Source organism: Archangium gephyra (assembly GCF_049060025.1).
Classification (GTDB): Bacteria; Myxococcota; Myxococcia; order Myxococcales; family Myxococcaceae; genus Archangium; species Archangium gephyra_A.
This window is the reverse complement of the sequence record NZ_JBMEQQ010000002.1, coordinates 1,435,117-1,550,459: the sequence shown is the minus strand read 5'-3', so window position 1 is coordinate 1,550,459 and position 115,343 is coordinate 1,435,117. Positions and strand designations below refer to the sequence as shown.

At 69.7% G+C, this 115,343-nt stretch carries 88 protein-coding genes and 7 pseudogenes (1 of these 95 running past the window's edge); 49 read left to right on the top strand and 46 right to left on the bottom strand.

All coding sequences use genetic code 11. The features are described 5' to 3' along the window. Positions 1-167 precede the first annotated feature (167 nt). Together ACN28I_RS06910 and ACN28I_RS06905 are read right to left on the bottom strand one after the other, a co-directional pair. The gene (locus ACN28I_RS06910; protein ID WP_420941312.1) at positions 168-2,165 is read right to left on the bottom strand and encodes a PAS domain S-box protein; all 1,998 of its coding nucleotides are present in this window, start codon (positions 2,163-2,165) and stop codon (positions 168-170) included. Between the two features lie 239 nt (positions 2,166-2,404). Next, entirely contained in the window at positions 2,405-2,746 is a 342-nt protein-coding gene (locus ACN28I_RS06905; protein WP_420941311.1) for a zinc ribbon domain-containing protein YjdM, read from the bottom strand. A 389-nt stretch (positions 2,747-3,135) separates the two neighbouring features. Here ACN28I_RS06905 and ACN28I_RS06900 point away from each other — a divergent pair, with 389 nt between their 5' ends. Both ACN28I_RS06900 and ACN28I_RS06895 read left to right on the top strand, forming a co-directional pair. Next, complete coding sequence (locus ACN28I_RS06900; RefSeq protein WP_420941310.1) at positions 3,136-4,881, top strand: hypothetical protein; 1,746 nt, start codon at positions 3,136-3,138, stop codon at positions 4,879-4,881. A 208-nt stretch (positions 4,882-5,089) separates the two neighbouring features. Continuing rightward, positions 5,090-6,100 carry a fascin domain-containing protein gene (locus ACN28I_RS06895; RefSeq protein WP_420941309.1) on the top strand — a complete coding sequence of 337 codons (1,011 nt, stop codon included), beginning with the start codon at positions 5,090-5,092 and terminating at the stop codon, positions 6,098-6,100. A 148-nt stretch (positions 6,101-6,248) separates the two neighbouring features. Here the strand turns inward: ACN28I_RS06895 and ACN28I_RS06890 are convergent, their stop codons facing one another. Then, positions 6,249-9,875, bottom strand: a complete 3,627-nt coding sequence (locus ACN28I_RS06890) for a DUF4132 domain-containing protein (protein ID WP_420941308.1) — start codon at positions 9,873-9,875, stop codon at positions 6,249-6,251. Positions 9,876-10,024: 149 nt separating this feature from the next. Further along, on the bottom strand, positions 10,025-11,341 hold the full coding sequence (locus ACN28I_RS06885; protein WP_420941307.1) for an Ig-like domain-containing protein: 1,317 nt from the start codon (positions 11,339-11,341) through the stop codon (positions 10,025-10,027). A gap of 260 nt (positions 11,342-11,601) precedes the next feature. Between ACN28I_RS06885 and ACN28I_RS06880 the strand changes: the two genes are divergently transcribed. Next, the gene (locus tag ACN28I_RS06880; RefSeq protein WP_420941306.1) at positions 11,602-12,756 is read left to right on the top strand and encodes a class I SAM-dependent methyltransferase; all 1,155 of its coding nucleotides are present in this window, start codon (positions 11,602-11,604) and stop codon (positions 12,754-12,756) included. 25 nt (positions 12,757-12,781) lie between these two features. Here the strand turns inward: ACN28I_RS06880 and ACN28I_RS06875 are convergent, their stop codons facing one another. Next, complete coding sequence (locus tag ACN28I_RS06875; RefSeq protein WP_420941305.1) at positions 12,782-14,707, bottom strand: two-component system sensor histidine kinase NtrB; 1,926 nt, start codon at positions 14,705-14,707, stop codon at positions 12,782-12,784. Between the two features lie 324 nt (positions 14,708-15,031). Between ACN28I_RS06875 and ACN28I_RS06870 the strand changes: the two genes are divergently transcribed. The 3 genes from ACN28I_RS06870 (at position 15,032) to ACN28I_RS06860 (ending at position 18,148) form a co-directional block, all read left to right on the top strand. After that, positions 15,032-15,586, top strand: a complete 555-nt coding sequence (locus ACN28I_RS06870; protein ID WP_420948585.1) for a TIGR02265 family protein — start codon at positions 15,032-15,034, stop codon at positions 15,584-15,586. Positions 15,587-15,616: 30 nt separating this feature from the next. Continuing rightward, on the top strand, positions 15,617-16,381 hold the full coding sequence (locus ACN28I_RS06865) for a DUF3592 domain-containing protein (protein ID WP_420941304.1): 765 nt from the start codon (positions 15,617-15,619) through the stop codon (positions 16,379-16,381). Positions 16,382-16,456: 75 nt separating this feature from the next. After that, positions 16,457-18,148, top strand: coding sequence for an N-acetylmuramoyl-L-alanine amidase (locus ACN28I_RS06860; protein ID WP_420941303.1), 1,692 nt, complete (start codon positions 16,457-16,459; stop codon positions 18,146-18,148). A 107-nt stretch (positions 18,149-18,255) separates the two neighbouring features. Here the strand turns inward: ACN28I_RS06860 and ACN28I_RS06855 are convergent. From ACN28I_RS06855 to ACN28I_RS06840, 4 genes and pseudogenes are all read right to left on the bottom strand, one after another. Beyond that, positions 18,256-20,703: pseudogene (locus tag ACN28I_RS06855) on the bottom strand (PQQ-dependent sugar dehydrogenase); the annotation flags it as partial. Positions 20,704-20,806: 103 nt separating this feature from the next. Further along, positions 20,807-22,237: an AAA domain-containing protein gene (locus ACN28I_RS06850; RefSeq protein WP_420948584.1), complete on the bottom strand. Its 1,431-nt coding sequence runs from the start codon at positions 22,235-22,237 to the stop codon at positions 20,807-20,809. Positions 22,238-23,601: 1,364 nt separating this feature from the next. Further along, positions 23,602-24,651: an AAA domain-containing protein gene (locus ACN28I_RS06845; RefSeq protein WP_420941302.1), complete on the bottom strand. Its 1,050-nt coding sequence runs from the start codon at positions 24,649-24,651 to the stop codon at positions 23,602-23,604. A gap of 110 nt (positions 24,652-24,761) precedes the next feature. Beyond that, positions 24,762-25,130, bottom strand: a pseudogene (locus ACN28I_RS06840) (DUF4011 domain-containing protein); the annotation flags it as partial. 623 nt (positions 25,131-25,753) lie between these two features. Between ACN28I_RS06840 and ACN28I_RS06835 the strand changes: the two are divergent. Together ACN28I_RS06835 and ACN28I_RS06830 are read left to right on the top strand one after the other, a co-directional pair. Then, positions 25,754-26,524, top strand: a complete 771-nt coding sequence (locus tag ACN28I_RS06835) for an efflux RND transporter periplasmic adaptor subunit (protein WP_420941301.1) — start codon at positions 25,754-25,756, stop codon at positions 26,522-26,524. 12 nt (positions 26,525-26,536) lie between these two features. Beyond that, on the top strand, positions 26,537-29,698 hold the full coding sequence (locus ACN28I_RS06830; RefSeq protein WP_420941300.1) for an efflux RND transporter permease subunit: 3,162 nt from the start codon (positions 26,537-26,539) through the stop codon (positions 29,696-29,698). A gap of 43 nt (positions 29,699-29,741) precedes the next feature. Here the strand turns inward: ACN28I_RS06830 and ACN28I_RS06825 are convergent, their stop codons facing one another. From ACN28I_RS06825 to ACN28I_RS06815, 3 genes are all read right to left on the bottom strand, one after another. Then, entirely contained in the window at positions 29,742-30,518 is a 777-nt protein-coding gene (locus ACN28I_RS06825) for an N-acyl homoserine lactonase family protein (protein ID WP_420941299.1), read from the bottom strand. Between the two features lie 39 nt (positions 30,519-30,557). Next, the gene (locus ACN28I_RS06820; protein WP_420941298.1) at positions 30,558-31,538 is read right to left on the bottom strand and encodes a mannan-binding lectin; all 981 of its coding nucleotides are present in this window, start codon (positions 31,536-31,538) and stop codon (positions 30,558-30,560) included. Between the two features lie 114 nt (positions 31,539-31,652). Beyond that, on the bottom strand, positions 31,653-32,480 hold the full coding sequence (locus tag ACN28I_RS06815) for a DMT family transporter (RefSeq protein WP_420941297.1): 828 nt from the start codon (positions 32,478-32,480) through the stop codon (positions 31,653-31,655). Positions 32,481-32,591: 111 nt separating this feature from the next. Between ACN28I_RS06815 and ACN28I_RS06810 the strand changes: the two genes are divergently transcribed. Then, complete coding sequence (locus ACN28I_RS06810; RefSeq protein ID WP_420941296.1) at positions 32,592-32,969, top strand: GFA family protein; 378 nt, start codon at positions 32,592-32,594, stop codon at positions 32,967-32,969. Positions 32,970-32,987: 18 nt separating this feature from the next. On the opposite strand, the gene rph is transcribed toward ACN28I_RS06810, so the two are convergent. Both rph and ACN28I_RS06800 read right to left on the bottom strand, forming a co-directional pair. After that, entirely contained in the window at positions 32,988-35,606 is a 2,619-nt protein-coding gene (gene rph / locus ACN28I_RS06805) for a rifamycin-inactivating phosphotransferase (protein ID WP_420941295.1), read from the bottom strand. A gap of 124 nt (positions 35,607-35,730) precedes the next feature. After that, positions 35,731-36,186, bottom strand: coding sequence for a hypothetical protein (locus tag ACN28I_RS06800; protein WP_420941294.1), 456 nt, complete (start codon positions 36,184-36,186; stop codon positions 35,731-35,733). A gap of 155 nt (positions 36,187-36,341) precedes the next feature. On the opposite strand from ACN28I_RS06800, the gene glnD reads away from it, so the two are divergent. Then, a complete protein-coding gene (gene glnD / locus ACN28I_RS06795) occupies positions 36,342-39,038 on the top strand; it encodes a [protein-PII] uridylyltransferase (RefSeq protein WP_420941293.1) in 2,697 nt (898 codons plus the stop codon). A 6-nt stretch (positions 39,039-39,044) separates the two neighbouring features. On the opposite strand, the gene ACN28I_RS06790 is transcribed toward glnD, so the two are convergent. After that, positions 39,045-39,824: a TVP38/TMEM64 family protein gene (locus ACN28I_RS06790; RefSeq protein ID WP_420948583.1), complete on the bottom strand. Its 780-nt coding sequence runs from the start codon at positions 39,822-39,824 to the stop codon at positions 39,045-39,047. A 312-nt stretch (positions 39,825-40,136) separates the two neighbouring features. On the opposite strand from ACN28I_RS06790, the gene ACN28I_RS06785 reads away from it, so the two are divergent. From ACN28I_RS06785 to ACN28I_RS06765, 5 genes are read left to right on the top strand one after another with little or no spacing between them, the layout of a single operon-like run. Beyond that, positions 40,137-40,598: a general stress protein gene (locus ACN28I_RS06785; protein WP_375764994.1), complete on the top strand. Its 462-nt coding sequence runs from the start codon at positions 40,137-40,139 to the stop codon at positions 40,596-40,598. A 39-nt stretch (positions 40,599-40,637) separates the two neighbouring features. Further along, positions 40,638-40,976 carry a hypothetical protein gene (locus tag ACN28I_RS06780; protein WP_420941292.1) on the top strand — a complete coding sequence of 113 codons (339 nt, stop codon included), beginning with the start codon at positions 40,638-40,640 and terminating at the stop codon, positions 40,974-40,976. Between the two features lie 33 nt (positions 40,977-41,009). Further along, positions 41,010-42,215, top strand: a complete 1,206-nt coding sequence (locus tag ACN28I_RS06775; protein WP_420941291.1) for a sodium:proton exchanger — start codon at positions 41,010-41,012, stop codon at positions 42,213-42,215. Next, entirely contained in the window at positions 42,212-43,489 is a 1,278-nt protein-coding gene (locus tag ACN28I_RS06770; RefSeq protein ID WP_420941290.1) for a cation:proton antiporter, read from the top strand. Before ACN28I_RS06775 ends, ACN28I_RS06770 begins: the two co-directional genes overlap by 4 nt. A 33-nt stretch (positions 43,490-43,522) precedes the next feature. Continuing rightward, complete coding sequence (locus ACN28I_RS06765) at positions 43,523-44,134, top strand: L-threonylcarbamoyladenylate synthase (RefSeq protein WP_420941289.1); 612 nt, start codon at positions 43,523-43,525, stop codon at positions 44,132-44,134. On the opposite strand, the gene ACN28I_RS06760 is transcribed toward ACN28I_RS06765, so the two are convergent. Next, the gene (locus ACN28I_RS06760) at positions 44,131-44,370 is read right to left on the bottom strand and encodes a hypothetical protein (RefSeq protein ID WP_420941288.1); all 240 of its coding nucleotides are present in this window, start codon (positions 44,368-44,370) and stop codon (positions 44,131-44,133) included. The genes ACN28I_RS06765 and ACN28I_RS06760 overlap by 4 nt on opposite strands. A gap of 245 nt (positions 44,371-44,615) precedes the next feature. On the opposite strand from ACN28I_RS06760, the gene xerD reads away from it, so the two are divergent. Beyond that, positions 44,616-45,569, top strand: coding sequence for a site-specific tyrosine recombinase XerD (gene xerD / locus ACN28I_RS06755; RefSeq protein ID WP_420941287.1), 954 nt, complete (start codon positions 44,616-44,618; stop codon positions 45,567-45,569). A 33-nt stretch (positions 45,570-45,602) separates the two neighbouring features. On the opposite strand, the gene ACN28I_RS06750 is transcribed toward xerD, so the two are convergent. The 3 genes and pseudogenes from ACN28I_RS06750 to ACN28I_RS06740 all read right to left on the bottom strand — a co-directional run. Further along, a complete protein-coding gene (locus ACN28I_RS06750; RefSeq protein ID WP_420941286.1) occupies positions 45,603-46,250 on the bottom strand; it encodes an SRPBCC family protein in 648 nt (215 codons plus the stop codon). 200 nt (positions 46,251-46,450) lie between these two features. After that, positions 46,451-47,092, bottom strand: a complete 642-nt coding sequence (locus ACN28I_RS06745; protein ID WP_420948876.1) for a hypothetical protein — start codon at positions 47,090-47,092, stop codon at positions 46,451-46,453. A gap of 103 nt (positions 47,093-47,195) precedes the next feature. Beyond that, a pseudogene (locus ACN28I_RS06740) lies at positions 47,196-47,534 on the bottom strand (DUF4388 domain-containing protein); the annotation flags it as partial. Between the two features lie 319 nt (positions 47,535-47,853). Between ACN28I_RS06740 and trpS the strand changes: the two are divergent. From trpS to ACN28I_RS06695, 9 genes and pseudogenes are all read left to right on the top strand, one after another. Next, a pseudogene (gene trpS, locus ACN28I_RS06735) lies at positions 47,854-48,868 on the top strand (tryptophan--tRNA ligase). 18 nt (positions 48,869-48,886) lie between these two features. Continuing rightward, the gene (locus ACN28I_RS06730) at positions 48,887-49,753 is read left to right on the top strand and encodes a segregation and condensation protein A (RefSeq protein ID WP_420941285.1); all 867 of its coding nucleotides are present in this window, start codon (positions 48,887-48,889) and stop codon (positions 49,751-49,753) included. Next, positions 49,740-50,720, top strand: a complete 981-nt coding sequence (gene scpB / locus ACN28I_RS06725) for an SMC-Scp complex subunit ScpB (protein WP_420941284.1) — start codon at positions 49,740-49,742, stop codon at positions 50,718-50,720. Before ACN28I_RS06730 ends, scpB begins: the two co-directional genes overlap by 14 nt. A gap of 31 nt (positions 50,721-50,751) precedes the next feature. Further along, positions 50,752-51,561, top strand: a complete 810-nt coding sequence (locus ACN28I_RS06720; protein ID WP_420941283.1) for a pseudouridine synthase — start codon at positions 50,752-50,754, stop codon at positions 51,559-51,561. Then, positions 51,554-53,002: a hypothetical protein gene (locus ACN28I_RS06715; RefSeq protein WP_420941282.1), complete on the top strand. Its 1,449-nt coding sequence runs from the start codon at positions 51,554-51,556 to the stop codon at positions 53,000-53,002. Before ACN28I_RS06720 ends, ACN28I_RS06715 begins: the two co-directional genes overlap by 8 nt. 68 nt (positions 53,003-53,070) lie before the next feature. Next, positions 53,071-53,868, top strand: a complete 798-nt coding sequence (locus tag ACN28I_RS06710; protein WP_420941281.1) for a HEAT repeat domain-containing protein — start codon at positions 53,071-53,073, stop codon at positions 53,866-53,868. Beyond that, positions 53,865-55,172, top strand: a complete 1,308-nt coding sequence (locus ACN28I_RS06705; RefSeq protein ID WP_420941280.1) for a HEAT repeat domain-containing protein — start codon at positions 53,865-53,867, stop codon at positions 55,170-55,172. Before ACN28I_RS06710 ends, ACN28I_RS06705 begins: the two co-directional genes overlap by 4 nt. A 1-nt stretch (position 55,173) precedes the next feature. Beyond that, on the top strand, positions 55,174-57,024 hold the full coding sequence (locus tag ACN28I_RS06700) for a cyclic nucleotide-binding domain-containing protein (protein WP_420941279.1): 1,851 nt from the start codon (positions 55,174-55,176) through the stop codon (positions 57,022-57,024). Between the two features lie 82 nt (positions 57,025-57,106). Further along, complete coding sequence (locus tag ACN28I_RS06695) at positions 57,107-57,919, top strand: hypothetical protein (RefSeq protein ID WP_420941278.1); 813 nt, start codon at positions 57,107-57,109, stop codon at positions 57,917-57,919. Positions 57,920-57,922: 3 nt separating this feature from the next. Here ACN28I_RS06695 and ACN28I_RS06690 read toward each other — a convergent pair whose 3' ends face one another. Then, complete coding sequence (locus tag ACN28I_RS06690; RefSeq protein ID WP_420941277.1) at positions 57,923-59,170, bottom strand: SLC13 family permease; 1,248 nt, start codon at positions 59,168-59,170, stop codon at positions 57,923-57,925. 67 nt (positions 59,171-59,237) lie between these two features. Between ACN28I_RS06690 and rtcA the strand changes: the two genes are divergently transcribed. The 3 genes from rtcA (at position 59,238) to ACN28I_RS06675 (ending at position 62,608) form a co-directional block, all read left to right on the top strand. After that, positions 59,238-60,311 carry an RNA 3'-terminal phosphate cyclase gene (gene rtcA / locus ACN28I_RS06685; RefSeq protein ID WP_420941276.1) on the top strand — a complete coding sequence of 358 codons (1,074 nt, stop codon included), beginning with the start codon at positions 59,238-59,240 and terminating at the stop codon, positions 60,309-60,311. A 106-nt stretch (positions 60,312-60,417) separates the two neighbouring features. Continuing rightward, positions 60,418-61,599: a hypothetical protein gene (locus tag ACN28I_RS06680; protein WP_420941275.1), complete on the top strand. Its 1,182-nt coding sequence runs from the start codon at positions 60,418-60,420 to the stop codon at positions 61,597-61,599. A gap of 13 nt (positions 61,600-61,612) precedes the next feature. Next, positions 61,613-62,608 carry a hypothetical protein gene (locus ACN28I_RS06675; protein ID WP_420941274.1) on the top strand — a complete coding sequence of 332 codons (996 nt, stop codon included), beginning with the start codon at positions 61,613-61,615 and terminating at the stop codon, positions 62,606-62,608. A gap of 15 nt (positions 62,609-62,623) precedes the next feature. Here ACN28I_RS06675 and ACN28I_RS06670 read toward each other — a convergent pair whose 3' ends face one another. Together ACN28I_RS06670 and ACN28I_RS06665 are read right to left on the bottom strand one after the other, a co-directional pair. Beyond that, positions 62,624-62,818, bottom strand: coding sequence for a hypothetical protein (locus ACN28I_RS06670; protein ID WP_420941273.1), 195 nt, complete (start codon positions 62,816-62,818; stop codon positions 62,624-62,626). Positions 62,819-62,886: 68 nt separating this feature from the next. After that, entirely contained in the window at positions 62,887-63,573 is a 687-nt protein-coding gene (locus ACN28I_RS06665) for a ceramidase domain-containing protein (protein WP_420941272.1), read from the bottom strand. Positions 63,574-63,989: 416 nt separating this feature from the next. Here ACN28I_RS06665 and ACN28I_RS06660 point away from each other — a divergent pair, with 416 nt between their 5' ends. Next, positions 63,990-64,694: a Nif3-like dinuclear metal center hexameric protein gene (locus ACN28I_RS06660; RefSeq protein WP_420941271.1), complete on the top strand. Its 705-nt coding sequence runs from the start codon at positions 63,990-63,992 to the stop codon at positions 64,692-64,694. A 6-nt stretch (positions 64,695-64,700) separates the two neighbouring features. On the opposite strand, the gene ACN28I_RS06655 is transcribed toward ACN28I_RS06660, so the two are convergent. The 3 genes from ACN28I_RS06655 to ACN28I_RS06645 form a co-directional block, all read right to left on the bottom strand. Continuing rightward, complete coding sequence (locus ACN28I_RS06655) at positions 64,701-65,843, bottom strand: M48 family metallopeptidase (protein WP_420941270.1); 1,143 nt, start codon at positions 65,841-65,843, stop codon at positions 64,701-64,703. Continuing rightward, entirely contained in the window at positions 65,831-66,529 is a 699-nt protein-coding gene (locus ACN28I_RS06650; RefSeq protein ID WP_420941269.1) for a hypothetical protein, read from the bottom strand. Before ACN28I_RS06650 ends, ACN28I_RS06655 begins: the two co-directional genes overlap by 13 nt. A 237-nt stretch (positions 66,530-66,766) precedes the next feature. After that, positions 66,767-66,895 carry a hypothetical protein gene (locus ACN28I_RS06645; RefSeq protein ID WP_420941268.1) on the bottom strand — a complete coding sequence of 43 codons (129 nt, stop codon included), beginning with the start codon at positions 66,893-66,895 and terminating at the stop codon, positions 66,767-66,769. A gap of 91 nt (positions 66,896-66,986) precedes the next feature. On the opposite strand from ACN28I_RS06645, the gene ACN28I_RS06640 reads away from it, so the two are divergent. The 7 genes from ACN28I_RS06640 (at position 66,987) to ACN28I_RS06610 (ending at position 78,966) form a co-directional block, all read left to right on the top strand. Further along, positions 66,987-69,110 carry an AAA family ATPase gene (locus ACN28I_RS06640; protein WP_420941267.1) on the top strand — a complete coding sequence of 708 codons (2,124 nt, stop codon included), beginning with the start codon at positions 66,987-66,989 and terminating at the stop codon, positions 69,108-69,110. Next, positions 69,094-69,300, top strand: coding sequence for a hypothetical protein (locus ACN28I_RS06635; RefSeq protein WP_420941266.1), 207 nt, complete (start codon positions 69,094-69,096; stop codon positions 69,298-69,300). Before ACN28I_RS06640 ends, ACN28I_RS06635 begins: the two co-directional genes overlap by 17 nt. Next, a complete protein-coding gene (locus ACN28I_RS06630; RefSeq protein ID WP_420941265.1) occupies positions 69,297-72,689 on the top strand; it encodes an AAA family ATPase in 3,393 nt (1,130 codons plus the stop codon). The genes ACN28I_RS06635 and ACN28I_RS06630 overlap by 4 nt, the downstream gene beginning before the upstream one ends. A 78-nt stretch (positions 72,690-72,767) precedes the next feature. Then, a complete protein-coding gene (locus tag ACN28I_RS06625; RefSeq protein WP_420941264.1) occupies positions 72,768-75,068 on the top strand; it encodes an AAA family ATPase in 2,301 nt (766 codons plus the stop codon). Between the two features lie 87 nt (positions 75,069-75,155). Beyond that, a complete protein-coding gene (locus ACN28I_RS06620) occupies positions 75,156-76,961 on the top strand; it encodes a hypothetical protein (protein WP_420941263.1) in 1,806 nt (601 codons plus the stop codon). A 97-nt stretch (positions 76,962-77,058) separates the two neighbouring features. Further along, the gene (locus tag ACN28I_RS06615; protein WP_420941262.1) at positions 77,059-78,003 is read left to right on the top strand and encodes a serine hydrolase; all 945 of its coding nucleotides are present in this window, start codon (positions 77,059-77,061) and stop codon (positions 78,001-78,003) included. Positions 78,004-78,099: 96 nt separating this feature from the next. Next, on the top strand, positions 78,100-78,966 hold the full coding sequence (locus ACN28I_RS06610) for an outer membrane beta-barrel protein (protein ID WP_420941261.1): 867 nt from the start codon (positions 78,100-78,102) through the stop codon (positions 78,964-78,966). A 58-nt stretch (positions 78,967-79,024) separates the two neighbouring features. Here the strand turns inward: ACN28I_RS06610 and ACN28I_RS06605 are convergent, their stop codons facing one another. Then, positions 79,025-79,405, bottom strand: coding sequence for a VOC family protein (locus tag ACN28I_RS06605; protein WP_420941260.1), 381 nt, complete (start codon positions 79,403-79,405; stop codon positions 79,025-79,027). Positions 79,406-79,487: 82 nt separating this feature from the next. On the opposite strand from ACN28I_RS06605, the gene ACN28I_RS06600 reads away from it, so the two are divergent. Further along, positions 79,488-80,189 (top strand): response regulator transcription factor, encoded by a 702-nt coding sequence (locus ACN28I_RS06600; RefSeq protein WP_420941259.1) that lies wholly within the window; start codon positions 79,488-79,490, stop codon positions 80,187-80,189. 204 nt (positions 80,190-80,393) lie between these two features. Here ACN28I_RS06600 and ACN28I_RS06595 read toward each other — a convergent pair whose 3' ends face one another. Next, complete coding sequence (locus ACN28I_RS06595; RefSeq protein ID WP_420941258.1) at positions 80,394-80,876, bottom strand: hypothetical protein; 483 nt, start codon at positions 80,874-80,876, stop codon at positions 80,394-80,396. Between the two features lie 6 nt (positions 80,877-80,882). After that, complete coding sequence (locus ACN28I_RS06590; RefSeq protein ID WP_420941257.1) at positions 80,883-81,011, bottom strand: hypothetical protein; 129 nt, start codon at positions 81,009-81,011, stop codon at positions 80,883-80,885. Between the two features lie 86 nt (positions 81,012-81,097). Between ACN28I_RS06590 and ACN28I_RS06585 the strand changes: the two genes are divergently transcribed. The 4 genes from ACN28I_RS06585 (at position 81,098) to ACN28I_RS06570 (ending at position 84,549) form a co-directional block, all read left to right on the top strand. After that, complete coding sequence (locus tag ACN28I_RS06585; RefSeq protein ID WP_420941256.1) at positions 81,098-81,811, top strand: sensor histidine kinase; 714 nt, start codon at positions 81,098-81,100, stop codon at positions 81,809-81,811. Between the two features lie 117 nt (positions 81,812-81,928). Then, the gene (locus ACN28I_RS06580; protein WP_420941255.1) at positions 81,929-82,486 is read left to right on the top strand and encodes a DUF2378 family protein; all 558 of its coding nucleotides are present in this window, start codon (positions 81,929-81,931) and stop codon (positions 82,484-82,486) included. 78 nt (positions 82,487-82,564) lie between these two features. Further along, positions 82,565-83,638 carry a hypothetical protein gene (locus ACN28I_RS06575; RefSeq protein ID WP_420941254.1) on the top strand — a complete coding sequence of 358 codons (1,074 nt, stop codon included), beginning with the start codon at positions 82,565-82,567 and terminating at the stop codon, positions 83,636-83,638. Beyond that, positions 83,638-84,549 (top strand): fumarylacetoacetate hydrolase family protein, encoded by a 912-nt coding sequence (locus ACN28I_RS06570; protein ID WP_420941253.1) that lies wholly within the window; start codon positions 83,638-83,640, stop codon positions 84,547-84,549. The genes ACN28I_RS06575 and ACN28I_RS06570 overlap by 1 nt, the downstream gene beginning before the upstream one ends. On the opposite strand, the gene ACN28I_RS06565 is transcribed toward ACN28I_RS06570, so the two are convergent. The 3 genes from ACN28I_RS06565 to ACN28I_RS06555 are packed head-to-tail and all read right to left on the bottom strand — an operon-like array spanning position 84,550 to position 89,510. Further along, on the bottom strand, positions 84,550-85,602 hold the full coding sequence (locus ACN28I_RS06565) for an alpha/beta fold hydrolase (RefSeq protein ID WP_420941252.1): 1,053 nt from the start codon (positions 85,600-85,602) through the stop codon (positions 84,550-84,552). A gap of 50 nt (positions 85,603-85,652) precedes the next feature. Continuing rightward, on the bottom strand, positions 85,653-87,209 hold the full coding sequence (locus ACN28I_RS06560; RefSeq protein ID WP_420941251.1) for a GMC family oxidoreductase N-terminal domain-containing protein: 1,557 nt from the start codon (positions 87,207-87,209) through the stop codon (positions 85,653-85,655). 9 nt (positions 87,210-87,218) lie between these two features. After that, positions 87,219-89,510, bottom strand: coding sequence for a GMC oxidoreductase (locus ACN28I_RS06555; RefSeq protein ID WP_420941250.1), 2,292 nt, complete (start codon positions 89,508-89,510; stop codon positions 87,219-87,221). Between the two features lie 250 nt (positions 89,511-89,760). Here ACN28I_RS06555 and ACN28I_RS06550 point away from each other — a divergent pair, with 250 nt between their 5' ends. Next, positions 89,761-91,092, top strand: a complete 1,332-nt coding sequence (locus ACN28I_RS06550) for a cytochrome P450 (protein WP_420941249.1) — start codon at positions 89,761-89,763, stop codon at positions 91,090-91,092. 94 nt (positions 91,093-91,186) lie between these two features. On the opposite strand, the gene ACN28I_RS06545 is transcribed toward ACN28I_RS06550, so the two are convergent. The 4 genes from ACN28I_RS06545 to ACN28I_RS06530 form a co-directional block, all read right to left on the bottom strand. After that, the gene (locus ACN28I_RS06545; RefSeq protein WP_420941248.1) at positions 91,187-92,368 is read right to left on the bottom strand and encodes a hypothetical protein; all 1,182 of its coding nucleotides are present in this window, start codon (positions 92,366-92,368) and stop codon (positions 91,187-91,189) included. A 3-nt stretch (positions 92,369-92,371) separates the two neighbouring features. Then, positions 92,372-93,685, bottom strand: a complete 1,314-nt coding sequence (locus ACN28I_RS06540) for a hypothetical protein (RefSeq protein ID WP_420941247.1) — start codon at positions 93,683-93,685, stop codon at positions 92,372-92,374. A 124-nt stretch (positions 93,686-93,809) separates the two neighbouring features. Continuing rightward, the gene (locus ACN28I_RS06535; protein WP_420941246.1) at positions 93,810-95,201 is read right to left on the bottom strand and encodes a hypothetical protein; all 1,392 of its coding nucleotides are present in this window, start codon (positions 95,199-95,201) and stop codon (positions 93,810-93,812) included. A 31-nt stretch (positions 95,202-95,232) separates the two neighbouring features. After that, positions 95,233-95,856: a TetR/AcrR family transcriptional regulator gene (locus tag ACN28I_RS06530; protein ID WP_420941245.1), complete on the bottom strand. Its 624-nt coding sequence runs from the start codon at positions 95,854-95,856 to the stop codon at positions 95,233-95,235. 191 nt (positions 95,857-96,047) lie between these two features. On the opposite strand from ACN28I_RS06530, the gene ACN28I_RS06525 reads away from it, so the two are divergent. Together ACN28I_RS06525 and ACN28I_RS06520 are read left to right on the top strand one after the other, a co-directional pair. After that, entirely contained in the window at positions 96,048-96,194 is a 147-nt protein-coding gene (locus ACN28I_RS06525) for a hypothetical protein (protein ID WP_420941244.1), read from the top strand. Between the two features lie 112 nt (positions 96,195-96,306). Beyond that, positions 96,307-97,014, top strand: coding sequence for a glutamine amidotransferase-related protein (locus tag ACN28I_RS06520; protein ID WP_420941243.1), 708 nt, complete (start codon positions 96,307-96,309; stop codon positions 97,012-97,014). A gap of 6 nt (positions 97,015-97,020) precedes the next feature. Here ACN28I_RS06520 and nth read toward each other — a convergent pair. Further along, positions 97,021-97,663: pseudogene (gene nth, locus ACN28I_RS06515) on the bottom strand (endonuclease III). Positions 97,664-98,191: 528 nt separating this feature from the next. Between nth and ACN28I_RS06510 the strand changes: the two are divergent. Further along, positions 98,192-100,351 carry a DUF7151 family protein gene (locus ACN28I_RS06510; RefSeq protein WP_420941242.1) on the top strand — a complete coding sequence of 720 codons (2,160 nt, stop codon included), beginning with the start codon at positions 98,192-98,194 and terminating at the stop codon, positions 100,349-100,351. Positions 100,352-100,569: 218 nt separating this feature from the next. Then, the gene (locus ACN28I_RS06505; protein ID WP_420941241.1) at positions 100,570-101,169 is read left to right on the top strand and encodes a DUF2378 family protein; all 600 of its coding nucleotides are present in this window, start codon (positions 100,570-100,572) and stop codon (positions 101,167-101,169) included. On the opposite strand, the gene ACN28I_RS06500 is transcribed toward ACN28I_RS06505, so the two are convergent. Next, positions 101,148-102,290, bottom strand: coding sequence for a GAF domain-containing sensor histidine kinase (locus ACN28I_RS06500; protein WP_420948582.1), 1,143 nt, complete (start codon positions 102,288-102,290; stop codon positions 101,148-101,150). The genes ACN28I_RS06505 and ACN28I_RS06500 overlap by 22 nt on opposite strands. Positions 102,291-102,310: 20 nt before the next feature. Next, positions 102,311-104,335 carry a PAS domain-containing protein gene (locus ACN28I_RS06495; protein ID WP_420941240.1) on the bottom strand — a complete coding sequence of 675 codons (2,025 nt, stop codon included), beginning with the start codon at positions 104,333-104,335 and terminating at the stop codon, positions 102,311-102,313. A gap of 373 nt (positions 104,336-104,708) precedes the next feature. Between ACN28I_RS06495 and ACN28I_RS06490 the strand changes: the two genes are divergently transcribed. Beyond that, the gene (locus ACN28I_RS06490) at positions 104,709-104,882 is read left to right on the top strand and encodes a hypothetical protein (RefSeq protein WP_420941239.1); all 174 of its coding nucleotides are present in this window, start codon (positions 104,709-104,711) and stop codon (positions 104,880-104,882) included. A 12-nt stretch (positions 104,883-104,894) separates the two neighbouring features. On the opposite strand, the gene ACN28I_RS06485 is transcribed toward ACN28I_RS06490, so the two are convergent. Together ACN28I_RS06485 and ACN28I_RS06480 are read right to left on the bottom strand one after the other, a co-directional pair. Then, entirely contained in the window at positions 104,895-105,488 is a 594-nt protein-coding gene (locus ACN28I_RS06485) for a hypothetical protein (protein WP_420941238.1), read from the bottom strand. Positions 105,489-105,547: 59 nt separating this feature from the next. Next, positions 105,548-106,484 (bottom strand): annotated as a pseudogene (locus tag ACN28I_RS06480) (helix-turn-helix transcriptional regulator). A 136-nt stretch (positions 106,485-106,620) separates the two neighbouring features. Between ACN28I_RS06480 and ACN28I_RS06475 the strand changes: the two are divergent. Beyond that, positions 106,621-107,610: an SDR family oxidoreductase gene (locus ACN28I_RS06475; protein ID WP_420941237.1), complete on the top strand. Its 990-nt coding sequence runs from the start codon at positions 106,621-106,623 to the stop codon at positions 107,608-107,610. A gap of 15 nt (positions 107,611-107,625) precedes the next feature. Here ACN28I_RS06475 and ACN28I_RS06470 read toward each other — a convergent pair whose 3' ends face one another. From ACN28I_RS06470 to ACN28I_RS06460, 3 genes and pseudogenes are all read right to left on the bottom strand, one after another. Then, on the bottom strand, positions 107,626-109,050 hold the full coding sequence (locus ACN28I_RS06470) for a M23 family metallopeptidase (RefSeq protein WP_420941236.1): 1,425 nt from the start codon (positions 109,048-109,050) through the stop codon (positions 107,626-107,628). A 150-nt stretch (positions 109,051-109,200) separates the two neighbouring features. After that, entirely contained in the window at positions 109,201-109,812 is a 612-nt protein-coding gene (locus ACN28I_RS06465; protein ID WP_420941235.1) for an SDR family NAD(P)-dependent oxidoreductase, read from the bottom strand. A 58-nt stretch (positions 109,813-109,870) separates the two neighbouring features. Then, positions 109,871-110,047 (bottom strand): annotated as a pseudogene (locus ACN28I_RS06460) (SDR family NAD(P)-dependent oxidoreductase); the annotation flags it as partial. Between the two features lie 55 nt (positions 110,048-110,102). On the opposite strand from ACN28I_RS06460, the gene ACN28I_RS06455 reads away from it, so the two are divergent. Continuing rightward, on the top strand, positions 110,103-110,729 hold the full coding sequence (locus tag ACN28I_RS06455) for a TetR/AcrR family transcriptional regulator (RefSeq protein ID WP_420941234.1): 627 nt from the start codon (positions 110,103-110,105) through the stop codon (positions 110,727-110,729). Between the two features lie 21 nt (positions 110,730-110,750). Here ACN28I_RS06455 and ACN28I_RS06450 read toward each other — a convergent pair whose 3' ends face one another. The 3 genes from ACN28I_RS06450 to ACN28I_RS06440 form a co-directional block, all read right to left on the bottom strand. Next, the gene (locus ACN28I_RS06450; protein ID WP_420941233.1) at positions 110,751-111,002 is read right to left on the bottom strand and encodes a hypothetical protein; all 252 of its coding nucleotides are present in this window, start codon (positions 111,000-111,002) and stop codon (positions 110,751-110,753) included. Positions 111,003-111,162: 160 nt separating this feature from the next. Next, a complete protein-coding gene (locus ACN28I_RS06445) occupies positions 111,163-111,564 on the bottom strand; it encodes a hypothetical protein (protein WP_420941232.1) in 402 nt (133 codons plus the stop codon). Positions 111,565-111,676: 112 nt separating this feature from the next. Then, positions 111,677-115,343 carry the 3' portion of an FG-GAP-like repeat-containing protein gene (locus tag ACN28I_RS06440; RefSeq protein ID WP_420941231.1) on the bottom strand. The gene runs 2,534 nt beyond the window's last position, so only the last 3,667 of its 6,201 coding nucleotides appear in the window; its start codon lies off the right edge, out of view — the gene reads right to left on this strand; the stop codon is at positions 111,677-111,679.

Sequence of the window (115,343 nt, the reverse complement as noted above, 5' to 3'; positions counted from 1 at the left end):
AGAACTGTACCGGGGGTCGATGCCTCCATTCCGGGCAGGCACCAGGGCCTGCCGTCATGCCTGCCCTCCCGCCCCTCTGCCGTTGACCCTTCGACAGCACAAGAGGGCTTCCGGTGCTTGCCCGATCGCCGGGCGGGCGGCCGGAGTGTCCGGCACTGTCTCCGCGGTTACCGTCCCTGGGGGCGCTCGGCGGCGGCGGTGAGGACGGCGAGCAGCTCCGCCTCCTCGATGGGCTTGGGCACGTGCATGTCGAAGCCCGCGAGCAGGGCCCGCTCCCGGTCCTCGGCCCGAGCGTAGGCGGTGAGCGCGATGGCCGGGGTGCGCCCCCCCTCCTCGGTGGGCAGGGCGCGGATGCGCTGGAGGAGCTCGTAGCCGTTCTCCCCGGGCAGCCCGATGTCCGAGACGAGCAGGTCCGGCCGCCACTCCCGAAGGCAGTGGAAGGCCTCGGCCGCGGAGGCCACCGCCCGGAGCTGGGCCCCGTGGCTCTCCAGCAGGAGGCGGATCATCTCCCGCGTGTCCTCCTGATCCTCCACGAGCAGCAGGCGCAGGCCGGCGAGCTGGGAGCTGGCCGGAGGCACCGCGGCCACCGCGTCCACGGGGGCAGGGAGTGGAGCCTGCGGGGCGGGGCGGGGCCTGCGGGGCAGGTGCAGGACGAAGCTCGCGCCGAGGCCCTCTCCCGGACTGTGCGCCGAGACGTGGCCCCCGTGCAGCTCGACGAGGTGGTGCACGATGGCCAACCCCAGTCCGAGCCCGCCATGTGCCCGGCGGCTGCTGCTGTCCTGCTGGCGGAAGCGCTCGAAGATGTGGGGCAGGAAGGCGGGGGCGATGCCCATGCCGGTGTCCGTCACCCGCAGCTCCGCCGAGCCCTCCAGCGGGCGCAACTGGACGGTGACGCGGCCTCCCCGGGGCGTGAACTTGATGGCGTTGCTCAGCAGGTTCCACACCACCTGTTGGAGCCGCCCGGCGTCGCCCCACATGGGCAGGGACTCCGCGCCCGTCTCCAGCTCCAGCACCACGCCCTTGGTGTCGGCGAGGGGCCGCGTGGACTCGAGCGCGGCCTCCACGATGTCCTTCAGGTCCAGGGGCCCGGGCTCCAGGCGGAGCTTGCCGGTGATGATGCGCGAGATGTCCAGCAGGTCCTCGATGACCTGGGCTTGTGAGCGGGCGTTGCGCTCCACCGTCTCCAGGGCCCGGGCGCGCTTCTCCTCGGACAGCCGCCCGGTGCGCAGGAGCTGGAGCCAGCCGAGCATCGCCGTCAGCGGCGTGCGCAGCTCATGGGACACGGTGGCGAGGAAGTCATCCTTGAGCCGGTTGGCCTCCTCGGCCGCCGCGTGGGCCGCCTGCACGCGCCGCAGCAACTCCAGGCGCTCCTGGCCGGCGCGCCGTTGATCATCGATGTCGGTACAGGAGCCGATCCACTGCAGGACGCTCCCATCCGCGGCTCGTGCGGCCTGGGCCCGGGCGATGAACCACCGCCAGGCTCCATCACGGGCCCGGCGCAGCCGCAGCTCGACCTCGTGGCCCACCCCGGTCTCCCGCGTCCGCTGCCACTGCTCCAGGATGCGCGGCAGGTCCTCCGGGTGCATCGCGCGCGTCCAGCCGTACCCGAGCGACTCCTCCCTCGAGAGGCCGGTGTACTCGTACCAGGGCCGGTTGGTGTATTCGCAGGTGCCGTCGGGCCGGGAGATCCAGGCGAGGTGGGGAAGGGTGTCGGTCAACAATTGGAACTGCCGCACCTGCTCCGACCGGGCCTCCTCGGTGCGCTTGCGCGCGGAGATGTCTCGCACCACCAGCGCCGCGCCCACGATGCGCCCCTCGGCGAGGATGGGCGCGTTGGAGCAGTAGACGGGGATGAACGAGCCCTCCCGGTGGATGAAGACGTCCTCGTGGTCCCGTACGGGCCGCCCCTCGCTCATCACCTGTCCGAGTGGGCAGGTGTCCATGGGGAACGGTGTTCCATCGGGGTGGTGGTGATGGATGAGCTCGTGCAGGACCCGCCCGAGCATCTCCTGCCGGCTCCAGCCGAACATCTGCTCGGCAGCGGGGTTGGCGTACGTGACGCGGCCCTCGGCGTCCATCATGTAGAACGCATCGACGGCATGGTTGGCGAGTAGCTGGACGAGCTGAGTCTCGTCCACCGAGGGGGCCCTGAAGGAGTGGCTCATCGTGCCCTCCGAGGAGGCGATGGACGGGCCGGGCAACCGGGACGTGCCCATGGGGATGCGGGAAGGTGGGCCATCTGCACCACTTAACAGCGCCCGCCCTCGGGGAGTCCCGGTGGCGTTGGGAGAATGGAGGCGCTGGGGGCGATGGCCGTATAGCAGGGAGGCGGAGGGAGCGTCGCGAGATGTGGACCCCCCTTGTTGGCGGCAAGACGCTGGGGGCTCCCAGCGGGAAGGGCGATTCAGGCCTTCTTCACGAACTCCGACTTCAGTTGCATCGCGCCGAAGCCGTCGATCCTGCAGTCGATATTGTGATCGCCGTCGACGAGGCGGATGTTCTTGACCTTGGTGCCCACCTTCAACGCCGAGGAGGCGCCCTTGACCTTCAGGTCCTTGATGATGGTGACGCTGTCGCCGTCCTTGAGCTCATTGCCGTAGGCGTCGCGCACGACGGGCTTGTCCTCGGCCGCGTTCGCCCCCGCATCCCGTGACCATTCATGGGCGCACTCCGGGCAGACATACATGGCGCCGTCCTCGTAGGTGTACTCGGAGGTGCATTTCGGGCATTTCGGCGGAGTGCTCATGGGGTACCTGTACGGGATGGATGACGGCGGGGCCAGTTTCTCATTGCCCCTTCACCGCGGTTCGCGTCCGCTCCAGCCCAAACCCGTGTCGACGTGAATCGTTGCCCCCTCGGAGATCACCTGGGACGGTCTTCCCGGGGCCGTCACGGGATTTTTATAGTGTTCGCGCCTTCCAGGAATCCGCCGGAGCGCCCTTCCCCCCCCGAGAGCGACCATGAGCTGGCACAAGCTGAAGTGCATCAAGAAGGGCTGTGAGCGCTTCTCCTGGCAGGTGCTGGCCATCTGGAGCCAGGGCTGCTCCAAGTCCGGGTGCGCGGGCGAGCTTCGCCCCGGTCCAGCAGATCATCTGCCAGAACTCCCACCAGTCGGGCGACACCTATGGGGTGGGCATGGCCCTGCTGCTCGAGCCCAGCGCGCGGCTGGTGTTCGTGACGGACCCCGAGGACACGGGCTGCCAGGAGAAGCTCGCGCTCTACCGGGGGCTGGGCGTGGCCAGGGATCAGCTGACGGCGCTGGTGGTGTGCAAGGCCGACGAGTCGGAGATGCCGGCCCCCACGCTCGCGGAGCTCAAGAAGCTGGCGCGCGTCCGGGTGATCGCGGTCGGCACCGGACGCGATCCCCAGAAGCCCAACAAGCGCTCCTACGATGCGAATCAGGTCTGCAAGTGGCTCGTCAACGCGGACATCTTCGAGCGCGAGGGAGAGAAGGCGCCCGAGGGGCGCGAGGGCCGGATCGCGCAGCTGCGCACGTGGTACCGGGCGGTGGACCTGCCCTACCTCAACCACAAGGAGCGCGCGAACATCACCGAGGTCGGCGCGAGCACGCGCATCGTGGCCGAGAAGATCCAGCAGGACCGGCTGCCCGCGGTGTTGAAGAAGACCTGGGCCTCCGTGTCCTCCTCGTCCTGGAACGCCGACGCGAGCCAGCACGCCGCCGCCGCCGCCGAGCGGCTGTTCAGGTCCCTGCAGAAGCAGTCTCCCCAGGGCGTCCTGCTCGTCTGGGTGCGGGGCCTGAGCGGGGATGAGCGCGACAAGCTCAAGACGCTCCAGGGAACCACGGGAAAGACCCTGCTCCAGCGGCGCGATCAGGGCGAGGACGTCGAGGATCTCTTCTCCCCCCTGGACAAGAAGAAGCGCAACCCCCACCACCTGATGACCCCCCAGCTCTTCGAGACCGTGCGCTACGTCGGCCAGCGCATGAAGTTCGCGGTGCTGCCCATTGGCGACGAGCTGCTCTTCGACGAGTACCAGGCCGTGAGCAGAGGCAAAGCGGCCCAGGCCTATCAGGGCGGCAGCGCGGACAACCTCATTGGTTTCTGGTCCCGGGATAAGTGGTTCGGGGGTCCGGAGCGCCGCTTCCGCCAGCTGCTGCTGCTCTGGCACCTGTTCCGCCGCCTGTCGACCTGGAACATCCCCCTCGTGCAGGTGGGCCTGCGCTCGGGCGAGATGGAGAAGGCGGCCTACCTCGGCGTGCCCACCATCTACATCGAGGAGAAGGCGTCGGAGACCGGCGCCCGCATGTTGCCGGTGACCGTGGGAGGCTCCTTTCCCAAGAGCAAGGAGCCCGCCACGGATGCCAAGGCCTGGTGGGGCGATCGGAACACGGTCGTGCGCGGCGGCACCTCCGACCCGAACCTGCTGCAGAAGAAGGTCGAAGAAGCGAAGCGGATCCTCGGCTACAAGGACAAGAAAAAGAAAGAGGAGTGGGACAAGTACTCGAAGAACGTCGAGACGGCCCAGAGCAACCTCAAGGACGCCCAGGACAAGGTCCGCTCGCTCGATGAGCGCCACGAGGCGATGTCCTCGCAACAGCTCGACGCCTTCCTGTTCGCCACCACCGACCATTCCGCCCTCCAGGGCGCGCTGGACGGCGGCTATCCCTTCTTCTTCCGGCTGCTCACGCAGAACCTGGTGGGCCTGTACGGCGCCGGCACCCAGGGTCAGGTGGATCAGGTGACCCGGTGGCTCGAGACCACCTTCAGTCGCACGTCGGACCCGGCCCCGTGTGATGCGCAGCTACTGCGCGGCACCCTGGCCGAGTTCGAGATCGATCTGCTCTACAACATGCTGTGCGGCATCCAGGCCCAGTTCAGGGCGTACAAGCGCAAGTTCCTGCCCGCCGAGTACCTGCGCTGAGCTGGACTTCTGACGTGTCAATGCGGGCGGCTGACACGTCAAAGCCGCTCCGACATACCGCCTTCTCCCGGCGGCCTTGCTCCGGCCACTCCGAGAAGCCCATTCCTCACATCCTTGGCATCTGCCTTGCTCAGAACGAGGAGCGCCCACTCAAAGGGCGCTCTCTCACTACGGCATTCGCCGCATCTCGAAACAAGGAGACTTCATCTTGGTCAATCATTTACGCGCCGTCCTCTGTCTGATGGGCCTGCTGGGGCTGCTGCCTGGGATCGCCCAGGCCCAGGGACTGAAGGTCGCGCTGCAGGCGGACGACGGGACCTACTTCGCCCGGTGCAACGGCTGCCAGACGACGGTGACCAACAAGTTCCCCGACACCATCACCACCCACGTCACGAGCCCCACCCAGGGCGCCTACGCCCAGTTCGAGCTGATCAACGTGGGCAACGGCAAGATCGCGCTCAAGGCGGACACGGGGAAGTTCGTGGGTCGGTGCAACGGTTGCATCGTCAACGGGGCGAAGCCGGACTTCGCCACGGTGCACGTGACGGACTCGACGCAGCCGTATGCCCAGTTCACCCCGGTGCTGCTGGCCAACGGCAAGTACGGGCTCAAGGCGGACACGGGCAAGTTCCTGGCGCGCTGCAACGGCTGCTCGCCCGGCGCCAAGGTTCCCAACCAGGTCGCCGTCCACGCCACCGATCCCAACACCGAGGCCTACGCCCAGTGGAACATCCTCCCGATCAACTTCCCCACGGGCAGCAAGATCGCCCTGCAGGCGGATGACGGGAAGTACTTCGCCCGGTGCAACGGCTGCCAGACCACGGTGGACAACAGGTTCCCCGACACCATCACCGACCACGTCACGAGCCCGGCCCAGGGTGCCTATGCCCAGTTCTCGGTGGTGAACGTGGGCAACGGCAAGATCGCGCTCAAGGCGGACACGGGGAAGTTCGTGGGCCGGTGCAACGGCTGCATCGTCAACGGGGCGAAGCCGGACTTCGCCACGGTGCACGTGACGGACTCGACGCAGCCGTATGCCCAGTTCACCCCGGTGCTGCTGGCCAACGGCAAGTACGGGCTCAAGGCGGACACGGGCAAGTTCCTGGCGCGTTGCAACGGCTGCTCGCCCGGCGCCAAGGTTCCCAACCAGGTCGCCGTCCACGCCACTGATCCCAACACCGAGGCCTACGCCCAGTGGCGCATCATCTACCTGCCGTGATGTACAGGCAGGCGTAGGGTTGAGCAAGGCCCCGGCCGCCATCAGGCGGGCCGGGGTTCACGTTCTTCGCCACGCTGTCGTCGAGCTTCGAAGCGATGGCCTTCTGCTCGCGCACCTGGGGAGACTTCTGACGGACGACCGCCTCTCCTCAGGCGGGGCGTAGTCCTTCGAGATCCCTCACCAGCTCGGAGAAGAGGATGGGGTCGAGCGTCCCGAGCGGGTACGTGCCTTCCTTTCCCCAGGTGTTGGGCTCGCGCACCGTGACGGTGTCCAGGGTCTGCTCGGGGGACTCGGAGAGCATGCCCGTGTAGAGGCCGGGATCCAGGTCCAGTTGGATCATGTGATCGGGGCCGAGGTGCTTCTCCATCCACCCCACGACTCCCGCGTCCTGGGGCGGACCCCGGCGCCAGCCGCGCGTCTCGAGCCCCAGCACCTTGCCGGTGGGTACCTTCAGCCCCTTCACGCGCACCAGCTCCGTGCCCGCGCGCTCCTCCGCCGTCGGTGCGTAGGTGGGGCGGCCCAGTTGGGCGAAGGGCTGCAGCAACTGGTAGTCCGCGAAGATCTGCCCCCAGGCCCCCGCCGTCTGCCCATCCAGCTCCAGCGCATGGGGAATCCCCACGCTCGCGTCATCGGGCAGCGTCCACGTGTCCTCGTTCAGGTCCGCGTAGGTCCGGTCCTCGGCCACGCGGAACGTGGCGGCCAGTTTCCCGTCCGCCGTGTAGCTGCCCCACACCAGGCGGCGCACCACGTGGATGAGCAGCGGGTGCTCGACGAAGAATTGGCGGAACGTCTCCGCGCTCCAGCGGCGCCGGGCGCACATGGCCAGCTCCATGCGCAGCACCTGGAGACCGGCCGCCGCCTTCGCGTCCTTCTTGAGCGCCTTCCACCGCTCCTCGGCGGCCTGGGACTTCTCGGGATCGTCCTTCTTCGTGGGCTTGGGCAGATCCTTCAGCCGCGCGCCCGTGGCGTCCTTCACGAAGGGCTTGAGCTGCTCGTCGAAGCCGACGGTGAAGGTGCGCTCACCGAAGTCCAGCGGGAGCGAGCCGTTCTCGTCCAGCCCCAGGTCCGGCACGAGCCTGTCGGCGAGCTCGTCCCGGGTGAGTCCCCGGGCCTCGGCGATCTGCGCGATCTTCTCCTGGGCGTTCTGCTGCAGGCCCTTGAACTTCACCTTCTCGGCGATGCCGTTGAGGTAGATGAGCGTGACGTCGGTGCCGATGGCCGCGAGCACGCTCAGCCCAGTGACCGCGCGCGCGTGGGCGGCCTCGCCGGGCCACTGGCGGATGAGCGGCGCGAGCTTCCGTGCGCAATCGTCGTCACCGAGGTGGCCGAGCGCCTGGAAGGCCCAGGCCTCCTTGCTCGGCGCCCCCGCCACCATCCACGCCTCGAAGAGGCCCCAGGCGAAGCGGGCGAGGCTCGCGGGCTCGCACGCGGCCTTCACCTGCGCGAGGCCGGCATAGGGCTCCTCGAGGGGGGAGATGGCCAGGCACATCCCGAGCGTCTCGATGGCCGCGATGGGCAGCTTCGCCGAGCGATCGGCGAGCAGCGGCCGGGGCAGGCCCCCTGGAGCGAAGAAGCCGGGCAGCTTCGGCAGCTTCTGGGGGAAGAGCTGCAGCGGATCGAACGCGAGCACCTGCGCGGCCGCCTCGCGCACCTGGGGCGAGACACGCCCGGCCACGCCGAGCACGGTGGCCTCGTGCCCGTTGGCGGCGAGCAGGCGCAGCGCGGCGCACGCGGCCTCCTTGAGCTTGCCCTGTTTGCCGAGCGCTGCGGGGAGGAGCCCGGCGGCGGCGTGCTCGGGGTGGCGGAGCAGCCAGGCGCGGGCATGGGGCCGGGCCTTCTTCGAGCCCGCGAAGGCCTCGGCCACCTGCGGAGCCAGCCGCGAGGCGCCGAAGGGCAGCAGCAGGCGGTACGACTCGCCTCCCTTCTCGGTGACGAACTGGAGGAGGGGAGGGATCGCCGCGAGCCCGAGGTTCGCGGCGACGGCGGGCAGCCATGCCTCATCTCCCCAATGCTCGGGCTCGAAGTGCGCGAGGTGCTGCAGGGCGAGATCCACGGGGGCGAACACGAAGAAGCTCGCCCGGGGGCGCGCGGTCAGCGGGGGCAGGGTCTTGCGTGCCGCGTCCCACTGCGCCGGGGTGTACTCCGCGTACCGCTCGCCGTATTCCCAGCTCTTCTCCCGGGACCAGGCCTCGCGCTCGCCTTCGCGCCACACCAGGGCGTCGGCAACCGCGGGTGGCGTCACGTCCGCGAGCACGGGGAGGGCGGCGGGCTTCCCCGCCTTCCAGGGCGGATGGGCGAGCACGGGCGGAAGCTCGCTGGGACGGGCCTCGGGGACGTCGGGGCCGGTGGACACCAGTTGGAGGCTGGTGACGAGCTTGCGCGCCTCCTCGGACAGCCCGGGCAGCTCGGCCTTCACGGTGTCGGAGGCGCGGCGCACCAGGGTGGTGAGCACCGCTCGCGGGGCCTCCGCCTCCTTGCCTCGCTGCGAGGCCCGGGGCACCAGCAGGCGCAGCGCACGGCCGGGCCATCGCAGGCCCGCCTCGAGCGCGAAGGGCATCACCTCCTTGTCGAGGTGATCGAGCAGGAGCGTCATCGCCTCGTCGGAGTTGATGACGGAGACGAGCTCGGCCCAGCCCCGCCGGCTCTCGGCGTTGGAGTACGGCTGGGTGGCCATGGCCCGCAGGAGCTCGAGCGCATCCACGCCCAGGCCCTCGAGCGCCGAGGGCAGGTAGTCCCGGGGGTAGTAGCCGCCGAGCAGGTACATGCCCTGGAGGTGGGGCGCCACGAGCCCGAGGGTGGCGCGGTCCGAGAGCGAGCAGAGGAAGAGATCCGGCTGCTGTTCCGGCTGTTTGTCGTAGGCCTCGGCCTCGGCGCGGACCCAGGCCTTCTCCGTGGGGAAGAGGAAGGCCGCGCCGGCACGTTGCTCGGCGGTGGCCTGCTCCTGGAGGGCCGCGGCGGCATCGCGGGCGGCCGCGTACCCCGCGTCATCGGTCTGGGTGGCGAGCAGGGCCCGCAGTCGGGGCAGGCCGAACAGCTCCCCCCTGGCCAGGGTGTCGTACCACTCCGTGTTCGGGCCACGGCGCGCCGCGAATGCCGGGGCCGCTCCTTCGAGGTGGATCGCCAGCGACAGGAGCACGGCCCGCGTCGCGTGGACGGGCCCTCCCTGGGAGAACAGCAGGTCGACGGCGGGATCGACGTTGGGCGACTTGTCGTTGTAGCTCGTCTTGTGCTGCACGAAGGCCAGGAGGACCGCGTCCTCCTCGGGCGTCCCGATGGACGGCTCGGTGCCGCGCAGCCGTGCCGCGACGGCCGCCGTCTGCGCGGCGAAATCGCCCGCCTTGGGCTTGAACTGACCGGTGTACTTCGCGAACGCCTCGACGGTCGCGGTCCAGGCCTTCTTCGCGGAGGTGAGGGGACGGACCGGAACCTGGAGTCCCCCCCGCCGCGGGTGCACACGCCGCACGAGGGCTTCGCTCCAGACGATGGGCTGCTGGGTGTCGGCGGGCGCCGGTGCCGCCGGAGCGGGAGCGGGGGCCTCCTCGGGGACGGAGGCGGGCTCCGGAGCGGCGGCCGTCTTGGCGGCGGCCTTCTTCCGGGCGGGAGTGGGTGCGGGAGCGGGAGCGGCTGGCTGCACCTCGTCCCCACCCCCCACCTCCGAATAGCCCTTCTTCTGCTTCTCGGCGACGAGCTTGTCGTGCTCGGCCTGGGCCTTCACGGTGTTGGCGAAGGACTTCTGCTGGGTCTGCCCGCTGGTGCCGATGCGTCCCCAGCGCACGGTGAACTCCGTGCCCTGGAAGCTCGATCTCCCAGAACTTCTTCGACGAGCCGTCGACGAACTCGAAACGACGCATGCCTCTCTGCCCTCCGGAGGGGAACGAGCGTAGCGCGCTCCCACTCCGGAAGTGGAGACCGTTATGGCCGCCGTCAGTTGTTGGGGGCGCCCGCGAGGATCCAGGAGCGGATGCGGGTCAGCTCCCCGGGGTTGTTGTCGAAGTGGAACTCATTGCCCTGCGGCATCCGGGTGCCGCAGGCGGGGGTGGGGCCGAGCTTGTTCACCAGCAGGGAGGCCTCCGGGTTGCCCGGCACCACGCGCGTGCGTCCCGCGCCGCCGCAGGGAGCGCCAGCCGCGGGGGTATTGACGAGGGAGGCGTGGGAGCTGCCCGGCGCCAGGTTCAATCCTCCACGGCCGAGGCTGATGTGGCAGGCCGTGCACTGCGCGTTCCAGATGGGTTGGAGGTCCCGGGCGTACTGGGGGACGTTGACCTGCACCTCCACCGAGCGCGTCACGGAGTCGGTCCCATCGGACACGGTGAGCTCGAAGGTGTAGGACGTGGCCGCGCTGATGTCGGGCGAGCGCCACTGGGCCGCGGAGGCCGCCGCGTTCGTGAAGGTGCCCTGGCCCGCCACGCTCGTGGTCCAGGTGTAGGTGAGCGGATCTCCATCCGCATCCGTCGCGCCGATGGAGAGGTTGACGGTCTCACCGGCGATCACCGAGGTGGAGGAGATGGTGATGGCCGGGTCCACGGTGGGCGCGTTGTTGAGGGCGGGGACGTTGGCCACCGCCACGTCCACCGTGGCCTGGGCCGAGCCTCCCTTCGCATCCGAGACCGTCACCTGCAGGGCGAAGGTCGTGTTGCTCGAGAGGAAGGGCGCCTTCCACGTGGGGGCCGTCCCGGCCGCGTCGCTGAAGGTGCCCGCCGGAGAGGCGGGGATCTGCGCCCACGAGTAGGTGAGCGCATCCCCCTCCACGTCGCTCGCGGTCACCGAGAGGGTGGTGCTCGCGCCCTCGTCGAGGGTGGTGGGCGTGGCCGTCACCCGGGTGATGGTGGGGACGTTGTTGGGGACGGGGATGGTGAAGGAGATGGGCTCGGACGTGGTGGCATTGCCCGCAGCATCGAAGGCCCTGGCCGTGAGCTCGTAGCTCCCCTGGGCTTTCGTGGACGAGTCCCAGGTGCACGAGAAGGTCTGGCCGGAATTCTTGGCCGCCGCATCCATGCAGACGGATTCGCCGGAGACGGAGAACTCGATCCGGGCCACCTTGCCGGAATCGTCGTCGGCGGTGGCCTGCAACGTCCGCTGGCCCGTGACGCTCTCTCCCGCCGTCACGCCGCCCGTCACCCGGACATTCGTCGGGGCCCGGGTGTCCTTCTCGTCATCGCCCCCTGGGAGCAGCTCACAGCCGATGCTGCCCAGGCTCAGCAGCAGGACCGCTTGCAACGACTTCTTCTGAAACGCGTGCATGACTCTTCCCCGTTCTCGAGCACCGCTCGGGGCGCCCGGAGCGTCGACTATCGCACGATGGCCCCACGCCTCCGAGGGCGCGGCTCGTGGCTTCGTGGCTCCGGAGACGTCCGGGCGGCGGCAAGCGTGAAGGAATTCACACGGGCCCGCGTGTACTCACGTACAGTGGCCGGACACCAAGCGCCAGGCCAGGGGGAGACAGGGCCGACGTGAGGACCCCTCTCCCTCCACCCGGCACCCATCTTTTCCGGAGAAACAGCATGGATGCACCTGTGTCGTTCCGTCTCAATCCGAAGGGCCCGGCCGCCGCACGCTATGCCGCCGGCAAGGTTCCGATGACCACGCTCATCGAGGACTACATCCACGAGCGCCTCGACATCGAGGGCGACTTCCGCGCCTTCATCCGTGGCCGCCACTCGGTGGCCGACTACAAGTTCGTCGCGGATCACTTCAAGTTCCTGCTCACCAACTTCCTGCCCGAGGTGCTCATCCACTCGCAGGAGCAGGATCTCCGCATCGGCCGCGAGCACTACGACCGCGGCAACGACTTCTTCGGCTGGTTCCTCGGGCCGCGGATGATCTACACGTCCGGCTTCTTCACCTCGCCCAACCAGACGCTGGAGGATGCGCAGGACCAGAAGATGAAGCTGGTCTGCGACAAGCTGCAGCTCAAGAAGGGCGAGCGCTACCTCGACATCGGCTGTGGCTGGGGCACGCTGGTGGCGACGGCGGCCAAGGACTGCGGCGTGGACGCGACGGGCATCACCATCGCGGAGAAGGGCGCCGCGTACGGCACGGAGCAGATCCAGCGCATGGGCGTGAGCGATCGCGCCCGCATCCTCACGCTGGACTACCGCGACATCCCGGCCGGCCCGTACGACAAGATCTCCTGCCTGGAGATGGCCGAGCACGTGGGCGTGCGCAAGTTCCAGGACTTCATGAAGCAGGTGTACGGGATGCTCGCCGATGACGGGCTCTTCTACCTGCAGATCGCCGGCCTGCGCGCCAAGAAGGGCACCCTCGGCTTCCACTTCGAGGACCTGGTGTGGGGCCTCTTCATGAACAAGTACATCTTCCCGGGCGCCGACGCCTCCATGCCGCTCTCCTTCGTGGTGAGCAACCTGGAGACCGCGGGCTTCGAGATCCACAGCGTGGAGAACGTGGGCATCCACTACTCGCTGACGATCTCGCGCTGGTACGACAACTGGATGGCCAACCGCGCCGACATCGTGAAGACCTACGGCGAGTGGTGGTTCCGCCTCTGGCAGATGTTCCTCGGCTGGTCCGTGGAGATCGCCGCGCAGGGCGCGTCCACCTGCTTCCAGATCGTCGCCAACAAGAACCTCGATGGCTTCAACCGCATGCGCTGGGTGGGTGCCACGAACCTGGGTGAGCGCGACCTGAAGTCGAAGTAGGCCGCGGGACCGGGGATCCCCGCCGTCAGATGCGGGGATCCTCGCACTGCATGGGCAGCTCGATGGTGAAGGTGGCGCCCTTGCCGGAGCCCTCGCTTTCACACATGAGGCTGCCGGCCATCTCGATGGCGGACAGGGCGCTGATGTGCAGCCCGAAGCCGTGGCCGTCCTTCTTGGTGGTGAAGCCCTGCGAGAAGAGGCGCGCCTGGTTCTCCGCGGGGATGCCCATGCCGTTGTCGGACACCTGGATGCGCAGCCGGTCCTCGGCGGCGGGCTCGACGCGGATGGTGATGCACTTGTCCGGCAGGCCGCCGTCGATCAACGCGTGCCGCGCGTTGCTCAGCAGGTTGAGGATGATCTGCAGCAGCTTGTGCCGGTCCAGCAGGATGGGCGGCACGTTGGCGTACTCGCGGCGGACTTGAATGCCATGGCGGGTGAAGGAGACGGACTGCAGGCGCAGGGCGTCGTCGATGAGCCGCGTCACCGACATCAGCTCCACCATGCCGGCGAAGCGCGCGTGCTCCTGCTGCATGCTGACGATGGATTTGACGTGCTCGAGCCCCTCGGTGAGCGTGCGCTGCTCGTCCAGCAGCGCCTGCTGCTCCTCGGTGAGCTGATCCGCCAGGGCCCCGAGGTAGGCCGGGAGCTGCAGGCCGCGGGGATCCGTGGAGAAGAAGGTGCCCAGGTCGCCGGAGTGCTCGCGCAGCAGCTCCACGGAGCGGACGAGCCCGCCCACCCGGAGGCCGCGGATGCGATCGGTGACGAGGTTGGCCGAGACGTTGACGCTGTTGAGGGTGTTGCCCACGTTGTGCAGCAGGCCGGTGGCCACCTCCGCCATGCCCGCGTGGCGCGAGACGTCCAGCAGGCTGCGGTGCATCTCGCTCAGCTTGGTCTCGGACTCCTTGCGCTCGGTGATGTCCCGCCCGAAGAGCGTCAACCCCAGCGGCTGGCCGTCCTCGCCGAAGACGGGGTTGAAGGACAGGTCGGTGACCAGCGTCCGGCCTCCCCGGACATGGGTGTCCTCGTACTTCACGCGCTGCCCGCTGAACGCCTTCTCGAGGTTCCGCTTCCAGCCCTCCTGGTGTTCGGCGGGGGCGGCGGCGAAGAGGGACTCGCCGGGCACGGGCTCCCTGCCATACCGCTCGCGGAAGGCCCGCCGCATCGCCGAGTTGGCGACGAGGAGCCGTCCCTCCGTGTCCACGGAGCACACCAGATCCTCGGTGTTCTCGATGAGGCTGTGCAGCTTGCGCTCGCTCTCGCGCAGGGTGCGCAGCGCCTGCTCGCGCGCCGCGTGGGCCTGGTTGCGTGCGGCCGTGTGCAGCCAGCTCACCGCCCAGATGCCCATCATGCAGAGGGCGGCGAGGATATCCACGAGCCACAGGTTGGCCGCGTTGATGGGCTCGGGCAGGCGGGTGAGGAAGTAGAAGGGGTGGACGAGGCCCACGCACAGGGCCACGGGCACGGTGAGGAGGAACCCCAGGCGCGCCCCCATCAGGTACACCGACATCGCGGGCAGGAGCATGCTCCCCGCGTGCGAGGCCGAGAAGGCCCGGGTGCTGGTGACGCAGGCGAACACGAACGTGGCGGCGATGGTCGAGCAGACCAGCAGCGCGGACAGCTCGTGGGAGGAGCGCCGCCGCAGCATCACCAGCGCGGCCGTGTTCATGGAGAAGGAGAAGAGCGCGACCGGGCCGTGCACCCAGGGCTGGGGGCTGACGGGCAGGAAGGCCAGCAGCACCGTGTCGATCAGCAACAGCCCCAGGGAGATGCAGACCAGCAGGCGGCAGCGGACCACGTCCTCCGGCGGGGCCTGGCGCAGCGGCTCCGACAGGAAGACGTCCAGCCGGGTGAGGATCCATCCCCCCAGCCGTTGACTCCAACGCCCCTGCCCGTGGGGGCGCACAGCCTCCGGGATGGCCTGTCCCGCCTGGATGGTGGAAGTGCTCGACATGACGAAGGTGGATCCCCCACATCCGCGTTCGCAGATGGTCTGTGCACAATCATACACCGCCAGCGTGAAGCACTCAGCCCCCAGTTGGCGGGTCTCCGAGGGGAAATGCCTGCCTGGGGCGCATCCGGGGGAACGGCCCCGGATGGATCTGTTCCAGATCCAAACTTCCGGGGCGGCTCTTTCGTGCCAGAGGCGCCGGCCCCCCCAATATTGAAGAAGATGGCCGTAGGGGGGAGGGTTGCCCGGGAGGGGCGTTGCGCATGAGGCGTGTGACCGGAGCGGACCCGGAGGAAATCGGGGCCGAACTGGAGGCTCGAGCGGAGACTGGGACTGGCGACGCCAGCCGACAGCGTGCGCGGGATGTTCTTCCGCAGCGTGCTGGAGGTGATGTGGGCGTTGGCGGACGAGGCCTCCGTGGAGCACTGCGTCGAGGTGTGCGGAAGACGCAAGTTCACGGACTTCACCTGCTACCCGACGAGCGACTTCCTGCGGCTGCTGTGGACGGCGGCGCGATTGCTGGGCAGCGGATACGGGGACTTCCAGGGGGCGATGCGGGCGTTGGGCCGGCGGGGCGCCACGGACTTCTTCGCCTCCTCGACGGGCAGGCCGTTGCAGACCCTGCTGACGGGCGAGCCGAAGCGGCTGCTGGACAGCCTTCCCATGGCGTACGCGGCGGCCGCGGCCAATGGCGGCCAGTGCGTGGTGGCGTGGGCGAATGCGGGCAGTGCCCTCGTGCGGCTGGATCGGGACTTCCTCCCCCTGGCGTACGTGGAGGGCGCGCTGGTGGCGGCGCTCGAGGTGGTGGGCACGCGCGAGCCCCGGGTGTGGAGCCGGGTGATGGGGCCCCTCACCAGCGAGTACGTGCTGTCCTGGGGGTGAGCCGGAAGGCGCTGTGTATAGGATGGGGCCATGCAGCTCGCCATCCCGCAGGCTCCCCGACGCGTTCCCCTCTCGAAGGTCCCCGGTGCCATTCCCCGGCTCGTGCGCGTGGCGGCCGTGGGGTTGGGGGTGATGGCGATGCTCGGCGCGGGCGCGGGAGCCCTGGGCCGCTTCGTGGTGGAGGAGCAGGACTTCCTGTCGCGGGCCCAGGAGCTGGAGGGCCAGTTGGCGGCGCTGACGTTGCCGCCCCGGGGTGAGCGCGAGGGCGCCGAGGCCACGCTGGAGGTGCTCTACGCGGTGGACGAGGTGAGGTACTCGGCCAGCGGGGTGCGCACCCACGCGGAGTACGCCGAGGGCCTGGGACCGGGGGCGCGCGTGCTGTTGCTGGTGGATCCGCGCGTGCCGGACAAGCCCCGCGAGGCGGGGTACGTGCGGGCGCGCGCGAGGACGCTGGGGCTGGTGCCCTGGGGCCTGGGGCTCGGGGCGCTCGTGGGGGTGGGCCTCTTCGTCCGGGAGCTGCGGCGGACGCTGCGCGCGGAGCTGGAGCCGCTGCGCAAGGGCATGCTGGTGTGGCTGACACCGGACGGCCCGCTGCCGGAGTCGCGCCGCGAGGTGCTCTTCCCGGCCAGCTATTGGAAGCAGGATCAGAAGCACCCGGTGCGCGCGCGGCTGCGCCCTGGCCGGGCGCCGGTGCGCAACGGGGACAAGGTGCTGGCCGCGGTGCTGTCCTCGTTGCCGGGCGAGGCCCGCGTCATCGACGAGGGGCTGGCACGGACCTTGGGGTGGGTGCGCTGAGGGGGGCGAAAATTTGCGGGGGCAGGGGGGCCGTGACACACACCTGTAGCCCTCTCCGTCCTTGGAGGACCGACCATGCTCCCGCGCCTCGTCCTGCTCCTGGCCCTGCTGTTGCCGATCGCCACCCAGGCGAAACGGGATCCGGCCGAGACCGCCTACCAGGAGGCGCGCCGGTCCTACTACGCCCTCAAGGATGACGCCGCGCGGCGCAAGCTGCGCCACAACTGGCTCAACGTGGCGGCCCGCTTCGAGGCCGTGGCCAGCGCCCATCCCAAGAGCCCGCGGGCCCCGGACGCGCTCTTCACGGCCGCGGAGCTGCTCAGCGAGCTGAGCCGCATCTCCTTCGTCCCCGAGGATCAGCAGGCGGCCATCGCCGACTACACCCGCCTGGTGGAGGCCCACCCGCGGCACCGGCTGGCGGACGACGCGGCGTTGACGCTCGCGCGCATGTACTTCGAGCGGTTGGATCAGCCCGAGGCCGCGCGCCGTGTCCTCACCGGCATTCTCAAGGCCAACCCCAAGGGTGATCGCGTCAAGGATCTGAAGGCGCTGCTGGCCTCGCTGCCGCCGCCTCCCGCGTCCAAGACGCCGGCGCCCGTGCGCGAGAAGGCCCCCGCCGTGGCGCAATCCAAGCCGGCCGCCGAGCCGCTCCCGGTGATCCGCGTCGATCTGTCCAAGCCGTCCGAGCCGCAGCCGGCGCCCGCGCAGCACGCCGCGGCGTCCACTGGGGCGGGGGAGCGGCCCGGCACGTCGCCGCTGTTGGAGGCCATCGGCCGGACTTCGCGCGAGCCCGGCGCCACGCAGCCGGAGCCTGCCCCGGAGCCGAAGCCCTCGGCGGAGCCGGTGAAGGTGGCCGAGCCGGTGAAGCCGGCGGCGGAGCCGGCGAAGGTGACGGAGCCGGTGAAGGTGGCCGAGCAGACCGTGAAGCCCGCCGTGGAGCCCACGAAGCCCGAGGTTCTCGCGCCGCACAAGTCCGTCACCGCTCCGGTGGACGAGCATATGGCGCAGGCCCGGCTCAAGGCGGTGGCGAAGGCGTCCAACCACGCGGAGCTGACGCTGGCGGAGCAGCTCGGGCTGAAGGTGCGCCGGGTGGTGATCGACGCGGGGCACGGTGGCCACGACACGGGCGCCATTGGCCGCAAGGGGACGCAGGAGAAGGAAGTGACGCTGGCCATCGCGCAGAAGCTCGCGCGTGAGCTGCGCCACCGGGGGCTGGAGGTGATGCTCACCCGGGATGGCGACCGCTACCTCAAGCTGGAGGAGCGCTCGCGCATGGCCAACGAGATGAAGGGAGATCTCTTCATCTCCATCCACTGCAACTCGGCGCCCACGTCGAAGCTGCGCGGCATCGAGACGTATACGCTCAACACGTCGGCGGACCGCTACTCCATCCGGCTGGCGGCGCGCGAGAACGCGTCCTCGGAGAAGGGGATCAGCGACTTGCAGTTCATTCTCGCGGACCTGGCGACCAAGGCCAACACCGAGGAGTCCACGCGGCTGGCCACGCGGGTGCAGAAGAACCTCGTGAGCCACCTGTCGAGCAGCTACAAGGGCGTGAAGGATCTGGGCACGAAGGAGGCGCTCTTCTACGTGCTGCTGGGCGCGAAGATGCCGGCCATCCTCGTGGAGACGTCCTTCCTATCCCACGCCGAGGAGGAGAGCCGCCTCGCCTCGGAGAAGTACCAGGAGGAGGTGGCCGAGGCCATCGCCCTCGGAGTGGAGGACTTCCTCGGCCGCCGCCAGCTCGCCACGGTGCAGGTGGACTGATTCCATCCGGGATGAGCGCTCACCAGCGGAGCCGGGCCACGGCATTGCCGGTGCAGCTCGTTGTACTCCATGACCACCAGGTGCTCTCCGGCTGTCAGCGTGCGGGTGGCCTGGTAGGTCGTGGTGGGTTGATACACCCAGGCGTCGATGATGCGGGTCCCGTCCACGTACACCCGCACGCCGTCATTGACCTGGGCGATGAAGGTGTACGTGCCCGCGGCGAAGTTGAACCGGCCCGTCCAGCGCACCGAGAAGTAGTTGGACTTGATGTTCGGGGCGGGGCTGCCCGTGCCCCAGTCATGGGAGAGGGGCGCCGTTTCACAGCGCACCATCGCGGCGGGGGCCATCAGGTATTGGTTGTTGAAGTACTCCGCCCGGTACTGTCCCACCGGGCACGAGCCCGTCCCAACAGGCGTGAACGTGGCCGTATACGTCGCATCCGCCGTCCCCGTCCGGATGACATGTTCCCGCGCGCCACCATCCGACCAGGTGCTGAAGGTGTAGTTCCCTTGCGGTGAGGGCGCGATGAGGGTGTGCGAGGAGCCGACGATGGCCGTGCTCGTCAGGGGCGCGGGTCTGCTCGCTCCGTCGAAGACGACCTGCAGCCCGGGTGGAGAGGACTGCAACGTGATCCGCACCGTCTGGGGGCGGATCGTCACGGTCGTCGAGCCCGTCAGGCCCGATGAGTCCGTCGCGGTGAGCGTGATGTCGAAGTAGATCTCATCACCATGGTCCGCCACGGTGAAGGAGCCGCTCGCCCCGGTGCTCGTGATGTACGGATGCGTATGGCAGTTCGTTCCCGAGCAGTGATGCAGCGTGAGCGTCCACGAGAGCTGGCTGGCGGGAATGGCTCCGTCCTCGGGATCGCTCGCCGAGCCCGAATAGCTCACCACATCGCCCACCTTGAACAGGAACGAGCCCGAGGGGGACGCGATGGTGGGCACGGGCGCCCGATTGCCCACGGAGATCGGTACGGTGGCGGAGTTGCTTCCTCCTCGGCCATCGCTCACGGTCAGGCGGGCAGTGAACGAGCCAGGGCGCTGGTACGTATGCTCCGGGTTGGCCAGGTTGGAGATGGGGGAGTTGTCCCCGAAGTCCCAGGTGTACTGGAGCACATCCCCGTTCGCATCCCCTGAGCCGGCACTGGAGAAGCGCACGAGCAGCGGCGGGTATCCCTCGAGCGGAGTCGCGGAGGCCACCGAGGTCGGAGGTGTATTGCCCGCCGTGTAGCGGATGCGGCGGAGCTGCCCCACGTTGATCTCGATGTAATAGAGCAGCTCGTCCGGCCCCATCTCGAGATCCACCGGGGCACCGATACCCGTGGCGAAGCTCGTCACGCTGCCGGGAACGAGGTTGTCGTTCGCATCGACCCGCAGAGCGCCGACCCACGCCCGGCCGTAGTCCCCGAAGAAGTAGGCGCCCTTCCAGGACGAGGGATAGACCGTCCCGGTATAGAAGATGCCGCCCGTCACCGCCGTACCCACGGTGTGATCCCAATGGTGCAGCGGCATCCTCACGGCGGAGGTGCCACGGGCATAGAGCGCCTGACAGAACGCCTTGGACTGGTAACCCGGTTGGACGAAGGGCCCCTCGTAACAGGGCCAGCCGAGGTTGGCTCCCGCGGGCGCGGCGTTGATCTCCTCGTACGTGGTCCAGCCCACGTCCCCCAGGTAGGGAACGCCGTTGTCGGGACGCAGGCTGAAGCGGTAGGGATTGCGCAGACCATAGGCCCAGACCTTCGAGCGGTTGGCCGCCGCATTGCCATTCCAGAAGGGATTGCCAGGCACGCCCTGGCCGGTGCGGGTGATGTGGAGCACCTTGCCCGCCAGCGAGTCGAGGTCCTGCGTCCTCAAGGCATCGTCGTCGACCCTCTCGTAATTGGCGGCGTCTCCCGTCGTCACGAAGAGGGTGCCATCCGGCGCGAACTTCAGGTCCCCCACGCTGTGCGAGGCGCTGTCCGAGGGAATGCAATCCGTGCCGGCGGGAAAGACCTTGCACGTGCTGCCCACCACCGTGCCGAGGAGGACGAATTCGCTCGAGGGCGAGGCCGTATCTCCCACGGCCGTGTAGCGCGCCAGGCGTCCCGTCTTCGGGCCGGTGTCATCCGTGGCATCGTCATCGTAGGTGTAGAGGAGATAGACGAAGCCATTCGCCGCGAAGTCGGGATCGATGGCGATGCTCAGCAACCCGCGATCCTGGTAGGAGTTCACCCGGCTCCTGAGATCGATGAAAGGGGTGCTCAGCAGGACTCCGCTCTTGAACACCCGGACCAGGCCGGACTTCTCGGCGATGAGGAGCCTGCCATCCGGCAGCCGCACGAACGCCGTCGGGTATTGCAGCCCCGAGACCACCACTTCCGTCACGAAGCCACTCGGGAGGGCCGTGGAGACGAGGGGCTCGGCGGCTTCGGTGGGGCGGGGCTCGTCCGCCGGGGAGGGATCGCCTGCCCACTCCGAACACCCGGCCTGAGCGGGAATCAGCAGACCCACGAGCAGGCAGATGAGGAGACGGGCTGTCCTCCAGGACAACCCGCGCCGCGGGCTCGGCAATGACATGTGAGGCTCCTGTTGGGGCGTGGGACAGCAGGGAAGCTGTCCCTGCTCGCGCACCCGACAAGCAACCCCGAGGTCTCACGCCGCTGTTGAGGACCTCCTCCGTTCAGTTGAGGACGCGGTGGGCCTCGCCCTGAAGTTGGGTGTCCGGCACTGGAGGCTGACGGGCGATCTGCTCGCTGGCGGCCTGGAGCACCTTCTCCCGGGCGCTCTCGGGATCCCGGAAGAAGTGGGGCGTCCACAGCCGCACCAGCTTCCAGCCCTGGCCCTCGAGAATGGCCGTGCGGAAGAGATCCCACTCCACCGGGTCCGCCGCCTTCGGGTAGCGCGTGCCATCGCACAGCACGCCCACCGTGACGTCTCCGGCGCGCCGGGGATGGTGCAGGGCCACGTCCACGCAGAAGCCGTCGTTGCCCCAGTGCACGTCCGAGGACACGCCGTGCGTCCGCTTCAGGTCCTCCGCCAGCGCCCGCGCGAAGGCCGAGCCCGCTTCCGTGGGGTGCTCGTGCACCACCGGCTCCAGCCGCTCCCGTGCTTCCTCCGGCTGTCCGGACTCGAGCGCGTACTCCTTCGCGAGCCGCTCGGCGTATTGGAGGTAGGCGAAGAGCAGCCAGCCCCCGTTCGGCTTGCGGCCCTGTTCCACCGGAGGCAGCGCCGAGTACACCTCGCGCGGGATGGACGTCACCAGGTGCACCTGCTGCCGCGCCCGCGTCACCAGCACGTTCAGCCGCCGCCCTCCGCCCGCGCTACCGAGCGGTCCGAAGCGCCGGTAGAAGCGCCCCTTCGCGTCCGGGCCGTACGTGGTGCTGATGATGATGTGATCCCGCTCGTCACCCTGGACATTCTCCAGGTTCTTCACGAAGAGCCCCTCGAACGAGCCCTCGCCACGCCGCACCCGCGCCGCCGCCAGCTTCGCCGCGAAGTCCGCGTCCGCCGCCGCCAGCTCCTCCAGCACCTCGGTGATGGCGTCGCGCTGCGACAGGTTGAAGCACGCCACGCCGATGGACGGCGGCTCCGGTTGCGACAGCAGCTCCTTCACCAGCGCTCCCACCGCCCGCGCCTCCACGACGTTCACCCGCTTCTCGTACTGGCCTCCCGCGTGGAGGAGCCGCAACGGCGCGTGCTCCACCCGGTTGGACGGGTGCCCCGGAATGGCCTGCAGCCGCGAGTCATAGAAGTGCTCGTTGCTGAAGCCGATCAGGTCCGCGTTCTGCGAGCGGTAGTGCACATCCAGGTAGCACTGGTCGATCTCCAGGTTCAGCGCCGCGCCGAGCAGATCCTCCACCTCGGCCTGCTGATCCTCGAAGAGGCCCTGCTCGCTCTCTGCGTCCAGCTCCTCCTGGCTCTGCACCACGGCGCTCTCGAAGAAGCGCGTGGGCGGCAGTTGCTTGGGATCTCCCGCGATGACCACCCGCTTCGCCCGCGTCAGCACCGGCAGCGCCTCCTCCAGCCGGCACTGCGAGGACTCGTCGAAGATGACCACGTCGAACAGCTCCCGGCGCGGGAATATCTGCGCCACCGTCTGGGGGCTCGCCATCCACACCGGCCGCATGTCGAAGAGGGGATCGCCACCCTCGACATTCGCGCCCGCGGCGATGACCTGGCGCACCCGCAGCGCGCGCTCACCCCGCAGCAGCAGGCGGCGGCGCAGCTCCGCGCCCAACCCGTTGAGCCGTCCTCCCGTGGCGGCCAGCAGCCGCTCGCGCTGGCACTCCGTCCAACGGTGGAGGATGACGTCGCGCACCAGCTCGCGCTTGCGCGCCTCCAGGGCCCGGTAGCGCGTCTGGCTCGCGTGCAGCCGGTCCGCGTCGATGTGCTGGAGCACCGGGCTCTCCTTCACCCGCGCGGACACCTCGGCCGCCAGCACCGCCTTGCGCACCGCGCGCCAGCCGTTCTCCGCGTCCGCTCCGGCCAGGGCCAGCTTCTCCGCCGCCATGCCGAGCGCCGGAGGCAGCCCCGCCACCAGGGCTTGAATCCGCAGCAGCCCCTCCACGCTGGACAGCCGCGCCGCGAGCGATGAGACGAGCGGCTGTACCTGCTCGCCCGCGCGCAGCGCCCGGCTCCGGGCCACGCGCCAGCCGGAGTCGAAGAGGCCCACCTCGGCGAGCCGGGACTCCAGCCGGACCACGGCCTCGCTCCGGGCGGCGGACTGGCGCAGGCCCGCGAGCAGGCGCGCCCGTGCTGCCTCGTCGGCCTTCAGCGCGTCCCGGACCACCTGCCGGCAGGAGGCGAACACCGGCCGCTCGAGCTGCAACAGCACGTCGAAGAGCGCGGCATGGGTCCTCAGGCCGCGGGCGAGCGCCTCATCCGTGAGGGGCTCGTTGGGGCCGGGGGCGAGGGCCGAGTGATGGAACTCGGTGAGCAGGAGCCGTGCGCGCACGCCCGTGAGGAAGCGGGAGACGCGCTCGGCGGTTTCGGCCCCCACGGTGAGCCCGAAGCGCCGGAGCACCTCGGCGGCCTTCGCCCGGCGGGTGAAGAAGAAGAGGAAGCGGTACCACTTGCGCGCCACCAGCAGCCAGGACGCGAGGAACGCCAGGGCCTGCCCCAAGGCCCCCAATGCGAGGGGCTCCGAGCGGTGCACCAGGGCCAGCTCCGTATCCAGCGGCCCCTCGTTCAACACCTGCACCTGCGGCGCGAGGCCCTCGAGCTGGGTCTTCGTGGCCTGCACGGCCTCGGACATGGACGAGGCCCAGCGCGCCAGCCACTCGGGACGCGCTTCCTGCAGCACGCGCTCCAGCTTGTCGGCGAGCTCGGCACGCGCCCGGCCCTCGGCGGCCACGTCTCCGGTGGGAGAGAAGGCGGGGACGTCCGGCGAGGTCTGGGCATCCGCCTCGCGCGCGGCCTCCACGGCGGACGCCATGCGCTCGCGGTACGTGGCGAGCGGCGTGGACAGGTAGTCCTTCAGCTCCGCGCCGTGCGCCGTGCGCCAGGGGTTGTCCGGGTAGCCCTCCTTGGTGGCGCGCTCCAGCACCTCGCGCACCTCGCGCTCGTGGGGGCGCGATTCAGCCAGCCGGAAGGCGCCGAGGGACTCCGTCGCGCGGGCCAGCGACTCCGGGGCCTCCTGGCCGAACCACTGGCCCACCAGCTCGTGGAAGGAGGGCTCGGTGCCTCCGGCGGAGCGCTCGGAGAGGGCGCGCTCGGCGGAGGACAGCTCGTCGTGGAGCGCCTGCATCTCGCTGTCCACGCGGGAGAAGCTCGGCCTTGGAGGCGGGGTTGACCTTGGACTCGGTCAGGTTGTCGAGCTGCTCGCGGATGCCGAGGTAGAGCTTCGCGCTGATCCCTCTGCGCGTCGTGCACCACCGCGCAGAGCGAGCCGAGGCCCAGGTGCTCCAAGCGGTGCTTCACCACATCGAGCGCGGTGCGCTTGTCGCAGACGAGGAGGACACGCTCTCCGCGCGCGAGGTGGTCTCCGATGGCGTTGGCGATGGTCTGCGACTTGCCGGTGCCGGGAGGCCCATGGACGACGAGGCCCCGGCTGCTGCGCGCGAGCCGCACCGCGCGTGACTGGCAGGGATCGGCATGGGAGACGAGCCGGTCCTCGCCCGCGCGCCAGAGGCCCTGGGACGCGGCGTCCTTCCTGGGGGCGCCCTGGGCCCCGAGGGAGACGCCCACGCGCAGGAAGCTCTCGATGGGGCCCTGGACGGGCTCGCCATCCACGAGGGCCCGCATGTCATCCACGAGGCTCTGATTGGAGAGGGGATAGAGGCCGAGCACGGCGCACGGGAGGATGGCGGCACCGGCCGTGCTCTCGTCCTCGGAGCGCGGGGTAGGGGAGAGGAGCGTCTCCGGAGTGAAGGGCGCGGGAGCGGGCAGCTCGAGGGCCGTGGCCACGGCGGCGGCCAGCTCGTTGACTTCGCGCCAGGGCTCCTGGCCCTGCTCGTCGGCGAACAGCTCCCCGAAGCGCTTGCCGGTCTGCCGCTCCACCCAGGCGATGAGGGCGGTGTTGGGCATGACCCGATCCGAGCCATCGGCGGCGGACTCGAAGCCTCCAGGCCCGGCGTGCGGCCCTTCTTGAGGGTGAGGCGCACGGGGATGAAGGCGATGGGCGCGAGGACGCGCTTGGTGCTGGTGAAGCCCCGCGTGTCCTTGGCGTTCGGGGGCAGGTGGAGCAGGGGGAAGCCCACATGGAGCACCTGGGCGCCGGTGTCCTGCTCGAAGGTGCGGGCGTCCTCGGCGATGGTGTTCAGCTTGCGCAGCAACGCCTGCCGCTCATCGTCCTCGCGTTTGGACGGGGTGTCCGGGGTGTCCGGGGTGGCGCGCACGGAGAGCTTCACCGTGGCCTTGTCCCCGAGGAGCCCGGCCAGGATGGAGGGGGGCGGAGTGCCATCCAGCCGGCTCAGCAGCGTGAGATCCACGCGCTGGCGGCTGTTGTGGGGACGGCAGTTGATGCTCGGGCCCGACGCGAGCGAGGCGTACAGGCGATCGAGCATCTTCTCGAGGAAGCGGTTGCGGGAGTCCGGCGGCAGGGCACACCTCCTGGGGCGGAGGCACTTCCTATCACAAGCTCCCAGCAGGGCAGCGAAGCGGAGGAGCCCCCGCCTGCCCCGACGTCCGGAAACGCGGACGTCAGAAATTGGACGCGCCCGAGTCATTGGGAAGTTGTATACGCGGCGAGCCCCCCGTCGCCCCTTCCTCGAGGTCTCCATGTCGTCGCCCCCGCGCCCGTCCCATCCGGCGCTCCTTGGCTTCCTCTCCGCCGCCGTGCTCGTGCTGGCGTGCAACCAGGGGGCGGCACCGCCCGAGGCGCCCGGCGCGGTCCCCGTCACGGTGGCCACCCTGAAGCCGGAGTCGGTCCTGCTCACGCGCGAGCTGCCTGGTCGCACCAGCGCGTTCCTGGTGGCGGAGGTGCGCCCCCAGGTCAACGGCATCATCGAGCGCCGGCTCTTCACCGAGGGCGGCCTGGTCAAGGCGGGCCAGCCGCTCTACCAGCTCAGTGACGCGGCCTACCGCGCGGATCACCTCAGCGCGCAGGCCGCGCTCGACCGGGCGAAGGCCACCCTGACCGCGGCGGAGCTGAACGCCAGGCGCTCCACGGAGGCTCGCGGAGCACGCGGTGGTCAGCCCCCAGGACCACGACCGGGCCGTGGTCGCCCTCCGGCAGGCCGAGGCGGAAGTGAAGGCCGCGCAGGCCGCGCTGCAGCGCGCGAGCGTGACGCTCGACTACGCCCGCATCGTGTCGCCCATCGCCGGCCGGATCGGCCGCTCGTCCGTCACCCAGGGGGCGCTGGTGACCGCGAACCAGCCCCAGGCGCTCACCTCGGTGCAGCAGCTCGATCCGGTCTACGTGGACCTCACCCAGTCCAGCGGGGAGCTGCTGCGGCTGCGCAAGGAGGTGGCGGCGGGCAGGCTCGAGACCGCCGACGGCACGCCGGTGACCATCCTGCTCGAGGACGGCAGCCGCTACGCCCACGACGGCAAGCTGACCTTCTCCGACGTCAGCGTGGACCCGAGCACCGGCACCTTCGGGCTGCGCGTGCTCGTGCCCAACCCCGACAACGTCCTGCTCCCGGGCATGTACGTGCGCGCGCGGATCGGCAACGGCGTGCGCGAGCAGGGGCTGCTCGTGCCCCAGCAGGGCGTGGCCCGTGACCCCAAGGGCCACGCCACCGCCCTGGTGGTGGGCAAGGACGGCAAGGTGGAGTCGCGGGTGGTCAAGGTCAGCCAGACGGTGGGGGACCGGTGGCTGGTCGAGGAGGGCCTGGCCGCAGGGGACCGGGTCATCGTCGAGGGCCTGCAGAAGGTCCAGCCCGGCGCCCAGGTGGAGGTGACGGAAGCCGCACCCGAGGCCGGGACCCAGACCGTGCCCGCCTCGTCCCAGCACTGACCGGAGCCACCCATGGCACGCTTCTTCATCGACCGCCCCATCTTCGCCTGGGTCCTGGCGATCATCATCATGCTCGCGGGCGCGCTCTCCATCGCGCGGCTGCCCATCTCCCAGTACCCGGCCATCGCACCGCCCACGGTGAGCATCAGCGCCGTCTACCCCGGGGCCTCCGCGAAGGCCGTGCAGGACTCGGTGACGCAGGTCATCGAGCAGAACATGAAGGGGCTGGACGGGCTCCTCTACATGGCCTCGACGAGCGAGTCGAACGGGATGGCCGCCATCATGCTGACGTTCCAGCACGGCACCGACCCGGACATCGCCCAGGTGCAGGTGCAGAACAAGCTGCAGCTCGCCACGCCCTTGCTGCCGCAGGTGGTGCAGCAGCAGGGCATCAGCGTCACCAAGGCGAGCTCGGGCTTCCTGATGGTGGTGGGCTTCGTGTCCGAGGACGGCAGCATGCAGGGCGACGACCTCCAGGACTTCGTCGCCGCGAACATGGTGGACCCCATCGCGCGTGTCCCCGGCGTCGGCAGCACCCAGGTGTTCGGCGCGAAGTACGCGATGCGCATCTGGCTGGACCCGAACAAGCTCGCCACCTACCGGCTCACACCGGGGGACGTCACCCTCGCCATCCGTGCCCAGAACCAGCAGGTGGTGGTGGGCCAGCTCGGCGGCACGCCCGCCGTCCCGGGCCAGCAGCTCAATGCGGCCATCACCGCCCAGGATCGCCTCCAGACGCCGGAGCAGTTCCGCGACATCGTCCTGCGCAGCAACCCGGACGGCTCGGCGCTGCGGCTCGGTGACGTGGCGCGGGTGGAGCTGGGCTCGGAGGACTACAGCATCATCAGCCGCTACAACGGCAAGCCCGCGACGGGCATCGCGGTGTCGCTCGCCACGGGGGCCAACGCGCTGAGCACCGCACAGGGGGTGGTCGCGGCGCTCGAGGAGCTCGCGCCGTCGTTCCCCAAGGGCCTCAAGGCGGTGACCCCCTTCGACACCACGCCGTTCGTGCGCGTGGCCATCAAGGGCGTGGTCACCACGCTGCTCGAGGCCATCCTCCTCGTGTTCCTGGTGATGTACCTGTTCCTGCAGAACTTCCGCGCCACCCTCATCCCGACCATCGCGGTGCCGGTGGTGCTGCTCGGCACCTTCGGGGTGCTCTCGGCGCTGGGCTACTCGGTCAACATGCTGACCATGTTCGCCATGGTGCTCGCCATCGGCCTGCTCGTGGACGACGCCATCGTGGTGGTGGAGAACGTGGAGCGCCTGATGAGCGAGGAGGGCCTCTCGCCCGTCGAGGCCACGCGCAAGTCCATGGATCAGATCACCGGCGCGCTGGTCGGCATCGGCCTGGTGCTCTCGGCGGTGTTCGTGCCCATGGCGTTCCTCGGGGGTGTGACGGGGGTCATCTACCGGCAGTTCTCGGTGACCATCGTGGCGTCCATGGCGCTCTCGGTGCTGGTCGCGGTGGTGCTGACGCCGGCGCTGTGCGCGACCATGCTCAAGCCCATCGCCAAGGATCACCACGCGTCCAGCACCGGGTTCTTCGGCTGGTTCAACCGCCAGTTCGACCGGGGCAACGCCCGCTACCAGGGGGCGGTGCGGAGCATCCTCTCTCGGAGCCGGCGCTTCATGCTCGCCTTCGCCGCCATGGTGGTGCTGATGGGGGTGATGTTCGCGCGGCTGCCGACCTCCTTCCTGCCCTCGGAGGATCAGGGCTTCCTCTTCTCCATGGTGCAGACGCCGGTGGGCGCGACGCAGGAGCGCACCATGAAGGTCATCGAGCGGGTGGAGCGGCACTTCCTCGAGGAGGAGAAGGCCACCGTGAGCTCGCTGTTCACCGTGCAGGGCTTCAGCTTCGGCGGCAGCGGGCAGAACAGCGGCGTCGCGTTCATCAACCTCAAGGACTGGTCCGAGCGAGAGTCCCCCGAGCTCGGCGTCAACGCGGTGGCCGGGCGGGCCATGGGGGCACTGAGCCAGATCAAGGACGCGCTCGCCTTCGCGTTCCCGCCCCCGGCGATGCCCGAGCTCGGCACCGCGGTGGGCTTCGTCTTCTACCTCAAGGACAACCTCGGCCTGGGTCACGAGGCGCTCACCGCGGCCCGCAACCAGTTCCTCGGCGCCGCGGCGCAAAGCCCGCTGCTCGCCAACGTGCGCCCGAACGGCCAGGACGACACGCCGCAGTTCCGCGTCGACGTGGACGTGGCGAAGGCCGGCGCGCTCGGGCTGTCCATGGCGGACATCAACGCCACCCTCGCCACGGCGTGGGGCGGCCAGTACATCGACGACTTCATCGACCGTGGCCGCGTCAAGCGCGTGTTCCTCCAGGCGGACGCGCCGTTCCGGATGGTGCCCGAGGACTTCCAGCGCTGGTCGGTGCGCAACCAGCAGGGCGAGATGGTGCCGTTCTCGAGCTTCGCGAGTACGCGGTGGGGGTTCGGCTCGCCCCGGCTCGAGCGCTACAACGGCGCGTCGGCGATGGAGATCATGGGCGAGGCGGCCCCGGGCGTGAGCTCCGGTGACGCCATGGCGGAAGTGGAGCGGCTGGTGGCGCAGCTCCCGCGGGGCGTGGGGCTCGAGTGGACGGGGCAGTCGTACCAGGAGCGCGCGGCGGGTGCCCAGACGCCGCTGCTCTATACGCTCTCGCTGCTCATCGTGTTCCTCTGCCTGGCGGCCATGTACGAGAGCTGGACCATCCCGACGGCGGTGCTGATGGTGGCGCCGCTGGGCATCCTCGGCACGGTGCTGGCGAGCGCGCTGCGGGGGATGGAGCGTGACATCTACTTCCAGGTGGCGCTGCTGACCACGGTGGGCCTGTCGAGCAAGAACGCCATCCTCATCGTCGAGTTCGCGAAGGAGAACTTCGAGAAGGGGATGGAGCTGACGGAGGCCACGCTGGCGGCGGTGCGTGCGCGCCTGCGGCCCATCCTGATGACCTCGCTGGCCTTCGGGCTGGGCGTGCTGCCGCTGGCGGTGGCCAGCGGCGCGGGCTCGGGCGCGCAGCGGGCCATCGGCACGGGGGTGCTCGGCGGCATGATGGTGGGCACGCTGCTCGGCATCTTCTTCGTGCCGCTGTTCTTCGTGGTGGTGCAGCGCGTGTTCGGCCGGAGCAGGGTCACCGAGCCGGCGGCCGCGCCCCCGGAGGGCACCCGCGCGCCGGACCTGGCGGGGTGAGCCTGCCAATTGTCTCCCCTGGCGTTTGAAGTGACGCCAGGCGCTAATCGTAGAAGGCTGGCGCCAGGAGCCGTGCGTGCACCTCGTCCGGGTCGTGCAGCAGCACCAGCTCTCCCCCCGTGGCGTCGCGGATCGCCTTGAGCTTGCGGATGGAGGCGATGCCGAGCGCGGGGTCATCGCACTCACCCGGAGGCACCTCCCGCTCGAAGTTCTCGCGCAGGTCCCCCGCGTCGGCCACGAGGATCTTCGTGCCACCGCGGGGCAGCTCGACGACGAGCGACTGGTGGCCCGGCATGTGGCCGAGTGTCAGCACCCCGCGCACGCCCGGCATCAGCTCCCAGTCTCCGTCCACCAGCCGCCAGTCCCGGTCCGGCAGCCGGAAGTCGTCGTCGAACACCGCCGGGTTGCCATATGCCCCCATGGCGAAGTCGTACTCGCGACGCTGGATGTAGATGGACGCCCGGGGGAAGTACTTGAGGTGGCCCGTGTGGTCGTAGTGCACGTGGCTGAGGATGACGGCGCTGATGTCATCCGGGCCCACTCCCAGGCGCTCGAGCTGGGGCAGCAGTTCGTGCTCGGGGAGGATGATCGGCGGTGCCACCCAGCCGGGGCCCTGGAAGCGCTGGCGCCCCACCGGATCCTTCAGCCGCGCCGGATCCGCCCCCGTGTCGAAGAGCACCCAGCCGTGCGCCGTGTCCAGCAGGTACGCGCACACCGGCTCGCACAGGATGACGGTGGGGTCCGCACCCCGCAGGGACACGGACCGGGGGAGGACTTCATAACCACAGCGGAGGATGAACAGCCGGCGCACGTCGCTCATGCGCCCCGAGTCTCACCCGAGCGGCGGCTCGAATGCATCCTACTCGGCGCAGTTCTTCGCTTCCCACTTCGCGAGCAGCTTCTCCTCGGGGATGAAGGCCTTCCCGTTCCAGCGCACGGTGACTCGCCAGCGCTCGCCCGGGTCGGTAGCGCAGGCGCCCGAGGAGCCGTTGCAGGTGCGCTCCAGCACGACCGTGTCCTTGCGCGCCGACTTCACCTCCGTCCTGCACCCCACGGCCCGGGAACCGCCGACGTAGGAGGACTCGTCCTTCTTCGAGTACACGCCGAGCAATGCTCCCGCGCGGTCGCGAGCCACCACGCTCAGCCACCGCACGGGAACGGGCGTGGACGTCAGGTTCGAGGCCTCCGGCTCCTCGGGCATGGCGAGCCCCACCACTGACAGCGTGAGTCCCTCGCCCTTCACCGTCCGCTGCGGATTCACGGCCTTGCTTTTCTGATCGGCCCAGGTAGGGCAGGCGGATTCGGCTCCCTTCACCGGCTTCTCATAGGTGGAGGGGTAGAGGGCCTTGAGATAGGCGCGCTCGTCCTGTCCCTCGTCACGGGGGCAGAAGCCGAGCAGCACGATCTCGAAGCCCGGGTTGAGGCCCGGCACGGTGGCACTGGAGACGATCTTCGGGAAGCCCGGTGCGAAGGTGACGAGCTCTCCGAGCAGCCGCTTCTCCGCGTCCCACTGCGCGAGGGACTCGTGCGCCGCGGTGGTGTCCTTCCCACCGCCCCAGACGATGGCGATGAGTCCGCCCGAGGACGTGGGGACCGGCGGGCTTCCCGCATCGGTGGGGGCCACGGCCTGTTCCTTGCGCTCCTCCCTGGTGGACGCCGCGCCAGCGCACTGGCAGACGGACATCTCGCCGCGAACCGTGGTCCACCATTCACCCGTCCAACCGCCCAGGGACGCGCACACCTGTGGGCAGCGCTCCGCCGCGTGCTGATCGTTCCAGAGGGGACCTGCCTCGACATTCTGGGGGCCCGCGAGCCCCACGGTGGCCCCCAGCCATGCCATGACGCCCAGAAGCCTGCATCCGTCGATTCGCCGCATCTCTCACCCGTTTCGCGCCACTGTGCTCAACGCGGGACGTTCCCGCGCACTCCTTATTCATTCCCCGCTCGCGCCGTTTCAGCGCGCGCGCGTCCCCACCACCGCCGCGCCGATGATCATGACCGCGGCAAGCACGACGCCGCTGCTCAGGCCCTGGCCCGTGACCAGCAGCAGCAGGCTGGTCGAGGCGAGTGGGGTGAGGTAGCTCAGGATGCCGATGTGCCGTGCGTCGCCCAGCTTGAGCGCCTTGTCCCAGAGGAAGAAGGCAGCGCCGAGCGGCCCCAGGCCCATCACCGTCAGCAGCAGCCAGTCGCGCCCGGACAAGTCGATCGAAGGCTCCAGGGCCCAGTGACACAGCAGGGACAGCGCGCCGGAGACCAGTCCGAACAAGCCGATGGCCGCCGTCGGGAAGTGGGGGACCCGCCGGGTCAGCAGCGAGTACGTGGCCCAGAGGAAGGCGGAGCCGAGTGCCGGCAGGTAGCCCCAGTGCCAGGTGGCCTGCGCCGTGCCACGGCCGGCGCTCAGGATGGCCAGTCCGGCGCCTGCGAACCCCATCAGCGCGGCTACGATGTGCACCGGACGCAAGCGCAGTCCCGGGAGCACCACGGGGGCCAGCACCACGATCAGCAGCGGCCACAGGTAGTTGACCAGGTTGGCTTCCACCGGCGGTGCAAGCCGCAAGGCGATGAACAGCAGGAAGTGATAGCCGAACAGGCCGTACACCCCGAGCGCCAGAGTCGAAGCCGGTACCTTCCATTGGCGCACGAGAGGCCAGGCGGGAAGGCTGCCGAGCACCAGTCCGATGCCGGTGAGCAGGAAAGGGGGCACGTGCCGCAAGGCCAGGCCGAGCGAGGCCAGGCTGGCCCACAGGGCAATGGCCCCCAGCGCATGGAGATTCGCGGTCATCCGCGCAAGCTTACGCGAAGGTGCCCCCCTTTCCCCTGGCGATTGCTTCGCTTTGTTTCAGTCACACCCGCGGTGTTGCTATACGGCGACGCATGATGAAGACCGGCGGATGTGCATGTGGCGCAGTGCGGTACGGCATCACCCTCGAGGCTCACGCCGGTGACGTTCTGCCACTGCTCGAAGTGCCGTCGATGGCACGGGCACGTCGGCGCCTACACCGCCGTCGACCGGCCCGGGTTCGAATTGACTGAACAGCGCGGGCTGAGGTGGTACGCGGCGTCCGCAACGGTGCGGAGGGGCTTCTGTGGTGAGTGCGGGTCGAGCTTGTTCTGGGACGAGGAGGGCGCGCCGAAGATGTCGATCTGCGCGGGGACACTCGACGCCCCGACCGGCCTGACGCCCAAGGCGCACATCTACCTGGGCAGTCAGGGTGACTATTACGAAGTGCCCGACGATGGGCTCATTCGGAGAGAAGAATTCACCCGCTGAAGCGACGAGACCCCCCGGCTAGGGCAGGATCTCGACGTACCCTTCCGTTCCATGCACGCGGATGCGTTGCCCATCCTGGATCAGCCGGGTCGCCTGCTCCACGCCGACGACGGCCGGCAAGCCGTATTCCCGGGCGATCACCGCGCCATGGGTCATCAGTCCCCCCACCTCGGTCACCAGGCCCTTGATGGACACGAACAAGGGCGTCCAGCTCGGGTCCGTGAAGGGGGTGACCAGGATATCCCCCTCCGCCAGCTCAGCGCCGGCTATGTCCAGGAGGACGCGGGCTCGTCCCTCCACCACGCCCGAGGAGACCGGTAGACCGACGAGGGCTCCGGCGGGGAGATCGGCTCGTTTGTACGCACCTGCGACGATTTCACCATCGGACGTGATGACCCGCGGTGGCGTCAGCTTCCGGTATCGTTCGTGCTCGTCCTTTCGTTGGCTGACGATCTGGCCATCCAACTGGTTCGTGCGCACGGCTTCGCGAAGCTCCTGGAAGGAGAGGTAGTAGATGTCTTCCTTTTCCTGGAGCACGTGGCCCCGCACGAGCTGCTCGGCTTCCTTCAGCAAGGCCTGCCTGTAGAGGAAGTAGCGATTGACGATGCCGTATTTGGGGTATTCACGGTAGCCGATGAAGTTCCGGAGCCGGCTGATCATCCGCTGCGCTTCTCCGGCTTTTTGTTCCCCCTCCGGCAACTGCTTCAATCGCGCCAGGAGCTCCTGTTCCTTCTTCAAGGCCTCCTGCCGTCCCTGCTCGAACTTCCGGCTGCCGGCCCCGGGCTCGAAGGTCTTGATGTTGCTGAGGATCAAGGGGACGAGGGTCGTGGGGCTTTCGCGCCAACGCGTCCTCGTCACATCGATTTCCCCGACGCAGCGCATGCCGAATTTGTCGAGATAAGCGGAGAGGGCGTCGTGGGCGGCCTGTCCACCCTCCAACCCGGCCAGGCCCTCCAAGAAGCCCTCATCCCTGGCATTTCGCAGGTATTCGACCACCTCCGGATGAGGCCGGATCGCGTCCGCGACGTCCAGGAGCGCCAGCCCCATTTCCGAGGTGATGTTGTTCGGCACGGACTGAGAGAGCGTGTCCGCGGCGTTCTTCTCGCCCAACCACGCCATCATCTTCTCGTTGAGCCAAGACGAGGCGTTCATGCCGGCCATGAGCACGCTGAAGCTCCGCGGCTCGAACAAGCTCTTCTTCAAGTGCTGAATGTCTTCCAGGATGAAATCCAGTAATTCCGTTCCGGATTTCGTTTGGATGTTCCGCTTCAGCGCTTCGATCGACGTCTGGCTGCGCGCGATCAACTCGGAGACGAGCGCCGGATCGTCGTCGATAGGCGGCTGGGCACCCGCGGGCGGCATGGCTGGCTTGCCTTGAGCCGGACCCGGTGCGGGTGGAGCCGCGGGCGACGGTTCGATGAAATCGCCCCGCTCGATGAGGGTCATGAGGGCGTCCTTGATGAGCGGATCGGATCCGCCCAGGCCATTCAACAGGACGCCCCGGCTGGCCGGTGAAGCCAGCTCCTTCGTGAGATCGACGAACAACCTCCCACCCGCCGCATACATGGGGCGAGCGGCGGTCAACTGCCACAAGGACAGCCCCAAGGGCCTCATGGGGTCGGTCATCATTTGTTGATGGCCGACGGAGATGAAGACGTGGTTGCCTCGATCGCCCACCTCCGGGATGGGGTACAGGGTCGTGATGGGCCGGCTCTGGACGATGTAGAACGCGTCGTCGGCCAGGCACCATTCGATGTCCTGGGGATGACCGAAGTGCTCTTCGATCCGCCTGCCCAGGCGCTCGAGCCGCACGATCTGCTCATCCGTCAGCACGGGGCTGTTCTGCCGCTCGGGCTCGAGCGCCCGTTCCCGCGTACCGCCCTCCGCCAAGGCCCAGGTCGCCAGCTTCTTGGTGGCGACCGTCTTCCCGGTGATCTGGCCGTTCCGCACCTTGTAGCCATCGGCGTTCACCAGGCCGGAGACCAAGGCCTCACCGAGGCCGAAGCCCGCCTCGATGGATGACACCTTCCGGTTCGAGGTCACGGGATCGGCCGTGAACAAGATTCCGGCCGCCTGCGGGACCACCATCTTCTGCACCACCACCGCCATGTGGACCTTGCGGTGTTCGAAGCCGTGTCGAAGGCGGTAGGTGACCGCCCGCTCGGTGAAGAGCGACGCCCAGCACCGGCTGACGTGCGCGAGGATCGCCGGCTTTCCGATGACGTTCAGGTACGTGTCCTGCTGGCCCGCGAAGGAAGCCTCCGGCAAATCCTCCGCCGTCGCGCTGGACCGGACGGCATAGGCCGCGTGCTCGCCAAGCCTGGAAAGGACGCGGGTGATCGCTTCCTGAACGTCTTCAGGGATGGCCATCCCTTCGATGAGCGTGCGGATCTCCGCGCTGAGCTCCCGGATTCCATCCCGGTCTTCCGCCTTCAGACGCGACAACCGATCGAGCCATCCGCCCATCGCCGGCGCTTCTCCCAGGAGCCGCTTGAAGGCTTCGGTCGAAACGCAAAAGCCCTCCGGCACGCGGATCCCTTCCAGCCTGGAAAGCTCCCCCAGGCTCGCGCCTTTCCCCCCGACAACCATGATTCGGGTCCGGTCGACCTCCTGGAAGCCATGCACGTAAGCACGCATCTCTGAACCTCCCTCATCGAAGGGCGCCACTATAGGCCTGAGGGGCTCGCGCGCCGAGGCCCGCTGCGCAGGCCGCGCTACTCGGCGCAGTTCTTCGCTTCCCACTTCGCGAGCCCGGGCCTGCCTATTCGGGAGAGGCCACACACCTGCCCTCGGAGCAGGCCGCGCGAAAGCTCATGGGCGCGCAGGAACCACTCTCCCTGCATTGGGCGTCCTCGCAGTAGCGCTGTATCTCCGTGGCCACCCTCGCCGCGTAGTCGGCTTGTTGTACGGCCAGCACCGCGGGCCGTGGCTCGCACACCCCGTAACCCACGCAGTTGTTGGGAGGCGTCACCAGGACACAATCCGTGTCCGTGGTGCACCCCCGCGCGTGCTCCTGCTCGATCGCCTTCATGGCGCAGAGGAAGGTGAAGTCCCGCGGGCAGTAGGTGGTGCGCTCCTCGCAACCCTCGAAGGTGTAGCGCTCCTGTCCCGTGCCCGCATCCGTCGCGTCCTGTCCCGGCGTGTCCCCGGTGTTCTCCCCCGGCATGCATCCCGCCACCATCAGCACGGCCACCAGCAAACCCTTCCAGCGCAGCATCTTCCTGTGTCCTCTCCGCGCTCCTACCGGCCCGGGAGCAACTCCGCCCAGCTTCACACGGGAGCGAGCCGCGGGCCTGTCCACATTTCGTATTCCCATCGGATGGTGGACATCCCACGACGGCAACCCGCCGCCCTTGCGCTAGAACCTTCGCCATGAGCGTTCCGCCCATTCCGCAGCCACCCGCGCCCTCGCATCGCGAGGCCCTCGGCTCGCTCCCGGAGTTCCGTCCCGGTGGTCCCGAGGACCGGCTCGCCCGCGCCCGTGAGTACCTCCGCGAGGCCCACGCCCGCGTCGAGGCCTTCCACCGCGGGGGCGCCGCCGGCCTGTCCACCTGCCGTCTCCTCTCCGCCGCCACGGACCGGCTCGTCCGCGCTCTCTTCTCCGAGCTCTCCGCCGAGCTCCAGGCTCCTCCGGGCCTCGCCCTCGTCGCGCTCGGCTCCTACGGGCGCCGCGAGCTGTCTCCCCACTCGGATCTGGATCTGCTCCTCCTGCGCGGCTCCGGTGTCTCCGAGGAGTCCGTCGCCCCCCTGGCCCGCGTCTTCCCCACGCTCCTGTGGGATCTCAAGCGCGCCGTCGGCTGGAGCGCCCGGGGCCCCGACGAGTGCGCCCGCGCCGCCGACTCCGATCACACCATCCGCACCGCGCTGCTCGACTCGCGCTTCCTCACCGGGGAGGCCTCCGTCTTCCTCGACCTCGAGGAGGACGTCCTCCCCGCGCTCCTCACGCACCGCGCCGACGCCTACGTCCAGGACAAGGTCCAGGAGCTGCGCTCCCGCCGCGAGCGCTTCGGCGACTCCGTCTTCCTCCTCGAGCCCAACCTCAAGCAGGGCGATGGGGGCCTGAGAGATCTGGAGACCGCCCTGTGGATCGCCCGCGTCCGCTTCCGCACGCGCGGCCTCACCGGCCTGCTCCGGCAGTCCATCCTCCCGGGCTCGCAGGTGGCGCGCCTCAAGGCCGCCCGCGACTTCCTCCTGCGCATCCGCCACCAGCTCCACTTCCTGCGTGGGCGCAAGGAGGACCGGCTCACCTTCGATCTCCAGGAGGAGGTGGCGCGCTTCCTCGGTTACCAGCAGGGCCCCGTGCTACCCGTCGAGGCCTTCATGCGCGACTACTACCTGTCCGCCCATGCCCTCCGGCAGGCCGCCGACTCCCTCATCGCCCGCTGCGAGGAGCTCAGCACCGCCCGGAAGATCTCCTTCCTCCCCGAGCGCCGGCTCGGTGCCTTCAAGGTGTTTCGCGGCAAGCTCACCGTGCAGGACCCGGGCCTCTTCACCCGCGAGCCCGCCACCATTCTCGACTTCTTCCGCACCGCCGAGGAGCACGGGCTGCCCCTCTACTCGTGGGCCCGCGAGCAGGCCGTGCAGGCCCTGCCCGCGCTCGAGGCCGCCCGCGCCACCCCCGCCGTCACCTCCGCCTTCAAGGCCCTCTTCGCCCGGCCCGGCACCCGCGGCGAGCTCCTCTTCGCCCTGCATGATGCCGGTGTGCTCGGCGCCGTCGTGCCCGAGTTCGGCCGCGTCACCGCCCACCACCAGCACGACCTGTACCATGTGTACACCGTCGACGTTCACACCCTCTTCGCCGTGCGCCGCCTCCAGTCCCTGCGCGCTGGAGATCTCGTCACGCAGGAGCCCGAACTCTCCCGCGAGATGCGCGATCTGAAGGACCCGCTCCCGCTCTACCTCGGCATGCTCCTGCACGACGCGGGGAAGGGGATGGGGGGCGATCATTCCGAGAAGGGCCGGTTGCTCATGGTGGCCCTCGGCGAGCGGCTGGGTCTGACTCCCCGCCAGCGCGAGGTGGCCGAGTTCCTCGTGAAGGAGCACCTGGCCATGAGCCACACCGCCCAGCGCCGTGACCTGAGCGACCCGGCCCTCATCGCCGACTTCGCTCGCAAGGTGGGCGACGTGGAGAAGCTCACCTGTCTCTACCTCCTCACCTGGGCGGACATCTGCTCGGTGGGGCCGCGCATGTGGACGGGCTGGAAGGCGCAGCTCTTGCGCGAGCTGTACGACAAGGCGCGGGCCCACCTCGTGGGCTCGGTGGCGCCCCAGGGTGAGCGCTCCTCCGAGCACCTGCGTGAGCGCTTCCACGCACGCTGGGCCCGGGTCCTCGGCGAGCCTCGGGCGAGCGAGCTGGGGCAGGTGCTCCCCGAGCGGTATTTCCTCGGGACGGATCCCTCGCGCGCCACGCTCCACGGGCGGCTGCTCGCGTGTGCCCGGAAGCGACACCTCGCCGCCGCCCTGCGCCACCACCCGGATGCCGGTTACAGCGAGCTGTCCCTCGCCGTCCAGGACAGGCCCGGTCTGCTCGCGCTGCTCGCCGGCGTGCTGTCCGCCCACCGCATCGACATCCTCTCGGCCCGCATCGTCTCCACCTCGGACGGGCTCGCGCTGGACGTCTTCGATGTGCGGCCCCCGCATGGGCTGCTGCTCGAGCGCTCCCGCTGGCGCATGGCCCGGACGGATCTGCTGCGTGTCCTCACCGGCGAGGCCCCCATCGAGGACGTGCTGCGCCGGCGCCGCTCCGGCTCCGTCCTGCAGCGGCACCTGCCTCCCGTGCCTCCCAAGGTCACGGTGGACAACCGCGCCTCCCGCGACTTCACCGTGGTGGATGTGGTGGCCCCGGACCGGGTGGGCCTCCTGCACGCCATCTCCTCCGCGCTCACCCGCGCGGGTGCCCGGATCGCCCTCGCCAAGGTGGCCACCGAGGCCCACCGCGCCGTGGACTCGTTCTACATCACCCGCCAGGGTTCCAAGATCGAGGGCCCGGGCGATGAGGCGGCGCTGGTGGGCGCGATGACGGCCGCCCTGGATGCGCTGGAGCGCGAGGGCGCGGAGGTCCGGAGCTGAGGGGGCTCACGGGCCCGCGGGTGGCAGCTCCTGGAAGGTCGACAGCGCGGGCCGGATTCCCACCTTGCCCTTCGTCCGGATCGGCGGGGGGTGGGCCATCTGGGGCTCGATCGTCTGGGGCTCGCCGGCCGGGGCGTCCTCGCTGATCTCCTTGAAGATGCGGCGGCCGAGCACCGCTCCCAGCACCAGCGACACCACCATCCCCACGCCGGACACCACCGTCATCACCGTCTGCCCCTGCGCCAGTCCACTGCCGAACTGCGCCGTCAGGAAGGTGCCCGGAATGGTTCCCACCAGCACGCCCATCGCCAGCGGCAAGAAGCGCGCCTTGGCCGCCGTCGCCGCCGCGATCATCACGTCCGTGGGCAGCAGCGGGTTGATGCACGTGAGCAGCGCGAACTTGAAGCCGTGCCGCTTCGCCGCCCGGGTGATCGCCGGGTAGCGGCTGCCCGCCATGCGCTTCATCAACCGCGTCCCCAGCCAGCGCGACAGTCCGAAGATGAGCAGCGTCGCCAGGAAACTGCCCATCAGCGAATAGATCGTCCCCGCCAGCGTCCCGAAAATCATCCCGCCCACCGCGGTGAACACCTGCCCGGGCAACAGCGTCACCGGCCGCACCGCCAGGAAGAAGACGAAGGCCACCGGCGCCCACTTCCCCATCGGCGCCAGGAACGCGTGCAGATCCTTCTGGTTGATGAAGTCCGGGCCCAGCAGCCGCAGCATCGTGAGCCCCCCGATGGAGGCCAACACCGGCGCCAGGAGCTTCAGCCAGGCCTTGAGACCCATTCCTCCGCCGCCACCATTCACGCCGCCCTCCCACGAAGAATTGGCGGGAAAGGTGAGACAGCGGACGGGAATCGGCAATGTGGACTGGCGTGTTGTTGACACTGAAGCATCCGGGCGGGCAGGCCGTAGTTTCGCCCGCCGGGATAGCGTGTGCCCCTAACCCTGCGTCATTCCTGGGGGTTTGATGTGCTCTGTCCGGTGTGAACGGCTGGCGGTGTACGGAGCTTGCTTGCATCGGGGCGCTTCCATCCCAAGTTTTGGGACAAGGGGCACCCTGGCGGGGAAGGGGAAGAACGTAGGAGGAGAGACGACATGCAGCAGGACAAAGACAACAAGGGCAGCATGACGGTGGCCGAGGCGGGACGGAAAGGCGGAGAGACCGTCCGCAACGAGAGGGGCCGGGAGTTCTACGAGACGATCGGCCGCAAGGGAGGCGCGACGGTGAAAGCCGAGAGAGGCCGCTCCTTCTACGAGGAGATCGGCCGCAAGGGCGGCGAGACCGTGAAGGCCGAGCGCGGGGCGAAGTTCTACGAGGAGATCGGCAAGAAGGGCGGAGACCGCGTGAAGGCCACGCGGGGACCGAACTTCTACGAGGAGATCGGCCGCAAGGGCGGCCAGAAGGTGAAGAAGCTGATCGAGGAGGGCAAGCGGGCGGCCCGGGCGGCGCAGGAGGCGGCGGCCGGTGCAAGCGCAAGCCCAAGCCCGGCGGCAGAGGAGCCAGGGGCATCTGCCTCGCCGCCTTCCGGCGAGCCGGGCCCAGGCCGCACCGAGTAGCGCGTGACGCAAGGGCCGCGGACCAGATAGACACGGGTCGTGTACCTCTTCCTCGCATTCCTCGACCACGCGGACCAACCTGAACGGGCCATCCGACGGCTCCGGGACTTCGGTATCCCGGAGCCGTTGGTCGTGCGGGCCCGAAGCGCCGCGGCCACTTTGTCAGCCGAAGTGCCCATCTTCGCCGGCCTGCGCAGCCTCGCGCTCGGGGCGGACGAGGATCGGCTCGTGCTGGTGAGCCTCCTGCCCTCCCAGTCGGCCGAGGAGGTGGAGCGGCTCGTCCAGCGCGTCCAACTGGAAATGGATGCCGACGATCCCCCGATGGGACGTCTGGTGGCCCTCCCGGTGATCTCAGCTCCCATGCATCGCAGGGAGTGACGGCGCGCCCCGGGCGGTGTAAGCACCTCTTCTGTGCAGGCGCTGCTCGTCTTCCTCGCCATCGCGGCGCTCTCCTTGCTGGCCTCGAGCCGGACGGTGCTGGACCCCGGCCGTTTTCCCGCCGTGGCCCACCTGGCCGCCAGCGGGCTGCTCTTCCTCGCCTGTGGGGCGATCATGGGGCCGGGCACCCTGGGGGTGCTCTCCTGGGGCGATCTGACGGCCCTGCGGCCGATCCTGGCCCTGGGGCTCGGAGTGTCGGGCGTCATCATCGGCCTCAACCTGGAGCCCCGGTTGCTGCGGCTGCTGCCCCGGCAGGTCTACGCGGCGGCGCTCGCTCAAGCCGGGACGGCCTTCCTGTGGGTGGCCCTGCCCCTGGCCGGTCCGCTGCTCTTCACCATGGGCCTGCCGCCCGGGGCGGCCGTGGGCGCGGCGGCGCTGCTGGGCGCGGCGGCGAGCCTGTCCTCCGGCCACTTCGCGGTGCTGGGCTACCGCAACGGGCGCATGGAGCGCCGCAGCGGCCTGTCCGTGGCGCTGCTCACCATGCTGGATGATCTGGTGGGCCTGGGGGTGCTGATGCTGGCGCTGGCCTTCGGCGCCGCGGGCCATCCCCTGGAGGGGCTGGGCCTGGTGGCGCTCGCGCTGTTGCTGGGCATGGCGTGTGGCGGACTGCTCGCCTTCCTCATGCATGGGCTGAAGGATCAGGGCGAGCTGATGGCGGTGCTGCTGGGCGGGGTGGCGCTGGTGTCCGGGGCGGCGGCGTACCTGCGGGTGTCGGCGCTGCTGGCGGGAGTGGCCTGTGGGGCCACCCTGGCGCTGGTGGGGGGCCGGGCCGTGGAGCAGGCGGCACGGGGGCTCGGGCGCTTCGAGCGGCCCGCGTACCTGCTGCTGATCTTCCTGGTGGGCGCCCATGTGCAGGCGAGGGACTTGATGGCGTGGGTGCTGCTGCCGGGGTACCTGGGCCTGCGCTTCCTGGGCAAGGTGCTGGGGGGCGCGTTCGCGCAGCGCATCGCCGGAGGCACGCTGGCGCTGCCGCCGCGGCTCGGCTACGCGCTCATCGCGCAGGGCGGGCTCGCGCTGTGCCTGGTGGTGGAGTACCTGGTGCTGGTGCCGGGGACGCTGTCCCAGCGGGTCTTCGACGTGGTGGTGGTGGGGGCCGTCATCAACGAGCTGCTGGGTAGCCGGGCCTTCCGCTACGTCCTGGCACCGGGCTCGAGCCGGACGCGGGGAGGCCAGCCATGAAGGGGGCGCTGCTGCGGCTGCTGTTGCTGCTGCTGGTGCTGGCGGCCATCGGCCGGGCCCAGATGTGGCGTGTGGACACGGGCACCTCGGTGACGCTCGCCGCCGGAGCGCTGCTGTTGTGCGGGCTGTTCGCCGGCAAGGTGGCCAAGGGGATGGGGCTGCCCCGGCTCACGGGCTACCTGCTGGTGGGCGTGGCGGTGGGGCCCTATGCGCTGGGCTTCATCCCCGGGGCGGGTGTGAAGGGGTTGGAGCTGGTGAAGGGGCTCGCGGTGAGCCTCATCGCGCTGGTGGCGGGCACGGAGCTGCAACTGGGGCTCATCCGCCGGGTGGGAGCCAAGGTGGCGGCCCTGTGCGTCGCCGTGTGCGGGCTGACGTTCCTGGCCGTGTGCGCGGCGCTCTTCGCCCTCAAGCCGGTGTTGCCCTTCCTGGCGCCCATGACGGTGTGGCAGGCGCTGGCCGTCAGCGCGCTGGTGTCCACGGTGGTGGTGTCCTTCTCGCCCACGGTGACGATCGCCATCGTGCAGGAGACGAGCGCCCGCGGCAGCTTCACCGAGTTCCTCATGGCCCTGGTCATCATCGGGGACCTGGTCGTCATGGTGGCCTTCGCCATCGCGGCGGGCCTCACGCGGGCGAGCTTTGGCGGTGGGCTGGACGTGGGAGGGTTGCTGGGCGGGGTGGGGTGGGAGCTGTTCGGCTCGGTGGTGGTGGGCTGCGTGCTGGCCCTGGTGATGTTGCTGTACATGCGGCGGGTGAAGCGCGAGCTGCCGCTCTTCCTGGTGGGGCTGTGCTTCGTCTCGGCCGAGGCCGGTGCGCGGCTGCACCTGTCGCCGCTGTTGATCTCGCTGGCGGCCGGGGCGCTGATCGCCAACCTGGACGAGCGCGAGGGCGAGCGCATCCACCACGCCATCCAACTGGCGGGCCTGCCCATCTTCGCGCTCTTCTTCGCCGCGGCGGGGGCGGGGCTCAAGCTGGACGCGCTCCTGACGGTGGGCCCGGCGGCCCTGCTGCTGGTGGCGCTGCGCGGCGTGGCCATCTACGGCTCGTGCCGGCGCTTCGCCCCGGCGGAGGATCCGCGGCTGGGCCGCTACCTGTGGATGGGGCTCATCTCTCAGGCCGGCGTGACGTTCGGGCTGGCGGCGCTCATCTCTCGAACCTTCCCGGACTTCGGGCCGCAAGTGGAGGTGCTCATCGTCGCGATGATCACCGCGCATGAGCTGATCGGCCCGGTCCTCACCCGGCGGGCCCTGCAGCGCAGTGGCGAGGTACACTCCTAGCCGCTACAAGGGCCGGCCCGAGGAGACACGGTCATGGCGTCAGCGCCGATCATCGAGGTGAACGCGGACTTCCCGCAGCCGAGGCACATCCAGCGCGCGGTGGAGGTGCTCTCCAGCGGGGGGGTGATCGCCTACCCGACGGACACCTACTTCGGCCTGGGGTGTGATCTGGGTTCGAAGAAGGCCATCGAGAAGCTGTACCAGCTCAAGGGCCGCGACAGGAAGAAGCCGCTGTCCTTCCTGTGCCCGGACCTGTCGGACGTGGCGAAGTACGCGCACGTGAGCAACTTCGCGTACCGGACGATGAAGAGCCTGACGCCCGGGGCCTTCACCTTCATCCTCGAGGCCACTCGGATGGTGCCCGAGGCGATGATGTCCAAGCAGAAGCAGGTGGGCATCCGGGTGCCGGACTCGGAGCTGGCGCGGGCGCTGGCCGCGGCGCTGGGGCGGCCCATCGTCACCACCTCGGCCACGGACGCCGAGGGCGAGCCCCTCATCGACGCCAAGGACATCAAGGACGCGCTGGGGCACGGGTTGGATCTCATCCTCGATGGCGGGGTGCGGCTGATGGAGCCCTCGACGGTGGTGTCGTTGATCGACGACCAGCTCGAGGTGCTCCGTCAGGGCAAGGGCCAGCTGGACTAGGAAACCCAATTCATCACGGCTCGCAACCCGGCACGGGCCTTCGCCGAGCCACGGCGCTTCTGCCTCCGAGGTGTGGAGACCCACTTGACGGCGGCGAGCGTGACGGCCACGGCCACGGACGTCGAGACGGCTTTCTTGAGGGTCCCCGTGCCACCGGGCGTGGTGGCCATGCGCTCCACCGGATTGGAGAGCCCGGTCGCCGCGAAGTCGAACACCGATCCGATTCCGAATCCCATTCCCATGGAAGAACCCGCCTCTCAGTGTCTGTGAATGCCCGAGCCAAGGCTCCGGGCCTCTGAAGCTGTGCATCCACCCCCGGCGAGGGATGTCGCGGCGACCTCGAGAGGCGGCGAATCGTTCTAAAACATGGACTCCCTCCATGATGGGAAGTCGGAAACCCCGCTTTCCCAGCGTCTTGTAAACCGGACGTTTCGAGCTGGAAGGTTGCCCGTTGCCTACATTGGGCTACCCTAGGCGCACCATGGAAGGGTACCTCGACGCGTTCATCGCCTTCATCCGCGCCGAGCGCGGCCTGTCCGGCAAGACGGTGGATGCCTACGCCGCGGACCTGACGGTGTACTTCGCGGATTTGAAGCGCCAGGGCGTCACCGACGTGGTGCGCGTGCAACAGGACGACATCACCGGCCACCTGACGACGCTGAACACGCGCAAGCTCTCGCGGCGCAGCCAGGCGCGGCACCTGGCGGCCATCCGCAGCTTCCACCGCTTCCTGGTGGCCGAGAAGTTCGTGGAGAAGGATCCCACCGAGGACATCGATACCCCCCGCTCGGCGCGCAAGCTGCCCATCTTCCTCACGCTGGAGGAGGTGGAGCAACTGCTCTCCGCGCCGGACGAGCGCACGCCGGTGGGCATGCGGGACAAGGCCATGCTCGAGGTGCTCTACGCCACCGGGCTGCGCGTGAGCGAGCTGGTGGGCCTGGGCATCAACGACATCCAGTTGGGCGCCGGCTACCTGGTGGCCAAGGGCAAGGGCGCCAAGGAGCGCATCGTCCCGGTGGGCTCCATCGCGGCGGAGAAGGTGCAGTCGTACCTCGCGGGCCCCCGGCAGCTCCTGCTGGGCGAGCGCGAGTCGAAGGCGCTCTTCGTCACCCCGCGCGGGGACGGCTTCACCCGGCAGGGCTTCTGGAAGCTGCTCAAGCGCTACGCGCTCAAGGCGGGCATCCGCAAGCCGCTGTCGCCGCACAAGCTGCGGCACTCGTTCGCCACGCACCTGGTGGAGCGTGGGGCGGATCTGCGCGCGGTGCAGGCCATGCTGGGCCATGCGGACCTGGCCACCACGCAGATCTACACCCACGTGAACAGCGCCCGGCTGCGGGCCGTCTACGACAACGCCCACCCCCGCGGAGACGACGTGCGGGGGCGGGGAGGCGTCATGGGCGCCCGCGTGGCCAGGAAGAGGGCAGGGGGCACGTAGCGCGGTCCTGCCCGCTCGGGCCCCTCGCGGACCTCACGGCGTGGGGACCGCCACGGGAGCCGGCTGGCCCTCGACCGGAGCGGCGGCGTTGGCCTCGGCTGCCGCCTTCTCGGCCGCCAGCTTCGCGGCCTCCGCCTCGGCGCGCTTCTTCGTCTCGGCCTCGGCGATCTTGCCCATCGCCGCCAGGCCGTTGTCGAAGTCCTTCCCGAGCATCGCGTCCATGTTCACGAACAGCGAGAAGGCCTTGCCCATGAAGGTGTTGGTCCCGTCCATCTTCCACGTCACCGACACGCCCTCGGCCGCCGGGGCGAAGGTGAAGGTGGTCGGGCTGGTGGACTCGAACGGCCGGATGAACTCCAGCTTGATGCGGACGAGCTCGTTGACCTTGCTCTCCTCGATGGTCATCCGGCCCTCGCCGACCTGGTCATTGCCAGACCAGCCGTACTTCGCGCCCACGCCCGTGGCCGCGCCCTCGAAGGTGGTCTTCTGGTTCGGGTCCAGCTTGTCCCAGGGCGACCACCCACCCCAGTTGTGGAAGTCGTTCACCAGCGCGAAGGTGATGTCCGGCGCGGCCTTGAACGTCGCGGTGCGCTGCACGGAATAGGTGGACGGCTGCATGGCGATGACGCCGCACAGCGCCACGAGAACGGCGGCGGCACCGAGGAGGATCTTCTTGAGCATGGGGATGGTTTTCCTGGGACGTGAGAAGGCGGGCAGGTCATAGGGGAAAGCACGGACCGCTCGCAAGAGTCCGCCAGTGTGGACTCGCTGTGGTGGCCACGGGCCGGCACAACACGGGCCCCGATACCCTCACCCTAGCCCTCTCCCGAGGGGAGAGGGGACATCGCACGGCATCGTCTGGTGGACGCTGGGTGCGCCGCTCAGCGTGCCACGATGGGGATTCCGAACGGCTCCGTCTTCGCGCGCCGCCTCGGCGTCCCGGTGTCCGGCATCACCTTCGCGATGCCCGCTTCCATCAGCCGCTTCAACGCCCGGTACGCCGCCAGCTCGCCCATGGCCGTGTTGCGCAGCACCTCGCGCACGCTCCGGCTGCCCCGCAGCTTCGTGTACAGGTACAGGTCGTCCGCCGTCAGCGACGGCGGGGGAGGGCGCGGCAACGGCTCGAAGTACATCCGCCCGTCCACCGCCAGCACCTCGTCCGCCAGCGCCACCGTCAGCCGCACCTCCGCCTCCCGGTACAGCGCGTGCGCCTCCGGCACCGGCGCCCGCTCCAACACCTGCGCCGCCACCGCCACCGCCTCCTCGTACCGGCCCCCGTCCACCAGGCCTCGCGCCAGCTCCAGCAGATCCGCCAGCTCCGTGGCCGCGCCCACCCGCGGGCCCCGCTGCTTGCGCGGCGTCAGCGCCCCGCGCCGGTACAGGCGCAGCACCCAGCGCGCCCCGTGCAGCGGACCCTCCGGCGATGCCGCCAGCAGCTCGCTCAGCGTCGCCCCCTTCTCGGCGAGCTGCAGGAGCTGCTCCTCCGCCGCCGACACCGTCTCCACCGCGAACTCCCGGTACACCCCGAACGGCGTGTCCGGCCCCGGGAAGAGCTTCCCAGAACACCTTCCACTCGAGCAGCCGCGCCAGCGCGTCCCGGTGCAGCTCCTTCAGGCCGAGCTGCAGCTCCACCGCGCGCCCCAGCGGCGGCAGCCCCGGGCGGAACTCCACCTCGCCGGACTCCCACGCGTAGCAGTCGAACAGCGCCTCGCGCGCCTTGTGCGCCATCGCCTCCGCCAGCCGCGCCCTCGCCACCAGGCCCCGCTCCACCACGTAGGTGCCGAAGGGCACGCCCGCCGCTTCCGCCGCCGCGAACGCCTCTGCCGCCTTCGCCGCATCCAGGATCCGCAGCCGCGCCAGCACCTGTCCCAGGTGCTCCGTCGCCTCGCTGGAGCTCTCGCCCACCAGGTATCCGCGCTGGAAGAAGAAGTGCCTGCGCACCGCCCCCCGCTCCACGCGCAGCATCCCGTCCACCGCGGGTGCCTCGAAGAACGCGGGCATCAACAGCTGCAGCCGGTAGCTGGCCAGATTCCCCTTGAATCGCTCCATGTCGACGACTTCCTTCCTGCTGGGGGAAGGCCACCCTAACGAAGGCTTCCACCCTCCGCAACCCTTTGAATTCACAAGCCTTTTTCTCGGCTACCGAGAAGTTCCCAGTAGTCGGTCTGCCCGGGGAGCGGGCGGGCGGGTTCAATCCGTGGAACGGGCTTGCAGGAAAGTTGCAGGGTGGCCCTGGGTGTGCGAACCAGGGCTGTCACCCCTTTCGTATATAGGCGTGGGAGTCATGCGGATCCTCTCGGGAGTCCAGTCCTCGGGCCGGTTGCACATCGGCAACTACTACGGCGCCATCCGGCAGTTCGTGCACCTCCAGGAGGAGGGCGAGGCCTACTACTTCATCGCCAACTACCACTCGCTCACCACCGTGCGCGACGCGAAGCTCGCCGAGGAGCTCACCCGCGAGGCCGCCATGGCCTACCTGTCGCTCGGGTTGGATCCGAAGAAGGCCGTGCTCTTCCGCCAGAGCGACGTGCGCGAGGTGCTGGAGCTCTACTGGATCCTCGGCACCGTGGTGCCCGTGGCCAACCTGGAGCGCGCCACCAGCTACAAGGACAAGCTGGCCAAGGGCATCAGCGCCGACTTCGGCCTCTTCGCCTACCCGGTGCTGATGGCCGCCGACATCCTGCTCTACAGCGCGGACTCCGTGCCGGTGGGCAAGGATCAGATCCAGCACATCGAGTTCGCCCGCGACTGGGCCGTGAAGTTCAACCTCACCTACGTGCCGGGCTACGACCCGCAGGATCCCGACGGCAAGGAGAAGGGGCACGCCCCCGGCATCCTCCGGCTGCCCGCGGCCCGGGTGCAGGAGAGCACCGCCACGGTGCCCGGCGTGGACGGACAGAAGATGTCCAAGTCCTACGGCAACACCATCGAGTTGTTCGGGCCCGAGAAGGAGATCAAGAAGCGCATCATGGGCATCAAGACGGACTCCACGCCCGTCGAGGCGCCCAAGCCCACCGAGAACGCGCCTCTGTACGATCTGCTCAAGCTGATGCTGCCCGAGCAGCGCTTCCAGGAGGTGGATGCGTCCTGGCGCGCGGGTGGCAAGGGCTACGGTGACTACAAGAAGCTGCTCCTCGAGGCCTTCCTCGACACGTTCGGCCCGGCGCGCAAGCGCTACGAGGAGCTCCAGGGCGATCCCGCCGAAGCTCGAGCGCATCCTCCAGGATGGCGCCGAGCGCGCTCGCGCCGAAGCCTCCAAGCTCATGCAGCGGGTCCGCCGCGCCGTGGGCGTCCCCTGAGCGCGTGAAGGACGTCTGGTGAGCGCAGGCCGTCGCAGCGCCCCTCCCACCGAGGAGACCCTCGAGGCAGACGTGCCCCTCAGTCCGGGCGACGCGTTCCGCGTTGCCTTGCCCAATTTCGAGGGACCGCTGGATCTGCTGCTCCACCTCATCAAGGAGCACCGGCTCGACATCTTCGACATCCCCCTGGCGCTCATCACCGAGAAGTACCTCGAGCACCTGGAGCGGATGCGGGAGATCAACCTCGACATCGCCGGTGAGTTCCTGGTGATGGCCGCCACGCTGGCGCACCTCAAGAGCCGCATGCTCCTGCCGCGCCAGGACACCGCCGAGCAGACGGCCGACGCGGTGGCGGAGCTGCAGCAGGAGGACGCGGGCGACCCGCGCGCCGAGCTGGTGCGCCGCCTGCTCGAGTACCAGAAGTACAAGGACGCCGCCGAGCAGTTGGCCATGCAGGACATCCTGGATCGCGACGTCTTCCCGCGCCGCGTGCCCGTGGAGGCCGTGCCCATCCCCGAGGAGGAGGTGGGCCTGCAGGAGTTCTCCGTCCTCAAGCTGATCGAAGCGCTCGACCGGGTGTTGGAGCGCCTGGCTCCCAAGCTGCAGCACGAGGTGGTGCGCGAGAAGGTGAGCATCTCCGAGGCCATCCTGCGCATCGCCGAGCGCCTGAAGGCCCAGGGAGCGTGTACCTTCGAGAGTCTGTTCGATGAGCATCGTACGCGTCAGGAGCTGGTGATCACCTTCCTGGCCATCCTGGAGATGGTGAAGCGGCGGTTGCTCAAGGTGAGCCAGGAAGCCCCCCTGGCGGACATCATGCTCACGCCCAACGGGGATGCCCTGGAGCGGCTGGTCCCCACGGAGGTGGATGAGAGTGAGTACCGGTAACAACGGTCCCGAGGACACCGGAGGAAAGCCCCCGCGCTCCTCCGGCGGCCCCAGCCCCTTCACCGAGGAGGAGATCGCCGCCGTCACCGGCCCCGGTGACGAGGACGAGCTGGAGGACTCCGACGTCGCCACCATCGAGGCCGACGAGGTCCCGGACCTCCAGTCGTCCTTCGAGAAGCTCGTCGTCAAGAGCCGCAACCTCTCCCCGGAGCGCATCCGCACCGTGCTGGAGAGCGTGCTCTTCGTCGCCGAGAAGCCGTTGGATCTCGATCAGCTCTTCGAGGCCACCGGCATCGAGCGCGAGAAGATCCTCGAGGCGCTCAACCAGATCTCCGGCGTCCACCGCGACGGCATCAGCGGCATCGTCCTGTACGAGGTCTCCGGCGGCTGGCAGTTCCGCACGGATCCGCACTCGGGCGAGTACGTGCGGCGCTACCTGCGCGTGAAGCCCCAGCGCCTCACCCGCGCCGCCGTGGAGACGCTGGCCATCATCGCCTACCGCCAGCCCGTCACCCGCCCGGAGATCGAGGACATCCGCGGCGTGGACTGCGGCGCCGTCATCAAGGCGCTGCTGGATAGAAAGCTGATCAAGATCCTCGGCAAGAAGGAGGAGGTGGGCCGGCCCATGCTGTACGGGACGACCCGCGAGTTCCTCGAGTTCTTCGCCCTGAAGGACCTGTCCGCCCTGCCCACGCTGCGTGAGTTCCACGAGCTGACGCAGGAGCACCAGGAGATCGTGGAGAAGGAGCGGCCGGCGGCGCCGGGGGCCAGTGGCACCGTGGAGCTGCTGGCGGATCCCGACTTCCAGAAGCGCATGGACAAGAGCGTGGCGGCGTCGGAAGCCGCGCTCGAGGAGCTGGAGCAGGCCATGGACGCCGCGGAGAAGACCCAGAAGGCCGCGACCAGCATCCTGAACCCCACCCCTCCACCCCCCGAGGGTGATAAGGGGCCAGCAGAGCCCGCTTGACGGGTGGTCGAAGAAGTGGAAGGTGGCGGAAATGGCGTCTGAACGTTTGCAGAAGTACCTGGCCCGCGCGGGCGTGGCCTCTCGTAGACACGCGGAGGACCTCATCACCGAGGGCCGCGTGACGGTGAACAACCAGAAGGTGACCGAGCTGGGCTCCAAGGTGGAGCCGGGAGACCTGGTGACGGTGGACGGCAAGCTCGTCACGCCGCCGGAGGAGTCCACGTATTACCTGCTGTACAAGCCGGTGGGCGTCGTGACGACGCTCTCGGACCCGCAGGGCCGCCCCACCGTGGCCAACTACATCGAGGAGACCGGCAAGCGGCTCTTCCCGGTGGGCCGCCTGGACTACGACGCCGAAGGAGCGCTGCTCGTCACGGACGACGGGGCGCTGGCCCACAAGCTGACGCACCCGAGCTTCCAGGTGCCGCGCACGTACCTGGCGAAGGTGAAGGGCGTGCCGGACGCGGCCACGCTGGACAAGCTGCGCAGCGGCGTGCGGCTGGAGGACGGCATGGCCACGCCGCTGTCCGTGGACGTCTTCGAGCAGGCCGAGCGCAACACCTGGCTGAAGCTGGTGGTGGCCGAGGGCCGCCCGCACCTCATCAAGCGGCTGTGCGCCGCGGTGGGCGCCCCGGTGGTCCGCCTGTACCGGCCCTCCTACGCGGGCATCACCGTCGAGGGCCTGCGCCCCGGCGAGATGAAGCCGCTGTCGGAGAACCAGGTGCGCATGCTGCAGGAAGTGGCCGACGGGAAGGCCACGCCGCCCGAGCGGGAAGCTCCGGTTGCCGCCGCGGCGCCACGGGCGCTCGGCTCCGGGCTTCGAGTCGGCGGACGTGGATGACGATGATTTCGGCGACGAGGCGCCTCCCGCGCCGGCCCGGTCGCGTGCGGCGGCGAAGAAGCCCGCGCCTCGCGGTGCCGCCCGGACGGAGCGTCCCGAGCGCAAGGGCACGAGGACGGAGCGTCCGGCGCGAGCGGCCGCGGGTGCTCCCGAGCGCAAGACGTTCGCCCCGAGGGGCGAGGGTGGTTCCCGGCCGGCGTTCCGTGGTGCGGCGGGTGGCCGTGCCGAGCGCCGCGGGACGTGGACGCCCGGCGAGGATGAGCTGGACGAGACGGGCAGCAGCCCGGCGCGCGATGAGGCGGCGCCGCGGGGCGAGCGGAGTGCTCGTCCTGCTCGCAAGACCTTCGGCGCGGGCGCGGGTGACCGTCCCGCTCGCAAGCCCTTCGGCGCGGGCGCGGGTGACCGTCCCGCTCGCAAGCCCTTCGGTGCGGGCGCGGGTGGCCGTCCGGAGCGCAAGGAGTGGGCGCCGCGTGGCGAGGATCGTGGCGAGCGGAGTGCTCGTCCTGCTCGCAAGACCTTCGGTGCGGGCGCGGGTGACCGTCCCGCTCGCAAGACCTTCGGTGCGGGCGCGGGTGACCGTCCCGCTCGCAAGCCCTTCGGCGCGGGCGCGGGTGACCGTCCCGCTCGCAAGCCCTTCGGCGCGGGCGCGGGTGACCGTCCCGCTCGCAAGCCCTTCGGCGCGGGCGCGGGTGACCGTCCGGAGCGCCGTGAGTGGGCGCCGCGTGGCGAGGATCGTGGCGAGCGCGGTGCTCGTCCCGCTCGCAAGCCCTTCGGCGCGGGGGACCGTCCGGAGCGCAAGCCTTTTGGCGCGGGCGCGGGTGACCGTCCTGCTCGCAAGCCTTTCGGCGCGGGCGCCGGTGACCGTCCCGCTCGCAAGCCTTTTGGCGCGGGCGCGGGTGACCGTCCGGAGCGCCGTGAGTGGGCGCCTCGGGGTGAGGATCGCGGCGAGCGCGGTGCTCGTCCCGCTCGCAAGCCTTTCGGCGCGGGTGACCGTGCGGAGCGCAAGCCCTTCGGCGCGGGTGGCCGTCCCGAGCGCAAGGAGTGGGCGCCTCGGGGTGAGGAGCAGGGGTCCTTCGCGTCGAATCCGAGCGCCGAGCGCCGGGTTCCCTCGCGGGGTGCTCGTCCGGAGCGCCGTGAGTGGGCGCCTCGGGGTGAGGAGCGGGGTGAGCGTCCCGCGCGCAAGTCCTTCGGGACGGGCGCTGGAGGCCCCGCGCGCCGCGGTGCGGCACGCCCGGGAGGCGAGGAGACTGGCGAGGGCTCGAAGCCCTTCGTGAACTGGCGCGAGAAGAAGCAGGGTCCCACGACCGAGTGGGAAGCCCGGCCTCCTCGTGGCGCCGGTGGTCCTCGTGGCGCGGGTGGCCCTCGCGGTGCCGGTGGTCCTCGCGGCGCTGGGGGTGCTGGGGCGCCCAGGGGGCGAGGGGGCCCTCGCAAGGGCCGCTGAGTCGTGGGCGGTCGCGCGCACCGCTGATATAACCGCCGGCGTCTCACGCTTTCCCTCCCCGGAGAACGATGCGAACCGGCGCACGCCCCTTTCTTGTCGTCCTGTCCCTTCTCGTCACCGCCGGGTGCAGTGGTAGCCGGGATCAGCTTCTCGCGGATCTGCAGAGCCCTCGCCCGGAGGTGAGGGCTCTGGCCGTGAAGAAGCTGGCCGAGGACGCCCGTCCCGACGACCTGGCCCTCTTCACCCGCGCCGCCAAGGACATGGCCTCCATCGTCCGCGGCGAGGCCGCCTCCGCGCTCGGCAAGAGCCAGGATCCCCGCGTGGTGGATCTGCTCGGCGAGCTGCTCGAGGACTCCGACGTGGACGTCCAGGGCCAGGCTGCCATGGCGCTGGCGCAGGTGAAGAACGACAAGGCCAAGGCCTACCTCACCCTGCAGTACGGCCGCCGCGGCCGCCAGACGCGCCAGGTGATCGTCCAGGCCCTCAAGCAGGCCAACGTGCCCGGTGCCATGGCCAAGGTCGTCGCCGCCGAGTCCAAGGCCATCTGGGATCGCAACCTGCTGGCGCTCAACGAGGGCTCGCTGCCCGAGCGCGTGGGCGCCGCCGAGGAGCTGGGCAAGAGCGGCCGTCCCGACGCCTTCAACCGGCTGGTGCCCCTGGTGCGTGACAGCCAGGTCATCCTCGCCGCCGCCGCGGTGCGCGGCCTGGGAGACCTGGGCGACAAGCGCGTCGTGCCCGCCATCCTGCCCCTGCTGGACGAGAGCTTCCCCGAGCTGCGCGAGTCCGCCATCACCGCCCTCACGCGGCTGCAGGAGCCCCAGGCCATTCCCCGGCTGCAGGCCGTGGCGGTGGAGAAGAGCCCGTGAGCCCCCTGGCCATCGACGCCCTGCTCGCCATGCCGCGCCAGCCCCAGACGGATGCCGCGCTGTGCGCCATCGCGCTCGATGCCGAGACCAGTGAGGCCGTCCCCGTTGCCCGCGCCATGCGCGAGCGCGGCGGCTGCCCCGTGGACCCCATCATCGAGCGCCTGGCGCGTCCCGCCTCCGCCGCCGGTGGGCTCCAGGTGGTGATCGGCCTCGGCCCCGCGGCCAAGGATCTGCTTCCCAAGGTGTTGCCCTACGTCACCCAGGGCGACGCCACACTGCGCGCGCTCGCCGTGGATGCCGCCGCGGCCATCGGGGAGGCCGCCGCGGCCCCCGTGCTGCAGAAGGCCTTCGAGCAGGAGCTCGCGGCCGCGCAGACGCTCCGCCAGGACTGGGTCACCCAGCCGCTCCCCGAGCGCTACGGCCCGGGGTTCGATCCCTCCCAGCAGGGTGGGGACCGGCAGAAGGGCGAGAAGCACTCCGGCCTCATGGCCCGCGTGAAGGCGCTCAACGCCGCCAAGGCGCGCGATATGGGCCGGCCCGTGGTGCAGCAGCGCGCCCCCTCCGAGCTGTTCGATGACGTGGACTCGTCCAAGCTCGAGCCGCTGGCCGGACTGCTGCGTGCGCTCGGAGCCGTGAAGGCGCCCGGGGCGCTGGAGCTGCTCAAGAGTTTCGCCGGGGACTCCAGCGTGACGCTGCGCACCGCCGCCCTGGTGGGCCTGACGCGGCTGGGGCCCGAGGGCGTGGCGGTCGCCAAGGCGGGCCTGTTCGAGGCGGATCGCTATCTGGTGAAGGCCCTGGCCCAGGCGCTCGCCGAGCAGGGCGAGGCCGGGCGGTCCGCGCTGGTGGAGCTGCTGCCGCAGATCAGCGGCGAGAAGCTGGTGGTGCTCGATGCCCTCGTGAAGACGGGGGCGCCGGCCTCCGCGGCGGGCGAGCTCCAGAAGGTCGTCTCCGAGGGCGGCCCCGAGGTGGTGCTGGCCGCCACGCTGCTGGGCCGGATGAAGGCGAAGGAGGCGGTGCCCACGCTGGTGAAGGCGCTGGAGGAGCCCTCGGGCGTCGGCCGGCGCGAGCTGCTCACCGCCCTGGGAGAGATTGGCGACACCACGGCGGCCGAGGTGGTGGCGCGCGACCTGTACCATGACCTGCCGGAGATCCGGGCCGCGGCGGCGGGTGCTCTCACGAGGATGGGCACGGGCGCCCAGGCCGATGCACTGGACGCGCTCAAGAGTGACTATTACCGTCGGGTCCGAGAGGCAGCGGTGGCGGCGTTGGCCAAGACGACGACCGCGGCCGAGGGGGCACGCTGACATGGAGCCGCGGCAGCTCAGGGACAAAGCCAACGAAGCCCTCACCAAGGGCCGCTTTGCCCGGGCCGCCGAGCTCTTCGAGGAATACTGCAAGCTGGATCCGAAGGACTTCCAGACGCGCGTGCGGCTGGGAGATGCCTGGGTGAAGGTGGGGGACAGCGCCCGCGCCATCTCCGCCTACCAGGCCGCCGCCGAGGGCTTCGCCCGCGAGGGTTTCCTCCCGCGCGCCATCGCCGCCAGCAAGCTCATCCTGGAGTTGGACGCGTCGCACCAGGGCGTGCAGCAGATGCTCGCCAACCTCTATGCCCGCCGTGGTGGGGCGGGAGGCACGGCTCGCGCGGTGACGCCCAGGCCCCTGGCGGCGCCTCCGGTGGCGAAGCCGGCCGCGCTCTTCATCGAGCTGCCGCCGGACATCGACGAGGCGCTGGCCGAGGACGAGGCCCCTGGGGTCGTGCCCGCCGGGGCCTCCCAGCGCGAGGCTCCCTCGTCCTTGTCGGGCATCGAGGTGGATCTGGACTTCGAGGAGGCGAGCGCCGGGCCTCCCGCCGCGCCCGCGCCGGACCTCGAGGCCGAGGTGGCGTTCGGCGACGTGGAGATGGAGAGCGTGGAGGCCACGCCCGCCCAGGCCCCCGTGGCGAAGTCCGCGCCTCCGGGCCTGCGCCGCCGTTCGAGCGACGTCCGGCCCGCCGTGACGGAGCAGCCTCCCGCGCCTGCCACCCCCGAGCCTCCGCCCCAGCCCCTCCGGGTGGCGGCGGTGCGGCCCGCCTCTCCGCGCCTCGAGCGTTTCACCCCCGGCGAGGGCGTGGACTTCCAGCCCCCGGTGCCGGGCAGCACGCCCTTCACGGAGCTCGCCGTCCAGGCGGACTCGCTGCTGCACGCGGTGGAGCTGGCGGCGCTCGCGGGCGCGGAGCAGTCCTCGGAGCCCGCGCTGTCCGCACCCGTGGCTGGCGAGACGGACACGCCGGAGGCCGAGGAGCCCATCGCCGAGGCGGCTCCCCAGGACGAGGCGCTGCCGAAGATTCCGCTCTTCTCGGACCTGCCGCGGGACGCCTTCATCGCGTTGTTCGAGCGCTGCCCGCTGCGCCGCTTCCCCGAGGGCGGGCGCATCATCGAGCAGGGCACCAAGGGCGATGCCTTCTACGTCATCTGCGCGGGCCGCGTGCGCATCGTGCGCCAGGCCGGTGCCGAGCAGCGCGAGCTGGCCCAGTTGGGCGAGGGGGCCTTCTTCGGCGAGATGGCGCTGCTGTCGGGCGCGCCGCGCTCGGCCTCGGTGGTGAGCGCCGCCGAGGACACGCAGGTGCTGGAGATCTCCGCGCCGGTGCTCGCGGGCCTCTCGAGGAGCTACCCCCAGGTGGCCCGGGCGCTGAGGCGCTTCTGCCGGCAGCGGCTGCTGTCGGACGTGGTGAACACCTCGGCGATCTTCCAGCCCTTCGGCCGCAAGGACCGGCGCGAGCTGGTGGAGCGCTTCCGGGCCCGCGAGGTGCGCCGGGGCGACACCATCATCCACGAGGGCCACGCGGTGGACGGCCTCTACGTGGTGCTCTCCGGCGAGGTGGCCGTCTCCAAGGGCGAGCAGTCCCTGGCCCGGCTGCACGAGGGCGAGCTGTTCGGCGAGATGTCCCTGCTGCAGAGGACGCCCGCCACCGCCACCGTGACGGCCGCGCGCAACACCTCGCTGCTGCGGCTGCCCCGCGAGGACTTCGACACCCTCATCCTCACCCATCCGCAGATCCTCGCCCTCGTTTCCGAGCTGACCGAGTCCCGGCAGCGCAGCAACGAGGCCCTCCTTGGAGGGCATACGAACGTCAGGGGTGAGACGCTGGAGCCGCACGAGGAGCTGGTGCTGTTCTGAAGCCTGCTCCCCCTGGGAGTGAGTGTCCTCCGATTGACGCCGTGCGTTGGGTGGAAGCAGAAAAATGCTGTATGTGTGAGGAATGGGGCGGATCTCATTCCTCGCAGTGGTGGCGCTTCTCACTGGGGCTTGTGCTTCGCAGCGTCTCGCGGGTTCGGACCTGGATCGGGTGTCGCGGCCCGCTTTCATCTCCCGGATCGAGCTCGAGGCAGGCCCTCACAGCCTCGTGTTCCGGGAGGACAGCGCCTACAAGGACAAGCTGAAGAAGCTGGAGCCGAAGGAGGCGGATCGCCGGCTGCAGGCGAAGCTGACCGCGGCGGTGACGCGCTTCGAGGTCTCCGAGCGCCTGCGGGTGAATACGTTCCGGCAGCTCCCCGCGGAGCGGCCGTGGGTGGACACGTTGGATCCGGCGCGGGTGGCGACGATCCTGGAGAGCTTCCTGGTGCAGGAGGTGCCGGCGAACGCCCCGGACTATGACTTGCTGACGCGGCTGGGGGCGGACTCGGTGGTGGAGTTCGTCATCCAGGACTACGGCATGCGCAGCGTGAAGGGGCGCGCGGGCGCGTACATGCGGGGCTATGCGCGCATGTTCAAGATCAACGGGCGGGCGGAGATCTGGCGCCGTCCCTTCCAGGTGGACCGGGTGACGGAGGGCGGCGAGCACCTGGATCCCTTCAAGGTGGGGAAGGATCCCTCGCTGTTCCGCCAGGAGCTGACGGCGATGCTGGACGTGGTCGCCGCGCAGTTCGCCGAGGAGCTGCGCCCGCCGGATCGCAGGCCCGGCGCGCCGCCGCCGCCCGAGGGTGACAGCGTCCACACCACGGGCCGCGAGCTGTCGGCGCCGCCGAAGCCCGCCGAGCCCGATCTGGCGCCCGGCGAGCTGCCGGATCCGTAACCGTCAGAAGAGCGCGTGCTCCGCGAGGAGCACCGCGAGCCCCAGCACGAAGCTGATGAGCGTGATGGGCAGGCCCACGCGCAGGTAGCCGAGGAAGCTGATGTCGGCCTTGCCGCGCGCGGCCTCGAAGACGATGAGGTTGGCGACGCTGCCCACCAGCGTGAGGTTGCCGGCCAGGGTGGAGCCGAGCGCCAGCACGTGCCAGCCCAGCACGGGCTCATGCAGCGTGGGCACCCAGGCACGCGCGAGCATGACGAAGGGCACGTTGCTGAAGAGGTTGGAGGCCACGAGCGTGAGCCCGGCGAAGCCGAGTGTCTCGCGCCAGGGCGGCCCGGACATGAGGGGCGCGAAGAGCGCGCGGATGTCCTCGGCCCAGCCCGCCTTGTTCACGCCGTAGACCACCACGAAGAGGCTGGCGAAGAAGAGGAGCAGGACGAAGTCCACGCGCTCGAGGGCCTCGCGCGGTGGGCGGCGGGCGAAGCTCATCACCACCGCGGCGCCAGCCAGGGCGCTCCAGCTCATGGGCAGGCCGATGAAGAACGCGGTGACGACGCCGGCCAGCGTGAGCAGGGTCAGCGCCATCAGCGGCCGGTCCACCGGCGGTGGCGGTGGGTGCGGCTCGAAGCGCTGATGGGACAGGTCATGGCGGAAGAGGAAGAGGAGCCCCGCGATGACCACGGCGGTGGACAGCAGGGCGGGCAGTGCCATGTAGGCGGCGAACTGCGCATAGGGCAGCCCCGAGGCGCCTTGAATGAGCATGTTCTGCGGGTTGCCGGTGAAGGTCGCCACGGAGCCCGCGTTGGAGGCCATGCAGATGGCGAGCAGGTAGGGCAGGGGAGGCAGACGCGCGTCGTCGATCACCACCAGCACGAGCGGGGTGAGCATCAGACAGACGGTGTCGTTGACGAGGAAGGCGGAGAGGACCGCGCTGATGCAGCCCACGGCGATGAGCAGCAACCGGGGGGTGTGGGCCAGGCGCACGGCCCAGGCGCCCGCCGTGCGGAAGAAGGCCGCCTGCGAGAGGTAGGCTGCGAGCAGCATCATCCCCAGCAGCAGCACGAGCGTGTCCAGGTCCACCGCGTGTCGGGACGGGTCGGCGCTGTGGTTGAAGACCTCGGCGGGTGAGACGACCCCGGTCACCACCATGAGAATGGCGCCCAGGAGCGCGCCCCCAGGGCGATCCAACCGGAGGAAGGGCAGACGCGCGCCGGCGATGAAGACGTAGGTGAACAGGAAGATCGCGAGGGCCAAGGCGGGCGGACAGTAACCGAAAGCCTTCTGCTAGGCTGCGCCGGACTTTCTCTGAGGGGGAAGGGGCATGGCAGGCACCGACCGCGACGACGGACCGGTGGAGATCGACGGAAGCGAGGGCGAGGGAGGAGGGCAGATCCTCCGCTCGGCGCTGTCGCTGTCGCTCATCACCGGGAGGCCCTTCCACATGAAGCACGTGAGGGCCAATCGCCAGCCGCCGGGATTGAGGCCGCAGCACCTCGCCTGCGTGCGGGGCGCGGAGGCCATCAGCGGGGGCCGGAGCGAGGGCGCGGAGGTGGGGGCCTCGGAGCTGCACTTCGAGCCAGGGCCGGTGCACCCGGGCAACTACGTGCTGGAGGTGGGGACGGCGGGCAGCACGCCGCTGCTCTTCCAGTGCCTCTTCTACCCGCTGGCGCTGGCGGGGGGCGGCTCGCTCACCCTGCGCGGGGGGACGCACCTGCCGCACAGCCCCAGCTATCACTACGTGGTGGGCGTATGGCTGCCGGTGGCGAAGGCGTACGGGATGGAGGCCTCGCTGCGCCTGGTGCACGCGGGCTTCTACCCGCAGGGGGCGGGAGAGTTCATTGCCGAGGTGGAACCGGTGCGCGATCCGCCGAGCCGGGTGGAGCTGCCGGCGCGCGGGACGCTGCGGGACATCGCGGTGGGCTCGTTCGTGGGCGGGCTGCCCTTCGGCATCGCGGAGCGGCAGTCGAAGGAGGCGGTGGCCGCGCTGCGCGAGCGGGGCATCTACAGCCACGCGGAGAACCGGCCGCTGCCGGTGACGCACTCGGTGGGGACGGTGACGTTCATCCTGGCGCAGTTCGAGCACACGATCGCCGGCTTCACGGCGCTGGGGAAGCGGGGGCGTCCGGCGGAGGACGTGGGACGCGAGGCGGCGGAAGAGGTGGCGCGCTTCATGGAGAGCGGGGGCGCGCTGGACGAGCACCTCGGGGATCAGATCCTCCTGCCCGCGGCGCTGCTGGCGGCGGGGAAGCTGGGCCCCTCGTCCCCGGGGACGACGCGCTACACGACGGCGCGGGTGACGGAGCACCTCACCACGCACGCGTGGCTCATCGAGCACTTCCTGCCGGTGCGGGTGACGGTGGATCCGGGAGGCGCGGTCGAGGTCGCCCCGGCCTGATGACCGCATCCCCTCGCCACCGCTTTTGACTTTCCTCCACTCCCTGGGGAATCGTCCGGGCGTCCCGCTCCTCCTGACGCGGGGCATCGAACGAAGGCACTCCCTCATGCGCATCGCCCACTCCCGTTGGAGCCACGCACTCGTCGCCGGGCTGCTGCTGGCTGGCTGCAAGTCGAGCAAGGACAAGGAGCCCGCGCCGCCGGCCCAGGCCACCGCGACTCCCGCCGCTCCGAAGCCCGCCCCGGCCCCCGTGCCCACTCCGGCGTCCGTCACCGATGCCACGCTCTCGTTCGTGGAAGACTCCCGCGACGGCAAGTGCCGCTGGGAGCAGCAGACACCTCCGGGCGAGCCGAGGACCGTCTTCACTGTCTCCGCCCAGTGCAGTGGCGTGAAGCTCGCCTGGAGCGCGGACGGCAAGGAAGGGCTGATCCACGTCGCGGCGCAGGACGAGGACGGGCAGCCGGGGACCTGGCGGGTGGATCTCGCGACCGGCAAGGGGACGCCGCTGCCGCTCCCCACCCTGGGGACGCTCGGGGCGCTCGGCTTCGATTCGCAGGGGCGCCCCCTGGCGCTCATGGAGGATGTCATTTCATTGGAGGACCTCCTTCCCGCCCACCTGAAGGTGGTCAAGACCGGCGAGGGAGAGAATGAGACGAAGGAGATCCTCTTCGAGGGGAAGCGCTACCCGATGGCCCTGGATGGCCTTCCGGGCCTGGCACACGCCTTCCGCCTGGAGGGCGGTGCGTGGAAGCGCATCGAGACGAAGGACACCTCCTACGGGTGGGACTACGCGGCGGACGTCCGCGCCCTCGACGCGTACGACGCGATGGGGCCCACCCCCGAGAAGCTGGAGGCCGCGGCCCGCGAGGCCCTGAAGCCGGTGGCCGAGGACGCCCCCGAGCTCGCGCAGCTCAATGCGGTGCAGCAGACGTCGGACACCGGAAACTGGAAGCAGCTCGAGACCCTGGGCGGCCCGCTGTACGCCTGGGAGAGCCAGGACGGCGAGTTCCCCGTCCTCTCGATGCCCGTGCGATTGACGGGCGCCAAGGGCCTGCTCGAGCCGGAAGGATTGGATCTGCGCGAGGCCATCTCGGTGTCCACGCGGGGGGAGTGGGTGCTCTTCCGCGGACAAGGCTCCGACGACGAGCACGTGGCGCGGCTGTGGAACGTGAAGACGAACAAGCTCGTCACCTCGCGGATCGCCAACACGTGGGTCACCTTCTGGCCGAAGCCCTCCGGCTCCGCCGCGAGCACCCCGGCTCCGGTGGCCGGCCCGACGCCTCCGTGAGAAAATCCACCCGATGAGCGCTGCCCTCGACGTCGTCCTGGAAGCCGGAAACATCACCGACGCGCGCGCGGACGTGGTGCTGCTCAAGTACGCCCAGAGCCTCTACGGCGCGGATCGGGCCGTGGCCCTGCGGCTCGAGTATGCGGGCATTCCGATGGATCGGTTCTCGGTGCCCATCGGAGATCATGTCTTCATCGAGACACGAGGGGCCATCGGCGCGCCCCTGGCCCTCTTCCTCGGGACCGTGAAGCTGGGGAAGTTCGGCTACCACGAGATCCGCCAGTTCGCGGCCCGGGCGCTCAAGGCGCTCGAGTCGCGCTCGGACATCCGCCACCTCGCCTGCACGGTGCACGGCCCCAACTACGGCCTGGATGAGGACGAGGCGGCGCTCGCGCTCGCCGGTGGCCTCGTCGAGGCCTTCATGCGGGGCGCCGGGCCCCAGGGCCTGGAGCGCATCACCGTGGTGGAGCTGGATCCGCGGCGCGCGGAGCGGCTGCGCAGCGCATTGGAACGGGGACTGGGGAAGAGCCCGGGGGTGGAGCCCCTGCCGGGCGGTTGGGGCTTCCGCGTCAAGCGCATGAGCCAGCACGTCCAGGCGCCGCCCATGGCCACGGCCGGTGCGCAGTCATTGGCCAAGCCCCACGCCTTCGTCGCCATGCCCTTCGCGCCGGAGATGGAGGATGTCTACCACTACGGCATCCTGGGCCCGGTGAAGGGCGCGGGGCTCCTGTGCGAGCGCGTGGATCAGGCCGTGTTCGAGGGCGCCATCATCCAGCGCATCAAGGAGCGCATCGACACGGCGAAGGTCGTCATCGCGGACCTCTCCATGGCCAACCCGAACGTTTACCTGGAGGTCGGCTACGCGTGGGGCAAGGGCCGGCCGACCATCCTGCTCGTCCGCGACCTCAAGGAGCTCAAGTTCGACGTCGCCGCCTACCGCTGCCTCGTGTACCGCAACATCCGCGATCTGGAGACCCAGCTCTCGCGCGAGCTGCAGCACCTGGGCTGAGCACTCCGGGAGTCCCTACTTCGATTCCGGCTCCGAGGACTTCGGCCGGAAGAGGGAGCACCGGGCCACCGGCTGGGGCGCGTACTTCTGCGGCAGCAACGGGCAGAGGATGAAGACGGACGTCTTCGTCCTCACGTACTTCGGCGGTGCCGCGCATCGGTGGCAGAGGCTCGTCGGGAAGGGCAGGGGGGACGGCGGAGTCTCATCCATGTTCCCCCTACCCACGCCCGTCCGGCGAGCGGATGTCAAGCGCGAGCGTCAGGGGCACACGGCATCACCTACGAGGGGGCGAAGGCCTGACCCCCGCTTTCCAGCCCGGCATGGTGGCGCGCGGTGAACAGCAGCGCGAGCGCACTCAGCCCATGCCAGGCCGCATGTCCTTGTAGCCAGTGGTTGCCGGGGTCGCACCACACCCGCGTCACGTCCGCCACCGAGCACGCCGCCGCCGCGGCCATCAGCCCCACCGCCAGCCAGAAGTCCCGGTACGACTCGCGAGGGTCGGCCCTCCGGGAGAGGTGCACCTCGGTCCCGACGATCACCAGCACCGCCCCCAGCACCACGAGCTGGTAGGGAACCCCGGCGAGCCGCATCACCGGCACGAGCAGGGTGCACCCCACCGTCAGCCCGGTGTGTACCGCTCCCACCCGCTCGCGCGGCAACCAGCCCATGCGGTGTAGGTTCAACGCCACCAGCAGGAAGGCGAGCACGTACATGCCCACGAAGTCCAGGAGCTGGGTGGCGAAGTTGTTCGTCGCGTGGAAGGCGAAGGAGAAGGCGCCCACGAGCAGCGTCGTCCACGCGAAGCGCCCCATGGCGCGGCTGCCCGTCGCCAGCCACCGCCACGCACACCACAGCGCCACCGCCAGGTAGGCGAGGTTGGACCAGGCATTGGCGGGCTCGTTCACCCAGGCGCACACCGTGGCCTCGCACCACTTCACGTTCGGCTCGCCCCAGGCCACTCGCATGTCCCACCAGGGGCAACCCGGCTGGAGGAGTTTTTCGGGCGCTGCCATGCCGATCATGGCGCGAGCCTAGTTCCCCATCGATGCGGAAAAGGGACGGATATCGTGCCTACATCTCACGACATTGGCGCACCGGCAGGATCCGGACATGCCATGCCTACATTGGCGGCTTTTGTATGGACACGTCAATGACATACATTTAATTGCCTCGTTTTGCGTCTGTCATTGTCCCTCCTGGCATCCACCTTGCATTTCGTCGTGTCTGATTTGTCTTTTGCGTTTGTGTCCGTCTGTGATTTTAGTTTTGGTTTGTGTTTATTGGTTTAAGCACATACATCAATGTGTTTTGTGTCATTGATTGGGGCGCTGGTTTGAATTAAATGGCATGATAGTGATTGGGCCGGATATCCTTGCATCGCATGGGACTCGACGAGCTCGTAGGGCACATCGACCAGTTGCTGGGCGCTTCCGCCGAGACGGGGGAGGGCACCGTGCTCGTTGCCGCACGCGAGCAGCCCATCAGCCGCCTGGGGCTGGCGCTCGAACCGTGGGAGGGGCTCGCGGAGTGGGCGCGCTCGGAGCGGCTCGATGCGATCTTCCTCCATCGGCACTGGCGGCTCGACACTGCGGCACTGCCTCCGGGACTCGGTGTGGTGGCCAATCACGCGCCTTTCGACGAGCGGCTCGGGCTCGGGTTCAACCTCCACCTGGCGCGGGTGCTGGGGCTCGAGTCCCTGGAGCCACTCGGCGAGCGCGCCGGGCAGCCGCTCGGAATGGTGGGAAGCCTGGCGCCCCTGACTCCCCGTGAGCTCGTGCAACGGCTCGAGCAACACTTTGGCGCGGTGGAGGACGTGGTGCCCGGGAGCCCGGAGCGGGTGGAGCGCATCGCGGTGGTGCGGGCGATGAACGATGCGCTCGTGCGTGAGGCGGCCGGGCTCGGAGCCACCGCCTATGTGACCGGCCAACTGCGCGTTCCTGCCCGGCGGGCTCTCGTGGACACCGGGATGTGCGCCATCGCCATCGGGCACGCACGCTCGGAGCGTTGGGGCCTCGGGCTGCTGGAGCGGCTCCTGCGCGAGCGGTGGCCCGCCCTCCACATCATCGTGGCCTCACCACGGGATTGAGAGGGTTCAATCCAGGGGATTGCTGGCGCCGCGCAGGGCCTCGTCCACGAGCCAGGAGGGCACCGACAGCGCTCCGGCCACCTGCCTCAGCTCCAGGAACCCCAGGTTGTCCACGACTCCGTCCGGGGCCGTCAGCAGGGTGAAGTGCTGCACCAGCCGGGCCCGCTCGGACACGGTCGCCTTCTCCTGGAGCAGCTGCTCCAACACGGGCAGGAGCTTTCTCGTCGACAGGGCCAGTTGCAGCAGCTCGGGATGCTCGGACTTCTCGACGTATGAGGGATCCAGATCCCGGAGCTCCCACGCCAACAGGGTGTCGGCATCCTCGTCCGACAGTCCCTCCTCGCTCGCGTAGTGGCCCGCGCTCCTCAGGAAGGTCCTCGTCTTGGAGAACGCCGCGAGGGCACGCACCCGCCACGGGCTGAAGGCATGGGAGCGGAAACAACCGAGGGCCTCATCGTCCTCGCTGCGCCGCTCGCGGGCCGACGGATCGGACAGGAGCGCGTCCACATGGCGCGTCGCCGCCTGCAGCTCGGCCTTCACCGAGCCGGAGGTCCATCCGCTCACCCAGGCCAGCAGGGTGCTCGCGGAGGCTTCCAGCTCCCGGGCGCACAGCAATCCCGCCCGGTCGGCGCCGGCCTCGGCCGCCCGGTTCCACCGGTACAGCCCAAGGGCCGTGGCGGGGGAGACGAGCCTTCCGGACTCGTCCCAGGCGAGCGCCGTGGCCGGCAGGGGGAGGGTGAAATGCTCGAAGGCGAGGTGCCCGAGCTGGTGCCCGAGGATGAAGCGCAACGGGGCCTCCTGGAACACCTCCAGGAGCCGGGAGGACAGGACGATGGCGGGCGTGTCCGGCGGGGCATACACCGCCGCGGCCCGGATCATGGGATCGGGGTTGATGAACACGTCCACGGGTCCTTCGTGGCCCAGGATCTCCTTGCAGGCGGCCAGTGCATCCAGGATGCGCGGGGCCACCGCGTGCGTCAGCTTGAAGGCGTTCGAGAGGAGCTGCCTCCGCCTCGCGATGGCGCCGAACCCACCCGGCATCCCCTCCACGTGCCGCACCGCCCGCTGGGTGTCTTCGCCGGCGAGGAGCTCGTCGCGCAAGCGGCGCTCGAGCGCGGACTGGAAGATGCTTGGATTCACATGCGCCATCGTGGGGAATGCCTCCTGCCGCCAGCGTACCTCAACAGGATTGGCTTACCCCATCCCCTTGAAAGGGGAGAGCGGCATAGGATGCCGGGCCCATGGCCCCTTCCGATGCGGTACCCGGGACCCTCGCCTTCTCCACGCCGCTCGTCTGCCAGCAGCTCTGGAACGGGGACCACCAGGTGTTCCCCGTGGCCGCGCCGGCCCTGACGAGCCATGCCCCCACGCTCGAGGCCTGTCTGGGCGAGCAGCGCCTGTTCCTCGAGGAGCACCTGTCCAAGGTGGAGCCCGAGGAACTCGCCCGCTTCTCCTTCCCCGAGCAGGTGCGGCTGGAGATGCTGGAGGTCCTCGCGCCCCGCGCCGATCTGCCCAAGCGCCTCGTCAAACCCGTCACCGTCGAGCTGGCCTCCATCGTCGTGCCGCTCCCGGAGGAGACATGGGTCTTCGTCCCGGCGATCGAGCACACCGTCTACGTGGGCAAGAACCAGGACGTCCGGGAGACGGTGCGCGCGGACGTGGAGCGGTTGCTCGCCGCACGGGAGCCGGCCGCCCATGAGTACCTGCGGCTGCTGCCTCCGAAGTCCGTGACGCTCGAGACCGTCCAGCTCGCGCTCCGGCGCCAGGACGCGAGCGACAAGGCCCGGCAGGCGAAGAAGAAGCTGGAGGAGAAGCTCAAGCGCGAGCAGGCGCACCAGGTGCTCCTCTCCGTCTCCACGCCGCTGCATGATCGCGACGAGGCCCGGCACGGACCGCCCCTGATCGCCCGGGACACCGAGCTCGCGCTGCTGTCGGGCCTGCTCGGCGGCGAGAAGCGGCAAGGCGTGCTGCTCGTGGGCTCGGAGCTCGTGGGCAAGACGGAGCTGCTCCACGCCTGGCTCCGCGCCGAGCGGAAGGCCGGACGCGAGCGGCGGGTGTACGCGACGAGCGGCTCACGGTTGATCGCCGGCATGTCCGGCTTCGGCCAGTGGCAGGAGCGCGTGCTGCGGGTGATGCGCGCGGCGCAGGACCTCGACGCCGTCCTGTATTTCGAGAACCTCGGTGAGCTGCTCGCGCAGCACTCCACGGGGCACGTCGACATCCCCGGCGCGATGAAGCCCTTCCTGGAGGAAGGCCGGGTGCGGTTCCTCGGCCAGCTTCTCCCCGGAGTCGTTGGATCTGCTCGAGCACCGGCACCCGGGGCTCTTCGCGGTGCTCGGACGTGTGCGCCTGGAGCCGCTGGGGACGCGGCAGACGCGCGAGGCGCTCCGGACCCGGGCGGCGTGGCAGCGGCAGGCGGAGCCCTCCCGGTCCTCGCTGGCCGAGGACGCGGTGGATCCGCTCGTGGACCTCGCCGAGCGCTACCTGCCGAGCCGCGCGCTGCCCGGCAAGGCGATCCGCCTCTACGAGGAGATGCGCGCGGGCCTGCAACAGGAGCGCACGGACACGGGGCAGGTGCCCATGCTCACCCGCGAGCGCGTGTACTCGCTCTTCAGCCTCAAGACCGGCGTCCCCGAGTTCCTGCTGCGCGAGGACCGCGCGCTGCTCGCCGCGGAGGTCGAGGCGTCCTTCCGCCGCCAGCTCGTCGGCCAGGAGACCGCGGTGCGCCGCGTCGTGGAGACGCTGTGCATGGTGAAGGCGGGGCTCCAGCCCCAGGGCAAGCCGCTGGCCACCTTCCTCTTCGTGGGCCCCACCGGCGTTGGGAAGACCGAGCTCGCGCGGCTGCTCGCCACGTTCCTCTTCGGCTCGCCGGAGCGGATGTTCCGCTTCGACATGAGCGAGTTCATGGACAGTTGGGCCGCCGAGCGGCTCATCCGGGGCAACAGCCAGGGCGAGGGGCTGCTCACGCGCCGTGTCCGCCAGCAACCCTTCTGCGTGCTCCTGCTCGATGAGATCGAAAAGGCCCACCCGGCCGTCTTCGATCTGCTCCTGCAGGTCTGTGGGGAAGGGCGGCTCACCGATGCGCGGGGGCAGACGGCCTGGTTCCACAACGCCATCATCATCATGACGAGCAACCTCGGGGTGGCGCACCGCCGCTCCCCGCTGGGCATCGGCGCCACCTCGGTGGACGACGCCTCGTACTACCTGCGCGAGGTGCACCGGCACTTTCGGCCCGAGTTCGTCAACCGCATCGACCAGCTCATTCCCTTCCACGCGCTCACCTCCGAGCAGGCGGCGGAGGTGGCCCGGCTCGGTGTGGAGCGGCTGCGGCAGCGGCGCGGCCTGTTCCAGCGCGGCGTCTCGCTCTTCGTTCCTCCCGAGATCACCACGGCGCTCGCCACCTCCGGCTACCAGGAGGCCTATGGCGCCCGGGCCATGCGCAGGCACCTGGACCAGCAGCTCGTCGTCCCCATCGCCCGCGCGCTCTCCGCGGCCGGGCCCGACGCGCAGGGTGGCCGTGTGGTGATCGCTTCCCGTCCGGACGGGCTCGCGGTGGAGCTGACCAAGGGCAGCCCGAAGACGGCGCGCAACCAGCTCGATCTCGTGCGCGACCTGCAGGCGCAGCGGCGGGTCATCGACACGCTCTTCCGGATGGATGCCGTGGAGCATGTCGGGGAGCGGATCCACTTCCTGGTGGCCCAGCTCGCCCAGGGCGACCAGAAGAAGCTGCGAGGGCCCGAGGCCGCTTCGCTGGGACAACTCCAGCACGAGCACAGCCGGCTCGATGCGCTCTGGAGCGAGGCCTGGCGGTTGCGCTCGGCGCTCCTGGCCGCCGAGGAGCTGGCGTTGATGGCGCTCTTCGCGCAGCAGGATGCCACCCCCTTCGTGGACGATGCCTTGCAGCAGATGAAGGCCATCCGCCAGTTGATGCCGTCCGTGCTGCTCGCGCTCCAGCCCCGGCGGGATCAGATCACCCTCATCCTCCAGGAGGCCGGGGAGACGCGCGGCCTCGAGCGCTGGCTGCTCTCTCTGCTCGAGGACGCGCCCCGGAGAGGCTGGTCGGTCGAAGGCCGCCTCTCGGTCACGCACAAGACCAGCGAACGCAAGCGCAAATGGGACGACAAGCTCCTCAACGCGGAGCAGCTTCGGAAGGAGCTCACCGCGCCTTCACGTGCCTTCCGGGAGGTGCTGCTGTCGGTCAACGGGACCAACGCGGGGGCCTTCCTGGCGCTCGAGGCCGGGTTTCATCGCTACCCCCCCACGGAGAAGGACGAGCTGGTCCAGATCGAGGTCAAGCCCGTGGCGATGTCCACCCAGTTGTTCCAGAAGGAGCTGGAGCTGCCGGCCATCGCCCCTCCGGCGCAACGGGCGGGCAAGGAGTTCCGGGAAGCTCCGGCTGATGCCCGCCATCCGTGAGTACCTCCCCGGTGGTGAGCTCCTGCTGTGCGATGGCGCACGCAAGCTTCCGCTCGACGCCTGGGAACACTTCCAGGCGCTCGAACGGATCCTGCTCGAACACATCCTCCTACTCGAACAGGCTGGAAATTTCGATCCCGAGAGTGGCCCCACCTTCGTGCTCGACGTGATCCGGGGGCCGGCGCGATGAACCTCACCATTGGCGTCTACCAGAGCCGGGATTCCTCCGGGGACTACCGGTGGACCACGCTCGCGCTCGGCCCACATACCCGCGGCCGCGAGGGCCGGAGCACCGTCAAGCTCCAGCAGAAGCTGGTGGAGGATCTCCGGAGCATCATCGGCGAGCTGCCCGTCCGGGACCTGTCGTACTTCCAGCTCCCCCGGGGCCTCCGCCTGGAGCGGGTGCAACTGGAGCTCGACTTCAAGCGCGTGCGCGCCGGAACCGAGACGCCACGGCTGTCCGGCCTCTTTCCGCTCATTCTCGAACCGCGCTGGCGCACGCGCGATGAGCTCATGACCATCGCCTACCACCCCGCGCGCCAGCACGAGTGGTTCCCGGTCGATACCGGTGCCAGCCTGGAGGATCAGGCGAAGGTTTTCTTCACCCGTGCCTGGGCCGCGTTGGAGCCGCACGAGCACGACGACCTGCGCTCCAACCGCAAGGACACCCTCAAGGCGCTCGCGTTCATGGCCCGGCCGAAGTCGTTGCTCGACGAGCTCGGCAAGAAGAAGGGGCCCTGGGACGATCTGGAAGTCGAGGACCGGCCGGACCGGAACGGCAACAAGAAGAAGCAGAAGAAGGCGGGCGGCGGCACCCAGGTGCTGCACAAGCTGGGGACGAACCTCACCCTCCAGGCCGCCGAGGGCACGCTCGACGCCGGCATGCCGCGCGGTCCCTATCGTGAGCAGCTCCAACTCCTGCTCGGAGGCGAGCGGCGCACGCCGGTGCTGCTCGTCGGTCCTCCCGGCTGCGGCAAGCGGACCCTGCTCAAACGCTTCGTGGCCGAGCAGCTCGAAGCCGAGGGTTTCCAGACGCACCGCAACCTGGACAAGGTGACCGAGGTCTGGTCGATCGCCGGCAAGCGGATCATCGCGGGCATGAGCTACGTCGGCGATTGGGAGCAGCGCTGCCTCAAGGTGCTCGAGGACACGAGGGGAGGGCGGCGCATCCTCTTCGTCGAGGATTTGCATGCCTTCGGCCGCATCGGCCGCTCGCGGGAGAGTGACAGCAACCTCGCGCTCTTCTTCCAGGGGGCGATCTCCCGAGGGGAGCTCACGCTCGCTGGCACGGTGACGCCCGAGCAGCTCCAGCGGCTCGAGACCGACGCCCCGTCCTTCGCCGCGCTCTTCACCCAGGTGCACGTACGCTCCACCAGCACCGACGAGACGCTCCGCATGCTGCTGCACGAGGCGCGCGAGCTGGAGTCCAAGCACCGCATCGCGTGGTCTCCTCCGCTCTTCCCGGTCCTGCTGGAACAGGCCGGTTCACTCTTCGCCGGAGCCTCGCTGCCGGGCAAGGCGCTCGATCTGCTGCGCGAGCTGGCCACGGACCAGGGGAGCCCGGGCAAGGAGATCGACATCGGCGGCCTCTTCGCGCACCTGTCGCGCAGGACGGGCCTGCCGGACTTCCTCCTGCGCCCCCAGGAGCGGCTGGTCCCGGAGGAGGTCCACGAGGCCCTGTCTCGCAAGGTGATGGGACAGCCGGAGGCCGTCCAGGCCGCGTGCGATCTCGTCACGCGCATCCACGCCGGGCTCACCGATCCCCGGCGCCCCTATGGCGTCTATCTGTTCACCGGCCCCACGGGCACCGGAAAGACGGAGCTCGCCCGCGCGCTGGCCAGCTACCTGTATGGCGATGCGTCGCGCCTGATACGGCTCGACATGGGCGAGTTCCAGACGCCGGATGCCGTCGCGCGGCTCACGGGCGATGCCTGGCAACCCGAGGGCCGGCTGACGCGCCTCATCCGCGAGCAGCCCTTCTCCCTCGTGCTGCTCGATGAGATCGAGAAGGCCCACCCCTCGCTGCTCAACCTGTTGCTGCAGACGTTCGACGAGGGCCGGCTGACGGACGCCTCGGGCGAGACGGCGGACTTCACCCATACCGTCATCGTGATGACGAGCAACCTCGGGGCCCGGCGCAAGCCCGCGGTGGGCATCGGGGCGCCGGACGTGCGCTCCCTGGAGCTGGATGCGGACCGGGCCGTGCGCGAGTTCTTCCCGCCCGAGCTCTTCAACCGCATCGATCGCATCGTGCATTTCGGGCCGCTCTCGCGGGAGGTGGGCGAGAAGGTCGTCGAGAAGGAGCTGGCGCGGCTGCTGTCGCGGCAGGGGCTCGTCTCTCGCAACATCTTCGTGGCCGCCGACGAGGCGGTGAAGCGGCGCATCGTCGAGGAGGCCTTCGATCCCCACCTGGGCGCGCGGCCGCTGAAGCGCTACCTGGAGGAGAAGGTCGGTCAGGTCCTCTCCGAGTCCATCATCCGGGGGCCCCAGGCCTTCATGCGGCTCTTCCAGCTCTACACCCGGGAGGGCCGCTTCGAAGTGCAGGCCGATGCGCTGATCCCCCGGGAGCCGGTGCCCCATGGTTTCGCGCTGGAGCCGCTCCTGTCGCTCCCCATCGCGAAGCTGCGCGAGAAGATGCTCGAGCTGCGCGAGGTGGTGCAGGGCATGCGCGAGAGCGAGGCGCTCGGCGCGCTGTCCGAGCAGGTCCGGTTCCACCTGGAGCGCCTGAAGGCGGGAGAGCACGAGCATGCCGAGTCGCTCTTCACGCTCGATGCGATGCGGATGTACCTGGAGGCGTTCGCGGTGCAGTTGGAGTCCCTCGCCCGCGCCCCCGAGGAGGCGGAACGGGAGATGATCGAGGCCGAGCGCTTCGGTGTGGAGTGGATTGGCGCCGACCGCTGGTCCCCCGGGACGCGCATCCGGCTCTTCTCGCGCCGCGCGCTCGAGCCGGTGAAGGTCGTCTCCCGCGAGCAGATGCTCGATGCGCTGTCGGAGGTCTACTTCCTGCAACGCATCCTCAGCGGGCTCTCCAGCCCCGATCAGCACGTGGTCATGTTGGAGTTGCTCCCGCTCGGCCAGTGGCGGCAGGGTGCATCCTCCGGCTCCCAGCTCGCCCGGTGGCTCTGCTCGGCCTACGCCCACTCGCGAGGGGAAGCTCGAGTCCTTCGCCGCGCACCTGCCCGGTGGGGCCGTGGTGTCCGGCGGCCGCCGGCAGCTCCGGGAGTTCCTGCACCTGTCCATGCAGGAGCCGGTGCACGCCGCGATCAAGCTGGTGGGCCCGGGCGTGCGGCCCTTCTTCGAAGGAGAGGCCGGGTTGCACGTCTGGCAGTCCTCGGGCCGGCTCCCGGAGATCGTCAAGGTCCGCGTCCACGAGGCGGACGCGCCAGCGCCCTCGGAGCTGCTCGCGATGCACGGCGTGAAGCTCCAGGCCTTCCACAAGGCGCGCCAGGAGGGCGTGAGTCCGCTGCCGGAGGATCCCGAGTCGGCGGTCCCCGTCGTCCGTGCCTACCGCTTCGAGCCGCCCGCCCGTCCGGGGGCGGTGTCGGTGATGGAGCTCGACGACTACCTGCTGACCCATAGCGGCAGCCACCGCGTGAGGACTCCCGCCGAGGCCCTGCCGGCCTTGTGGCGGCTGCGGATGAGCGAGCGGGTGACTCCATGAGCGAGAAGAGCCTTCGCGTCTACTTCACGACCCACCACGATGGCCGGCTCACCGGGCAGCTCCTGCCGGTCTGGGACAGCTTCTTCGATGATCCTCCGCCCTCGGCCTACGGCAACAGCGAGGCGGAGATCCACGCGCTGCTCGAGACCCGCATCCGGATGATGCTGCTCGAGGCGCCCGCCGCGCTCGAACGGTTCCTCTGGGAGGAGGCCCTGGAGGCGCGGACGATCACCGTGGAGATCCACCCGCAGACGGTGCACAAGAAGCGGCCGGTGATCGCCAAGGCGCTGGTCCCGCTGAAGCTCACGTACGTCTACGGGAAGCTGGAGAGTGGTGCCTGGCGCGTGAGGGTGCCGCGCTTCGGCTGGTCATTCGTCATCGAGGACCTGTCCATCGCACGCGAGGTGTTGCAGAACGCGCTCACCACCGCGCTGCTCGGCGAGAAGCCCAAGGGCCTCTACGACTTCCGCCACGAGGGCGCGGAGTACGTGAGCAGTTGGGACCTGGGTTGGTTGCAGCGGGACAACAAGCGCGGCCCGGACGAGGAGCGTCCGCCGGAGGTGCTCGAGCAGATCAGCGAGGAGCTGACCTCGCGCGCCCTGGGCGGGAGGCAGCCGGCCCTGGTGTACGACGCCGAGTCGATGCGCTCCTGGCTCGCCTACGCCCAGCGTCAGCCACCCCAGTCCCTGCTGCTCGTCGGTGGCCCGGGCTCCGGCAAGACGAGCCAGGTGCTGAGGCTCGCGCGGTTGATCGCCGAGCTGCGGCGCGAGGACAAGAAGGCGGACCTGCCGAGAATCTGGCGCACCAGCGCCGAGCGCATCGTCGCCGGCATGGTGTACCTGGGCATGTGGCAGGAGCGCTGCCTGAAGATCGTCGACGCGCTCTCGTACGAGAACGACTACCTCTATGTGGACCGGCTCACGTCCATCCTCGCGCCCCAGCCGGACGGCTCGTCCATTGGAGATCTGCTGCTCCCCGCGGCGATGAGCGGGGAGATCTCCCTCATCGCCGAGTGCACCGAGGCCGAGCTCGAGCGCTGCCAGCGGCGCTTCCCGGAGTCGCTGCGGCCCTTCCGCATCGTCCGCATCGAGCCTCCTCCGGCCTCTCAGGTACCGGAGCTCATGGTGCGCTACCAGGCGGCGAAGCGCAGCCGCGTGAGCATCCACGCCCTGGGGCTGCGGCAGCTCGTCGGGCACCTGGAGACGTTCCAGCGCGACAGCCTGTTCCCGGGCAAGGCCTTCCGTTTCCTCGACTGGCTGGAGCAACAGGGCGAGCGAGGCAAGGCCCGGACGTTCTATCCGCGCGACGTCTCCGAGGCCTACGCGCGCTATACGGGGCTGCCGCTCCAACTCATCAGTGACGAGGTCCCCGCCGAGCAGACCACGCTCGCGGGGCAGTTGAGGCAGGGCGTTATCGGCCAGGATCGCGCCTGCGAGCTGGCGGCGGGCGTGCTGGCGCGGTTCAAGGCGGGGCTCAACGATCCGGAGAAGCCGGTGGGCACGCTGCTCTTCGCCGGACCCACGGGCGTGGGGAAGACGGAGCTGTCCAAGCAGCTCTCGCGCACGCTCTTCGGCAACGAGGAGCGGATGATCCGGCTCGACATGTCCGAGTACATGCTGCCCGGCTCGGCCCAACGGTTGATGGAGGTGGGCCCCGGCATCACCAGCCTCGCCGAGCGGGTGCGGCAACAGCCGATGTCGCTCGTGCTCTTCGATGAAATCGAGAAGGCGCACCCCGAGGTGTTCGATCTGCTGCTCGGCATCCTGGGGGAGGGGAGGCTCACGGACAGCCTCGGGCGGTTGGTGGACTTCCGGATGGCGGTGGTCTGCATGACGAGCAACCTCGGTGTCGAGCAGTCGGAGCCCACGGGCTTCGGGGCCGAGCGCGGCTCGGAGGACTTCATGCGCGCCATCCGACAAGCCTTCCGTCCGGAGCTGTTCAACCGCATCGACCACGTCATCCCGTTCCGCCGCCTGTCGGAGGCGGACGTGCTGCGGATCGTGGACCTGGAGCTGGAGAAGGCGGCCTCCCGGGCGGGACTGTTGAGGCGCCGGCTGCGGCTGGTGGTGGAGCCGGATGCACGGGCCTGGCTGGCCCGTCACGGGTACGACCCGAAACTGGGGGCCCGGCCGTTGAAGCGGCTCATCGAGGCGAAGGTGATGGCCCCCATCGCCGTGAAGCTCTCGGCTGAGTCGGGACTGGAGGGCGCGATGCTCCCAGTTGTTGTCGCCGGAACCGAGGCCGAGCGGATGCTGCGGCCGGAGTACCGGGCCCTCACGACGGTGCTCGGAGACTGAAGCGGAGAAGATTGAGGCGGGCTGTAACCGGAAAAACTCCGCGTGCGTACAGGGGGAAATCGACGGAAATGACGGAGGGGTACGCACATGGGTTTTCTGGGCAAGGTCGGCAGCGCTGTCTCCAGTACGGTCAGCTCGACGGTCAGCGCGGTGTCCGATGTGACGGAGACGGTGGTCGACACCGCGGACGACGTGGTGGACAGCACGGTCGATGCGGCGACCAGCGTCTACGGCGGCGTGAGTGAGTTCGTCCAATCGCCGCCTCCCGCGATCTCGGGGGTGTTCGACACCTTCCAGCAGGCGCGCCGGAACACCCTGGATGTCGTGGAAGGCGCCGCCCACTCCGCCATCAGCTTCGCGAACGACGGTTACCAACTCGCGGGGGACATCGCGCGCGCGGGACCGAACGCGGCGCTCGGTATCGCGGACCGGGCCCTGTCGGCGGCGGATCGGCTCGCGCCCGAGGGCGGCATTGTCGACGACGTCCTGGGCGGCGCGCGCAACGCGGTGAGCGCTGGCCGGACGGCGCTGGAGTACCACGAGCGGGTGCAGGAGTTCGCGGGTGGCGCCGCGGAGTCCCTGGCCCACGGCGGGGTGAACCTCGGACGCAGGGCGGCGGAGGACCCGATCGGTACCGCCCGGGACGTCATCGAGTTTGCCCGCGACACCACGGCGCTGCTGGCCATCGAGGAAGACATCGAGGCCCTGGGGCCGGGAGACAGCTATTCGCTCAACGCCAGCCTGGACGGCTCCGCCTTCGGTCTGGCCGGGCGCCTCAAGGGCTCGCAGACGATCACCCACAACAAGGACGGGACGTACACGCTCGCCGTGAATGGTGAGGCGGGGGTCGGCCTGATGAGCCGCACGGGCTCGACCGGAGCGGGCACGGTGACCGCGGACGCGTTCGCCAACCAGAGCGCCACCGTGGAGTTCAAGTTCGACTCCGCGGAAGAGGTGGCCGAGGCCGCGCGGACGTTCCTGGGGCCGATCGGTGGCGGGATTTCGGGCGCGCTCGACGGCGGCGTCCAGGGCGCCATCGACGGGGCGACTCCGGATTACGACGCGCTCCTCGAGAACATCTCGGCCGTGGAGATCTCCCCCAACGTGTCGGCCTCGGTGCTGGCCGAGGTCGGCTTCGGAGGGACGAGCGGAACGAGCGGGCCGGCCGACAAGGCGGGCGGGACCCAGCAGGCCAACAACTTCCTGGGCATCAGCGCGGGCGCCTCCGGGAAGGCCTCGGTGAGCGCCCGGATCGAGTTCGGCGACGAGGGTCCTCCGCAGCTCGTCCTCTCCCAATCCGTGAATGCCTCCGTGTCGGATTCCGCCTCCATCCCGGGACTGGAGGGGAGCATCGGCGGCTCGGGGACCGTCACCGTGCAGGAGCGCTTCGAGCTGCCGGAGGACTTCAGCGTCGGCGATGCGGTCCGCAATCCGCTGAACGCCGCGAAGGAGATCGCCTCGAACGCGAAGCGCACCGGCGAGGTCTCGGTGACGCTCGCCGCCAATGTCCGCGGCGGACTCGGCGCCAAGGTCCCCGGCGCGGCGGGCAAGCGCGGCGGGGAGCTCGAGGCGAAGCTCAAGTTCACCGGTGGAGCGCAGGACATCCTCGACTCCGGCGCCCTCCAGGCCGCCACCCGGGGGAACTTCTCGCGGGCCTACTCGGCGCTCGCGGACATCACCCGGGTGGATGCGACGCTGACCCCCATCGAGACGCAGAGCACCCAGGTGTCCGTCAAGGGCGGCGACGGTGTGGACTCGGTGGGCGTCTCGTTCGGTGCGACGAGCATCGATCGCCAGGAGCCCATCTTGGAGTACAAGGGCACCGTCCAGAAGGCGACCAACGAGCTCGCCCAGGCCCTCAAGCAGTACCGCCACTCGTTCATCCGCGCATAGCCGGCCCCCACGCCCCCGGGGCCGGGTTCACAGCCGGTTGTGTGCTAGATCGGGAGTGGGCTGGTGAAGAGAGGTCGAGGAGGGCCGCTGACAGAAGTTGCCCGCAGCTCTGAGCCGAGTCCGCTCCTTCAGCCAGGCTCGCCGTTCGACCTTCATCCCCCCTGCACCCATGCTCACCACCGCGCTTCTCGTCCTCCTCGCCGCGACGCCCTCCGGCACCGACACCCTCCGCGCCTCTCTCCAGGAGCGCATCGCCCAGGTAAAGGGGGCCTCCGTCGCCGTCGCCTACCAGCACCTCGGCAATCCCAAGGACTCGCTCTACCTGGAGGCCGATCGCTCCTTCCATGCGGCCAGCACCATGAAGGTGCCGGTGATGATCGAGTTCTTCCGCCAGGTGGACGCCGGCAAGCTGTCCGTGGGCCAGGAGCTGACCCTCGCCAACCAGTTCGCCTCCATCGTGGATGGCTCGCCCTATACCCTGGACGTGGAGGACGACGAGGACGCCACCCTCTATGAGCGGCTCGGCAAGCCGGTACCGGCGCGCGAGCTCGTCGAGCGGATGATCACCCGCTCGAGCAACCTGGCCACCAACACCGTCATCGCCCTCGTGGATGCGAAGCGCGTCACGAAGTCGCTGCGCTCGCTGGGCGCCCGCAAGATGACCGTGTTGCGCGGTGTGGAGGATGGCAAGGCGTACCAGAAGGGCCTCAACAACACCGCGACGGCGCGAGACCTCGCCACCCTGATGACCGCCATCGAGCAGGGGAAGGCGGCGTCACCTGCCTCCACGCAGGCCATGCGCACCATCCTCCTGGCCCAGGAACTGAACCTGGAGATCCCCGCGGGGCTTCCGCCGGGCACGCCCGTGGCGCACAAGACGGGGCAGATCTCCGGCGTCCTCCACGACGCCGCCATCGTCTATCCGTCCGGCCGTCCTCCCTACGTCCTCGTGGTGCTCACCAGCGGCATCCCGGACGAGAAGGTGGCCCGCTCGCTCATCGCGGACCTCTCCCGGCAGGTCCACGCGCACGCGACGCGGTGACGGGAGTAGCGCCACTACTCGCGGGAGCGCACCGGGGCTGGAGCCACGTACGGACGAGGTGCTATGTGCTCGCGCCCTTTTCCGGAGGAAGAGCTCTTGCGTACGCTGTTCATCTCCCTGGCTGTGCTCGTCACGGGTTGTGCCACGACGCCGCGCGCCAAGACCGCGTCCCAGCGTCTCGCCGAGATCAAGCGCGAGCGCCAGGCCCAGGCAGCCGGGCAGGACCCGGCCTCGGAGCAGGCGGAAGCCCCCGCCCAGCAGGCCGAGAGCACCGCCGCCAGCGAGGCCCCGGAGCCGCCCGCGGATGTGGCTCAGGCGCCCGCTCCGGCGAACGTTCCCGAGGCTCCTGCGGCTCCGGCGGTTCCTGAAGCCCCGGCGGTTCCCGAGGCCCCTGCGGCGCCTGAAGCTCCGGTGGCGCCTGAAGCTCCGGCGGCTCCCAGGGCGCCTGTGGCCCGCGTGCCTCCGGCTGTGTCCATCGGTCCGCGCAGTGGCCTGCTCGGCATCCGAGGCACGTTGTCCGGCTCCGGGCTCGGCCTGCCCTCGACCAGTACGCCCGTGGGCTCCGTCTCGACGGTGGGGGTTCGCTACTTCCTCAGCGACTGGGTGGGCGTGGACGTCGAGGTCGGCTTCGCCATTGCTTCGGTGAGCAATCAGACCATCGCCGGTGTGGGCGGGGGGGTCGGGGTGAACCTCTACGGGGGTACCCCGGAGGATCCGTTCCGTCCCTACTTCTCGGCCGGGCTGGGAGCGACCCACGTGTCGGGTGGCGAGCTGCCGGATGGCGGGTCCGTGAGCGCCACCTCGGTGTCGGTCTCGGCCGGTGGCGGGCTGGAGTACTGGCTGCACCCGCGGCTCTCGCTGAACGCGGGACTGATGGTGACCCTCGCGGCCCAGCCGGCCGAGGACGTCCTGTTCCTCGGGACGGTCCGTCCCGGGATCGGCCTGACGCTCTACGGTAAGTGAGGCAAGGTCCGTTGTGCCCTGGTCTGGCGCCGGGGCACGGGGAGCAAAGGACGAGAGTTCAGAAGGGCTGACTGGGATCGTGCCAGACGAAGAAGGGGTTGCCCTCGAGGTCCCAGAAGGTCGCTGACCGCGCCGCGCCCACCTTGCCCGCCACCTGGCTCACCCGGACACCGGCGGCCTTCAGTCTCGCCAGCTCCGCGTCGAGATCGTCCGCCTGGAGCACCAGGCGCGGCTGCGCCACCGCATCCTCCGCCCCGAACTGATTGCGCCACACGTGGCGGGCCATGAGCCCCACCGCCGGCTTGCCGCCAATGGCGATGAGCGCGAAACCCCAGTCCAGTCTCAGCTTCAGCTCGAAGCCGAGCGCCTGCGTGTAGAAGGTGACCGCCTGGTCGAGGTTCTCGACGTAGTAGGTGGTTTCCTGGGCCTTGAGCGCCATGTCTCTCCCTCTTTCCCCACGTGAAAAGGCGGGGCTCTACCACGGGTCCTCGCGGTCCTCCCCGTGATACGTTCGGGACGCCGTGACCGAACGTCCTTCCATCCTGGTGGTCGATGATGATCCGCATCTGCGCGAGGTGGTCGGCTTCGCCCTCTCGCAGGCGGGCTTCCACGTCGAGCAGGCCTCCAACGGACGCGCCGGCCTGGAGCAGGTGCGCCGCTCCGTGCCCGCACTCATCGTCCTGGACATCATGATGCCCGAGATGGATGGGCTCGAGATGTGCCGCGAGGTACGCCGCGCCCACGAGGTCCCCATCGTGTTCCTCTCCTCGCGAGACGACGAGGTGGACCGGATTCTCGGGCTGGAGCTGGGCGGCGATGACTACCTCGCCAAGCCCTTCAGCCCGCGCGAGCTGGTGGCGCGCATCAAGGCCGTGCTGCGGCGGGCCCGTGCCACCGCGAGCCCCGCGGCCCCGGCTCCCGCGCCCTCCCAGGTGCTGCAGCGCGGGCCCCTGCGGATGGACCTGGACTTGTGGCGCGCGTACTGGAATGGCCAGGAGGTGGTGCTGACCGTCACCGAGTTCCACCTGCTCTCCGCGCTCCTGCGAGCGCCCGGCAAGGCCTTCACCCGCGACGAGCTGATGACGCGCGTCTACGAGGACGTGGTGGTGAGTGACCGCACCATCGACAGCCACGTGCGGCACATCCGGCAGAAGTTCGCCTCGGCCGGGGGCGAAGTCATCCAGACGGTGCATGGCCTTGGCTACCGGCTCGCGCTCCCCTGATCGCCAGCGCGCCCGCCCGCGCCTGTGGATGGTCTTCGCCGCGGTGGGCCTGGGTGCCCTGATCATCGCGTTGCTCGGCATGGCGTTCGTCCGCGTCTACGACAACCAGCTCATCCGCCAGACGGAGACCGAGCTCATCGCCCAGGGCGCCGTCGTCACCGCGCTCTACGGCGAGCTGCTGCGCGAGCAGGTCGGGACGGAGGACTACGGCCTGACCCGGCTCTCGTCCTGGCCCTTCGCTTCGCCCGCGGACTCGAACCTGCAACCCATCCTTCCGTCGCTCCGGGCCTCGGACGAGGCGCTGCCCGCGGCGGAGGAGCCCCCCGACTCCGCCATCCCCGCCGAGCCGCGCGCGCGGGAGGCCGGCCTGCGGCTCTCTCCGCTGCTCGCCCAGGTGCGGCGCTCCACGCTGGCCGGCATCCGCGTATTGGATGCCCAGGGCGTGGTGGTGGCCAGCAGCGCCATGGGCCTCGGCACCACGCTGTGGGCCCGGCAGGAGGTCCAGCGCGCCCTCCGGGGTGAGCCCCAGAGCGTCCTGCGCCGGCGCCTCGCCGAGCCCGAGGACGCACCGCTCGCCTCGCTGAGCCGCGACACCGGGGTGCGGGTGACGGTGGTGCTGCCGGTGCTCGTGGGGGAGCGGGTCTGGGGCGCGGTGCTGCTCTCGCGCACGCCCATGACGTTCGCCAAGGCCCTCTACGCGGACCGGTGGAACCTCACGGCCACCGGGCTGGTGCTGCTGGGCGTGGTGGGGTTGATGTCGCTGGCCGCGGCGGCGCTGGTGGTCCGCCCGGTGAGGGCCCTGGTGCGGCAGACGCGGGCCATCGCCGCCAGCGCTCCCGAGGGCTTCGAGCCGGTGGCGCGCCCGGTGGTGGAGGAGCTGGCCGAGCTTCTCCGAGTCCCTGGCGGGCATGGCCACGGCGTTGAGGGATCGCAACCAGTACATCCGCTCCTTCGCGGCCAACGTGTCGCACGAGTTCAAGACGCCGCTGGCCTCCATCCAGGGCGCGGTGGAGCTGCTGCGCGACAGCGCCGACGGCATGTCCCCCGGGCAGCGCGAGCGCTTCCTCGCCAACATCGACGCGGATGCCCGGCGGCTCACCCGGCTGGTGCAGCGGCTGCTGGAGCTCGCCCGCGCGGACTCGCTGGTGGCCCGTCCCTCGCGGACGGAGGTGGCCCCGTTGCTGGAGTCCCTGGCGGAGCGGGGCCGGGCGCAGGGGCTGACCGTGGAGGTGGGGACGGTGCCCGCGGGGCTCGTCCTGGGCCTGCCCGCCGAGGTGCTGGAGGACATCGTCTGGCAGCTCATCACCAACGCCTCGCAGCACGGGGGCGAGGGCGTGCGCGTGCGGCTGGAGGCCCACGCGGCGGGTGAGGGGAGGGGACGGGTGGTGGTGCGCGACGATGGGAAGGGCATCTCCGAGTCCAACCGGGCCCGCGTCTTCGATGCCTTCTTCACCACGGCGCGCGAGCGGGGAGGCACGGGGCTCGGCCTGACGATCGCCCAGTCGATGCTGCGGGCCTTCGGGGCCAGCCTGGAGCTGTTGCCGCCGGAGCAACAGGGGGTGGCCTTCGCGGTGGTGGCGGCGGCGGATCACCGCTTGTGGACGGGCCCTTCCTCGGGCTAGACCCACCTCCGCCCGAGGTGGTCCCATGCTAGTTTGCGGTAGTGACGCAGCAGGTGGGGTGCCTGCGTGCCAAGGGGGCCTGACCCATGGGTCTGGGCACAGCAAGGAAGCAACACCATGAAGAACGAAAGACTCGTTTTCGATCAGACCGTCGAGGGGCTTTTCGTCCGGGCACTCGGTAGCCGGCTCACGCCCGCGCTCAAGCTGCAGCTCAAGCAGGCGGGGTTGGACCTGGACAAGCGGCTGATGCCGGCCTACCCCGTGGATGTCTGGGAGCGGTGCGTGGGCATCGCGGCGAGGTCCCTGCACCCGGATCAGCCAGAGTCCGAGGCCTTCCGGCTGGTCGGCGAGCAGCACATCCAGGGGTACAGCGAGACGATGCTGGGCCGAGCCCTCTTCGGCGTGGCCCGGCTGCTGAATCCGAGGCGGCGGCTGGCTCGCGTGCGGCAGAACTTCCGCGCGGGCAACAACTACCAGGAGGCCCTCATCACCGACGTGGGCCCCGGCGAAGTGGACATGTGGCTGAACGAGCGCGGCATGCTGCGCCACTTCAAGCATGGCATCGTCCTGGGCTCGGCGCGCTGTGCGGGCGACCTGAACATGAAGGCGGATCTGCGCCACTTTGACGATGAGGGCGTAACCTTCCGCATCACCTGGACTGAAGTGAAGCCCTGACGAGCCGTGACGCGTGCGAGTCTTGCCGGGCCGCGCTGGCTCTGCGAGGGTGCACGTATCGTATAGGGGGGTGACGGTATGCCGACGAGCGAGCAAGCCAACCTGCCGCGCTGGAAGAAGCAGGCGGGGTTCTTCGAGATCTGGTTCCTGTGTGTCCTCGACCCGGGCGGCGAGCGCGCGTGGTGGTTGCGCTACACGATCTTCACCCCGGCGCCGGGCGCTCCGGGTGAGCCTCGGGCCACGCTGTGGGCCGCCGCCTTCGACTGCGCGTCGCCCACGGGGCCCGCGGTGGCGGTGAAGGCCATCCATCCCATCTCCGCCTTCGACGCCGGGACGCCGGGCCGCTTCGGCATCCGCATCGGCGACGCGGAGCTGGCGCCGGGCAAGTGCCATGGCAGCGTTGCCTCGGGTGGGCACTCCATCGCGTGGGATCTGCGCTACACCCCCGAGTCCGGCGAGGCCGTCCGGCGCACGCCGCGAGGCGTCGGGATGCTGCCGCTGGCCACGCACGTCAACCACGCCCACGATGACATCACCTTCAGCGGGACCGTCACCGTGGACGGCAAGCAGTTCGAGGTGCGCGGGGCTCCGGGGCTGCAGAAGCACCTGTGGGGCCATCGGCGCATCGAGGATCTGACCTGGCTGTACTGCCCGACCTTCCGTGAGGATCCGGAGGCCCGCCTGGAGGCGCTCACCGTGCGCGAACGGCGCGATCGGGGCCCTCGCCTCACGCCCATCTACCTGCGCACCGCGCAGGCGAAGCACAACTTCCATGAGGTGCCCGGCCTGCTGTTCACCAAGATGGAGGCGCCTCGCCCGGGCGAGCTGCTCTTCCAGGCGAACTCGGCCACCGTGTCCGTGAAGGGGCGCGCCTGGTGCGACCCGCGCACGCTGGTGGGCTACGCGTACAGGGACCCGCAGGGCTGGGACGTGCACGTGGCCCAGAGCGACGTGGCCAACTGCGAGCTGGAGTTCTTCTCGCGCTCGCACCCCTACGCCGCCTGGAAGCCGGACGGGAAGAAGCTCACCTCCGCCGTCGGAGCCCTGGAGTTCCACGGCCACGAGCGGATCGACGGCGTGCGCTACATCGAGTGGGACGGCACCGTGCTGCCGGAGCTGAAGGCGCCCCTCAAGGCGGCGGAGGGCAAGTGATGCTGACGCTGGCGCCGCGCGCCGTCCCGGCCTCCCTGACGGCGCTGGATCCGGCTCGGACCCCCGGGCGCACCCAGCCGCTGGCGCTGTCGCCGAAGCGGGTGCACGCGCTCGGCCTCACCTACGCGGCCCACATCAACGAGACGGGCAGCGACGCGGGAGGCCCGGCCGTCTTCGCCAAGGAGGCCTCGTCGCTGTTGGTGCAGGGGGAATCGGTGGCGAGCCCCTCGCGCGACGCGATGCTGGCGGCGGTGGCGAAGCTGGATGCGGCGCTCTCCTCGCGGGTGGCCTCGCGCTTCCCGGAGCTGCCGCCTCTGCTGGACTACGAGGTGGAGCTGGGCCTGGTGCTGCTGGAGGACGTGCGCGCGGACGCGCTGGAGCGTCCGGACTTCGCGCCGCCCGTGGGCTACTTCCTCGCCAATGACGTGACGGCGCGCACGGTGCAGGTGCTGGGCGAGGGCCGGCCGGACCGGATGGCCTTCTGGGGTGCCGCCAAGAGCTTCCCGGGCTTCTTCGTGGCCGGGCCCCTCCTCTGGGTGCCGGACGCGCCCCAGGCCGAGGCGTGCCTGGACGTGACGCTCACCCTCACGGTGAATGGCGAGGTCCGCCAGCGGGGCCGGACGATGGACCTCATCGCCTCGCCGCGCGAGCTGTTGCGGCTGGCCGCGCGCGCGGTGCCCTCGGGGGTGCTGGAGAAGGGGGACGCCGTCCTCACGGGCACGCCCGCGGGCGTGGCCTTCACGGTGCCCGCGTGGAAGCGCAAGCTGGCGGCGCTGCTGCCGGGCCCCACCGCGAGGCTGACCGCCGCGCTGCGCACCCACGCCCCCAACCCGCGCATGCTGAAGGCCGGGGATGTGGTGGAGATGGACGGCGGCGTGCTGGGCCGCCGCCGCATCACCATCACCGGCTGATCAGGCCTGGGCCTCCAGCGCCTGGAGGATCACCGGGTAGGTCTCGCGCGAGGCGGTGCTGCCCATGAACGTGTCCAGGTGCCCGTACCCCTCGAGCACCTTGCGCTGGTAGAGCCCGGCCCCGTTGGCCTCCCGCAGCCACTCGTACGTCAGCTCCGAGGAGGCGGGCAGGTACGTCTGGTTGTGGTCGCCCACCACGAAGGTGATGGGCAGCTTCAGGTGCTTGGGGTCCAGGTAGTCGGGCGGCTTCGCGCTGCCGTAGCGCCGGAGGTTCTCCTCCTTGCCGTAGTCGTAGCGCACCGCGTGCCCCGCCCGGGCCATCTGCGCCAGGTGGCGGAACGTCTGCATGTTGCAGCGGCCGAACTGCTCGTGCAGCCGCTCGTGCGTCTGGGTGTTGATCTTCGCGTGCCGGTACAGGCGCCCGTACAGGAAGGACAGCCGGTGGCACACCGTGCTGCCGCACTCCCGGTACACCAGGTCCACCATCTTGCCGAAGGCGGCCTGGAGCCTCGGATTCTGGGTGCCCTCGTCCGGGGACATGAAGTCCACCGCCACGTCCAGCAGGTCCGGCAGCCGCATCCGGGACTTGAGCAGCGTGGCGCGCGGCACGCGGTGGTGCAGCGCCACCTGCGAGGCCACCACGCCGCGCACGTCCTTCACGTGCCCCGCCGCCAGCGCCATGAAGAACATCACCGAGCCGGCGCAGTGCACCACCGCCTGCACGCTGTCCGCCTGCGTCACCTCGCGCACCTTGCGCACGGCGGCGGGCATGTCGTGCTCTGCGGCCTCGTCCAGGGAGAACTGGCGCAGCGGGAGCTGGGTGCTGGCGCGCCAGTCCACCAGCCAGGTGTCGTAGCCGTGGCGCACCAGGTACTGCACGAAGTTCTCCGAGATGGTGGGCAGCTTGAACATGCCGCTCCACACCCCGGCGCCGTGCACCAGCAACACCGGGCCCTTCGTGCCGCCCTGGTAGCGGGTGAGCCGCAGCGGGACACCGTCTCCCGCGTTCACCTCGTGCCGCTCGGCGGCCGGTAGCGCGTCCATGATCCTCATGGCCCTCTCCTCGTTCACGGGGACGGTCCCTGCGGGCCGCCCGGTTTGTCTCAGAAGCTGCGCGCCGCGGCCTCGGCGATGCGCTCGGACACCGCGCTGATCGTCATCACCGGGTGGAAGCCGATGGAGCTGGGAATCACCGATCCGTCCGCCACGTAGAGGCCGGGGTACTGGAACACCTCGCCCTCGGTGGACACCACGCCGCGCTCGGGGGAATCGGCCAGGTGCGCTCCGCCCAGCGAGTGCACCGTGAGGGGCTTCTTGAAGAGCTGCCAGGTGACGAGCGGCGCGTAGGTGCCGCCGTACTGCGAGGCCAGCTCCTGCATGGCCTTGCCCATCCGATCGATGAGCGCCTTGTTCTCCGCGGCGTAGTTCCACTCGATGTCCAGCTTGCCGCCCTTCAGGACCATGCGCCCGTTGGCGTTGTCCCGGCCGATGCCGAAGAGGTTCGTCGTGCGCCCCGGGTCCGCCGAGGTGCGGACCGGCTTGCTGAGCAGTCCCTTGCGGAAGGCGAGGTCGAGCGCCGGCCCCAGCAGGGGCCACAGCGGCGCGCCGAGCCCCTGGAAGGGAGAGCCGATGTTCGGCTGCCCCAGGCCCGTCAGCACCTCCATGGTGGGCTTGTTGAAGGTGGGCGCCGCCATGGTGAAGGAGGGCTCGGCGTCGAAGAAGCGCATCACCGTGGAGACGTCCGGCCCCTTCCAGGGCTCCAGGTCCTCGCGGCTGTTGAACACCGAGCCGAGGAAGTCACCGTTGCCCGAGTAGCCATGGCCCAGCCGCGCGCTCAGCCTGGGCAGGGTGCGCGCCTTGTCGCGGCTGCGCAGGAGGATCTCCACCGTGCCCAGCGTGCCGGCGGACAGCACCACGCGGGCGCCCTCCACCGAGCGCTTCTGCCCGGTGGCCAGGTCCTGGAAGTGCACCCGGTAGCCGCCGCCCGGCGCCGGCTCCACGTGGGACACCTGCATGCGCGGCCACACCGTGGTCCCGAGCGCCTCGGCCCGGGCCAGGTACGTCTGATCCATCGTCTGCTTGGCGCCGTACTGGCAGCCGAACTCGCACTCGGCGCAGAGCTGGCACGGCTTGCGGCCCGGCCCGGGCGACTCCGTCCACGCCACGGCCTCGGGCGGATCGAACACCTCCCGGCCCATGCGCGCGGCGGCGGCGCGCAGCACGTTGCGCTTGCGCAGGTTGATCGACTCGGGCATCGGCGTCAGCTTCAACTCGCTGGCCACCTTGTCGTAGTAGGGCTCCAGCGCGGCGCGGGTGTAGCTCCTGGGCCAGCGCGGATCCTCGAAGACGACGGCGTCCGGCCGCACGTGGATGTTGGCGTAGACGAGCGAGCCACCGCCCACGCCGCTGGCCCCCGCCGTACCGATGCCGGAGAGGAAACGCAGATCGTACAGACCCTGGGCCTGCTCGCGGGAGGAGTGGCGCCAGAGCAGCTCGTTCGTGCGCGTCACGTCCCGGGGGAACTGCCCGGGGGCATAGCGCCGGCCGCGCTCGAGCACGGCCACGGACTTGCCGGCCTGCGCCAGCCTCAGGGCGGAGATGGAGCCTCCGAAGCCGGAGCCCACCACCACCACGTCATACCGGTTCGCCATCGAAGCCATGTGTCTCTCCTATTTTTCCAAGCGCGGCCGGACGAAGACGTCCCAGAGCGTGCCCATGAACATGGAGCCGAAACGCCAGTACGCGTCCGCCTTCGCCTGCGCTGAAGTGGTACCGAGCACCTCGAAGGTGGTGAGCTGCTCGGCGAAGTCCTTCTTGTTCAGACGGATGATGCCGCTGGACACCACCGGCCCGTGCTTGTCCTTGCCCCGGCGGATGACGGTGTAGAGCGTAGCCGTCGCCCCCCACACGTCGAAGTCTCCGCGGTCCTTCACTTCCTTGTACCCGTCGAGCAGGTAGGGCTCGCCGTCCTGGCCGATGAAGGGCAGCAGGTAGATCATCCGCCGCTCGTAGAAGCTGTCGGTGTCCACGAAGAGGTTGAAGACGCCGCTCTCCACCTTGGCGCCCTCGGGCGGGGTGAGGCCGGCGACGTGGACGACACCCTGCGCGATGCCACCGTGGGCCGGCTCGGCGAGGAAGCGATCCAGGTTGGCCAGGGTGATGGTGACGGTGAACCCGGCCACGGTGTTGGCGAGCTGTCCCGCCTTCTCCGCGCCCGCGAAGTCCTCGGCGGGCGTGTGGCCCCGCGCGTGGAAGCCCATCATCCGCTCGGTGAAGCGCATGCCCACCACCGGGCTGGGCGAGGCCACCGTGCCCCCCACCGGAATCGTCACCTTGCCCATCACGTCCTCGCGGGGCGTCGCGAGGGCCCGCTCCGGCGCCTTCCAGTCCGGGTTGCCGAGGAAGCCGCGGATGGCCTTCTCCACGTTGCGCTCGGCCACGGCGGCGATGGTGGACGCGGGGTTGACGCCGGTGCTGGAGGGCAGGGCGGCGCCGTCGAGCACGTACAGCCCGGGGTAGCCGTGCACCTCACCGTCCGGGCCGGTGACGCCGTAGGCCTCGTCCTCGGCCATGACGCAGCCGCCCAGGTTGTGCACGGACACGGGGACGTGGAGCCGCTCCCACAGGGGGTTGTAGGCCACCTGCGCGCCCAGGGCCTTCGCGATGTCCTGGCAGAGCTGCTCCTGCGTGCGGTACAGCGGCAGGTTGGAGGGCACGTCCCACTTCGCCTGCAGCTCGCGCGTGAGGGGCACCAGCTCCAGCCGCCCGTTGGCCTTGTCCCGGCCCATGGCCAGGAACACCGACTGGAAGCGTCCGCGCTCGGCGTCGATGGAGGACATCTCCTTGGAGCGCTGGCGGAACACCTTCACCAGCTCCTGCTGCATCAAATCCACCGGAATCCGGGCCAGGCTCTGGGCCGGGTTGAACACCTGCATGAGCCCCGCCACCTGCGCCGGGTGTCCGCCCTCCTGGAAGAGGAACCACTGCTTGTCCGGGCCCTGGCCCTCGTCCACCAGCATGCTGGTGGTGATGGTGGGACCCACCGCGGGATCCCACGGCTCGCGCGTGTCGAAGGCGAAGGCGAGCAGATCCCCGTTGGCCGAGTAGCGGTAGCCCAGCGTGTCACTGAGCTCGGGCAGCGTGCCCAGGTCGTCCCGGCAGCGCAGCAGCAGCTCGGTGGTGTTCACCGCGCCCGCGCACAGGAAGACGCGCCTGGCGTCCACCGTGCGCTCCACTTCGTCCGCCGCATGGTCCTTGTAGGTGACGCGGTAGCCCGGCGAGAGCGGCTCGATGTTGATGGCCTCGGCCTGGGTGGTCACCTCGGCGCCGCGCTGCTCGGCGACGGCCAGGTAGTTGAGATCCAGCGTGTTCTTCGCCCGGACGTTGCAGCCGAGGTCGCACTCGCCGCAGTAGTTGCAGCCCTCCTGCTCCACGCCGAACTTGTTGGGCATCGGCTCGCCGGCGGGGGTGAAGCGCACCGCCAGGTCCGGGTGGAAGAACTGCCCCTCGCGTCCGAGCTTCTGCGCCACCTCGCGCATGCGCTTCGTCTTGGTGGGCAACCCCCGCGCGGACGCGGTGATGGGCTGCACGTCCAGCATGTACGCGACCAGATCGTAATACGGGTCCAACATCGTCCGGCCGTAGCCCTCGGGCCAGCCGTTGGCGAAGGTCTCCGCGGGCGGGCGCAGGTGCACGTTGGCGTAGATGAGCGAGCCACCGCCGTAACCGGCCGACTGCACGACGCTCATGCCCGACAGGAGCTTCACATCGAGCAGGCCCTGCTTGTTCCTCCACAGCCAGCCGTTGAGCGGATTGTCCCAGTCGCGCGGAAAGCCGCCCTTGGGGTAGCGCCGGCCACGCTCCAGCACGCGCACCGACAGGCCGGCCTGCGCCAGACGGCAGGCAGCCACCGCACCTCCGAAGCCGGTGCCGATGACCAGGGCATCATACGTCTCGGTCATGTCTACCCCCCTGTGGAGCCGTCTCTCCCTCTGGAGAGTCTGGGTGGATGTCGGGGCTCCCGAAGCGTTGGGACTTTAACACGGCGCGGCGCATTCGTGTGCGGCGATCAAGCCCTCTCTACCCAGCAGGTCTCCTGCTCCAGGGGGTACTCCCGGGCAGGGCCACGCCGCGAACCACCGCTGAGGTCAGCCAGGCGAGTCGAGTGCCACGCCTGTTCTCCGCCTCTCGCCCCATGGCATACGAAGGGCCATGGACACGCCGGCCGATATCTCCCACCTGCCGCTGCCTCCCGGCAGCTCGGGACTCCCGCTCCTGGGCGAGACGCTCGCCTTCATCCAGAACACCGGGAAGTTCCTCGAGGAGCGCCGCCGCCTCCATGGGGACGTCTTCCGCTCCCACGTGCTGGGCGATCCCATCGTCTTCCTGCTCGGCCCCGAGGCCGTCCGGTGGATCTTCGCCGGCGAGAACAAGTACCTGCGCAACCGCTGGCACTCGAGCGCCCGGAAGCTGCTGGGCAAGCAGTCCGTCGCCATGCTCAACGGCAGCACCCACCTGGAGCGCCGCCGCCTGCTCGCTCCGCATTTCACCTACGCCGCCATGCGCCACTTCGTGCCGCGCATCGAGGCCCTCGTGCACCGGCACTGCGAGCAGTGGCTCTCGGGCACGCAGCCGTTCAAGGCCGTGGACGCCGTGCGCGCCCTCGTGTTCGAGGTGGCCATCGTCCTCATGATGGGCGAGAGCCGGGTGGACCCGGCCTACATGAGCCGCCTCTTCAAGCAATGGGTGGCGGGCCTCTTCGCCGCCGTGCCGCTGGAGATCCCCTTCACGGCCTTCAGCCGGGGCGTCGCCGCCGAGAAGGAGATGCGCGCGTACCTCGGCTCGCTGGTGGCCGAGCGCGAGAAGCTGGCCACGCAGCCTCCCGACACCCTCGGCTCACTGCTCTCGGCGCGGGACGAGCACGGCCGGCCGCTGCCTCGCGAGGCCATCCTCGACGAGCTCGAGCTCCTGCTCTTCGCCGGCCATGACACCACGGTGACGGCCACCTCCAACCTGATGATGCTCCTGGCGCAGTACCCGGAGGTGCTGGAGCGGTGCCGGAAGGAGCAGCGGGAGGTGGCGGGACAGGGCCCCCTGACGCTGGAGGCGCTCCGGGCCATGCCCTACCTGCACCAGGTCATCCAGGAGGTGATGCGTCTCATCCCGCCCATTGGAGGCGCCTTCCGGGTGACGACGCAGGACGTGGCCTACGGCGGCTACCGCATCCCCCAGGGGTGGCAGGTGTCACTGAGCATCCGCGGCGCGCACAAGGGCACCTCCTGGACGTCCCCCGAGCGGTTCGATCCGGATCGCATGGGCCCCGAGCGCTGCGAGCAGAATCCGCAGGGCGTCTACATCCCCTTCGGCGGTGGACCGCGGGTGTGTGTCGGGCAGCACTTCGCCATGGTGGAGATGGCCGTGGTCGCCGCCCTGCTGCTGCGCGGCTATCAGTGGGAGCTCGTCCCCGGACAGGACCTGAGCCTGATGACCTTCCCGATTCCCCTCCCACGCGATGGCCTCCTCGTGCGCTTCTCGCGGCGGTGAATTCAGGACAGGAGACCCTCCCCGAGCGCGAGCAACTGGTCCAACAGTAGGACCAGTTGGTGATGCTCGCGTCCGGAGGCTGGCGGTCATCCCCTCACCGGAAGTAGCTCTGGGAGATGTCCACCGAGTAGCCCAGCTCCAGCGTGGGCGCGGAGGCCGCCACGAGGTACTGGCGGAAGTGGATCACCTTGCCGGGCAGCGGCGTCTGCGTCTCCAGCCCGCCGTCCGCGCCCGTCTCCTCGTACTGCTCCATGCTGCCGCCCTCGCGCCGGTAGTTGAAGACGGCCGGGAAGTGCGCCCGCGCCCGCACCGTGGCCACGGGCCAGGACACCCGGGGCAGTGCCAGCTTCAGCCGGCCCGACAGGTGGAAGACGCCCAGGTCCCTCGCCAGCACCACCTCCAGCGAGGCCTCCGTCTCCCCGAACCGCGCCGGAGCCACCTTCAGCTTCAGCCGGCCGTCCTTCTCCGCGGGCACCAGGGGCACGGAGTCGAGCAGCACCCGCTCGAGCCGGTGGCCCTCGGGAAGCTCCAGCTCGAGCTCCTGCTCGCGATCCAGCCGCAGGGCGTAGCGCACGCGCACCGAGGCCTTCCCCTCCAGCGTGGACACCCAGGAGGCATGGGCCTCGGGGATGCTCGGCTCCAGCGGCGGACGCACCACCTGACGGGCCACCCTGGGCGCGACGGCCGTGCGCCAGCCGATCCGCAGCACGCCCTGCCGGGGGTACACGTCGGCATCCTCGCTCCCGGAAGCGGGCGGCTCGGTCACCGTGAAGGCCGAGGCATCCGCCTCCAGCCGCAGCGGCACCGGCGTGACCTGGGGCCCGAAGCGTAGTTGCACCTGGCGATCCGCGCCGCTGCCCTGGGGCCGGAGCACGAGACTGACGTCGAAGCTGTAGCGGCCGGGCTCGCGCGTCACCAGGCTGAGATGGTCCTCCAGCGCACCCACCGTGGCGTTCTCCAGCGAGGGGAGCGACGTGAGGTACGTGTCCGCGTCGAGCCGCATCAGCCGCACCTGCGTCCAGCGTTCGCCGGCGAGCACCTCCACCTCGAAGTGCGCGTCCACCAGCAGCGCGTCCGCGGTGAGGCGTCCCTTGAGCTGGCTCTTCACCACCAGGGCGTCCGTGGGCGGCGCGGGCGGCGCCTGCTCCGGGCGCTTCGCGTACAGCGGGAGCAGCTCCTCGAGGGGAACGGTCGCGGAGCCCGAGACCGGGGGTGCGAAAGGGGAGCTCGCCGAAGCGGTCAGCAGCAATCCGAGTACGAGAGAAGAAGTCCACATGGTTCACCTCGCTTCCTGGGTGACGGGGGCGTGCGGCGGCTCACCGCCGGGTGGGAGATCCGAGAGCAGGGCCCGCACACTCGCGCGGGTGGAGAGGGCCATCAGGCCGAGCAGCGCCGCGAGGATCTCCAGGGTGTAGATGAGGCCGGTGTAGCCCTGGAGGATGACGGCGGTGGTGGGCACCACGAGGGTGGCCGCCCAGGTGCCCGCCAGGTGAGAGGTCCGCTCCTGGGGGAAGAGGCGCTTCACGTAGAGGACCACCGCCGCGCCGAGCCCCAGGGTGGCCAGCGCGTAGGCCACGTAGAAGTTCATGAAGGCCGCGAGGTAGGCGAGCAGCACGAAGAAGAAGCCGTAGGCGGCGGCCAGCAGGTACGACTCGTAGAAGGCGAGCGGCCTGCGGTGGCGGATGCTGAAGGCGGCCAGCAGGGCCATGAGGGCGATGAAGGGCACCCAAGCCCGGCCCGCCATGGTGGAGACGACGATGTCGTACGCCTCCACCGAGGGCAGGATGACGCCGAGGTTCACACCCGACTCGAGCGACTGGAAGGCCCAGTCGAGCGACACCGTGCCGCGCCCGGTCTCCACCTGGGTGGCCGAGAGTACCTGGGGCGGATAGTCGAAGTTCTCGCCGCCCTCGACGGCGAGGTGCAGCCGCACGTCACGGGCCGGCAGGGCGGGATCCAGCTTGTAGATGAAGGAGTCGAGCCCCCGGGCGCGGTAGCGGATGGAGAAGGTGTTGGTGGCTCCCTGGGTGATGCGGCCCGTCCAGACGAGCCGGTTGCCGGACTCGCCGAGATCCAGATCCGACTCGGCGCCATTGACGAGGAACTGCAGCTCCGAGAGGAGCACCTGGGACTTGTCCACCTCGATGGGGAAGATGAAGGCCACGTCGATGTCGTGGCCCTCGCGGTTGACGACGGCGTAGTCGGCCGAGAGCGTGAAGTCGAAGCCGGAGAAGTAGCGCAGGCCCCGCTTGCGGTAGTTCATCCGCGACTGCACCTGCACGTGCTGCTTGTCGAAGGGCAGGGGCTTGAGCTCGGTGAAGATGGTGCCGCTCTGCACGTAGCGCAGCGAGGGCGCCGGCTGGACGACGGGGGCGCCCCAGCGTTCCTCCACGTCCCGGGCGAGCTCCGAGCTGGCGAAGTCCGTCCGGTCCGCCACCTGGCTGGCGATGACCGCCGTGGCGAAGACGACGATGAAGAGGCTGCCGAAGACGTGGTGGCGGACGAGCCACCCGAACGCCCGCCGGACCGGCGAGTCCGACGGCGGACGCGGTGGCGGCGGCGTAGGCGTGGGAGGAAGGGTGTCTGGGCTCATGGGCCCAGAGTGGGGCAGGGCGGTGCAACACGAATGGATGCCCCGTGCACCTCCCGGGGAATGTTCGTGCAGAAATCGTGGAGGGGCCGGTCCCGGGAGCACGGAGGACCGGCCCCTCCCTCCATCACGGCATGGTGAAGAGGCAGCGGGTGACCGGGACGATGATGTCCGCGAGCACGTAGAGGTAGTACGTCTTCCCGCTCGTCAGCGAGTCGGGCCGGCCGGACGCCGGGAAGCGCTGCGACAGGCCGGAGGGGACGACTCCGTACCGCACCGTGCCGCTCGTGACGGGGGTTCCGTCCACCGGGACGTCGATGCGCCAGAGCGTGCCCTCGGGCAGATCGAGGTTCGGCGGCACCGTCGGCGACGCGGCGTCCGCCTCGAGCACGTACACGTAACGCGCCTTGCCACCCCTCCAGGAGAGCGTCCCATCCGCGGCGACGCCCTCTCCATTCTCGCAGAGCGTGGGCCGGAAGAAGCGCTGCGCATCCAGCGGACCCGCCCCATACGTCTGGTCGGCGAAGTCCTCACGCTTGTAGCCCCGGTGGAAGAGCTCGGTCTCGAAGAAGCTCAGCATCCGTGCCGGATCCGTCGTGACGAAGATGGAGTCGTGGGGATTCTCGGGACCCGCGCGCGAGAAGCCGTTGTTCTGCTCTCGCGGGTACGCGCCGAAGCCCACCGTGTCGATCCACCCGGCGCCCATGGCCAGGCCCCTCGGGTGGAAGGAGTTGATGAAGTTGCCCGGCGACTCGACGTACCAGTTCGACGGACCCTGGGGCGCACGCGTCGAGTGGCAGCAGACACAGGCCGTCGACTCGATCTGCGACCTCACCCAGTTGGCCTCCGCGACGTACGCCGGATCCCGCAGGCGCGCATCCTCCCGCTCCGCGTCCGGCGCGGGCGGCACCGGATAGTACGGGCGCTGCGTGCGCACGCGATCGCAGCTCGCGTAGTCCATGAAGCTACGGCCCGGCTCGGTGGCGCCGGAGATCATCTCCCATGTGCAGACCTTCCCGCCCGGCGACATCCCAGGGGGCTCGCCCTGCTTGGGGTCGACACAATTGAGCACCGGCTGCTGGAACGTGGGCAGCCCCGTCCCGCCGCCGGAGTCCACCACCTGCCCACCGCACACGGGCGCCGGGTCGAACACGCCGCCGCCGAACAGCTCACACCCGCGCTGCATGGAGCCGCACTTCTGCGCATCCACTCCAGGGAAGCTGATGCGCGTCCACTGCTCGTTCTCGCCACCCAGGAAGCAGTAGCCCAGCCGCTCCTCCAGGTTGCACGCCGAGCCCAGCTCCGCCGTCGAGCCCTGATCCTCACAGTCCTCCATCGCGGCCTCGTCGGTCCACTCACCGACATAGTCGCGGCACTCCTCGAGGCTGCTGAACCTGTTCATGTAGACGCAGTGCCCCACCACCTTCTCCGGGACGATGGGAACCCCCGCCGGGCCGCACTGACAGCCCGCGACAAGGCACAACAAGACCAGCACCGTCGATAAACGCGGTGAACGCATGGACAACTCCCAGGTGGAATGACGTGTGGAACTAGCTCTTCGCGTAGCCCTTCAAGAAGCCGTCCAGGTGCTGCTCGATGAAGCTCTCCAGGACGAGCGGACGGCAACGGCGGCCCTGCAACTGATGCTGGTGGAAGAGCGCCAGCAGCACCGGAGACATCAACGCGAGCGCGGCCACCCGCGCATCCGGCACGGACAGCTCTCCTCGCGTGTGGAAGATGATCAGCAACTCCTCGACGGACCTCAGCGTGGGCTCGAGGATCGACGAGACGTAGATCTGCCCGAGCCCCGAGTCGGCCATGCCCTCGGCGAAGCCCGCGGCGTGCATGCCGCCCAGTGCCCCCGACCACGCGGCGGCGATCTGCCCCAGCAGTTGCGTGAAGGCCGCCCTCGCCGGCAGCTCCGCCAGGGACTTCGCCCAGGCCTGGCGCTCCTGGCCGAACTTCAGCAGGTACTCGAAGGCGGCCTGCACCACGCCCTGGCGATCGCCGAAGTAGTGCCTCAGCGTCCCGGGGTCCACTCCGGCCCCCTCCGCCAGCACGCGCAGGCTCGGGTGCGAGCCTCCCGCCACGAGGAGCTGCTGCGCCACGCGCTGCAGCAGCCGCGAGCGCGTCTCTTCATGATTGCGGTTGCGGGCTCCTGATATCCTTCCCATGCGCGAGATGGATATTCAGCGTTTATTCCCAGTGCCAGCCTTTCGTGTGGGTTTATATCCTTCCTCACTGAGGAGGTTTATTCGGGTGTGGAAACAGGAAATATTGGAGAGAGCTGAAAAAGGCATACGGCCCTGAGCCGCGCCGTTATGCTCTCCAAGCCTCACCCCCTTACCCCCCGAAGGAGCACTGGATGAAGCGCATTCTCTTCCTCGCCGTCGCCGCCATCGCCCTGGGCATGGGCCTCGCGTCCCCCCCCGTGCAGGCCGATACCTGCGCGCCCACCTGCTACAAGCACCCGATCACCGGGCAGCTCGTCTGCACTTCTCCCTGTCCGTAACGGCTCGGAGCCCCGCTCCGCGGCGATGAAGGCTTCATCCGGGATTCCGGGTGGGGCCTTGGTAGGCCTCCCGTGGGGTAGTCTGCGCGCGGACTCCCATCCAGGAGGCGCCATGCGCGCGGTGGTGATGCAGCACGAGGAGCACGAGGGGCCGGGCTTGCTCGGTCCTGCGCTGGAGGCGGCGGGCTTCACGCTGGTGAAGCGCTTCCGCACCGTCAAGCGCGAGGACCTGAACGCGGAGCTGGTGGTGCTGCTGGGCGGCCCCATGGGCGTCTACGAGGCGGATCGCCATCCCTTCCTCGGCGAGGAGCTGGCGCTGGTGATCGAGCGGCTCGCCCTCGGGCTCCCGGTGCTGGGCCTGTGTCTGGGTGCGCAGCTCCTGGCGGCCGCGGCCGGCTCCGAGGTCTTCGTGGGGAAGAACGGCCTCGAGGTGGGCGTGGGGCCGGTGCGCTGGACGAAGGAGGCCCTGGCCGATCCCGTGATTGCCGGCGTGCGCCCGCGCACCACCGTGGCCCACTGGCACCAGGACACCTTCAAGGCCGTGCCCGGGGCCACGCTCCTGGCCTCGACGGATTGCTACTCCCAGCAGGCCTTCCGGCTCGGTGACTCGTACGGCTTCCAGTTCCACCTGGAGCTCACCGCGGACGAGCTCGACCGCTGGTTCACCCACGGCGCCGAGGAGCTGGTCGAGCTCTACGAGAAGAACCTCGACGAGCTGCGCTCCCAGCTCCCCAAGCTCCGCTCGGCCGAGGCCGAGAACCGGGAGCTCCTCGAGCGGCTCGCCCACCACTTCGCGCGGGTGGCTCGCGCCGCCAGGTGAACCCCGCTACTTCTCCTCGATGCCGAGCTTCGGGCAGATGTCGGTCATGGGGCAGGCCTCGCACCTGGGCTTGCGCGCCGTGCAGGTGTAGCGGCCGTGCAGCACGGTCGCGGGCCCGAAGAAGGTCCACTGCTCCTGGGGGACGAGCTTCATCAACTCCTTCTCGATCTCCTCGGGCTTCTCCTTCTTGGAGAGCCCCATGCGCTGGCTGACGCGGGCCACGTGGGTGTCGACGATGACGCCCGAGGGGAGGTTGAAGGCGGTGTTGAGCACGACGTTGGCCGTCTTGCGGGCCACGCCGGGCAGGGTGATGAGCTCGTCGATCGTCTGGGGCACCTCGCCACCGAAGCTGGCGAGCAGCTCGCGGCTCATGGCCTGCACGGACTTCGTCTTTCTGTTTGAAGAAGCCGGTGGGCTTGAGGTCCTCCTCGAGCGCGGCGGTGTCGGCCTCGGCGAAGGCCTTGGGGCCGGGATACTTCTTGAAGAGGGTCGCGGTCACCCGGTTGACGCGCTCGTCCGTGCACTGTGCGGCCAGGATGGTGGCGACGAGCAGCTCGAAAGGGGTGCTCCAGTTGAGCTCGTAGCGGGCACCCGGGTGGGCCTCGTGAAGGCGGGCGAGGAGGGTCTTGGCGGTCTGGGCGGCGGTCATGGGGCGTTCAGTCGGGAGAGGCGAACGGAACGCAGTGTACCGGGCGGGACCGACACGGAAAGTCCAGGAATGGGACGGCCAGGCCCCTCGCCGGGACACGCGTGTACGCTCGCCGATGCGATGAAGAAGAAGGGATGCGACAGTACTGGGAGGGGTTCTACTCGTAGCCAGTTGGTTGGAGCCCCTCTGGACGGAGGGCATCTCGGACCATTCTGGAGTGGCTGGGGAACGAGCGGGCAGCGGAGCCCTCCATTCCGAATGCTGTCTGCTTCTCCAGTCACGTTGGCGCCCAAGTCGTTGCTGGTGCAACTCAATTGTCGCAACGTCTGAGATACAGCCAATCCAATTTCTCACATGATATGAATCAAGCATGTTTGCCTGCTGATCGGCCGTTATTCCTGGCGCCTCGCCGGTACAGGTCCGGTGTCTTGACGGTGATCGGGCAAACAAAGTTCTCTTGCGCGCACTGAGGCGTGAACGGGCCGCGATGCGGTGTGCCCCACGTTTCTGCAATCCAGGAGAGGTTGAATGTCCCAGCAGTGGAGTTGGCGTCCGTCTGTCGTGGCCGGTCTCGTCTTCGCGATCACCTCGTGTACTCTGCCCTCGGAGGTGCCGGGCGCCAATGGCAAGAACGCGGCCGTGCGGATCATTCCGGAGGCGCCGGGAGCCCGGTGCCCGCAGGGTGGCACTGCGCTCCAGACGGGCCTCGATGACAACGGGGACGGCTCGCTGAACGACGACGAGGTGGATCAGACCTCGTACGTGTGCAGCGGGAGCGGCACCCAGACTGGCGGCATGTCCCTCGTGAAGCTGATGCCCGAGGCCGCGGGCGTGCGGTGTGCGTCCGGTGGCACCGCCGTCCTGTCCGGGCTCGACACGAACGCCGACGGGCTGCAGGGGGACTCCGAAGTCACCCACACGCAGTACCTCTGCAACGGGGAGCAGGAGAAGAAGGGGGCGGCGTACTTGATGAAGATGCTGTCCGAGGCCGCCGGCCGGAACTGCCCCCAGGGTGGAACGGCCGTCCTCGGTGGCATCGACGTGAACGTCAACGGCCAGCTTGAGAGCACCGAGGTGACCACGACGCAGTACGTCTGCAACGGTTCGATGGGCACGAGCGGTCACGAGGCACTCGTCAGGCTCGACGCCGCGCCGGCCAGTGCGAACTGCGGCCAGGGCGGCACGGCCGTGAAGAGCGGCTTCGATGCGGATGGTGACGGAACGCTCGGTACCACCGAGGTGACGAACACCACGTTCGTGTGCAACGGCCTCACGGATTATCCGAACCGGGGCGAGGCTCTCGTGCGGATCGACTCCGAGCCCGCGGGCGCCAACTGCGCGTACGGCGGCACGTCCGTGAAGAGCGGCTTTGACGCGGACGGCGACGGGACGCTGGACGACTTCGAGGTCACGACGACCCAGCTCGTGTGCAGCGCGGCCAATTTCTTCCGGACGAAGTGGGCGAGCAACCCACGGGGAAGCTACGAGTCCGGTGAGATCACCAACCTGTGGGTCCCCGTGTCACGCCGGGTCTGGATCTACAAGACCAGCGACACGTCGCGTATCAAGCTCACCGTCTCCGACAACTTCCGGGTGGGCCACAATCACAACGGGGGGAACGGCTGGTACTCGGTGCGCATGAACGGCAGCGGGGTGAGTTGCGACGCCCGGCAGTACAACTCGAACGCAGCCGGTTGGAACCAGAACTATCACCTGCCGTTCGCGAACGTCTGCCTCACCGAGCAACTCCCGGCGGGCCTGTACGAGTTCGATGTGTGGTCGTTCGCGAGCGGAGGAACCAGTTACGTAGGCGCTGGAACGAACGGCAGTGCGTTGCTCCTCGCCGAAGAACTCGATGGAACCAGGCCCTACGCGTTTTCGAAGGCTGGCGGTCCGAGCGCCACGACCAGCACGTCGTACGTCAAGATGAGCGGGCGTGAGGTCACGTTCCTCAAGCAGTCCGCGTCCACGCTCCTCAAGGTGACGTTCGCGGATACTCTCCGCACGGGTGTCAACCAGAACGGTGGATGGGGCACGGTGATGGTACGGCTCGATGGCGTCAATACCACCTGCTACACGGGCAAGTACGACGCCCAGGGAACCGGCGCCAACATGTTCAATCCATTTGTGATGACCTGCGTCCTCCCGAACGTCTCTGCCGCTCAGCATACGCTGGACGTCGCGCTCTCCGCGAATTCGGGCGCTGAGTCATACATGGGCTGGGAGCGGAGCAATCCGCTCCTCCTCGTCGAGGAACTCCCGAATACGGGGCTCACCTACTCGAACGTGAGCTTCGCGAGCGGCGAAATCTCTGGAGTATGGGCTGGCGTCGGCGCGCGGCAGATCGTCCACAACGTCAGCGCTCCCGGGAAGACGGTGAAGGTCACGTTCTCGGACACGTTCCGCGCGGCGCTCAACTGCAATGGGCGCTGGGGCTATTTCCAATTGTATGTCGACTACCAGCCCACCGGGTGTATCAACGGCCAGCACGTGTCGAATACGGGTGCTACCCAGAACAACCACTACCACCCGGCGAACCTGACGTGCCTCGTTCCGAACCTGACGCCCGGCTTCCATACGTTCTCCATCTGGTCGACCACACAGCATCCGGATGGAAGCTCCTGCGGCTCGAACTACTTCGGCTGGAACCGCGGGCAGAACCTGCTGCTGGTCGAGGACCTGCCGTAGGCGGACGCCCGGCTCGCGCCTGACCAGGCGCCCACCGGTGCCACAATGGGCCCGGTGGGCGCTCTACAGCGCTGTAGCGCGATTGAAAAATCCAGGAATCCTGGAGGCGGGGTGGGGGAGTGCCAGGTCCTGAGCGGGTATGACGACGCGATAGGTGGTGACGGCCCCGTTTTGCGCTCTAATGGAGGGCGCCGGACCTGTCCTGGAGTCCCCCCACCGTGCCGCTACCCACCTCCTCGATTCCCGCCCCTGGACTGGAACACCTGCTCTCGCTGACCACCCCCGCGGATACCGCCCGCGGCATGTTCTTCAATGGCCTGTTCGACGCGGCGCGCTCGTTCGGGGGCGAGGAAGCCCGGATGAAGTGCCTCACGGCCGCGGGTGATCGGAAGTTCATCGACTTCCGCAGCTACCCGGTGGCGGACCTGCTCAAGGCCATCTACACCGCCACGGAGGTGCTCGGCCCGAAGATGGGCGGCAAGGATGCCGTCCTGCACCGGCTCGGGCGGCGGGCCACCGAGGACTTCCTCCAGTCCACCGTGGGCAAGACGATCGTGGCGCTCGCCGGGAACGATCCGCACCGGCTGCTCTCCGCCTTCCCCAACGCCTGCCGGGCCGCGTTGAGCTATGGCGAGCGCTCCATGGAGCGGCTCGGGGACAAGCACGTGCGCATCGTCGCGCGCCGGGACTTCCTGCCCATGCTCTACATCGAGGGCATCCTCGCCTCCGTGGTGGAGCGCTCCGCGGTCTCGGGCGTCATGGTCCGCGGTCACCGGCTGTCCCCACTCGACGTGGACTACGACATCAGCTGGTCCTGATCCCCCAGGCGCCGAGGCAGGCGCACGGTGAAGGTGGTGCCCTCCTCCTCGGTGGAGCTCACGTCGATGGAGCCCCCGTGGCCGAGGACGATCTGCCGGGTGATGAAGAGGCCCAGCCCCAGGCTCCCCTGGCGCGCTCCGGCATCCGGTCCCCGCTGATAGGGCTCGAAGAGTCCCGGTAACACCTCGGGGGAGATGGGGTTGCCCTCGTTGTGCACCTCGAGCAGGACGTCCGGGCCCTCGCTCCGGGTGGACACCCGCACGGGCGTGTGCCGGGGGCTGTGCTGGAGCGCGTTGCCCACCAGGTTGGTGACGACCTGCGCCAGCCGGTCCCCATCCCATTCGCCCCAGCCGTCTCCGCTGGCCTGGAAGGAGATGCGCCGCTCGGGCCAGGCCAGCCGCACCTCCGTCACCACCCGCCGGACATGCTCGTGGAGATTCAGCGGCTCGCGGTGCACGGGGATGCCCCGCATGCGCGCCTGGTTGAAGTCGAGCAGGTCGCGGATCATCCGGCTGGCCCGGTCCGCCGAGCTGTGGATGCGCTGGGCCGCCTTCGTGGTGCGCTCGTCCACGTCCTCGCGTTTGAGCAGCGTGGTGGCGGACAGGGCGATGGCGTTGAGGGGCGTGCGCAGATCGTGGCTGACGATGGCCACGAGATCCTCGCGCTCCTGGATGGCCGCCTGCGCCTCCTGGTAGAGCCGCGCGTTGTCGAGCGCCATGGCCGCGCGATCGGCCACCCCGCGGGCCACCTCCAGGTCCGTGGAGGTGCACGTGGGGCGGTACCGGTTCCACGCGAAGGAGATGATGCCGAGCTTCCGGTCCCTCGCCACCAGGGGCACGAGGATGACGGACTTGAGGGCGAGCGCCTCCAGCAGGGCCCGGTGCTCGTCGTTGCGGGCGATGGAGTCCAGCCACTCGGGGGTGACGTCCGGCTCGGCCAGGGGCACGCCGGTGTTCAACAACTGGAGCATGACGCCCCCATTTCCCAGGTGGGGCGGGTACATCATCGAGTGGTGGAGCAGGGCCTGCCGATCCGCGTCCCGGGCCGTGAGCTCCAGCCGGTAGAGCTGCCCGTCGTCGCTGAGCAGATCCACCATGCAGTAGTCCGCCAAGTGCGACACCACGAGCGAGGCGAGGCTCTTCAGGGTGGTGTGGACGTCGAGCGATTGGGACAGCAGGGTGCCCACCTCGACGAAGAGGGCCTGGGCGTCCTCGGCGCGTTTGCGCGCGGTGATGTCGCGCACGATGCAGGTGAAGAAGCGCCCCTGGGGGAGCAACGTCTCGCTGACGGAGAAGCCTCCAGGGGGAAGACGCTCCCGTCCTTGCGCCGGCCGTGCACCTCGCGCCCGATGCCGATGAGCTTGCGTACCCCCATGCCGACATTCCTGCGCTGCTGGGGCTCGGGCACCAGGTGGCGCATCTCCCGGCCGAGCAGCTCCTCGGGCGCGTAGCCGAAGATGCGCACCGTGGCCGGGTTGACGCTCTGGATGGTGCCCTGTTCGTCGATGGTGATGATGCCGTCCACCGCCGTCTCCAGAATGGCCTCGAGCCGCCGCGTCGTCGCGCGCAGGGCTTCCTCGGCCTTGCGCCGCGGCGAGATGTCCCGGGTGATTTTCGCGAACCCGCGCAGGGCCCCCCGCTCGTCGCGCAGGGCGCTGATGAGGACGTCCGCCCAGAACCGGGTGCCGTCCTTGCGCACCAGCAGGGCCTCCGTCCGGTACTGCCCCTCGGAGGCGGCGATGCGCAACGACTCCTCGGGCACTCCGGCCATGACGTCTCCGGGCAGGTAGAAGAGGGAGAGGGGGTGGCCGAGCACCTCTTCCTCCTTCCAGCCCTTGATGCGCTCGGCGCCTGGATTCCAGCTCGTCACCCGGCCCTCGGGATCCAGCATGAAGATGGCGTAGTCCTCCACGCCCTCCACCAGCAGGCGGAAGCGCTCCTCGGTCGCGCTCTCGGCGCGCTTGCGCTCGGTGATGTCCAGCACCGCGCTGGCCACGAGGAAGACCTCTCCGGAGCGGTTGCGCACCGGGGCGTGGTTGATGAGCCAGTGGTGGACCTCGCTCCCCGTCGCGGGGGTGGTGCCCGTCACCTCCTGGCCGAGCACCGCCTGCCCCGTCTCCAGCACCTGGCGGCGCAGGGGGGCGAGCTGGGTGGCCAGTCCGGGAAGGAGCTCCTTCACGCCCTGGCCGAGGATGTCCTCGATGGGGGCGCCGATGATGTCCGCCAGCATCTGGTTGACGCGCACGTAGCGCAGCCCCCTGTCCATGAAGGACAGCCCCACGGGGGCGGTGGTGAGCAGGGTGTCCAGCAGCGCGAGGGCCTCTTCCGTCTTCTGGCGCTCGCGCACCAGCTCCGTGACCTCCACCGCGTGCACGAAGACGCCCTCCATCCTCCCATCCGCTCCCCGGTAGGGGGCGTAGACGAAGTTGAAGAAGCACTCCACCGGCGGGCCACCGTCGCGGTACACCCAGACCCGCACCTCGTGACCCACGGCGGGCTCGCCCGTGCGGTAGACATTGTCGAGCAGCACGCGGAAGCCCTGCTCCTCCAACTCCGGCAGGGCCTCGCGCAGGGGCTTGCCCAATATCTCCCGTTTCCCGATGGCCTGATGGAGGCGGGGGTTGGCCATGGTGAGGATGTGCTCGGGCCCTTGCAGCACGAAGATGAGCGCGGGCGCTTCCTGGAAGAGGGCGGACAGGCGCTCGCGTTGGGCCTCGGACTCCCTCAGCAACCGGGCCCGCGTGGCCTCGGCTTCCTGCTGGGCGGTGAGCTGATCCTGGCGCTGCACCTCGTCGCGCTGGATCGTGTACGCGTCCACCGCCTCGGCGATGCCGGTGACCATGAAGGAGACCAGGCCCTGGACCTCCGTGAGGGAGAGGGACACGCCCTCCTGTCTCGCCTGCTCGAGGATGCAGTCGTGCAGGACGCCATACTCCCGCACCACCACCTGGAGATCGAAGCCCAGACACAGGCGTTGGCCGCCGTGCGCCCGGGCCCGGGTGCTCTGGTCCGGCACCGCGGGGGCTCCGCTGTCTCCGGTCCGGCGCAGCACCGTGGCCATCTCCTGGAGGTAGTCCTCGAGGTGGTCCTCCAGCGCGGACCGGCTCCGGGGTCCCGGAGCCAGGCCCGCGCGTAGCCGCTCGAATCCATTGCCGGGTGATGGCATCTCGCCGGGATTCCAGCAGGTCGGCCAGGGAGGCAAGTGGGCTCGTGGACCCATGTGTCTCTAGGTTCACTCCGTATTTCCTCCCCCGGGCCGAGGACAGAAGCCCCATTCCACTGAGACATCAGCAGCAGGGGAAAGTAGTCCCCACCCGGCCAGGAAGCGCCTGGGCCCCTCCGTACGACCCTGGGGTGAATGCCAGACACACGGGCAGTGGCCAGGGGTCGCCAGGCTGCCCGGTGGACGCTCCGTGGAGCTTCGGGCATCCCCGGGAGCCGCCGGGCGTTGACGATGATGGATGGTCTGACTCCGAGCGGGCTGGCGGGCGCTCTCGCCTCACACCAGCTTCGTCTCCTCTGCCGTGAGGACGCACTCCATGAGGATGAGGGACAACCGGTATCCCACCCCCCAGATGAATGGGGGTTCCATCAAGCCCCGGAAGCTGGGCAACCCGGTCTCGAAGATGACCAAGGTGAGCGGCAAACGCATCGGCGGCGCGTTGCGCTCGGAGTATGCGCGCCAGCAGAAGCGGCGTGACACACGGCGCTGAGCCGGGGGCTCTCTAGTAGCGGCGATCCTTGCGATCCTCGCGCAGCTCCTGCCGGTCCTGCCGCAGCTCCTGCTTGCCGAGCCGCACCAGCTCCACGATGAGCTCGCGCTTGCGGTTGAGCTGCTTCTGGGCGCGGGCCCCCATGAGCGAGTCCAGCTCCCGGGCGATCGTCTTGCGCGCCGCCTGCGCGGCCGCCTCGGCCCGCGCGTCCCGGACGTCATCCCGGTTCTCCGCGCGGCTCTCGCCCCACTCCCGGCGCGCCTCGGTCCGGGCCTGGGCCTTCTCGTTGCGGCCCTCGGCCAGCTCCGCCCTCAACAGCTCGCGCAGCCGGTTGTCCACCGCGGCCAGCTCGGCGGCGTTGTTCCTGCGCGCCCGCGCGTTGTCGAAGCGCTCCAACACGCGCTCCAGCTCGGCCACGTCCTTCCGGTCATCCCTGCGCTCGGCGTTGTTCTGGCGCGCCTCCTGGCGCTCCTCGTGGCGGTCCGGCGCGCGAATCTCCTGGCGGGCCGGCTCGCGCAGTTGAATCTTCTGGGACTGGGCGTGCGCGGAACCAGCGAGGAGCAGGGCGGCGACGAGGGCGGAGGAGAACGGCTTCAGCGTCTTCATGGTGGAGGCTCCCGGTGTGGGTTGCTGCGAACACCCCTCTGGACGGGAGGGCCGGGTTTTTATTTCACCGCCAACTGTCGAAAGGTTCCGTAGAGAGCGCTCAAGTCGTTCGCGAGCGCTCCGAGGCGGGCACGCAGCTCCGGTGGCTCGAGGACCTCGGCCCCCCGGCCGAGCAGGACGAGTTGTGAGAGGGCGATCGAAAGGCGTTCGAAGTCGATCATCACGGTGCCCGCGCGGATCCGTTCCCGCTCCGAGCCGGGGCGCATCGCCGCGAGTGCCTCGGCTCCCTCGGGGGTGAGACGCAGCGTCACCTCGTAACGGGCCCGCTGCGTCGCGAACCGTTTGCACCAGTCCTTCCAGAACGCCCGGAGGCTCGAACTCCGCGGGGCGCGCGAACGCGTCGGTGAGCATGCGCGCTCCCTCCACCCGTGCGCCGCGGAAGACCTTCGTCACGCCCTTGTCGTCGGCGACGAGGTACCAGTGGTCCCCCTTGATGACCAGGCCGTAGGGGTTGACCACCCGGGTGCTCCGCGCGCCCTCGAAGTCGCGGTAGGCCAGCCGGACCTTCCGGTCCTGGAAGACCGCCTCGCGGAGCACCGTCAGGTGGGGCACCGGGTCCTTCTCGCCGAACCACGAGGACCCATCGATGTGGAGCCGTTGCCGCGCGTGCTCGGCGGCCGTCCGCTGCACACTGGGGAGCGCCGCGGCGAGCTTCACCAGACCCGTGCGCAGCGGGCCCGCCAGGCCAATGTCGTCCAGGGCATCGATCGGATGCGCGCTCGCGAGCGCCTGGATTTCGGGCTCGGTGAGGCCCGTGAGGTTGGTGCGCCAGCCCGGGAGCAACCCGATGCCGCCCGCCGAGCCGGGCTGGGCGTACACGGGAATCCCCGCCGAGGAGAGCGCATCCAGGTCCCGGTAGATGGTGCGCGGCGACACCTCGAGGCGCCGGGAGAGTTCCTCGGCCGTGTGCAGCCGTTCATCCTGGAGCAGGAGCATCAGACTCACCAACCGGTCAGCGCGCATGGGTTCCCCAGGGTAGCGCCCATTCCTGACAGAAGGTGTCAACAATCGCCCGTTAGGGTCCCCGTCCACATCATTGGAGCTGGGGACGCTCGGCCCGGAGGAAGACGCCATGAAGAAGACGCTGGAGGGAAGGATCTGCCTGGTCGCTGGAGCCACACGCGGTGCGGGGCGCGCGATCGCCTGCACGCTCGGTGAGGCGGGGGCGACCGTCTACTGCACGGGCCGCAGCACCCGCGCGCAGACGGAGCGGGGCAAGGGGCCCGGTCCCTTCCTGGAGCTGGATCGCCGCCCCGAGACGATCGAGGAGACGGCCGAGCTGGTCACCGCGCGGGGGGGCAGGGGGATCGCCGTGCGCGCCGACCACACGGTGGAGTCCGAGGTCGAGGCCCTCTGCGCGCGCATCCGCGCCGAGCAGGGCAGGCTGGATGTGCTCGTGAATGACATCTGGGGCGGTGACGAGCTGACCGACTTCGGAGCGCCCTTCTGGAAGCTTTCCCTGGAGAAGGGGCACCTGCTGCTCGATCGGGCGGTCTGGTCCCACATCGTGACGAGCCGCCATGCCGTGCCCCTCATGCTCGAGGGGGAGCGTGGGTTGATCATCGAGGTGACCGATGGCGATCACTTCGGCTATCGGGGCAACCTGTTCTACGACCTGGCCAAGATGTCCGTCATCCGCCTCGCCTTCGCGATGGCCACCGAGTTCCGGAAGAAGCCCGGGATGACGGCACTCGCGGTGACGCCGGGCTTCCTCCGCTCGGAGACGATGCTCGAGCACTTCGGCGTCACCGAGGCGACGTGGCGGGATGGCGCGGCGAAGGATCCCAACTTCATCGCCTCGGAGACGCCGTACTACGTGGCGCGCGGAGTCGCGGCGCTCGCCGCGGATCCGGACGTCCGGCGCAAGGCGGGCCGCGTCTTCAGCTCCTGGGATCTCGCCCGGGAGTACGGCTTCACCGACGTGGACGGGCGGAAGCCGGACTGGGCGGCCCACTTCCGCGAGACGTACGGGCGCGTCTATCCGGTGGCGGATGAGCGCGCGTACGCCTCGTGGTTCGACGGTCCCATCGACATCGCGTTCCCGGACTTCATCAAGGACTGAGTCCGGGAGGGCCGCTCAGCCCCTCATCCAGCGGCCGTGGTAGAAGCGCGTGTAGAACTTGGCCCCGGTGCTGTCCTTGACGTCGAACTGCCCGTCGCCGTTGCCCTTGGCATCCCCCGGATCGTTCGCCTTGCAGGACACGCAGCGCAGCTTGTTGGGCCACACCGTGCTGCCGCCGTAGGGCTGGCCGTTGTAGGTGAGAGACTCGCCGTAGGCGACCCGGGAGTGCACGTGCTCGTCCCACGGGCCTCCCGTCTTGCCGGCGTAGCCGATGATCGTGTTCATCCCGACGCTCGTGCCCCAGGTAATCCCAGACGCGACGCTCGTCAGGTGCGCCATGATGGCCCGGTAGCCGTTGTTGCGGACCACCACGTAGTTGCCCAGCGTGTAGTAGCCCTCGCTGTCCGCATGGTCCCAGCCCGCCCACTCCACCGTGCCGGTGATCGCCGGGTACACGTTGGCGTTCTTATGCGCCGGCCAGTCGTTGGCGTAGTACTGGTTGAGCAGCCCCGTGTTGCACTTGCGGACGTGGTAGTTCTGCCCCCACCAACTCCCGTAGTTGCCGCTCATGGCGCTCCAGCCCGGATCCCCGGGGCGGAGGTTGTAGTACGTGCCGGAGTAGACCGTCGTGTAGCCGCTGTAGAACTTGTTCGTGTAGTCCCAGACCGTCTGCCAGAACATGCCACCCGGCTGGCCGAACTCGCACGCCGTCTGCTGCGCGGAGACGCCGGCCTCCTGCACGCCCTGCTCCTGCGTGGGCTCGCCGCCCTCCAGCGCCGTCAGCAGGATGCGCTCGGCCTGTGCACGCTGGTTGATGGCGAGCTGCTCCGCGGGGGGCGCGGCGTACTTCGCCTGCTCCACGGGCACCAGGTTCAGCGACTGCACGGAGCGCTGGGGCTGCTCGAAGCGCAGGCTGGCCAACACGCCCCGGGCGCGCGAGTCCAGCCCCGGCTCCATCGTCCACAGGCCGATCCGGTACACCCGATCCCCATCCGCCACGTACACCAGCGAGTACGGATCCGTGCCCGGCAAGCCGCTCACCACCGTGCCTCGCAGGCCCCGGCCCACCACCACCTCGGAGCGGGTGGGGGAGAACTCCTGGTACTTGCTCATCAGATCCTGAACCAGGCCTTCGATCTGGTCCGGTTTGATCTGATACGCCAGCGCGACGCGGGCCACCGGCGAGCGCTCATGCCCGCCGCTCATGGCACCACCCGGCTCGAACAGCGCGAAGCCGTAGGTGTTGAACAGCACCGGATCCTGCTGCACGCGCCAGTCGCTCGGCACCTCGATGGCGATGCCCGCCACGTCGTCGCGGACCGTCTGCGTCGTCACACCGAGCGCTTCGGCGGCCACGCCATCCGTCGGGGAAGTGTCCGTGGGGGGCTCACAGGCCACCAGCACCGCGGCACAAGACAAAAGGGTACCAAGGCGTTTCATCGCCGGCCTCGTCGTCAGGGGGAAGGGGGGACTGAGGCCACACCATACCCTGTCCGGGAGGTCTTGTTAAGCCGGTTTCTCGGGGAAAGAGAAAAACAAGCGCCCGCGGATAAGGCGCCGCTGGGCGCCGGCCCCGTGATGGAGGGGTGATCACCCGGCCTTGTTCAGCAGCTTCTGCCGGCGCCTCTTGGCGCCCGCCACCAGCAGCGACTGGTAGAGCGTCGGCAGGGCTCGCTGCACCAGATCGATCAGCACCGCGTCGGCGCCGATGAGCTGGCGCCGGCGATTCTTGAGAATGGCCTGGAGGATGTCCTGCGCCGCCTGCTCCGGCGAGGTGGCGAACGCCTTCTCGAAGTCGCTGTTGGACTGCTCATCCACCCAGCCCTTCCTCACCGTGAAGCGGGCGTTCCGGGCGATGTTCGTCTTGATGCCGCCGGGGTGCACGCTCGTCACGCCAATGGGGAGCTCCTCGATCTCCAGCTCCTGGCGCAGTGCCTCGGTGAAGCCCTTCACGGCGAACTTGGCGGCGTTGTAGGCGCCCTGCGTCGGCACGCCGATCAGCCCGAAGACGCTGGAGATGTTGACGATGTGCCCATCCCCCGCGGCCTTGAGGTGAGGCAGGAAGGCCTTGGTGCCGTGCACCACGCCCCAGAAGTTGATGTTCATGAGCCACTCGAAGTCCTCGTAGCGCATGTCCTCGATGGTGGAGCCCAGGGCCACGCCGGCGTTGTTGATGATGATGTTGACGCCGCCGAGGCTCACGCGCGACCTGGGCCGCCCACGTCTCGACCTCCCCGCGATGGGCCACGTCCACCCGGGCGGCGAGCACCTTCACGCCGGACTGGCCGCACAGGGCCTCCGTCTCCGCCAGCCCCTTCTCGTTCACGTCCGAGATGGCGACATGGCAGCCCTTCCGCGCCAGCAGCTTCGCCGTCGCCCGGCCGATTCCCGAGCCCGCGCCGGTGATCGCCGCGACCTTGCCCTGTACTGTCTTCATTCCTGACTCCCATGGGGTGGGGTGAGGGCCCCGTTGTGGTACGGTACGGTACCAGATGCAAGCCCCCCCCGAGTCAGACGGCCCAGGCCCTGGAAGTGCCGAGAACCCGAGCCGTATCCGGCTGCTCGAGGGGCTGGCGGCTTCGATCACCGAGAAGGGCTACGCCGCCACCACCATCGCGGACATCGTCCGGCATGCTCGGGTGTCCAAGCGCACCTTCTACGAGCATTTCGAGGACAAGGAGGCGTGCTTCCTCGCCTCGTACATGGCGGCCAGCGAGGAGACGCTGCGCGCGATCGCCACCGCCTCCGCCGTCCCGGGCCTGCCGTGGAAGGAGCGGCTCCAGGCCGCGACGCGTGCGTACCTGGACGCGCTCGAGGCGAAGCCCGCGGTGACGCGGACGTACCTGTTGGAGATCCACGCCGCGGGCCCGCGTGCGCTGCAGCTACGGCGCGAGGTGCACCAGCGCTTCGCCGAACAGCTTCGCGGACTGGTGCAGACGGCTCGGGGGGAGCACCCGGAGCTGCGCGCGCTCTCTCCGGCGATGGCGACGGCGCTCGTGGGAGGCATCAACGAGCTGGTCCTCGTCGCGGTCGAGAAGGGCCGCGCGGGCCAGCTCCGGGAGCTGGCGGAAACAGCGGTGGAGCTGGTGCGCGCGGTGCTCGTGGCCCCGGAGAAGTAGGGGCCTCCGAATCTCCCGGGCCTACTGCACGGGGGCGTGATCCGCGTTGTCCACGATGGAGCGGGCCCCGGAGGCGTGGGCGCAATGGGCACAACAGTAGAAGGTGCCGTTGGCCTCGATGCCATGGCCCAGCACCTTGCAGTCGCAGTGGGCGCAGACGGGCGCCAGCTTGTGGATGGCGCACTCGAAGCTGTCGAAGGTGTGGGTGACACCCGCGGTGATGACCTGGAAGGCCAGGTAGTACTCGTTGCCGCAAACCTCGCACTTGGCCATGGAAGCCTCCTGCGAGAAGAGTGGGGCCGGGCACGCCACGCGGCGAGCCACCTGCCCCCGGGTCCGAGCGGCTCGCGTCAGCCGCTGCTCCTCTCCCAGGCTTCCAGCCGTTCGCATGGCCGCTCGCCTCGCGGGCAGCGAGCACGAGGCGCTTGCTGCGTCACAGGCCCGGGACGGGCCGCTCGGGCCGGTCTCCATTCACGCCACCCGGGTTCTCCGCGGACGGGAGCACCCGCGGATCCGGAACGGCACCGCCGCCATCCAGCGCGTCGGATCGCGGCTCGGGAGGTGGCGGCTTCACCGTCCAGGCCGGGGTGAGCCCTTCCGAAGGCGGAGGCGTCTCCCCCGGACGGGCATTCCATGGCTGCGCGGCGGGAGGTGGCTCCACGGGAGCGGGGGGCGGCGAGCGCACGGCCGGGGCGGCGGCGGGAGGATCCGTCTTCCCGTTCGTCTCCCCGGACCTGGGCGCCGCCGTGGCGGACGGACGGACGGGCTCGGGCCGTGGCCGAAGCAGATCCGTCCATACCCACGTCACGGCGCCCCCGATGATCACGAGCGCCATGCCCACCTCCAGCCATCGCTCCCGGGTGAGCCGGGGCCGGTGGCCCGAGGCTCGTGAGGACGACGGCGGGACTGACTTCGACGGCTTGCTGGAGGGCATGGGAGTCCCGTTTCTACCAGGCCGCCGCCATCTCTGGCATCAGGCCCCTCCTGCGGCCCCGCATACCCAAGCCGGGGACGCCGAAGGACTGGCCGCTGCTGTTCGCCAGTTGGCCCATGGGGTTCGACGCCGAGGCGGAACCCCGGGCGGACACGGCCAGCGCCTTGTTGCCCACGATGAGCGCCGAGGCTCCCGTTTCCGCGGCCAGGGCCACGTAGGTCCACGCCGCCGCGGGCAGCATCGACGGGTAGTTCCACCACCAGTGGCCGCCCCACCGGCCCAGCATGCCGACGGGATCCCGGATACCGGAACCCGGTGTCCCCACCAGCACGTCGTGCGCGCCCGAGAGGGCATTCTGGCCGGGGATGTGATCCACGATCCATTGGCTGGCGGAGCCTCCCTCGTCGAAGGCCCCGGGCGCCTTGCCCGGCTCGTTGACGCGTCCCCAGGTGTTCGGCCCCTCCTCGTGCTGGAGGCCCGTCTCGCCCACGGCCGCCTTGTAGAGCACCGCCAGCGACGCCGTGGCCGCGGACACCACCGCTCCCACCAATCCGGCCTTGAGTGCTTCGGCCGGAGAGGCACCATTCACCGTGGCTATCAGGAAGCCCGAGCCGAACCCGATGGCCGCGTTGGCCGCGATGTAGAGCAGGGGACTGGCGATGCCTCCGGTGGCCACGGTGAGCACGGCCGCCACCGCGATGAGGGCACTGGTGGCCACGCCTCGCAGGTAGCCCTGAAGGTCTCCTTGCATCAGCGAGCCCATGGTGGCGAAGGGCAGGGCCATCACGCCTCCGATGAGGGGCACCTTCGACAAGACCCGCGCCACCGAGTGAAGTCCCTTGCCCACCGACGAGAAGAACTTCCCGATGGACTTGAAGAAGCCCAGGCCGTCGATGTCCGTGAAGTTGACCGGATCATTCGCCGCGTAGGCGTAGCGGTTGAGTCCCACGTTGCGCGAGGTGGGCACCGTCGGGTCCGGCGAGATGAACCGGCCCAGCACCGGATCGAAGTAGCGCGCGTGCAGGTAGAACAGGCCGGTCTCGTCCTGGAACTGGCCGGTATACCCCCGCGCCTCGAGCTGCGCGGAGGAGGCCGACTTCAGGCCGCCATACGGCTCGTAGGACTGCTGCTGCACCTCGTTGCCGCCGCCGTCCGTGACGGACAGCACCGAGCCCAGGTGGTCGGTGTGCAGCCACCGCGTCAGCGTGCCCGTGCGTTTGGCCACCAGCGAGCCGCCCAGCGAGATGTACTTCGTCGCCGTCCCGCCGGTGACCTGGTAGTCGTCGCCGAGGTAGAGGGTGGTGGCGCCGCTGCCCGTCTGCTTCTTCAACCGCACGCCGTCCGCGTCGTACGTCATCCGCGTGCTGTTGATGAGCACCGGGCGGTTGTCGGCGTCCCAGGTGTAGGTGCGCCCACCGCCGGACACCAGGTTGCCGTTGGCGTCATAGGCGTAGCTGCTCCCCAGGGCCCCCACCACCGCGTGGGGCCGGGCCTGTCCCGGCGCGGGGTACTGGTAGCTGCCCACCTGCGTGCTCGACGTCAGGTTGCCGGTGGCGTCATACGCGAAGACCTGGTTCTGGAGGGTGGCGAGGTCCAGCGTCGACGTCAGCCGGTGCAGCGAGTCATAGCCGTACGACATCCCCTGGTTGCCGGAGGGGCCGTTGATCCGGGAGATCTTCCCCTCCGCGTCGCGCGAGTAGGCGAGCGAGAAGAACGGCGTGCCGCTCACCTCGTAGGCCACCGTGCCGCTGCAGGAGCCACCGGAGTAGCAGCCCTGGTCCAGCGTGTGGGTGCCACTGGTGGCCGCGGTGTAGCTGATGCGAGAGAGCACGCCGCAGGCGTCGTCGTTGTAGGCGGCCGCGGTGGTGCTGCCCGGAGCGCGCAGCCGCAGGTAGGTGTCGCCCGTGCCGCTCGAGCCCGCCACCCCGCAGGTGCCGATGTCGAGCGTCTCTCCCGCGGTGAGGCCCACCGAGCACGCGATCGTGTTCTGCGTGGCGCTGCTGGTGTTGGCCGCCGAGTAGGCCGGGCACGTGCCGCTGCGCCCCCCGCGCCCGCTGGAGATGGACGTCAGCCACTGGCGCTCGCGCGAGTAGCCGCGCGTGGTCACGGTGCCATTGGCGTTGACCTGCCGGGTGACATCGCCCCAGGGCGTGTACTTCACGTCCGCGACGATGCCGGGGATGAAGCGCAGGCGGCCGGCCTCGTCATAGCCCAGGGGCGAGGACGTGGAGCCCACCCGATCTCCGTCCGGGTAGGCCGTCCACAGGAGCCGTCCACCCGTGTCGTAGCCCTTGAGGAAGGTGTAGGGGACGCCATCCACGGTGCGCGTGCCCCGCACCAGGTTGCCGCCCGCGTCGTAGCCGTAGGAGGCCGTGCCGGAGCCATCCACCAGCCCCGTCAGCCGTCCCACGTTCACCTCGCCGGCGCGCGCCTCGTCGTAGCGCCACTGCACCGTCACCGCGTTCACGGTCCCCGGCTGCGTGGTCTTGCTCACCCGGCGGCCGAGCGCGTCATGGACGTACTGCGTCCGGATGCCCCGCGCGTCCGTGTGGGCGATCTCCTGGCCCGCGGCGTCGTATTCGAACGTCCACGTGCCGAGATCCGGATCCGTGGCGCGCGTCTTGCGGCCCAGCGAGTCGTAGGCGAACGTCGAGGTGTTGCCCGCCGGATCCACCACGCGCACGAGCTTGCCGCGCAGGTCGTAGGTATAGGCCGTCTTCTCCGTGGCGGAGCCGTTGAGCTCGCGGTGCTCCACCACCCGGCCGAACACATCGAGCACGTCCACCTGCTGGTGGCCCAGCTCGTCGGTGGTGGTCACCTGGTGCAGGTTGTAGGCGCGCGCCTGGCCCTGGCCGTCGGGGTGCGTCACCCGGACGACGCGGTCGAGCGCGTCATACGCCAGGGTGGTCCAGGCCGGGCTCTCGTTGGCGTAGTACGGCGCGGAGCGGTAGGCGTGCTCCCCTCGCTCGTTGAAGGTGACGTCCTCGCGGATGTCCTGGCCCGCGCCGGGGCCTCGCCGCTCCACGCGCCAGGGCCGCCCCAGCCCATCCATCCAGGTGCGCGTCCAGAGGTTCCCGGCGCCCGCGGGGCCCGGCGTCTCCGTCTGCACGTACTGGCCCCAGGCATTGCCGAAGCCCACGTACGAGCGCAGCTCGAAACCGCCTCCGGGCAGGTCCGTGCGGATCGGCCGGCAGAGCGCGTCGTACTGGGTGGAGGTGGTCAGCGTGTTGACGTCCGTGGCGGACGTCTGGCCCCAGCAGACCACGTCCCACCCCAGCGAGGTCACCTGCCCCAGGGGATTGGTCACCGACGTCATGTAGCCGTAGGTGGCGTCATACGTGCGCTGGGTGCGCGCCCCCAGCTCGTTGAGCTCGGCGATGACGCGGCCGGCGCTGTCGTGCTTCGCGCGCGTCAGCACGTAGGCATTCGCGGTGTCGAGCCAGCGCGCCGTCTTCACCAGATCGCCGCGCACCGGCGCCCGGTCCCACGTGGACGAGGCCTCGGCGGACGCATTGTCGATGTCGTAGTCGTAGTAGTAGAGCAGTTGCGAGAGCAGCGCTCCGCCGGTGCCGAGCCCGGCGAACGTGTCCGTCACCGCCGGCTTGCCCACGATGTAGTCGGTGGTGTTGGGCCGGAACATGTAGCGCACGGTGGTCTCGTCCCCCGGGACCTGCGTGTGC

Bases quoted from the DNA above. Each gene is read 5' to 3' on its own strand.
- ACN28I_RS06910 (WP_420941312.1), bottom strand. From the start codon at position 2,165: ATGAGCCACTCCTTCAGGGCCCCCTCGGTGGACGAGACTCAGCTCGTC.
- ACN28I_RS06750 (WP_420941286.1), bottom strand. From the start codon at position 46,250: ATGCTCAAGAAGATCCTCCTCGGTGCCGCCGCCGTTCTCGTGGCGCTG.
- ACN28I_RS06710 (WP_420941281.1), top strand. From the start codon at position 53,071: ATGCGAACCGGCGCACGCCCCTTTCTTGTCGTCCTGTCCCTTCTCGTC.
- ACN28I_RS06665 (WP_420941272.1), bottom strand. From the start codon at position 63,573: ATGCGAGTGGCCTGGGGCGAGCCGAACGTGAAGTGGTGCGAGGCCACG.
- ACN28I_RS06455 (WP_420941234.1), top strand. From the start codon at position 110,103: ATGCAAGCCCCCCCCGAGTCAGACGGCCCAGGCCCTGGAAGTGCCGAG.
- ACN28I_RS06720 (WP_420941283.1), top strand. From the start codon at position 50,752: ATGGCGTCTGAACGTTTGCAGAAGTACCTGGCCCGCGCGGGCGTGGCC.
- ACN28I_RS06485 (WP_420941238.1), bottom strand. From the start codon at position 105,488: ATGAAGACGCTGAAGCCGTTCTCCTCCGCCCTCGTCGCCGCCCTGCTC.
- ACN28I_RS06470 (WP_420941236.1), bottom strand. From the start codon at position 109,050: ATGAAACGCCTTGGTACCCTTTTGTCTTGTGCCGCGGTGCTGGTGGCC.
- ACN28I_RS06605 (WP_420941260.1), bottom strand. From the start codon at position 79,405: ATGGCGCTCAAGGCCCAGGAAACCACCTACTACGTCGAGAACCTCGAC.
- ACN28I_RS06630 (WP_420941265.1), top strand. From the start codon at position 69,297: ATGAACCTCACCATTGGCGTCTACCAGAGCCGGGATTCCTCCGGGGAC.
- ACN28I_RS06560 (WP_420941251.1), bottom strand. From the start codon at position 87,209: ATGGCTTCGATGGCGAACCGGTATGACGTGGTGGTGGTGGGCTCCGGC.
- ACN28I_RS06885 (WP_420941307.1), bottom strand. From the start codon at position 11,341: ATGCACGCGTTTCAGAAGAAGTCGTTGCAAGCGGTCCTGCTGCTGAGC.
- ACN28I_RS06555 (WP_420941250.1), bottom strand. From the start codon at position 89,510: ATGACCGAGACGTATGATGCCCTGGTCATCGGCACCGGCTTCGGAGGT.
- ACN28I_RS06875 (WP_420941305.1), bottom strand. From the start codon at position 14,707: ATGTCGAGCACTTCCACCATCCAGGCGGGACAGGCCATCCCGGAGGCT.
- ACN28I_RS06575 (WP_420941254.1), top strand. From the start codon at position 82,565: ATGCCGACGAGCGAGCAAGCCAACCTGCCGCGCTGGAAGAAGCAGGCG.
- ACN28I_RS06450 (WP_420941233.1), bottom strand. From the start codon at position 111,002: ATGGCCAAGTGCGAGGTTTGCGGCAACGAGTACTACCTGGCCTTCCAG.
- ACN28I_RS06620 (WP_420941263.1), top strand. From the start codon at position 75,156: ATGGGTTTTCTGGGCAAGGTCGGCAGCGCTGTCTCCAGTACGGTCAGC.
- ACN28I_RS06865 (WP_420941304.1), top strand. From the start codon at position 15,617: ATGCAGCTCGCCATCCCGCAGGCTCCCCGACGCGTTCCCCTCTCGAAG.
- ACN28I_RS06510 (WP_420941242.1), top strand. From the start codon at position 98,192: ATGTCCCAGCAGTGGAGTTGGCGTCCGTCTGTCGTGGCCGGTCTCGTC.
- ACN28I_RS06675 (WP_420941274.1), top strand. From the start codon at position 61,613: ATGAGCGCTGCCCTCGACGTCGTCCTGGAAGCCGGAAACATCACCGAC.
- ACN28I_RS06670 (WP_420941273.1), bottom strand. From the start codon at position 62,818: ATGGATGAGACTCCGCCGTCCCCCCTGCCCTTCCCGACGAGCCTCTGC.
- ACN28I_RS06475 (WP_420941237.1), top strand. From the start codon at position 106,621: ATGAAGAAGACGCTGGAGGGAAGGATCTGCCTGGTCGCTGGAGCCACA.
- ACN28I_RS06520 (WP_420941243.1), top strand. From the start codon at position 96,307: ATGCGCGCGGTGGTGATGCAGCACGAGGAGCACGAGGGGCCGGGCTTG.
- ACN28I_RS06530 (WP_420941245.1), bottom strand. From the start codon at position 95,856: ATGGGAAGGATATCAGGAGCCCGCAACCGCAATCATGAAGAGACGCGC.
- ACN28I_RS06655 (WP_420941270.1), bottom strand. From the start codon at position 65,843: ATGGCGCATGTGAATCCAAGCATCTTCCAGTCCGCGCTCGAGCGCCGC.
- ACN28I_RS06580 (WP_420941255.1), top strand. From the start codon at position 81,929: ATGAAGAACGAAAGACTCGTTTTCGATCAGACCGTCGAGGGGCTTTTC.
- ACN28I_RS06570 (WP_420941253.1), top strand. From the start codon at position 83,638: ATGCTGACGCTGGCGCCGCGCGCCGTCCCGGCCTCCCTGACGGCGCTG.
- ACN28I_RS06900 (WP_420941310.1), top strand. From the start codon at position 3,136: ATGGCCCTGCTGCTCGAGCCCAGCGCGCGGCTGGTGTTCGTGACGGAC.
- ACN28I_RS06860 (WP_420941303.1), top strand. From the start codon at position 16,457: ATGCTCCCGCGCCTCGTCCTGCTCCTGGCCCTGCTGTTGCCGATCGCC.
- ACN28I_RS06680 (WP_420941275.1), top strand. From the start codon at position 60,418: ATGCGCATCGCCCACTCCCGTTGGAGCCACGCACTCGTCGCCGGGCTG.
- ACN28I_RS06880 (WP_420941306.1), top strand. From the start codon at position 11,602: ATGGATGCACCTGTGTCGTTCCGTCTCAATCCGAAGGGCCCGGCCGCC.
- ACN28I_RS06770 (WP_420941290.1), top strand. From the start codon at position 42,212: ATGAAGGGGGCGCTGCTGCGGCTGCTGTTGCTGCTGCTGGTGCTGGCG.
- rtcA (WP_420941276.1), top strand. From the start codon at position 59,238: ATGGCAGGCACCGACCGCGACGACGGACCGGTGGAGATCGACGGAAGC.
- ACN28I_RS06785 (WP_375764994.1), top strand. From the start codon at position 40,137: ATGCAGCAGGACAAAGACAACAAGGGCAGCATGACGGTGGCCGAGGCG.
- ACN28I_RS06635 (WP_420941266.1), top strand. From the start codon at position 69,094: ATGCCCGCCATCCGTGAGTACCTCCCCGGTGGTGAGCTCCTGCTGTGC.
- ACN28I_RS06535 (WP_420941246.1), bottom strand. From the start codon at position 95,201: ATGCGTTCACCGCGTTTATCGACGGTGCTGGTCTTGTTGTGCCTTGTC.
- ACN28I_RS06495 (WP_420941240.1), bottom strand. From the start codon at position 104,335: ATGCCATCACCCGGCAATGGATTCGAGCGGCTACGCGCGGGCCTGGCT.
- ACN28I_RS06845 (WP_420941302.1), bottom strand. From the start codon at position 24,651: ATGCCCAACACCGCCCTCATCGCCTGGGTGGAGCGGCAGACCGGCAAG.
- ACN28I_RS06445 (WP_420941232.1), bottom strand. From the start codon at position 111,564: ATGGCGCTCGTGATCATCGGGGGCGCCGTGACGTGGGTATGGACGGAT.
- ACN28I_RS06820 (WP_420941298.1), bottom strand. From the start codon at position 31,538: ATGGCATGGCTGGGGGCCACCGTGGGGCTCGCGGGCCCCCAGAATGTC.
- ACN28I_RS06830 (WP_420941300.1), top strand. From the start codon at position 26,537: ATGGCACGCTTCTTCATCGACCGCCCCATCTTCGCCTGGGTCCTGGCG.
- ACN28I_RS06660 (WP_420941271.1), top strand. From the start codon at position 63,990: ATGGGACTCGACGAGCTCGTAGGGCACATCGACCAGTTGCTGGGCGCT.
- ACN28I_RS06490 (WP_420941239.1), top strand. From the start codon at position 104,709: ATGAGGATGAGGGACAACCGGTATCCCACCCCCCAGATGAATGGGGGT.
- ACN28I_RS06540 (WP_420941247.1), bottom strand. From the start codon at position 93,685: ATGAGCCCAGACACCCTTCCTCCCACGCCTACGCCGCCGCCACCGCGT.
- ACN28I_RS06905 (WP_420941311.1), bottom strand. From the start codon at position 2,746: ATGAGCACTCCGCCGAAATGCCCGAAATGCACCTCCGAGTACACCTAC.
- rph (WP_420941295.1), bottom strand. From the start codon at position 35,606: ATGCGTGCTTACGTGCATGGCTTCCAGGAGGTCGACCGGACCCGAATC.
- ACN28I_RS06790 (WP_420948583.1), bottom strand. From the start codon at position 39,824: ATGGGTCTCAAGGCCTGGCTGAAGCTCCTGGCGCCGGTGTTGGCCTCC.
- ACN28I_RS06800 (WP_420941294.1), bottom strand. From the start codon at position 36,186: ATGCTGCGCTGGAAGGGTTTGCTGGTGGCCGTGCTGATGGTGGCGGGA.
- ACN28I_RS06565 (WP_420941252.1), bottom strand. From the start codon at position 85,602: ATGAGGATCATGGACGCGCTACCGGCCGCCGAGCGGCACGAGGTGAAC.
- ACN28I_RS06825 (WP_420941299.1), bottom strand. From the start codon at position 30,518: ATGAGCGACGTGCGCCGGCTGTTCATCCTCCGCTGTGGTTATGAAGTC.
- ACN28I_RS06525 (WP_420941244.1), top strand. From the start codon at position 96,048: ATGAAGCGCATTCTCTTCCTCGCCGTCGCCGCCATCGCCCTGGGCATG.
- ACN28I_RS06695 (WP_420941278.1), top strand. From the start codon at position 57,107: ATGGGGCGGATCTCATTCCTCGCAGTGGTGGCGCTTCTCACTGGGGCT.
- ACN28I_RS06585 (WP_420941256.1), top strand. From the start codon at position 81,098: ATGGCCACGGCGTTGAGGGATCGCAACCAGTACATCCGCTCCTTCGCG.
- xerD (WP_420941287.1), top strand. From the start codon at position 44,616: ATGGAAGGGTACCTCGACGCGTTCATCGCCTTCATCCGCGCCGAGCGC.
- ACN28I_RS06545 (WP_420941248.1), bottom strand. From the start codon at position 92,368: ATGTGGACTTCTTCTCTCGTACTCGGATTGCTGCTGACCGCTTCGGCG.
- ACN28I_RS06700 (WP_420941279.1), top strand. From the start codon at position 55,174: ATGGAGCCGCGGCAGCTCAGGGACAAAGCCAACGAAGCCCTCACCAAG.
- ACN28I_RS06625 (WP_420941264.1), top strand. From the start codon at position 72,768: ATGAGCGAGAAGAGCCTTCGCGTCTACTTCACGACCCACCACGATGGC.
- ACN28I_RS06760 (WP_420941288.1), bottom strand. From the start codon at position 44,370: ATGGGATTCGGAATCGGATCGGTGTTCGACTTCGCGGCGACCGGGCTC.
- ACN28I_RS06550 (WP_420941249.1), top strand. From the start codon at position 89,761: ATGGACACGCCGGCCGATATCTCCCACCTGCCGCTGCCTCCCGGCAGC.
- ACN28I_RS06765 (WP_420941289.1), top strand. From the start codon at position 43,523: ATGGCGTCAGCGCCGATCATCGAGGTGAACGCGGACTTCCCGCAGCCG.
- ACN28I_RS06850 (WP_420948584.1), bottom strand. From the start codon at position 22,237: ATGGCGAGCCCCCAGACGGTGGCGCAGATATTCCCGCGCCGGGAGCTG.
- ACN28I_RS06590 (WP_420941257.1), bottom strand. From the start codon at position 81,011: ATGGCCCGCGTCTGCCGCACCAGGGCCCTCACCGGGCGGACCACCAGC.
- glnD (WP_420941293.1), top strand. From the start codon at position 36,342: ATGAGCGTTCCGCCCATTCCGCAGCCACCCGCGCCCTCGCATCGCGAG.
- ACN28I_RS06815 (WP_420941297.1), bottom strand. From the start codon at position 32,480: ATGACCGCGAATCTCCATGCGCTGGGGGCCATTGCCCTGTGGGCCAGC.